The following is a 107929-nucleotide window of genomic DNA, read 5'->3' on the forward strand; positions in this document are numbered from 1 at the left end:
ACGATAATTGCCGTTCACATCGGCCGTGGCGCCCAACGTGAGCGCCTCAATGAAAACGTTCGCCCCCGGCAAAGGCTCGTTGTTCACATCCCGCACCGAACCCCGAATCACCAAGTTCTGCGCCATGAGCCCTAGGGGCCAAAGAGAGAACAGCAACACCGTAGCAAAACGGGACATAACACGACCTCCTCGTAAAAGGTCCAGGGCCTCCTTGACGACACACATAGGTGATTCTATACGAATGTTTCACAAAAGTCAAGAACACCTCCCCAAGTCATAGAGGGGGGAGTTCAAAGAAAAATTACCCCGAAAGATTACCCCCAACGTTACAGGAACCGACCCCCGATGTAGACCGTTTAGCGCTCGGGCTGCCACTCCTCGCTTGTGGGGGAGTCGCCTGAGGGGTTTTCGGAGCCGCTTTGGGAGTCAAATAGAGAACAGCCTACCCACAGGCCGCCCAACAGCAGGACCAGCCACGTCCAACGCCTGAGGACGCAGGTCCTCTTCGCAGCCGGGGAGGCCGGCTTTACGTTTTCGAGAACCTCCGAGAGGATCTCACGTTCGGGGGGCGTGTTCGCAGCGGGGCGCAAGGCTGATGATCTTGCCTGGATTGAGCACTTCATTAGGATCTATGGCTTTGCGTAAGCGGCGCATAAGCTCCAGCGTGCCCGATGGGCTTAGGCGCTCTAGGAAGGGCTTCTTGGCCAACCCCACCCCGTGCTCGCCCGTGATCGTGCCGCTCCGGCGGACGGCGGCTTCGAAGATCTCCTCCAGGGCTCTCTCCACACGGGCCATTTCTTGAGGATCGCGCGCATCGGCCAGGATCGTTGGGTGCAGGTTGCCGTCTCCGGCGTGCCCAAAAGTTCCGATCGTGAGCTCGTAGCGGGCCGCGATCTCTTGAATGGCCCCGACCATGCCGGGCAGCTCACTTCGGGGCACGGTGACATCCTCCAGAATCGCGGTCGGCTTCAGGCGGGCCAGGGCGCTGAAGGCAGCTCTTCGAGCGGTCTTCAGGGCTTCGGCCTGCTCCTGAGAAGCCGCCCGGCACAGTAGGCTGGCCTCACAAGCCCGGCAGATGCCCTCAACCAGTTCGGCCTCCTCCTGAACCTGGGCTGGATGTCCGTCAAGTTCAATGAGCAACAGCGCCTCAGCCTCCTGGGGTAAGCCTACGTGCGCATAATCTTCTACGCAGCGAACCGTGACCCGATCCAGAAATTCCAGCATGGCCGGCACGATACGGCGCTCTAAAATGGCCGCTACGGCCTCTGCGGCGGCCACCTGCCGATCGAAGACGGCCAACAGCACCTCAGAGGCCGGGGGCTTGGGGATAAGCCGCAGCAAAATGCGCGTAAACACGGCCAACGTGCCCTCGGAGCCCACAAGCAGATCCGTCAGGTTGTACCCGGCCACGTCTTTTACGCATTGCGATCCAGCCCGAAACCATTCGCCTGTGGGCAGCACCCCCTCGATGGCCAGCACGTAGTGCTTGGTCACCCCGTATTTGAGCCCACGCAGCCCTCCGGCGTTTTCGGCCACGTTGCCGCCGATGGTGGAGATGCGCATACTGCCGGGATCAGGGGGGTAAAACCAGCCCGCCGCCTCGACGGTGGCATGCAGATGGGCCGTGATCACCCCAGGCTGCACCCATACGGTCGCGTTGGCCGTATCGAGCGCCTCTATGCGGTTCCACTCCGGAAACAGCAGCACCACACTGTGCTTGCTCGGCACAGCCCCGCCGCTTAGGCCTGTGCCCGATCCGCGCGGCACAACGCCAAAACCCAACTCGTTAGCAAGCCGCAGGACGGTTTGCACCTGCTCCACGTCTTGCGGCCGCACCACGGCCAAGGGCATAGCCCGCAGCAGAGGCGTGCCGTCGTAGGCGTAGGCGGCACGCACCTCGGGTTGATCCAGCACGCGCTCGGCGCCCAGCTGTTCGCGCAGGACGCGCACCGGATCCGAAGCGTTAGCCATATAACCAGCTCTGCGCAAGGGTCATCGCCGATCCGGCCGCGAGCGGAATGCGCAGGTTATCGTCCAAAGGTCTATCCAGGGCCTCTGCCAAGGTGGCCGCTACGGCTCCCACGAGCCCCACCAGAGGGGGTAGTCCGGGCGTACAGAGGGCCACCAGTAAGGCCGTTGCGCAGAAGGCGGCGGATCCGGCCACGGTCTTGTTCGGATTAAAGGGCAGCCTGCGGCGCCCCCAACGCCTTCCAACCAGGGCCGCAGCGATGTCGGAAAGAATAAGCATGGCGATGGCGGCCGCCCCGATTGGACGGGAGAACAGCCCCACCGTAAGCACGGCGCCCACAAGCAGCCAAGTGGCCCCGGTCAGGCGCAGCTTGCGATCGCCAAGATCGCGCTCATGCGGGCGCAACAGCGACCCAAAACAAGCCTCAAACCAGCGCCGAAACGGCCCCGAACGAGTCCGCATCACCTCTACGAGAAACGAGAGGGCCGCCATGGGGACCAAAACACCAAGCGCCAACGCACGCCCCAGCACGTAGTAGCCGATCGCGATCGACAGCGAAAGCAGGTGTATGCCCTTGCGCTTGAGCTCTTCGGCAAACGGCAGCGACTCCGGCCGAGGCTCAGCGATCCAGGATGTAGAGGTGGCGCAGGTTGCGCCCCTTTTGAGCGTAGTCGAGCCCATAGCCGATGACGAACAGGTTCGGAATCACAAAGCCCACGTAGTCGAGCTGCACCGCATAGCGGGTCGCTTCGGCCTTGTGCAGCAACGTGGCCACGCGCAAGGAGGCGGGCTTGTGCGCTTCGATAAGATCACACAGATAGCGCACCGACAGGCCCGTATCGACGATGTCCTCGACAATGAGCACATCGCGGGCCCTGATGTCGGCGTCAAGGCCTTTTCGGACGGTAACCTGTCCGCTGGAGACCTTAGCGTCGCCGTAGCTGGAGAGCTTCAGGAAATCGACCTCGCAGTCGATTTTGAGGGCGCGCATCAGATCGGAGATGAAGATGAAAGAGCCATTCAGCACGCCGATCAGAATGGGGACCTTGCCCGCGTAATCGCGGCTGATCTCCAAGCCCAGCTCCCTTACGCGACGCCGGATCTCCTTTTCGGGTAGATACAGCCGGAAGGGCTCCCCGTTACACCAGATCCGCCTCGGATGCGCTCGCGCCGTCTTCAGATGGTGCGCCATGAGGCTCCCAGACCAATTCTATACAGGGGCGATCGCGGTCGCGCACGCGAAACCGATCGTCGATGCGCCAGCCTACGACCCAGGCGATTTGTCCCGCGGATTCCAGTACCCAGACGCGGCTTCGCGCGGGGCCGGAGAGCCGAAGGTCCGTAAGAAAATCGCTTAGCTTCTTATTGCCCCGCATGCCAAGGGGCCGGAAGCGGTCCCCCGCCCGCCATCGACGAAGCCGCAAGGGGTAAGAAAGCGCCTCCCGATCCACGTATGCGCGGCGCGGATCTCGCGGCCATTCCGCCGGGGGCCTGGGCAGGGGCCGGATGCGGAGCCGACCGTCGGGCAGCTGAACCTCGGCTTGTCCTGGAACTATCTCTACGGCCAGCCCCGCTTCGGGCTCTTCCAGTCCAATCCAGAGCCGGTCTCGGTCGCGCCAGGCCCTCCACCCTCCTCGAAGCACCACGCTTCGGCCCGTGGGGCGATTCAACAGCTCCAGAAGACGCGCCACACCCTCGGCCTCCGCCGGAGCTCCCAGCGCCTTTAGGGCCCGGTGCAGAACCGCCCGGCGGGCGGATGCAAGGTAGCGCATGAGGCGGGGAATCTCAAGCGCCCAGCTTTTGCCTCGACGCTCGGCCGTGGCCTCCTCCAAGAGACGATCCCATGTGGGCTCTAGGTCCGCTAGAAGCTCGTGCACAAGCTCTGCAAAGCGCCCCAAGGTCCGCTCCGGCCGCGGCCCGAAGAACTCCTCCAGAACGGGCCAGAGCCTTTCTCGGAGGGCGTTGCGCCGAAAGCGCACGTCTCGGTTCGTCGGATCTTCGCGCCATGCGAGTCCGTGCCGCTCGGCATAGGCCCGGATTTCGGCTCGGTCGAAATCCAGCAAGGGGCGCAGCAGGCGCCCGGAGCGCCGGGCGATGCCGCGCAGCCCCCAAAGACCGGAGCCGCGCAGCAGATTCAACAGCACGGTCTCGGCCTGATCCCGCAAGTGGTGGGCCGTGAGGATCCAGCGCGCCCCGAGTGCATCGGCCATCTCCTCTAGGGCCGCATACCGAAGCCGCCGGGCCGCGGCCTCAACGCCTTGAGCCCTGCTGAGCTCTTCCGGTATCTGCAGGCGCCGAACGTAACAGGGCACATCCCAGGCGCGGCACAGGGCCTCCGTAAAGGCTGCATCCTGGCCGGAATCCGGACGCAGGCCGTGATCTATGTGGGCCACCAGCAGGGGGTTTTCAAAGCCAAAGCGCAGCGCATGCAGTAACACCACGGAATCCAGCCCCCCGCTTACGGCCACAAGCAGCCGATCAGCCGGAGCCCAAAGCCCATGGCGCTTTACCCGGGCCCGAAGACGCACGATTAAGGGATCTGGCCGCGCCCGCATGAGCGCACGCCCGCCTTCTGATCGTCCTTATGAATGCCCAAGCGGACGGCGCGTTCCATTTCAGGAGAGGCGAATCGTTACGAGGTCACCGGATCGGCTTACGCCGTATTCCCGCAACGGCTGCGCGGCCGGACCCTGCAGAACCTGCCCGCTTGTATTGAAGCGAGACCCATGACAGGGACAGATGAGCTGGCCTCCTTGAAACTGGCTTACGTCGCAGCCCGCATGAGGGCAGACGCTCGTAAAGGCGCGAATTCGACTTCCGTCGAGGTTCAGGGCGATCGTGCGGGCTTGCCGGATGAACAGAAAACCGCCTGCGACCGCCAGCGGACGCGCATCCGGCTTCGTGAGATCAAGCCGAATCGTGTTGCCCTCAATCGTGATGCCGGATTCCGAGTCGGAGGTGCGCTCCTCCACCGTGTCGCATCCGGCTAAGCCGGCCCCCAAACCCGCAAACAGAGCGCCCAAGCAGCCCAGGGAAGCGGCGCGTAAGAACTCACGCCGCGATGGACAGGAAAACTCCCGATGCGACGACATGGCCAACCTCCTCTCTGCCCTCGCAATATACTACCGCCATCGCGAAAGCCGCACTGAACCGGCCGGAAGCCAGAGCCACTCACCGTGCAGGCGCACCCAGAGCCCATCGGGCTCTTGTCGCAGAGCCGATAGCACGTAACCCGCCGGAATCCGAACGAAGCCCTCAGCGCCCCAGGCCCACGTGTCGGCGATTATGGTGACCCTCTCTTGATAGCGCACGTGGCCTAGATAACCTAAATAGGCCACGGCGACAAGCCCGCACAGAGGGGCTACGGCCGTCCGGAGGAGGTGCCGGCTGCGACGACGCCGAGACCACAATAGCAGGACCGCGCCCAACAGCAGGGGCGCGACGGCGAACTCAGGCCGGGCCCGCCAGAGCAGACGCTCCCAAGCGTTCTCCCGCAGGGCCAGCCGTCTTAGGACGAGCCCGCGGGCCCGCAGCATATCAGCCGCACCGGGCTCGAGCCGAAGGGCCTCCTCAAGGGCGTAACGGGCCGCTCCGTATTGACCCAGGCGCGCCTCTAGCAAGCCCAAATTGTAGAGCAGACCGGGACTGAGCCAATCGGATTCGCGCACGGCTTGGTAGAGCGCGCGCGCCTCCGCATAACGACCCTCCTCGATGCGGCGCAGGCCCTCCAGGAAAGCCCTTTGGGGATCAAGGCCGCCCTCCGCCCGGGCCCATGCGGTGAGGGCAAGCCCCAACAGAAAAAGGGGAAGCCAGAGTCCGTCTTTTGAGGCCAAGCCCAACAGGCGTCGTATACGCTGGGCCCAGGCGGCTAGTTCTTGAGGTCGCACCGGATCGGGCCGAAACCGGCGCGCCTCCAGCTCCTCTAGGAGCGCGCACCAGTCGGCATAAACTGCGCGCGTCCGCTCGGGAAGCGCCTCCAAGAGGGTCCGAAGGCGCGCCGCGCACAGCTGCTCGGGCTGCTGACCCAGTTCTCGGCCTAGGTGCCGTCGAAGGCCTTGGTACAAGGCCTCAAGGGCTCGCTCCGGGTTCGGGACCCGAAGCGCCGCGGCAAGAAGCGACCAGGCTCGCGCCCCCCCCATGCGCCTCGGGGCCTGATCTTGCGCGCGGACCGGACGAAGCACCCAGGCCAACACCAAGATCCACAGCCCGGCCAGAACGCCCCAACCTTCAAGGCGGGCCCACCAGGGCCGCTCCGGACGCACCCAACGTCCCGCTTGGCGGCGCCAATCAGGCCATGCGACCTCTTGCGGCCCCGCATTGGGTTCGGACGCCTGCGCGCTCGCTCCCTCCACGCGCAGCTCCGGACCCGAGGCCCGAAGCGTAACGTAGCGCTCTTGCACCGGATCAAAGTACGTCCAGCTGTACGGGGCAAACCGATACCGGCCAGGTCGTTGAAAGACGACGGGAAAGCGAAACTCCACCTCGTATTGCCCTTCGGCCAGCGTGCGCGTATGGCGTTCGGCCCCCAGCCAGATCACCCCCTCCTGAGGGTCGACGTGCGGCCTGCTTGGGGATATGGCGTGGGGGTTCCCCCTGCCCCATATGCGCACGCGCACCAGAGCGCTTGTGCCCGCGCGCAACGGCTCCTCTGGCCAGCTTACCGCCCAGGAGAAAAGACCGCTGGATCCAGAAAAGGAAGCTGGCGCCCCCTCCGGCCAGGGCCGCACGCGCAGGCGCGCCGGCTCGGCCAGAAGCCGCACCACATCCCGGGGTCGCATCCAGCGCCCCAGAAACTCACCGAGCGGGTCCTCCGCCTCCTGCTGCACTTCGCATTCCAGCTCCGCCCCTCCTATGGCGTATTCGCCCGGCGCAAGCGGATACCACAAGGCCCGCTCCAAGACGGCGCGGCGGTACAGACGTCCCCCTATGCGCACGTCCGAAACGGGAATCGAGTCGGGTCGCGCCAGCACCTCCCACCATCCCCCCTGGCCCTGTCCAGCGCGCAATAGGTAGGGCCGCAGGATCTGCAAGCCGGGGTGGAAGTAGAGCGCCGTCTCCACGTAAACGGGCTCCTGCGGATAGGCGATCGAACGGCTAAGCTCGGTGCGCATCCAGAGCTCAGGCCCCTGGGTTTCGGAGGGGGGCGGATCCGCGGATGGGGTGCGCACCTCCAGATACAACTCCGGTGTGCGCAGCACATCGGCCCCGAAACGAAACAAAAGCGGAGGGATCGCCCAGCGGCCGGGAGTCTCGGCGCGCAAGCGCCAGCGCCACCGCAGCATACGCCCCCCCGAGGGGCCGGCCGGCTCAACCGATACGTCCGGACGCGCATCGAGCCATCGCAGCCCCCGTAGAACGGGCATCAGGGGGGGGTCAACCAGGCTTCCCTCGGGGGTCCAGACCCACAGCTCCGCCACCTCACCCGTTGAGACGACGGACGGCCTTAGCTCAGCGCGCAGATCCTGCTGAGCTTGCGCAGGAAATAGAAGAAGCGCCCAGGACAACCAGAAGCTGGGCCCCATTTACGCTTCCAAGAGCTTAAGGCCGTGATAGCGGCCGTCGTAATAAAGCAGCGGCTCCCCGTCGGTGCGCCAGCCTGCTTCGAGGACCTCGCCTACAAAGAGCGTATGATCGCCCCCCGGGTAGGCCGCCCAAAGCCGGCAGTCCAAGTAAGCCAAAGCCTCCTCTAGAATCGGACATCCGGTCTGCGCGCTGCGCCAACGCACCCCCTCGAATCGGTCCTCCAAGGGAATACGGCCGGCAAAGCGCTCCGAAAGCTCCACCTGTTCGGCTCGCAAGAAGCTCACGGCGAAAAGACCGGTTCGGGCCAGCGGATCATGGCTTGTGGCGTTGCGGTCTATGGAGACGAGCACTAAGGGCGGGTTTAACGAGACCGAACAGAAGGCGCTCACCGTGATCCCGTAGAGCCTGTCCCCCTCCCGGGTGCTCACGACTGTTACACCGGAAGCGAAGCGGCGAAGCGCGCTCTTGAAGGTGCTGGCGTCAAGCATATGCCCTCCTGCAGATGGCGAAAGTTATACCGCATATCCTGCCTCAGGGCAAATCACAGGCGAGGGCTGAACCCGGACGAATCCAAACGGAAACCCGGGCGTCTTGCCCTGTCTCGCAGAGGGCCGTAATTTTTCGAAAACAGCGGCCGGGCGCGCATGCGGCTCTTTCAGGTGGGCTTTCTCGAAGTTCGGTTGGTCGATCTGCTCGATATCGGACTTGTATCGTTTTTGTTCTACAAGCTTTACCAGTTCTTGCGGGGCACGTTGGCGGTGCCGATCCTGTGGGGGCTCCTGCTGTTATTTCTGGCGACCGTGCTCACGGACCTGGTCGACATGCCCGTGCTTCGGTTTCTGTTCGGGCAGCTTTCGGGCATGGGGGTGCTGGCCGTGATCGTGCTTTTTCAGCCCGAAATCCGGCGTCTGCTTCTTCTGTTAGGCCAAACGCCCTGGCTGCAGCGCTTCGGCCGGCGGGAGCGCGAGCGTGACCTGATCGGGGAGCTCGTGGATGCGGCCCGAAACCTAGCTGCGGACCGCGTGGGGGCGCTTATCGTACTGGAGCGCACGGTGGGGCTGCAGTCCTACATCGAAACCGGCGAACCGATTGGGGCGCGGGTCTCCAGCCGCTTGCTGCAGGCGATCTTCACCCCTCGATCGCCGCTGCACGACGGGGCGGTGATCATCCGCAACCGGCGCATAGCGGCGGCCAAGTGCATCCTGCCTATTTCCCAGAACCTACAGCTCGGGGCCTCCTTGGGCATGCGACACCGAGCGGCGGTTGGCATCACGGAAGTATCGGATGCCTTTGTGATCGTGGTCTCCGAGGAAACCGGCAAGATCTCCGTGGCCGAACGCGGCGCCCTGCAAAGCGGGCTTTCGCCCCTGGCCCTGCGAGAACGCCTGCTGGAGGCCCTCAGACCTACTTTGCGACCTGAGGAAAGCTTGGCCTTTAGCCGCAGATGAACCCTTCGCTAACATTTACTGAAGGGCGCCGCTTCCAGCGCCAACGCGAGGCGTTGATCGGACTGCTGCGCGAAAAGGGCATCGCAGACGAGCGCGTGCTAGAGGCCATGCGCGCGATCCCACGACATCTCTTCGTCGACAGCGCCCTCTGGCCTCGGGCTTACGAAGACACGGCCCTGCCCATAGGCTTTGGTCAGACGATCTCGCAGCCCTTCACCGTGGCGTATCAGACGCAGCTACTTGCCCCGCAGCCCGGGGATCGGGTGCTGGAGATCGGCACCGGAAGCGGCTATCAGACGGCCATCTTGTGCGCCCTGGGAGCAGAGGTGTACTCCGTAGAGCGCATCGAGGCCCTAGCCCGGCGGGCGCAGGAGCGGCTGCGCGCGCTGGGGTTTGATGCCGTGATCCGGGTCGGGGACGGTTCGATGGGCTGGCCCGAGCACGCCCCTTATCAGGGCATATTGGTCACGGCTGGCGCTCCGCGCATTCCGGAACCACTTCTGGAGCAATTGGCCATAGGAGGTCGCCTGGTCATACCGGTCGGGGACGCGCAGGACCAACGCATGTACCGTGTGCAGCGCCTCAGCCAAACCGCATGGCAGCAGGAGATCCGCTACGCGTTTCGTTTTGTCCCCCTCATTGGTGAAGAAGGCTGGCGAGAGGATCCGGAGGGTCTCCGGTGACACGAAAGCTTCCCGAAGCCCAGGAAGGTGCACCCATCCTGAGCGCGGCCCATTATCGAGGTCCGCTGGGTTGGCTATATCGGCTTAAAGATCGCGTGGAGGCCTTGGCCTACCGGCCATATGCTGTGCCCGCGCTGTTTGCGGTGGCTTTCGCCGAGAGCTCTGTCTTCCCCATCCCCCCTGACGTGCTGCTGTTGGCCCTGTGCATAGTTCTGCCGAGTCGTTCTTTCTATTTCGCCGCGGTAGCGACGTTGGCCTCGGTTTTGGGCGGACTTGCCGGCTATGGGATCGGCTACGGCCTATGGCATGAGCCCCAGACGGGCGCCTATAGCGGGCTGGCGCGGTTTTTCTTTGAGCATGTTCCCGGCTTTAGTGAGGCGCGCTTCGAGGCCGTCCAAGGGCTCTATGCGCGCTGGAGCTTTTGGGTGGTCTTTACGGCCGGCTTTACGCCGATCCCGTATAAGCTGTTCACCGTTACGGCCGGAGTCTTCGAGGTGCCTCTTGTGCCCTTTGCCTTGGCCTCTCTAGTGGGCCGAGCCGCCCGGTTTTTCCTGTTGGCGGCCCTGTTGTACCGCTTCGGGCCCCCGATTCGGCGCTTTATTGACCGCCATTTGGGTTGGCTTACGATCGCCTTTACGGCCCTCTTATTCGGCGGCTTCCTGCTCCTGCGTTACGTACTTTAAGAAAACGTCCAGCAGCCGATTGAAATGCTCCGGCTGCTCCAGCATGGGCATGTGCGCCGCGTAGGGGATCGTCTCCAGTCGGGCGTTGGGCAGAAGCCGGGCCATTTCCTCGGACCGTTCAACAGGGATGAGTACGTCCTCTTCTCCGTGGATGAGCAAGGTGGGCACGGAGATCTGTCCGAGAAACGGCCGGCTGTCCGGGCGCTCGGCCATCGCCAGCAGAGCATGCACGGCGGCTTGAACGGGCACACTAGGGATCCGGGCCAGGACCGCCTCCACGAGCTCCGGATGTTGCTGACGCGTGCGGTCGGCGAAGAGCTTCCGAAAGCGCTCCAGGAGCACCGCCGCGCTGCCGCTCTCCAGAAGCCGTTGCACCAGCTCCAGGCGGCCGGCGCGGGCCTCCTCGGAATCGGCCCGAGCTTGGGAACAGACCAGCACCAGACCTCGAATCCGAAACCGGTATCGGAGAGCCAGCCGCAGCGCCACGTATCCACCCATGGAGTGGCCGATCACCACGGCCTGTGAGAGGCCCAGCAGATCCAGTAGCCCAACGACGTCCTGGGCCAGCTCCTCGATCGTATAGGGTGTCGGGGAGACCTGGCTTTGCCCGAAGCCCCGAAGATCAGGCTGAATAAGCCTAAAAAACGGGGCCAAGGGGGCCTGCAGATCCCATATCCGGTGATCTAAGGGAAAACCGTGGATCCAGACCGTAGCCGGACCGCGGCCGATCTGGTGCACGTGCAAGGCCAACCCGTTGACGAGATACTGTTGCATATGCGTATCCGCTTAGCCGGTGCGCAACACAAGCTCAACGCGGCGTCCGCGATCCAGAAAGCGCACCTCGTCCATGAGCGCGCGCATGAGGAAGACGCCCCGTCCACCGGGGCGCATAAGGTTCTCAGGATCCGTGGGATCGGGCAGGGCCTCGACATCGAATCCCGGGCCTTGATCTTGCACGCTCACCACGAGCTGCCCCTCGCCCCAGCGGGCCTCCAGGTAAATGGGCAGAGCCCGTTGGCCGGCGTGAGCGTGCTCGATCGCGTTCGTGACGGCCTCCGTGACGGCCACCACGAGATCAAAATAACGGGAGTCGCTTAAGGCCACAACGCGGCGGATCTCCTCTAGAAGCCCCTCCACGCGCCCCAGAGCTTCGTAAGAGCTGGGCAGCTCTAGATACCAGAGGCGATGGGGCGAAGGGCTCAGAGGGTCCACTGAAAAACCGCGCTCAGGTTGGGGATCTGCCGGCGATTTCGGGATCGGCCCGGACTGGGGGAGAACGGCCGCAGGCCGGAGTCCTGCCATTGTAGCCATCCTGCTACGCTCAGATGCCCGCGGGCGCTCAGTCGCCATTGTAGAGCCGCTGTTAGGCCCCATTGGCGCACAAACGACCGGGCCGGGGACTCCGAAAAGTACTGGGAACGCTCATAGAGGCGCAAACCGAGCTCCGCCTCCAATGGCCCTGGCCATGTGGCCTGCAATCGCGGCCACAGCTCCCAGGTGCGCACCGTGTCCGTGGGCGTCTCGGCGAAGTCCGGCCAGTACAGGCGCCCGATCAGAAGCCGGCTGTAGCTAAGCTGCCAGTTGAGACGCCAGCGAACGCCCAGCCGATGCTCCCCGCGGCCCTCGGCCCGCAGCTCACGGGCGGACTGCCCTCGGCGGGGGCTTCCCGGCAGAGTGAAGTCATCGACCGCGTAGTTGGCGCGCAGCTCGGCGATGGCCTCCAGGCGTTGCCCCTCTGTGGGGGTCCAAGTCCAGGAGGGGCTCAGGCGCAGCAGACGCTGCCATTGGTTTTCCGCGCTCCGAGCGGCCTTTAAATAGACCGTATGCAAGGCCAGGGCCTGAGCCAACAGGCGCCATGCGAAGTCCGCGCGCGTCCAAGGTTGGATCTGTAGTGTAAGCACGTACAGCAGCTCGTCGAAATCGTCGTCGTTTCCCTCTGGGGTGTCATGCCGTGCGATACGGGCTATTCCCTCCAGGCGAAACACGTCCGGCCAGGCGTAGAAGGCCCCGATTCGCGTCTGCCTGCCCCAATATCCGGCTTGCTCCAGCAAGCCGGCCTGACGTCGAGCTAGGCCCGGCGTCAGCCGATCCGCGTTGAGCAGGCTGCGCCCCTCCTCTTGACTGGCCAAGCGGGCCTCAAGACCAGCCCGACCCCAGGGCCCTTCGGCCTGTAAGGCCGCCTCGGCCTCTAGACTTATCCGACGCAAACCCGTATCGAGCACTTCGACCTCGGCAGGCACGTGCCGGTGCCGCACCGTCCGGTCGAGGCGCTCGAAGCGCCCTCCGGCCCGGAAAACCCAGCCCGTACCGAGAGGATACAACAGACGCAAATCCGTCCACAGCGTATCGGCGCCCGTGGATTCGATCACCTCTAGACCCGCTATGCCGGCGTTCAGGAAACTGGCTGGCTGGTAGTACTCCCGAAGGGCGCGCACCCAGGAGCCACGCAGGAATAACTCGGCCGGCGCAAAAAGCCCCCTAATGACGCCCTCGACGCGGCCGTCTACGAACCGACGCGGGCTAATCTGCAGGACCTGTCCGTAGAGGCGGCCAGAGAGCTCATAGGACCCCCATCGCCTGCCGCGTAGGTCCCCTGTGATGCGCAGACCTGGACCTATGTCCGCTTGCTGAGCCCGTCGATCCCATCCCCAGAGGGGGGAGAGGGCAAACTCTCCGGGGCCGACCGCCCGGGCCCAGCGCCCCCACAGAAGCCATTGTTCCCCGGAGAGGCGGTTCTGGAGCCCGGCGTGATGCAGGGACTCCAGCCCCAGCTCGAGAGTACCCCAGCTGAGGGCGCGCCAAAACGAGGCCCGCGCTCGCCAGTCGCTCCGACGCGGACCCGAACCGGTGGAGAAGAAAAGCTGTTCGGCCGTCCAACGGCTTTGGACCTGAGCGCCCCAGGCGCCTGAGCGGACCTGCCACCACCCGATGTGCCGGTGGCTGAGCGCCGTAGGGGAGCGCTCAAGCCCCACCTCCAGGGTCGGCTGTTGTGCCCCGGCGCGGCTACACAGAAGCAGCAAAAAAAGCAAAACGGCCCCAACGCGCACGGGGGCAAAATACAAACCAACCGGGCCCCCGGGCGAGCCTCTAGCGGCGTTCCTCTAGCAGGCGTCGAAAGCCCTGTTGACGCTCTCGTATCCGATCCAGGGTCGATCCCGCGGGCCGCCGCTCCGTCAGGGGGGACAGGAGCTGGGCGCGCAGGACGATAACGAGCTCTTTGCGCACCAAACTTTTCTTCTCATATCCGAAGAGATAGCGCAGGCCGAAAAACCAGGGCGGCAGGTCCTTTAGCAGGGGCACCCCGACGCGCGAGACGCTCTGCTCGGTGCTGAACAAGCCGCCGATGACCGTCTCCTCGCCGTCGAGCAGGAGCGCTCGGGTGGCGGCTCGGCTTTTGTCGACGGCCACGCCGGCGCCCACCACGCGGGGGGAGCTGCGCTCAACCTCGATGGCAAGGTGGATGAAGGGGATCGAATCCTCAACCACCACGGGCTCCACGCTCACGATCGTGCCCGTGCGCACGAACTGGGTGATCGTATTGCCGGCGAAATCGCGGGCGAAGATAGGCACATCGGAGCCCACCTGGATCTCCCCCTTTTGACCGGATTGAACGGTCACTTGTGGATTGGCCACAACCCTACCCAGGGCGAGCTCCTCTAAGGTCCGCAACACAAACTCCGTGGATAGCTCCCCCGTGCTGCGGCCGCTGCGTCCCAAGAGCCGTCTTAGGTCCGCGCTCAATTCAGGAGCACCAGCTTGAACCCGATCGGCGTTCGGTAGGCCCACGCCCAGACCCGCTGTGGTCGAACGCAGCATGCGTGAAAGCAGACCCACCACGTTGATGCCCAGCTCCCGGGCCACCTCGGTGTTGACTTCGAAAAAGACGGCCGATATCTCGACCTCGCGCGTACGCAGGGTCACGCCCTCCTGTGCCCGCGGTCCGGCTGCGGAGGGAGCCTCGGAGGGGAGTTCTTGAGCCGAAGCAAGCAGCCAAAAACTGGGGCGCTCGAGGAGGGCAAGCCGGTTTTGCCGCAACACGAGCTCCAAGGCGTCGCGCCAGGGCTGGCCGCTAATGGCCACGCCGATGGGCGTGGTGCGCTCCTCGGGATCCAGGATGGGTTTTTGCCCGGCTCGGCGTGCTAACTCGTTGATGAGGCCCAAAAATTGGTCGAAGGGCGTAGTGGGGGCAAACGAAACCAACTCCTCCGGCGGAATATAGGAGCGGAGCAGCCGCTCTGGAGGGCGCACCTGCGCCCATGCGCATCCAAGCGGCCCAAGAAGCAGCCCGAGCAAAAGAGCCTGGAGACGAACGGCGCGCATCATCGCATTTCCTCTTGGGTTTGCTGCCTTGTGGTGACGCTCGAGGAGCGCAGATCCAACTCCACGCGGTCTATGATGCCCCCTCTATCGAGCTGAAAGACCGCCAAGCCGGCTAGAGGGTCTACGCCTAGCAGATGGCCCAGATATACCCGATCTCCAATGTGAAGCCGGTGCAGACGCTTGTGCTGATCGCGCAACAGCACCCAATCCTGTCCCAGCCCGAGCAACTCCGAGCGCTCCACGTCCGGTAGGTCCTCCGTGTTGGGCGGCACTTGGGCCAGAATGATCGGATAAAACGGGTTATGAGCAGCCCGGAACGGCACGAGCGCCTCCGGCGGCAAGACGGGACGGCGCTGGGGAGGCTTCAGCCCCCCGGCCTCGGTGAAATAGGCCCACAGGCGCAGGGAGAACTTCACCATCACCTCGAGCCGCTCGCGCCCGCTCCGGCGGTCCGGCTTGATCGTGCTGTGATCGGAGATCTGCAGCTCGCTTACCTTGTACAGCGGGGGGCTGTTCTCGAGGTTCCACAGAAACCGGTATAGGTAAACGAAGTACCCCTCGCCAGAGATGCTGTACTTGTGAAAAGCCACGTTGCCGATCCGCTCTGTGCCTTCGTAGCGCACATCGAAGCGCTCAAAGCCCACGGGGGTGAGCTGATTCAGATACGCCATGGCCTCGGCCGTGCTGAGCCGCACGGGGATGAACTTATACTGCGCGTCCCACCTGGCTAAGGCCTGCTCATAGTAAGCCCGGGCTTGGGACTCCTCGATGCGCAGCGCCTCAAGCTTTCCGCCCGTACGACGCAGTTGCTCGAACTCGGCCTTACGCCGCCGAAGCTGCTCCGGCAGTTTCCAGAAAGTCAGCCCCACGCCGACCCCGGAGATGAGAAGCCAGAGCAGGGCTAACAAGATGGTGTTGCGCGTAGCGGTATTCACGGCGCACTCCGTTCCGCTTCCGGGTTCACCAGACTCCGGAGGTACTCCACGGATCGGGGTAGCCTTTCGGGAGTCGGCACGCGCATATGGTACTGGAACACACGGGCGCCGCGTATCTCATCAAAGGTCACCGCCTGGATGGTCGCGTCAAGACGGCGGGCCAGAGCCACGATCCGGTCTCGGTCTAAGGCGTATCCGGAAAGGTCCACGTGCTCTTTGTCCGGCACCCACTCGCGAATCCAAATACCCCCTACAACCCCGGTCGCCTCAGCGATCTGAGCTAGGGCCCTGCTCCAGCGATCCGAACCGAGAAGCAGGCTATCTAAGGCTTGGGTGGCCGCCTCGTATTGCAGCCCAAGCGCCCGCAGGCTGTCGATGCGCGCCCGCAGTTCACGCTCCAAAGAAGGGGAAAGGGGGGCAGCTGAGCGCACCGCCTCCTCCCAGCGGCGAAGCTCCAGGCGTTGCTGATGGAGCCGGCCCACAAAGAAGAGCGTACTTACGAAGAGCAGCAGCAAGAGCGCATACCCATGCCAGGCCAGCTCGATCTGGGCCGGCCTTCGCTCCAGATCCGGAGGAAGCAGGTTGACGTCGTAAAAGAGAGCGTGATCGTTGGTGATGAGCCGCAGGGCCACGGCGATCGGAATCGTGTACGCCTCGACGTGTTCAGGGTTTACGCCCTCATCGAGGACGATCGCCATATCCGACAGGCCCTCACTCAGAGGTACCACGTAAGCGCCCGGGAAATAAGCCTCCATCTGAGCCCGCAGCCGGTCGCTATCCCCCCCCTCAGCGAGCACATACAGATTATGTACCCGCTCCAGCCCCTCGTCATCCTGCAGAAGCAGGAGCCGGCTGCAGATCGTCTCGGGCGCGTCATAGATGGTGACCGCCTTAAGCGATTCCACGCGCAGAAGCGTCTCCCCCCGCAAAGCCAGCACAAGCGTCTCCTCTAGCCCCACGCGCACGATAAAGGAGACCTCATCCGCCATCATGAGATGACAGGCTCGGGCTATCCCGAGCAGCGTGGTGGGTTCGGCATCGATTAGGCCGACTCGAGGAAAACGCCGACCCCATAGCTCCCGCAGGGTGTTAAGAGAGCTCAACACCGGGGAGGTGGGCATGCGCATAATGGCCAGCACGGCCCGATCCTTAAAGGGCACGAAGCCCACCGCGTCGGGGGAGACGGGCTGATCTGAGCGCTCCCGCAATAGCCGAAATAGGCTGCGGAACTCCATCCGCTCCTGATCCCAATCGGCTGGGATGGCTAGCTCCTGTAGCAGGAGATCCGGCTCCGTAATACAGAAGCCCACCTGCAACCGATGCTCAAAAGCCTCTGTCTCCAAGAGCTCCCGCAGCTCGACCACAATATCCGATGGCCCAGGCTGTTCTATGAAGGGCGCATAGGCGAGGGACTCAGACGATTCGCTTTCGGCGAGCTCCATGGCCACAGAGTTCAAGGGCGAGGGAAGATCAAGAAACCCCACCCCGGAGGCCCTAGCCCCCTGCTCTTGAGAGTCGCCCGTGGCCAGAGCCTGGGCCATCGAGCTGAAAGCCCGGGGCTTGCTCTCTAGGCGGTGCACTCGGATGCGACCGTTCTGGTAGGAGAGTACAGCCGCGTACACCCGCTGCGGGGTCACGTAGATGCCCGCCACGCGCTCCGAACGTCGCATGCGCGCTAGCCCTCCGCCTGCTGCAGGAGCTGCTGCAGCCGTCGCTTATGGTTGGCGAAGTTCATCGCCGTCTCCCAGGCGATCTGCCGTTGCCGGTAGAGGCGAAACAAATCCTGTTCCATGGTGATCATGCCCACGGCGCCGCCCTCCCAGATCATCTGGTAGATCTCGGCCGTGTTGTTGTTCTTGATGGCCGCCTTAACGGCCGGGGTGACGAGCAACACCTCCTTGGCCAGCACCCGTCCGCCGCCGATCTTCGGGCAGAGCTTCTGCGATATGATCACGCGCAGAACGTCGGCCAGCCGATTGCGAACCCGGTCCTGCTCCTCCGGGGGACATTCCGCGATGATGCGATCGATGGACTCCACGGCCGAACAAGTGTGTAGGGTGGAGAAGACCTTGTGACCGGAGTCCGTCACCTCTAGGGCGGCCATGATGGTATCGGGATCGCGCATCTCGCCGATTACGATGATGTCCGGATCCTGACGCAGGGCTTGTATGGTGCCCTCCTTGAAGGAGCGCACATCTCGGCCCACCTCACGGTGTCGGATCAGACAGCGCTTGGAGGTGTGCACATATTCGATCGGCTCCCCCAGGATGACGATATGCGCGTCCGAGGTCTGGTTATGGGCCTCTATGATCGCATCCAGGGTCGTGGATTTGCCCGAGCCCGTAACGCCCGTGACCAAGGTAAGTCCGTCGCGCACGTACTCGAACAGGAGGTGCTTGATGATGTTCGGATGAAAGCCCAGCGACTCCAAAGGCCGCACCTGCTCCGGGAGGGCGCGTATATTCAACGCCAGGTACCCATCTTCCACGTAGACGGCGGCCCGAAACCGGCGCAGACGCCCCTGATGTTCGATCTCTAGGGAAAAGTCCGCGCTGAGCTTTTCGTAAAGGCGTTCGCGGATGCGCTGCGTGGTGATCGAGAGGATAAGCCAGTTGGCCTCATCGGGGCTGTAGCGGCCCATCTCTGGACGCGGACGCTTGGCTCCGTCGATGCGATACCATATGTAGCCGTTCGAAGAGCGCCCTCCCAAGTCGATATCGGACGCTTGCCGCTCCAGCATATCCCGCATCAGAGCGTGCACAATCGTGCGCAGGTCCGCGCGCGCGGATTCCGGTAGCTCCTCTAGTTCATCAGCTTGACGTCGGATGCGCTCTAGGTCCGTAACATGGGGGGGAAGTTTTGTAATACGCTGCCGCAGCCAATCCGGTAACTCCGCGTTACCGGGCAGAACCCTGCCGGCCTGAACCGTGGGGGGCATAACCTTTTCTCAACGGTTCGGATGGTGGATATTTTGAGAATGACCTCGGGGGAAGAATATTCCCCTATGGCCTCAGCGGAGCCAGTTGGCAACTTCGATGCCGGTTGGGCCGAAGAAAAGCCGCTGGCGCAGCAAGGCCAAGGCCTCCGAGCTGTACAGAAGGCTCGGGTTGCCGTTTATACGAAACGCGATAGGACGCGAGGCGGTGTTGTATACCAGGAGCGCCCCGATAAGCTGGGGAGTGCCGGAGACGGTCTCCATCACCGTCAGGTCCTCACCGTTGCGCACGATCACCATGCCCCTCCAGCGCACGTTCCCAGATAGGCGCAGGTGCCCGTCTACGAGTAGGATGCCGACTCCGGAAACAGCCCCTGACAACTCCAGCCCATTCGGAGCTCGGGCCAGAACGGGTCGCTCCAGCGTGCCGATTTCCTGTGCACCGCTGAGCCGGCTGGGCAGGGAGAGCGCCTCCGCTTGCCATAACTGCTCAATCAGCGCGGCCGCATCGAAGCCTGCACCTTCAAAGACCACGTTCGGCACAAGATCGTTGCGGCCTTGTATGTTATCCCGCTGCTGATGGTTCAGGGCTCGGATGATCCGATCCTGGATTGCGGCACGCGTGGCCAAAATCCCATAGGCGGCGCTGGAACCGGACCGCGGCCGGCCGTCTAGCCCGTGATCCCGGCCGTCTATTCGAAAGGCGTTGCCGCGGAAGTCCGGGGAGATTTCATCGGAGAAGGCGCTCACCAAGGTGATAGCGGCTGGCAACGTCGGTATGGGGCTTCCCGAACGGCGAACCAGAACCCCTGCCGTGTCCCATGTGCCTCCGTAACGCCCCACCGCGTAAAGCCGCACCACGGCGGGCTCTATCTCGCAGAAACGCACCGTGTAGCGCCCCCCCTGATAGGGACGCTCCTCTATGGGCGTGCGCGCGTTCCAGTCCTCCAAAAGCCGTCTTAGGCCGTGTCCGAGCCCTGTAAGCGCGATCTCCCGGGCCAAGACCCGTTCATAGTAACGGCTTGAGAGCTGGGCGTCCCGCAGGTTCTGATCCCGCATCTGCCCGAGCAGAACGCCGAAGACCACCCCGGCCCCGGCTAGGAACAACAACAACGCCCTGCCCACTGGTGGCCTCCTATCAAGGCATGAGATTAGGAGGTGCGACTGTAGAGCGCCATACAAGAGGGGGAGCTTCGGGCTGCCAAGGCAAGCGGTAGCGCAGGGTGATGCGGAGCAGGCGAACCTGCTCCAGGGCCTGAGTCAGACGTCCGGTCTCATCCAGGGGCTCCAGCTCGAAGCGCTCCAGCCCCTCTGCGGTCTCTCCGTCCAACAGGCCATTTACCCAACGCCTGAGCCGTCCCGTCGAACCCGAATCCCGGACCCAACGATAGCAGATGGAATCGGGTCGGCCATCTTCGTTCAGGTCAGCCCGAAAGACCAGACCCTCCCGATCCAAGGCGAGGAGCATCTCGGACCGATGGTGCACTCCTCGGCCCAGGCGGCGCAGGTCCTGCTCAAGCTGTTCGATGAGCTCTAGCGCGTGGGCTTTCTGTGTGGTTTGAGCAAATAGCTCCAGGCGTACACGCTTCAGCGTGTGCTCTAAGTGCAACAGGGCTACCGTGGCGGTGCCAAAAAGCAGGCTCACGGCGATTGAGCTCAACCAGCCTGTCATAATTAACGGTAATAGGCGTAGGTGCGCCGAAGCCGAATGGGGGCTTCTAAGTGCGGGCTATGCACAGCCACCTCGAGGGTCTTAAAAAACGTGGCCTCCAAGGCGGGGCGCTCCAGATCCTGAGGATCCGCGTAATAGACCGAGGCGACGATCCGATAGGGGATCCCGCCGAGGCTATCTAAGCGAAGGAACCCGTGAAAATCGTCCAGGTCGTCAAACTGATCGGGATACACCTCACCCGCTTCGGGGCCCAAACCGTGCAGGGGAGTGAGCGCCGAGGCCTGCGCGCACCATCCGCTGCGGGTGCGTTCGTCAAAAGCCCGCGTGCTGCATTCCTCCAGTAGGCCCTGGGCTAAGGAGACAGCGGCTGTCGTGACCCGCTCCCGCTCCTGGGTCCGGATGGCCGCGCCGACCCGATCCAGGGTGCCATACGTCAGTAGACCCAACAGCACGAGCGCCCCAACACCTTCGATCCACTGGGACCGGTCCACGGGTTGCTGCCACCTGATCGACGCTAGCTGGCCAGCTGGGGCACAAAAAGCGGACCAGCTAGGACCCAGAGGCGTTTCGGAAGAAGGAGGAGGCCTTCATCAGAGCAGGCGATACGTTTTTACCCAGGCTCGGGTGCAAACGTAACGTCACCGGCCTCAGCGCTCCAGCTCCTCCAGAGGCAGGAGCTGGTTTAAGTTCCCCAGCCTGGGCAGATAAGAGCTTAGCCGCTGCAGAGCGGCGGAGCTATACTGAATTTGCACGCTGCCGCTCATGGACAGCAGCACCTTGCCCGATGCGAGCTCCGTGGGCAAGGGGCTGGAGCCGCCCCCTGCCGAAGAGTTCTTCTTGAGGTGATGATAGATCGCCAGCTCATATACGAGCCGGTTGGTGGACGCGTTGTATACGCGCACCGTTAATGCACCGTCGCGCCCCACAGGGTCTTCCTGGACTTGCTTGGGCTCCGTTCCCCGAAGGGCCCCAAGGGAGCGAAAATCGATGCGCAGAGCCCGCACCTGATTCCGAGGCACGGTGACGGTAAAGGAGCTTGGCAGTGTGATTCGCTGAGGTCCAGAACCCCCGTCAAAGGTAAGAACGCCGCCGCCGTGATGTTGGGTGTTGATCAGCTCGATGCGAATCGTGCTCGCCCCCGACTGGTGCACCAGATCCCAGCGCAGACGGCTATCGTTGAGCAGGTCCACATAGGTCACGTTGTACTTGTCATCGTATTCGTGCTCGTGGTAGACCTCCTTGGTGCTGTTGGGCCGATCAAAGACATCCACGTCGAAATGGCCGCCGGGCAACCCCGGATCGGTGTTGCGTATCACGAAAGCCCCATAAATGGAGGGGTTTCCGGAGAAGCTCACCTGTTTATGTCCGCTGTTTTGCACGAACACAAGCCCCTCCCAACTGAAATTACCGGAGCAGACGAGGCTGCCCTTCACAAGCAGGGCCCCATAGCCCCGCACGGTACCGGAAAAGGCGGCGTCACCGTCTATGAGCACGATGGCCGGCTGGGTGGGGGAGCCGAAAACCTGATTGCCGCTAAAGGCCTGGTTACCCGTGTAGCGCTGCGTGGCGCGCGTCTCCAGCTCCTGAGCGAGGCTGGTCAGGTCCCATGCCAGGCTGCCGTTGCGCACGTCGCGCTGCCCGCCGGTGCCTGTCACGGTGTTGGGGGGAAATTTGTTAAGCGCCGCCAGCAAGATGTTGGCGACATCCGTATTGGTGCTCCAGGCCCCGTGGGCGTGGGGGCCCGGCCCTGAGCCTCCCCCCATGCTGGGAGGGCGTTGATCGTATCCGGAGATGCTGTAAGCTGATCCCGAAAAAGAGGCGGCAAGCGCGGGCACATCTAAGGTGAGCGCGGCGGGGAAGCCAGAGGCCGTAGCGAGCCGGCTGCGAATCTGAACTGTGGCTGAGCCGTATCGGCCGGTGGCCACAAGCTCCAGCTGACCCGACCCCACCTCTTGGATTGTCACATCCATTCGAGCCTCTTTATAGGGTCGGTTGGTCCAGCCGGCACGCCAGGATAGATCCCGCTTAAGCTGGCTTAAAGCCAAGTTGAAAGCGCTCCGCGCCGCCTCGCGCGCCAGCACGCGTTCTTCATGGCGTAGCAGCTTCTCCTCGGTGTGGAACAAGGTATGGCGCATGCCATACAACAGGCCCCCCAAACTCAGCAGGGCCAGCAGGACCGCGATCAACGTTGCTTTGCCCATAGCGTCCTTCTTTGCTATGACTATGACTGCGCCAACGCTCGAGGTCGATACGTGGCCTGCCACCGGGTGTGCGGCAGGTAGCCCTTCTGCTGGTCAAACGGATAGGCCGCGGCCAGATAGACCCGGATCTGACGCACCTCGGAGGCAATCGTGGTGGGTTGCCCGGCGTCGTTTAAAAGCTCAAACCGAAAGGCCCGAAGCGCGCTCGGGCCTGAACCGGCGGGCGCCCCATCGAGGTATCGACGGACTTCATACAGCGGCCTGCCATCAGGGCCGTATCGGCTAAATAGGCGCACATAGCGCACGGTGCGGATCGGCCCGTTGGCCTCTATGCGACGTCGGAACTCCAGATGCAAGCTATCGCCCGAAAGTAGCTTCGCCTCCCCAGCCGGCACCCCGGAGCCGATGTTCGCAAGATCGGCCTCGAGCATCTCCACGAACGCCATGAGCTCCGAGCGGGCCATGACGTACAAAGTGGCCTCTGTGCGGGCCTCGCGAGCGCGCTCCTGAATACCCAACAACAACAGGAGCGCGATCATACCGATCACAACACCTTGCGCATGATCCCAGAGCGCTTGCATACGGATCAACCGCTACGGATACGTGTATACGCGAGAAAGCCGTACAGGCGCGCGCAGCTCAGGATGGGTGACGGTGACCGTGGCTTCCTTGGCAAACGTGGGCGTTGAGGAGCCCTGCGTGGGGTCGTCGGGGTTGACGTACCGAACCTGCACCTGTACCTCGAAACGCAGCCCATCAGGGGTGGTGTAGGTATAGGGCTGGATGCCATGAAAATCGTCTATGTCCTGACACTGCTCAAAGCGCCTGCCGGTTGGAAACGGAGGCCAAGTGAGCTGTGTGGGGCTCGTGATCGCGCTTACGGATACGGAGCCCCCCAAGCTCGCCGTGCCCAAATCCCGGCCCCCTGAGGTCATCACCGCTGCGTCAAAGGGCTTGGTGCCGATATGTTCCAAGACTTCGCGCGCCACTTCCACGGCAGCCCCCTCAAGCTCTCCACGCATCATGGTGAGCCTGCCCTCCAAGATGGCGCGCTGCTGGGAAAGCCCCCACAATCCGGCTATCAATATGGCGCAGAAAGCCAGTAGCGTCTGTTGCATCTTGGGTCTCCATTTGAGCCGCCTTCCCCGGTATCGAAGCCCATTTCAGCCCTCATCAGCCGTTACGCGCAGGACCTCCTCGACAGACGTCTCCCCCTGCAAAGCCAGTGCCCGAGCCGAGGCCCGAAGCGTGAGCATACCTTCGCTGATGGCCTGCCGCCGGATGGCGTCTTCGTCGATATCGCCGCCGGATTGTACGATCAAGCTTCGGATCGCGCGGCTAAAGTAGAGGGCCTCGGCGATGGCGCGCCGACCTTTGTATCCCTTGCCGCCGCAGCGCTTGCAGGAGGACTTAGAGCTGGGCTTATACAGGACGGCCCCCCGCAGCTCCTCTTCGGTGAAACCCAACGCCTCGAGCAGTTCAGGGGGACTTTCGCGGTCCTCCACCTTACACTGCGGACAGAGCACGCGCACCAGACGCTGCGCCATGACGAGATTGATGGCGTAGGCGATCAAAAACGGCTCGATGCCCATCTTGTACAGACGCGCGACGGCGCTTGGGGCGTCGTTCGTATGCAGCGTGGCGAACGTGAGGTGTCCCGTGTTGGCCAGCTTGATCGCCAGCTCGGCTGTCTGGCGATCGCGCATCTCCCCTACCATTACGACATCGGGGTCGTGCCGCAGAATAGCTCGGAGGGCGTCTTCGAAGCCGAGCTTGTGGCTAAGCCGGATCTGGCGCGCCCCTTTGATAATGTACTCCACGGGATCCTCGACGGTGAGCACGTTTAGTTCAGGCCGAATGACGTGGTGCAGCGCGGCGACCAGAGTGGTCGATTTGCCCGATCCCGTAGGGCCCGTGACGACCACCATCCCATAAGGTTGGCTAATGGCCCGCTGAAAACGCTCCAGGGCCGAGGGCAGTAGCCCCAGTTGCGTGAGGTCCGTGATCACTTTGCGATCGTCCAGGACCCGGATGACGATCGACTCCGCGCGCATCTCCTGATGGGCGCTGGCGATCGGCAGCACGGACACCCGATACCGAATCAGGGCTCCATCAACCCAGCGTTGGATGAAGCCATCTTGGGCGCGGTCGCGTTCGAAACGGTCCACGTTACCGGCCAGGTCCTTGGCCACGGCCAGGATGGCCTCCGGGTGCAGGTTCTCCTCAGCATGCCAAAGCTCAAGCCGTCCATCGAGACGAAAGTGAAACTCCGTGCGGCGCGATTCGGTGGGGAAGATGTGAATGTCGCTGGCTCCGAGCCGAACCGCCTCCACAAGCGCACCTTCCAGCAAATTGATGATGGCGCTCCGGTTGATCTCGGCCTCGATACGCTCCTCGTCGACGACCGAACCTCCCTCAGCGTAGGTGGCCCCCAAGTCGTACGGGATGCCCTGCTCGCGGATGCGCTCTAGGTACTCGTTTTTGCTCGGGGAGACGAGCGCCAGCAGGTCCGAGACGACCTTTCGAGGCGCGTACCGCACTTCATAGCGCTCCAGGCTCAACTCCCGCAGCAGGCGCATTAGCCGGGGATGGGCGGGATCGGGGGTGACGAAAATGAGCCGCAAGTAGCCCTGCTGCTCGACCTCATAGGCCAGGGGCAAGACCTTGAGCGCAAGCAGCTCCTCGCGAAGCGGCTTGGGGAAGGAATCCAGCACCTGCCGAATAAAGGTTGGGTCAACGCGGGATTCCTCCACATGCGCCTGCCGAAACGCATAGATGCGCGCCGCCTCGTCCAATACCAGATCCGGATCGGCGTTCAGGTCCTCCATGAGAATGCGCCACAAAGCGCGACGCTCCCCACGTTCCCGGCGTTGGATCTCGAGGGCTTTGCGTATGTGCTCGACAGAGATGTAGCCTTGCGCCAGTAGGGAGGCCACGACGCGATCCTGAATGGGAAGGCGTGCGCTCTCCGCCTCGCCGTTTCCCCCAATCGTATGATGCTGGCGCGTCCGAGCCTCCATGGCCTGTTCTCCGCTAGCGCAGGTACGAGCCGGAATTCGGCGAAACCAAGGCTATCTCGGAGGAGATGAGCGTAAGGATCAGGATCGCGATGGTGAGCAAAAACGCGATCGCAACCTGGATCGCCTCCACCGCAACCTTAAGCCGCAGCCCCGTCTCCCGCTCATAGTAATCGGCCATTTGCTGAGCAGACTTGCGCACCGTGCCCGTTTCCGCTCCAGCCCGGAAACGCGCCAACGCCATGGGGGTAAAGACCCCCGAGGCCTCCATGGCGCGCACCAGGTCCAGGCCCTGGCCGAGTAGCAGCGGGATGGTGCGCGTCTTAATCTGCCGCTCCATATGGGCGTTTCCGCAGGCTTCTGCGGCAAGCCGCATGACCTCGATGTTCTCTCCCGCCCCGGAGTAGAGCACGCCAAAGACCCGACAGAAGATTTCGATATGGATCTTGTGCAGCAGAGGCCCGATGACGGGGATGCGTATCAGCTGCCGGTGCACGAACAGGCGCCCCTGCGGAGTGCGCGACCAGGCCCAAAAGCCGGCTAGCAGCAGCCCGAAAGCCGCGGCCAGCCCCAGTCCGTACCGATCGAGCCAATCGGCTAGGCGCAGGGTGGCGGCCGTAAGGGGGGGAAGGGCCATGCCGAATTTCTGAAACAGGCGGGCTGTTTCCGGGAAAATATGCCAAATGTAGTAGACGAAAGCCCCTATCAAGACCAAAAGCGTAATGGCCGGCGTGATGAGCGCGCTGCGCAGGCTTTTGCGAAAGTCCTCACGTCGTTCCAGAAAACGGGCCGTGGCCTCGAAGATCTCGGCCATGTTGCCCGATTGGGTGCCCATGCCCAGCATGTAGGCCGTAAACCGACCCAGAACGTGCTGATGCTTCATGAAGGCCGTGCGCGCATCCACGCCGCGCTTCAGATCCCCCTGGATGTCGCGGATCGTCTGCTTCAGCACGGGACTTTGGACATCGTGTACGAGCAGGCTCAAGACCTCATCAAAAGGCAGCTTCTCCTGCAGCAGATTGGCCGCCAGGCGCACAAACAAGATCACCTCGGCCGAGGAGGGCTTGAGCTGCAGCTCCAGGAGCTTTCGCTCTACCCGGATAACCTGCAGGCCCAGGTTCTCAAGAGCCCGAACCAGCTCCGCTTTGCTGTAGGCGCGCTGTTCCCCCTTTACGAGGCGCCCCGACGGGTGGCGAGCCTTATATAGGAAGACCTGACGCGGCTCCAAGGAGCGAAGGCTAAACCGGTGCTGTCGGGCCAGCTCGCGCGCCTTCTGGCGCGCCGCGCGCCGATTGGGGGCAAACAGTACCCCCTGCACCAGCTGCCCCGTCGGGGCGACCCCTGTGAATCTGAACTCTGGCATGAGGGGGCTAGTTGATGTTCTCGAAGACCGTGTTCTTGATCTTCAAAGCGTTGAAGGTGACCTTGACCCTGTTGTTCTCTTGTCGGTTCTCCCCGACCAGCGTCACATCCGTGCTGGATGCGTCTCCGGAGGGCGTGCTTTCGAATTTGTATATGCCGTTGGCGTTGGTATCCGCCGTCCAAGCGGGGTTCTTGCCGACAAGCTTCCCGATGGTCAGGCCGTTCCATCTGCCGCCCCCGCCGCCGAACTCCGTGGGCTTTTTAACCCAAGCCTGGGCGTCAGTAGCCAAGCGCAAAAGATCCTGCAGCATGGCATCCTGATTGGCCTTCTTGGCGTTAGCCGAAAAGGCCTGAATGCCCACCACGATCGCGGTCCCCACGATCACGGTTCCGAGCACGAGCAAAAGCAATTGCTGCTGACCCATAGCGATACACTCCTTTTGTTTGGGTTGTAGGGTTTCAACAGGCCGGCCGCACTGGCGGCTTTTTCATACCCGGGGCAGAGCAGTTTTCATGCCGCACTTCGCCTGCGCTCTTTTCGCAGTGGCTTTTGACTGGAGCAGACACTCCGAACAGATGATTCGTTACGAAAAGAAACCTCCCTCCATGCGCCCGCCTTGGGGGTGCGTTGCGTCGACTCGCTCCCCTGGCTCCCCTCGGCAGGCGCTTGCCCATCTCAAGACAAGACCCGTATTTCAAAACGAAGAGGGGGAGCTTAGGCGATGCGTGCACACCTTAAAACCCTCGCTTGGGCGGCCGGGACGGGGATGCTGGTCTTCCTGGCCACGTATGTTCCGATGCGCTTGGAGTGCGCCACCCAGGCGCAGAGGCGGCATGCAATCGAAGGGCAGCTGCAAGCGGCCCGGGCGCTGGCGCAGCTGGGCGCGGTCCTGGAGCGCGTAGCGCAAAACAACTACGGATGGGCTTTAGATGAGGCGGGGCGTTTTTTCGACAGTCTGCAAGCCATCCCGGCTACAGTGGTTCCAGCCGACACCGTGCGCGCTCTATACGGGCTGCGGGATCTCGTCATCGGAGACCTGAACACGCTCAACCCTGAAGTCAGCCGCGTGCTCTGGAGCATATACCGCCGTCTACGCCCCTACGTGCTGCGCCAAGAAAGCGCACCTTAAAGCGAGGGCCAAAGCTTGACATTACCTACCGCCGCGGTTATATTCCGAGCGGCCTCCAGAAGGTCGTCTGTGCTGCAGATCTGGTGCAGGGGTTAGCAACATCGTGTATCGCATAGAGCAGAACCATCTCTTGCAGGCCGTTTTTCCCGCACCCCATCATGTGAGGAGGTCATCATGGGCGTACGCGCTATATCGGTCGGTCTGAGTTGCCTTTTCTTGCTGGGAAGCGCCTCCGTCCTATGGGCTCAGGGAGGCACGATCCGGGGCAAGGTTTACTTTGAGGGCAACCCCATTCGCACCCGCCCCATCAGCATGAAACAAGACAAAGCCTGTGACGCCCTGCATGGGGGCAAGACGATCGATTCCGAAGAGTTTGTGCTCAACTCTGACAACACCCTGCAGAATGTGATCGTGTACGCCAAGACGGGCACGCAAGGTAAGGTCTTCCGACCCGTGCGCACAGTGGCCGTGCTGGATCAGGTCATGTGCATGTACACGCCCCGGGTGCTGGCCGTGATGACGGGGCAGCCAGTAGAGATCCGCAACTCCGATCCCCTGCTACACAATGTGCATTTTACAAGCCGCGCCAACGGCGAATTCAACATCGGCCAGCCCACCAAAGGGGTCAAGATGACCCGGCAGTTCGACCGAGCAGAGGGTCCGGGCTCGGCCACGTTCAAGTGCGATGTGCATCCCTGGATGCGAGCCTACCTGGCCGTCTTCGATCACCCTGTCTTCGCCGTAACTGGAAAAGATGGATCCTTCACCATTCGGAATGTGCCCGCGGGCACCTACGTGCTGGAAGCCTGGCATGAGCGGCTGGGTGCGATCAGCCAGAACGTTACGGTGCGAGCCGGGCAGACCGTGGAGGTCGACTTCAAATTCGTGCGCCGCTAGGTCAACCCAAGGGAGGGGCGATTCATGTTCCACCCCAAGCAAGGGCAGGCGCTAGCCCTTTTCATAGGGCTCTTTGTGCTCGTGGCCGTCATCACCATAGCCGGAGGGTTTTGGTGGCTGCCGCCTCTGGCCTCCGAGCACGGAGCGGCCATGGACCGGCTCTTCACGGTCACGCTCATCGTTACGGGGGTCGTCTTCGTGCTCGTACACACCCTGCTCGCTTACTTCGTCTGGCGCTTTCGGGGTAGCCCCGAGCGGCGCGCTGAGCACATCCGCGAGCATCGGGGCCTGGAGATCGCCTGGACCGTCATTCCCGCCGTGATCCTGACAGCGCTCATCGTAAGCGGGGGCCGACTGTGGCTTCAGATCCACCGCACCCCGCCTCCGGAGGCGTTTCAGGTCGAGGTCTGGGGAGAGCAGTTCAAGTGGGGCTTTCGCTATCCGGGCGCGGACGGCCGCTTCGGCCGCACCGACCCGCGGCTCATCTCAGATGACAACCCTTTCGGTATCGATTTAGAGGACCCCGCTTCGCGGGACGACATCTTCTTCCCGGCCGGACAGGGAGAACTCTACTTGCCTGTGGGCCGACCCGTAGTGGTCTATCTGCGCGCCAAGGATGTGCTGCATAGCTTTTTTGTCCCCCATCTGCGCGTCAAACAAGACGCCGTGCCGGGCATGACTACGCGCTTTCTGTTCACCGCCACCCGGACGGGAGACTTTGAGATCGCCTGCGCTGAGCTCTGCGGGCTGGGCCACTACACCATGCGTGGACTGCTCACAATCGCCTCCGAGGAGGAGCTCACACGATGGCTGGCCGAACAGCCCACGGTGGCGGATTTGTTCTTCTGAAAACACGCAAAAACGGGAGAAGGCCCCATGGCACATGAAGCATCCGCCCACGTGCATGAGCCCAAAAGCTTCTGGACCCGATACATCTTCAGCCAGGATCACAAGGTCATCGCCGCCCAGTACATCCTGACTTCGCTCTTGATGGGCTTCTTGGCCCTTGTGCTCTCTTGGCTTATGCGTCTGCAACTGGGCTGGCCCGAAGAGCCCATCCCGATCCTATCTAAGCTTTTCCCCGGCCTATACCAGGACGGTATCCTAAAGCCCGAGGCCTACCTGGCGCTCATCACCATGCACGGCACGCTCATGGTCTTCTTCTTCATTACGGCCATCCTGCTGGGGGGCTTCGGCAACCTGCTCATCCCCCTTCAGGTCGGGGCCCGCGACATGGCCTTCCCCTTCGTGAACATGCTCAGCTACTGGGTGTTTCTGCTCTCCTGCGTCGTGATCCTGGCCTCGTTTTTCGTCACCGGCGGAGCGGCCGCGGCGGGCTGGACGGCCTATCCGCCCCTGAGTGGCGTGCAGAAGGCCGTTCCGGGCTCCGGACTGGGGCAGGACCTTTGGCTTGTGGCCATGGCCATTTTCATCGTCTCCTCCGTCATGGGGGGGCTTAACTACGTGACCACGGCGCTGAACATGCGCACCCGGGGCATGTCCATGGGCCGGCTGCCCCTTACGGTCTGGGCCCTGCTCATTACGGCCATCTTGGGTCTGCTCGCCTTCCCGGCTCTGTTTGCGGGAGCGGTGCTGTTGCTGCTGGACCGGCATCTGGGCACGAGCTTCTTTGTGCCCTACGTTGTCGTGGGCGGCCAACACATCCCCCATGAGGGCGGCAACCCTTTGCTGTGGCAGCACCTGTTCTGGTTTTTGGGCCATCCGGAGGTCTACATCGCCATCTTGCCTGCGATGGGGATCGTATCGGAGGTGATCTCCACCAACGCGCGCAAGCCCATCTTCGGCTACCGGGTGATGGTGCTCTCCATATGCGCGATCGCGTTCTTGAGCTTCATCGTCTGGGGGCATCACATGTTCATTAGCGGCATGAACCCTTATCTGGGGACCGCCTTCATGGTGACCACGCTGCTTATCGCGGTGCCCTCGGCGATCAAGACCTTCAACTGGATCGCTACGCTCTGGCGCGGCAACCTGCGCTTTACGCCCGCCATGCTCTTCGCCATAGGCTTCGTATCCGTCTTCGTCACCGGCGGGCTTACCGGAATCTTCCTTGGCAACCCCCCTGTGGACATCCAACTTACGGATACGTATTTCGTGGTGGCCCACTTTCACATCGTCATGGGCATGGGGTCCGTGTTCGGCATCTTCGCCGGTCTGTACCACTGGTTTCCCAAGCTATTTGGCCGCATGATGAACGAACGGCTGGGCCGGTGGCACTTCTGGCTCACCTTCGTGGGCGTCTACGGGATCTTCTTCCCCATGCACTACCTGGGCTTTCTGAACGTACCGCGCCGCTATTACGGCTTCTCGGGTTATGAGTTTATCCCGCCCGATGCGCAGACCATTCAGGCGATTATCTCCGTTGCCGCGCTCCTTGTGGGGGCAGCCCAGCTGATCTTCTTATACAACTTCCTGCATAGCTGGATACGAGGCCCCAAGGCGCCGGCCAACCCCTGGCAGGCGACCACCCTGGAGTGGCAGGCTCCCTCGCCACCGCCACACGGGAACTGGGGTCCGGAGCTTCCCGTTGTGCACCGGTGGGCCTACGATTACGCTGTACCCGGAGCGGCCGAGGACTACGTCCCCCAGACGACCCCCGTAGAGCCTGCACAGATTCCTCAAGAAAACGGGGCCGGGAAACCGGCTTCAGAACAAAACGGAGTCTAGAACCTACGAGCCCCCAATGCCCGACACCCTGCAACGAGTGCGGCCGCGCCCCCCTCTTCCCCCTTTGCGAAGGGGCCCGGGTCGAAACGGTTTCGGAGATAATGGAGAGGGACCCTGGAAAAATCCGTCCCCCGCTCCCCGATCTGTGCCGGTGGGCCAGTTTGGCATGTGGCTTCTGTTGGGTAGCCTAACGATCCTATTTGCCGCCTTTTCAAGCGCCTACATAGTGCGCGTCGGGCCTTTGAGCGAGCGCCTGACGCTTCCGGCCATTTTATGGTGGAATACAGCCTTGCTTGTAGCCGGAAGCGGGCTTCTAGTGGGGGCTGTGCGGGCGGTACGGCGATCCGCCTGGTCCAAGGGGCGCCGGCTCTTGGGCATGGCTCTGCTTTGCGGGGCTCTTTTCCTGGTGGGCCAGTTGGAGGCTTGGCGTTCCCTGGCCGCGCAAGGGGTGTTTCTGCAGACCCACCCGGCCAGCAGCTTCTTTTATGTGCTCACCGCCGTACACGGGCTCCACCTGCTGGGCGGGCTCATAGCCCTAGGATGGGCCTTGGGGCAGAGCGCGCGGCCGCAAGCCCCGGTGAGTTCCCGACTACGCCGCGTTGTGGAAAATGCGGCCCTTTATTGGCACTTTTTGGGACTGATTTGGCTCTGGGTCTTCGCCTTGCTTGGGCTTCTTTAGTAGGTGGGAGATTGGCTCATGGCGCATCCCTCTAGCATGCCCCTCGCCACCGCCGAGCGGACCCCATGGGGCGACTGGAGCGGCGGCAGGTCCCCGTTCGGCGTGAGCTGGCAGAAACTCATGATGTGGATCTTCGTGGTCTCGGACGCCTTCATCTTTGGCAGCTTTCTCGTTAGCTACGGCACCACACGGACTACCCTAACGAATTGGCCCAACGCAGCCGAGATCTTCGCGCTACATGTCGGAGGCCAGGAGATCCCCCTACTGCTTATCGCGATCATGACCTTTATCCTGGTCTCCTCCAGCGGCACCATGGCCCTGGCCGTGCACGCGGCCTACGAGCGCAACCGCAGGCGAGCCGCTTTGTTTCTGGTCCTGACCATGCTCCTAGGCCTAACCTTTGTGGGCTGTCAGGCTTACGAGTGGACGCACTTGATCAAGGATCTGGGCGTTAGGCCCTGGCAGAACCCCTTCGGCGCTCCCCAGTTCGGGGCCTACTTCTTTACCCTGACAGGCTTTCACGGCTTGCACGTCCTAAGCGGGGTGATCCTGCTGGGCTTTGTGGCGCGCCGCGTGCTGCAGGGCGCCTACGAACGGGCGGGCTCCTATGAGATGGTGGAGATAGCCGGCCTCTACTGGCATTTTGTAGATCTGGTATGGGTGTTCATCTTCACCTTCTTTTACCTGTTCTAAGGCGGAGGCCATAGTGATGGTGGATCATACGAAGGCGGGCGCACACCCCCATCCCCCCACGCGGGTGTACTTGGTGGTCTGGGGTTGGCTGTTTGTCCTGAGCACCCTAGCCTATTTCATCGACATCTGGCATGTGCCCCAGCCGTTTAAGGCGATCCTGCTTATCGCGGTGGCCCTGATGAAGGCGGGTCTTATTGTGGCCTATTTTATGCACCTGCGCTTTGAGCGGCTGAACCTGGTCTACGCCATCCTGGCCCCGTTGATCCTGCTTCTGGCCATGGCGGCGGGGTTCCTGCCTGATGGGGTGAGCGTGCTCCTCAATCGACCCTAAAGGAGATCTCGATGCGCTGGCCTTGGATCGCGGTCTTGAGCCTGCTTGCGCTGGCGGAACCCGGATGGGCGCAGTGCGCCATGTGCAAATCCGCCTTGGAAAGCGCCGATAGCGCCTCCCTAGCTCAGGCCTTCCGAGGTGGCATTGGGCTCCTACTGGCCACCCCCTACGTGGTCGCTCTGGTCGTAGGAATCGTATATTGGCGGCGTCTGCGCCGAGCAGCGCAAGAAGAACCATGAAGCGCAACCGGACTCTCTGGATCGCAGGCGGCCTTCTTGCGGCCGCCGGACTCATCCTGTACTACGCGATCGCCGATCGTGGTCGGTCAACCGCAGAGCTCCCCGTCTACGGACAAGTGCCCGATTTCCGGCTTATCAATCACGACGAGCAGCCGATCTCGCTAGCCGATCTTAAGGGGCGCTACTGGGTGGCGGAGTTTTTTTTCGCCTCCTGCGCCGGCATTTGCCTGCAGATGAACCAAAATATGACGCTCGTGCAACAGGCCTTTCGGGATCAGCCTGACAGGGTCAAGATCGTAAGCTTCACCGTGGACCCCGAACGGGACACCCCGGAGATCCTCAAGGCCTACTCCCGTAACTGGAACGCCCGCCTGGAGCAGTGGATCTTCGTGACCGGCCCTAAACCGGAGATCTACCGCCTGGCTCGATACGGCTTTCGGCTCGCCGCCGACGAAATCCCCCCGCAGGAAGAGGGCGGCCCCTATGATTTTATCCACTCAAGCAAATTCGTGCTCGTCGACCCCCAGGGCCAAATCCGGGGCTATTACGACGGAACGGACCGCAAGGCGGTCGAAACGCTTATCCGAGACCTCAGGAGCCTGCTGCGTAAAGACAGCGCTTAGGAGGAAGAAGCCTCAACCGGCGCGGATTCCACCTGCGCCCCACAAGCGGGACAGCTGAGCACGGACCCCCTGCGTCGGCTCTTCTCAAGCAGGTATCCGTGTCCGCACTGCGGACAGCTCTGGGCTACGGGCCGATCCCAACTCGTAAAACCGCAATCCGGATATCGCGTGCAGCCGTAAAAACGCCGACCTCGCTGGGTGCGCCGCTCCACCACGCGCCCCTGCCCGCACTGGGGACACGGCGGAGCGCTCTCCTCTATATAGGGCTCCTTGTGTGCGCAGGCGGGAAAGCGCGCACAACGATAAAACTTCCCGTATCGGCCGTTGTACAACAGCAGCCCCCCCCCACAGCGCGGACAGGATCGATCCGTCTCTAGGGCTGTGCTGGCCTCCAGAGGGCGTCTGTAGCGGCAGGCGGGGAAACCCGAACAGCCGTAAAAGCGCCCGTATCGACCGGGCCGGATGAGGAGCATCCGACCGCAGATCGGACAGCGCTCAGCGGTCTGCTCGATCTGCTGGGCTCGGATGTGATCCAGTTGGGCCGTGGTCGCCTCAAGAGCCTTGAGCAGATGATCGTAGTAAAAAGAGCGCAGGATCGCCTCGTATTCGGCCTCTCCGGAGGCGATCCGGTCCAGATCCGCCTCCATGCGCGCGGTAAAGGAGACGTCGAAAAAGTCCGGAAAATGCTGCACCAGAATGTCGTTTACCCGCATGCCGAGCTCTGTGGCTACAAACTTGCGGCCCTCCATCTGCACGTAGCGCCGCTCTCGAAGCGTGCTCAAGATCACGGCATACGTGCTCGGCCTGCCGATCCCGTACTCTTCGAGGGCCTTGACGAGGCTTGCCTCTGTGTATCGGGGAGGGGGTTTGGTGAAGTGTTGTCTGGGCTCTACCTGCTCCAGGTGGGCCGGCTGACCCTGGGCCAGCCCTGCGGGGAAGGGAGAGCGTCCCTGTTCTTCTTCATCGGGCTCCCGTTCGGGCTCAGGCTCTTCATAAACGAGCATAAAGCCCCGGAAAAGTACGATCGAGCCCGTGGCCCGAAACCCGTAGCGGCCGTCGGCGCTCTCTATGTCCACCGTAACCTGCTCCAGTTCGGCCGGGGCCATTTGGCAGGCCACAAAGCGCTGCCAGATGAGCTCGTAAAGTTTGTATTGGTCGGCCGTCAGAAAGCGTTTGATCGACTTCGGATCCCGCCGCACATCCGTGGGCCGGATCGCCTCATGGGCGTCCTGCGCCCCCTGCTTGACGGCGTATTGAGGGGGCCGATTCGGCAGACACTCCAAGCCGAAATGATCGGCGATATAGGCCCTGGCGGCCTCTACAGCCTCCGCGCTCAGCCGGGTGGAGTCGGTGCGCATGTACGTGATAAGCCCTACGGGCTCCCCTCCCTCTAGCTCGATGCCCTCGTACAGTTGCTGGGCTATGGCCATGGTCCGGGCAGCCGTAAAGCCGAGCCGATTGGCCGCGGCCTGTTGCAGGGTGCTCGTCGTAAACGGTGGAGGGGGTTGGCGTTTGAGGCGTTTGCGTTCAAGGTTTGCGATGCGATATGGTCCGGCCCCGCGTGCAGCCTCGGCCTCTTGAAGCGCGGCGGCCTGATCGGGCAGGTGCCGGTGCCCTTTTTTGTTGCTGGGCGGTCCGATGAGCTCCCCCCCGATGCGGTGCAGACGGCCCAGAAGCGCTCCACCCGGGACGGCAAAACGCCCCCAGAGGCTCCAGTACTCCTGCGGCAGGAAAGCCGAGATCTCGCGTTCGCGTTCGCAGATCAGCCGCAACGCCACGGACTGCACCCGGCCAGCCGAAAGGCCCTTATAGATGGCCTTCCATAGAATGGGGCTGATCTTATAGCCCACGAGTCGATCCATCACGCGCCGGGCCTGCTGGGAGCGCACCAGGCGTTCGTTGATCTGCCCCGGCTCCTGAAGGGCCGCCTGCACGGCCTGACGCGTGATCTCGTAGAACAGCACCCGGTAGATCGGCTTCTGGGCGGCGCGCAGCTCCTCGGCGATATGCCAGGCGATGGCCTCTCCTTCCCGGTCGGGGTCCATGGCCAGGTAAATGGCCTCGACTTTTGAGGCCAGCTCGCGCAGCTCCTTGAGCAGAGCCCGCTTGCCCCGAATTGTCACGTATCTCGGCAGAAACCCAGCCTCGATATCCACCCCGAGCTCAGATTCGGGAAGGTTTTTGACATGCCCCGCGGAGGCCTTGACCCAAAAGCGCTCGCCCACGTACTTGCTGATTGTTTTGGCCTTAGCCGGGGATTCCACAACGATCAAGGACCGGGATACAGCCATGGTCTTTCTGCTATCTGCGCCAGGCTATAACGGTGAGCGCTTGGATCGGGTTTCCCGCACCACAAGCCGCAGGGGAGGCCTCTGCGGAGGGGGGTTCTGCAAGTAGGCCTCCTGGCGTGCGAACATACGCCGGCGCTCCGCCTTGGTCTGATCGCTATAACCGCAAAGGTGCAACAGCCCGTGCACCAAAAGCCGCAAGAGTTCCTCCTCGGGGTCCACCCCGTGGTGAGCCGCCTGGCGCAGGGCCTGATCCAGCCCGATGTAGACCTCTCCCACCACCCTGGGGCCCTCGTTGAGGCGAAAGGCCATGACGTCCGTCACCGTGTCCCGGCCCAAATAGTCCCGGTGCAGCCGTCGGATGTAGGCGTCGTCAACCCCGATGACACCCACCGAGGCGGGCTCGTAGCCCTCAGCACGCAGCACATAAAAGACCCAAGTCCGCAGAGCGGCGCGCGAAAGGCGAATCCGCGGGTGTGCAAGCGCAACATAGACCCTACTCATCCGGGCCCCTCGAGGGTCTCCGTGAGGGACAAGACCACGCTGGCCATGAGGATCTCCGGAGGCAGGACCGTGAAATCCGCGCTCAGCCAGCGCTGCAAGACGTTGGCGTACAGCGAGCAGCCCGCTTCGCGCTCCACCACAAGCCCTGAAACGTGCCCCCCGGATCGACCGAAGAAGAGCACCTCCCCTAGTTCCTGACTGGCCACGTAGCCCGTGCAGTCGTGCAGCTGCAAAAAGGCGCCTGGAGCAAAAACAGAGATCAGATTATGCACGCCTCCCTCGAGCTGTAGCTCGGGACAAATTTCCAGAACCAGCTTGCGCCCCTCGACCGCGTTGTGCAGGGCAAAGCGCACGGTGTTGCCCTCGCGTCGGTAGGGCGCCCCTAGCACCTGGGCGATGCGGCCGAAATCTTCCTCCGTAAAAGTGTGGGGCATTGCAGGTCCCCTTAATTCACGGTGTCGGACTCTAGCGTGTCGCGCCTTAAAAGCGTACGCGCCAACTCACGCATTTGCTCCGGGCTTTGTGCGTAGTTGGGATCCCCGGTCAGGCGCGCCAGGCGCTGGCTGAGCCGAGCGGCCTCTTCGTAGGCCTCCATCTCCAGGTAAAGCCGCTGCAAGAAGAGCAGCATCTGCACGGATCGGCTCGGGTCTTCTATCTGGGCTTCTATGCCGGCAAAAATGGTCTTTTCGGCCTCGCGGGCCAGCGTGCGCGCCGCCTCTTGAGCGCCCGCCTGCAGGTACTCCTGAGCCATGAGTAAGTAGGAAACCCCATCGCTTGGAATAACGGAAAAAGGGATGAGCTGCTGCGCCCGATCGAGCGTGGCCACGGCCTGCCTGAGGTTGCCCGCTTTCCGATATGCCCCCGCCAGGGCGATGAAAAAGTTTCGGTAGTTGTCAATGAGCCGCCTTGCGTTCTCATCGTAGTAGACGCGGCCGTTGTCCAAGTTTCGGAACCGAAACCCCGACAGGCGGGCCTCCAGCAGCTCTGGGATGACGCGCCCCAGGGGCTCTTGGGTCCTCACGGGAACCACCCGATAGGCCAGCCCTTCTAGTTGAAAATGCTGTTGTAGCCCCGCCTGGTTGTCTCGGGATACCGTGGTGGCGAAGTATATCGGACGCTCGTTAAGGTTTTGCCGCACGATGTCCAGCACCAGCAGATCCGAAACGATCACATAGGAGCGGTTCTGATCCAGCCTTCGGCCCTCGTAGCGCCATTCTAGGGCCTCGGGGGCGGACTCGCGCGCGCGCACAAGCCCGATTCGGCGCGCGGCGGCCGAATCCAGGGGTACGCGGATCGTCTGAGGCCGCCATTCCTGCGGGGCCAGGGCGCGGATCTGTTCGTCGCTGAACGAGATCCGCACCGGAGGGGCTTGCCGAGAGGCCTGATGCTTGAGCTGTAAAATGTACCAGGTCGTATTGAGCAGGCTTAAGTTCACCACGCGCACGTCCCGGCGTACGCCCTCGACCTCCTGCAGATACCAGAGAGGGAAAGTGTCGTTGTCCCCGTTGGTGAACAGGATCGCGTTCGGCTCGCAGGAGTTGAGCAGGTTGTAGGCGTAATCCGGGGGCACGTAGTTGCCGCTTCGGTCGTGATCGTCGTAGTTGACCGCTAGCATCCGCACGGGCACAAGGGCCAACAGAAGCACCCCTGAAAGCGCCCACAGCAGAGCCCGGCGCTCTTGCCAAGCGAGCCGAAGTTGACCTACGAGGAGCTCCACAAGACCCGTAACCCCGATGCCGACCCAGATGGAGAAGGCGAAGAAGCTTCCCACGTAGGAGTAGTCGCGCTCCCGGGGCTGTAAGGGGGTCTGGTTGAGATACAAGATGATCGCCAAACCCGTCATGAAGAAGAGCACCAGCACGGCCAGCGCTCGGCGTCGGTCGCGCATGAAATGATAGGCCATGCCGATAAGGCCCAGCAGCAAGGGAAGGGCGAAGTAGGTGTTGTGGCCCGGATTGCCCTCGTTGCCGGTGCGCGCAAAGCCGGCCGTCCAGGCGGCGTCCTGCACGTCGGCATCGCGGCCGACGAAGTTCCAGAGGAAATAGCGCAGGTACATGTGCCCGACCTGATAGCGCCAGAAGAAGTCCCAGTCGCTCGCGTACTGGCGGTAGACCTGTACGTGACTGGGCTCCTCGCTCCAACGCCGAGGGAAGAGCTTGCCGTCTACGAACCAGCCCGTGCGGTTATCGTAGGAACGGCCCACAAGCAGGGGAGTGTAGCCATACTGTTCTCGCTTGAGGTAGCTAACAAAGGCCTCGGCCGTTTCAGGGTCGTTCTGGTCAATAGGGGGATCAGCTTGGCTGCGGATCACGATCAACGCGTAGCTGGAGTACCCGATCAGAAGCAGCGCTAAGGACAGAGCGATGAGATTGAGCGCGTAGCGCCGCTGCTTCTGGGTCCAGTAGACGAACGCAGTCGTTCCGCCGAGCACAAGTATCGAGAAGGGCACAAGGCCCAAATCGTCGGCAATCGTGGGTAGCCATTGCACAATGCCCGGATAGATGGCCAAGAAAAACCCGATCGAAACCAAACCCGTCAGGGCCACCCCCCTCCAGTTGGGCCAACTTTCCAGGGGTTGATACGCCTCGAAACGACGGAAATAGTAGATAAGCGTAACGAAAAAGAGCGCAAGCAGGTTAAGCAGATGCACCCCGATGGCCAGGCCAAACAGGTAGACGATCAGCAAAAGCCAGCGTTCGTGATGCCGCTCTTCGGCGCGCGTATGCCAAACGAGCGCCAGGTACACAACCAGAGCCGTAAAAAGCATCGAGGGGGCGTAGACTTCGGCCTCTACGGCGTTAAACCAGAACGAATCCGAGAAAGCGAAAACCCATGCGCCTACGGCCGCTCCCCCGAATGTGGCCACAGCCTCGGCCGGATTAAGCACGGGCCCGGAGGATCGCTCCAAAAAAAAGGCCACATCCTGGCCTCTGTAGAGTAGTATGAGCCGCCCGATCGTCAGATACAGGAGCAGCACCGTAAAGGCGCTAGCCAGCACGCTGATTAGATTAACCGAAAGGGCCACATGCGAGGCCGGGACCCAGAGGCTGAAAATACGGCCCACAAGTAGATAGAAAGGCGCCCCGGGTGGATGGGGGATCTGCAGCCCGTGCGCTGTGGCGATGAATTCCCCGCAGTCCCAAAAGCTGGCCGTGGGGGCCATGGTGCTCAGGTACAGCGCAAGAGCGCTGAGCAGCACAAGCCCCCCCAGGGCCCGGTATAGCAAACGATCGAAAGTCATCCGGTTCGTCCTTAACCCGATCTTCAGGGGGTGCGGCAACAAGATAAGCGCCCTCAAAAAGCCTGGGCAAGAAAAGGAAATTGACAATCGAAAAGCACCCCCAGTAACTTCATCAAGCTTCCGCGGCAAGGGGTGCAATCCGTTGCTATGTTAGAGGCCTATCTGCCGCTGCTGCTGCTGCTGCTGCTCGCCATCGGGGTGGCGGTTTTTCTGGCCGCGCTCTCCGAAAACCTCGGCATCCGCAAACCCAACCCGCGCAAGCTCATCCCCTACGAAAGCGGGATGGACCCCGTAGGCACGACTCGGGAACGATACTCGGTGCACTTCTATCTTATCGCCATGCTCTTTATCGTCTTCGACGTCGAGGTCGTACTCCTATACCCCTGGGCTGTGCAGCTGCGTGAACTGGGATGGCCGGTGTTTGGGGCCGTGATGATCTTTCTGCTTGTGGTCATGATCGGGGACTGGTATTGCTACAAGAAAGGGGTCTTCGATTGGGATAAAGAGGCGCGCGAGCGCCAGAGCACGGAAGCGGCGCGCCAGCAGAGGCAGCAAGCCCCTCAGCCTCAGGAGGATACCCTCGCAGCCTAATGGAACGACTCAGATGGCCTGCGGAGTTGTAACGGCAACCGGAAAGTAAGAGCTATGAGTTTAGAGCAAGCCTTGCGCCAGGGGTTTTTCACTACGCGCCTGGAGGCGCTAGCGCGGTGGGCGATGTCGAATTCGGTCTTCCCCATGCCCATGGGGCTTGCCTGCTGCGCCATCGAGATGATGGCCATGGCCGGCCCCCGCTACGACGTAGCCCGCTTCGGGAGCGAGGTCTTCCGGTTTTCCCCCCGCCAAAGCGACTGCATGATCGTGGCTGGCTGGTGCACGTACAAGATGGCGCACGCGATTCGGCGCATCTGGGATCAGATGCCTGAGCCCAAATGGTGTATCGCCATGGGCGCCTGTGCCTCCACGGGGGGCATGCACCGCTGTTACGGGGTCGTCCAAGGGGCCGATCAGTTTCTGCCCGTGGACGTATACGTGCCCGGTTGTCCTCCTAGACCGGATGCGGTCCTACATGCTATCCTGGAGATCCAACGCAAAATCCGCGAGCGTACCGAACCGGTATTTGCCTTTCCCGAAAAAGAATGACCTTCGACGACGTTATCGCCCACCTAGAGGCGCGTTTTCCAGGCGGAATACGTGAAATCCGCCGCGCTTTGGGAGAGACCACAATCTTAGTGCGCACCGAGCTGATTCGGGACGTTTGCCGCGTGCTCAAAGCGGAGTTGGGCTTCAATTATCTGGTGGACATCGCGGCCGTGGATCGGTTCACCGAGCAGGAGCGCTTCGAGGTCGTCTACAACCTCGTCGCCCTGGCTCACGGGCTTCGGCTGCGGCTTAAAGTCCGCTGCGAGGAATCCGACCCTGTCGTGCCCAGCATCACGCCCGTATACCCCAATGCGAATTGGCATGAACGGGAAGCCTGGGACATGATGGGGATCCGTTTTGCGGGTCATCCCGATCTGCGGCGGATATATCTGCCGGAGGACTTCCGCTATCATCCCCTGCGCAAGGAATTCCCCTTGCTCGGCATCCCGGGTAGCCTACCGCTGCCGGAAAAACCCGAATCTCCAGCTCGCTGATCTTATGGAAGCCACCTCGCAGACACACGCCCGGCTTGAGGCCCTCATCGAAGGCAGCCACTTGGAGATCTGGCGGGAGCACAACCGGGCTCTGCTGCGGCGTCTGGAGTCAAAGCACAGCTCCGCCACGTTTATCGAGGACGCCCTCAGCACAGAGATGATCCTCAACATCGGGCCTCAGCATCCGGCCACCCATGGCGTCCTGCGCGTGGTGGCGCGACTAGATGGGGAAATCATCCGGTCCTGCGTGATCGACATCGGCTACCTGCATCGAGGCATCGAGAAGGTGGCTGAATACAAAACCTTTCAGGAGTTCATGCCCTATACGGACCGGATGGACTACCTTTCCCCCTATTCCAACAACGTGGCCCTGTGCCTGGCTGTTGAAAAGCTAGCGCAAATCGAGGTGCCCGAACGGGGCCAGTACATCCGAACCATCGCCTGCGAACTGGCGCGGATCCTGGCGCACCTACTCTGGTTGGGCTCCATGGTCATGGACTCTGGGGCCGTTTCCATGTTCTTGTGGACCTTCCGGGAGCGGGAGAAGATCTACGACCTCTTTGACCTGATCGCCGGGGCTCGCCTGACCGTATCGCACGCGCGCATAGGGGGTGTGGCTTCCGACCTGACCCCCGAGGCGATCGAGGCGATCCGCAGCTTTATCCGCAGCTTTCCGCGGGAGCTGCGCGACTGGGAAAAGCTGCTCAACAAAAACCGAATTTGGCTGGAGCGCAACGAGGGCATCGGCGTGGTCTCCGCCGAACGCGCCTTGGAGCTGGGCCTTACGGGACCCAACCTGCGCGCCTCGGGCGTGCCGTACGATGTGCGCACTTTTGAACCCTACTTGGTCTATGACCGTGTGGAGTTCGACGTGCCCGTGCGCACCGAAGGCGATAACCTAGCCCGCTACTACGTGCGCATGGAGGAGATGCGCCAATCGGTGCGCATCATCGAGCAGTGTCTGCGACAACTGCCCCCGGGTCCGATCCGCAACGAGAACGCCAAGCTCAGCTACCCCCACAAAGCCGAGGTCTACTACTCCATGGAGGGGCTCATTCACGACTTCATGTACACGGACTGGGGGGTATGCCCGCCCAAAGGGGCTGAAGCCTACGCCGCTATAGAGGCCCCTAAGGGAGAGCTGGGCTTCTACATCCAAAGCGACGGAACGGGCTTCCCCTGGAGGCTTAAAATCCGCTCCCCATCTTTCTGCAACATCCAGGCCCTAGAGTCCATGCTAGAGGGCGCCATGGTCTCCGATGTGGTCGTGCTCATCGGGGGGGTGGATCCCGTAATGGGTGAGGCAGACAAGTAGGGAGGGCACCATGGAACCGGAGTACGCTTTCACGGCCGAAGAATTGGCCCGTATTGCGGAGATCAGGCGCCGCTATCCGACGGCGCGCGCAGCGCTGATGCCCGTGCTGTGGATGGCCCAGGAGAAGTTCGGCTGGCTCTCCCGCGAGGTGATCGAGCTTGTGGCCCAGACCCTGAGCCTAAACCCAGCAGAGGTCTATGGGGTCGCCACCTTTTACACGATGTACCACACGCAAGCCTGTGGCCGATACGTGCTGGACCTCTGCACCTGCCTGAGCTGCCAAGTCCTGGGGGCTGAGGATCTATTGCGCCACTTAGAAGAGCGTCTGGGGGTGCGCGACGGGCAGACCACCCCAGATGGGCTTTTTACCGTGCGGCATACGGAATGCCTGGGCGCCTGCGGCTCCGGCCCCGTGCTTATGATCAACAACCGGCGCTACGTGCACCGGCTGAGCCAAGAACGCCTGGATCAGCTCATAGAGGAGCTGCGCCAGGGCCGCATGCCGGAGTTCGCATCCATCCCCTTGCCCGAGCGCCCATGGGAGCAGGAGGCTTCATCGGATTCGTAGGGAACCGCCTGTGCTCAGAGGAACAGAAAGCGCCATGGAATGGAAACGCTACAGAGCTCTGTTGCTGCCCCCGATTCCGAACCTGCGCGACATCTCCGTATACGAGGCACACGGGGGTTATGAGGCGCTTCGGCGCGTGCTCACGGATCCGGCCTGGAGCCCTGAGCGCCTCATCGAAGAGGTTAAGGCCTCGGGCCTGCGCGGCCGGGGCGGGGCCGGCTTCGCCACGGGGCTCAAGTGGAGCTTTATGCCTCCGCCGGATGGGCGCCCCCGATACCTATGCGTAAACGGAGACGAATCCGAGCCCGGCACCTTCAAAGACCGCCAGATCCTGGAGTACAATCCGCACCTGCTCATCGAAGGGGCCCTGCTGGCGGCCTACGCGATTCGAGCTTCTGCGATTTACGTCTACATCCGCGGCGAGTACGCCGACTGGATCGACCGCTTTGAGGAGGCCCTGGAACAGGCCCGTGCGCGCGGCTATGTCGGCGCGCGCATCTGCGATACGGACTTCGGGGTGGCTTTTTACGTGCACAAAGGGGCTGGCGCCTACATCTGCGGCGAGGAGTCGGCTCTAATGGAATCCATCGAGGGCAAACGGGCCTATCCCCGCCAGAAACCGCCTTTTCCGGCTCAGCGAGGGCTCTGGGGCAGGCCCACGACGATCAACAACGTGGAGACGCTGGCCAACGTGCCCCTTATCGTGCGCCACGGGGCCCAATGGTACAGCCGGATCGGCGCCCCCAAGCACCCGGGCCCCATCTTGTACGGGATCTCGGGACATGTGAACCGTCCGGGCGTCTACGAGCTTCCCTCGGGCATGCCCATAGAGACGCTCATTTACGAAATAGCCGGAGGTGTGCGCGGGGGCAAACGCCTCAAGGCCGTCATCCCCGGGGGCTCCTCCACCCCGCCCTTGCGAGCCGATCAGATCGCCGGGATCACCATGGACGCCGAATCGCTCCGGGCCGCGGGCTCCATGATGGGCACGGCCGGAATGGTCGTGTTGGATGAAGACACCGATATGGTGCGCGTGCTGCTCCGTATCGCAGAGTTCTATCACCACGAGTCCTGCGGCCAGTGCACGCCCTGCCGGGAGGGCACGGGCTGGCTGGTCAAAATCCTGCGTCGCATCGCCCAAGGAGAGGGCAAACCTTCGGATCTAGACCTGTTGCTGCAGATTTGCGACCAGATGGAGGGGCGCACGATCTGCGCCCTAGCCGACGCCGCAGCCTGGCCCGTTCGGCATACCGTTCAGCGCTTCCGCGAGGAATTCGAGGCCCGCTGCCGGCCGAGCCTTGTGGCCGTCCCGGAAACGATCCCCTCATAAAGGCTTGAGGACGCCGCTATGCCCAAGGTTTACATAGACGACGACGTCTTCGAATTCGAAGGCCGCCCCAAGATCCTGGAGTTCTGTCTGCAGCATGGCATCGAGCTGCCCTACTTCTGCTACCATCCGGCCCTGTCCATTCCGGCCAACTGCCGGCAGTGCTTGGTCGAAGTCGGCCAGCTTGTGCTCAACCGGGAAACCGGCCAACCCGAGCTCGACGCAGAGGGCAAAGTCGTGGTGCGTTTCTTCCCCAAGCTCATGCCCTCTTGCGCCACGGAGATCACCGACGGCATGGTCGTGCGCACGCACCGCAGTTCGGCCCTCGTGCGTCGGGCCCAACGGGAAAACCTGGAGTTTATCCTGCTCAATCACCCCCTGGATTGCCCGATCTGCGATCAGGCTGGAGAATGCCCCCTGCAGGAGCTAACGTACAAGTTCGGGCCCGACTCCTCGCGCTTTGAATTTGTGAAAGTGCACAAGCCCAAGCGCATCCCACTGGGCCCACGAGTCGTGTTGGATGCTGAGCGCTGCATCAACTGCACCCGGTGCGTGCGCTTTACCGAGGAGATCTCCCGCTCGCGCCAACTTACGATCATCCAACGGGGCGACAAGAACTACCCCTTCACGGCCCCCGGCATGAGCTTCGACGACCCCTACTCGATGAACACGATCGACATCTGCCCTGTCGGAGCCCTCACGAGCGCGGACTTTCGCTTTCGGGCCCGGGCCTGGGAGATGGCCTCTACGCCGAGCATCTGCACGGGTTGCGCTCGAGGTTGTTCGATCTACATCTGGACCCGGCACAACCGCGTAGAGCGCTTCACCCCCCGCCATAACCCGCTCGTAAACGACTACTGGATGTGCGATGAGGGTCGGCTGAGCTATCGGCGGCTTAACGAAAACCGGCTCGACGGCCCCCATGTTCGCGAATTCGAAGGGCTCCGGGCCGCATCCTGGGAGGAATCCCTGCGAAGGGCGGCCCATTTGCTGCGCTCTGCGCCCCCAGAGCAGATCGCCGTCTTGGCCTCGGCCTCCTTGTCGCTAGAGGACCTTTACGTGATCCGGCGCTTGGCCTTCGAGGTGCTCGGCACGCCCCATCTGGACTTCCTGCGGCACGAAGACCCCAGCTTCGAGGATGCCTTTTTGCGCCTGCGCGATCGCACGCCTAATCGGACGGGCTGCGAGCTTGTGGGCATCTCCCCCGGACCAGACGGGCTTCCCGTGCAGCAGTGGCCGCAGGCGCTGCGCGACGGGCGGCTGCGCCTTGTGCTCGTCTTTGGCGATGACCCCCTGGGCACCGGCGCCTGGCCCGTTCCGGAGGCGGGCGAGTGGATCGTGGCCTCCAGCCACTGGACCGAAACGGCTAGCCGTGCTCAGGTGCTGCTGGCCCTATGCACGCACGCTGAGGCCACAGGCTGCTTCGTAAACCAGCAGGGGGTGCTGCAGCGCGTCCGGCCCGCCAAAGCCAGTAAAGGCATGGATCGGACCCTTGTCCCCGAGATGGGCAAAAGCCGCCTGGACCATCACGCCACTCCGTTCGATCGATGGTGGGGCCATGAGCACTACTTCGATTGCCGGCCCGGTTGGGAGCTGGCTCAGGGCCTTATGCGGGAGCTCGGTTCCCCGGTCGACTATACGGGTCCGGAGGCGGTTTTCGCGGAGCTAGCGCAGGCCATACCCGCCTTGCGCGGACTGAGCTACGCCGCAATCGGCCTGCAAGGCGTGCGGCTGGACCTTCACCCGCAACCTGTGGCGTGACCATGGCGATCCAGACGCTTTACCCGAAACTCGTACTCCTTGGCGCAGCCCTTCTTGTGCTTTTCACGATGGCCGCCTATGCGACGTACTTCGAGCGACGCATCAGCGCTTGGATCCAAAACCGCATTGGGCCTAATCGCGTGGGGCCGTATGGGCTGCTGCAGCCCCTTGCCGACGTCCTTAAGCTCCTCCTCAAGGAGGACATCGCCCCGAGCACGGCCAACCGGTGGCTGCACCGACTGGCCCCGATGATCTCGGTGGCGGCCTCCCTGGCCCTGATCGGCGTTCTGCCCTTTGCGCACAATCTGATCGTAGCGGATGTGCACATCGGGATCCTGTACATCTTGGCCATCACCTCCCTCAACGTCTACGGCATCACGTTGAGCGGCTGGGCCTCCAACAGCAAATACTCGCTCTTGGGCGGCTTGCGCTCTTCGGCTCAGCTCATCAGCTACGAGATCCCGATGGGGCTAGCCGTCTTGAGCGTGATCATCCAGACGGGCTCGCTTATGACCACCCAGATCGTGGCGGCCCAAGAGGAGCTCTGGAATGTGCTGCGCAACCCCCTGGGCTTTTTGATCTTTCTCATTACGGCTTTCGCCGAAACCAACCGGCTGCCCTTCGACCTGCCGGAGGCGGAACAGGAGCTGGTGGGCGGATACCACACGGAATACAGCTCCATGAAGTTCGGCATGTTCTATGTGGCCGAATACATGAACATGATCCTTTCGAGCGCCGTGATCGTGACGCTCTTCTTCGGCGGCTATCTAGTACCCTTCGGGCATCTGTTCATGTCCGACCTGCCCGTTTGGGCCCAGACGGCGCTGGAGCTGCTGGCCTTCTTGCTCAAAACGAGCTTCTTCGTCTTCGTCTACATCTGGGTGCGCTGGACGATCCCCCGCTTCAAATACACCCAACTCATGCGCCTGAGCTGGGTGTATCTTTTTCCGCTTTCCGTGCTGAACCTGGTGCTCGTATCCCTGGGCGCGATGCTGTTAGGCTAAGCTGCGCGGCCGCCTGCGCGATGCACCCTGACCCAGCGCTCATAGAGGCCCTTTTCGAGGCCCGACACGGAGACCCGTTCGCCATTTTAGGGCCTCAACGAGATGAATCCGGCTGGGTGGTGCGCGCCTTCTGGCCCTCGGCCCGCCGGATGTGGCTGCTTACCGGCTCTGGCGAGCTCATAGAGCCGGCGTACGTGCCGGCGCCGGGCTGCTTCCTGTTTCGCTGGCCCGGCCCGGATCGACCCAGAGCCCAAGAGTACACGTTGCGCATCGCCGAGCAGACAGGCCCCATTTGGGAGACCTACGACCCGTACGCTTTCGGGCCCGTGTTGGGGGAGCTGGACCGGTACCTGTTAGCCGAAGGTCGGCATTGGCGCCTGTACGAACGGCTCGGAGCGCACTGCTTAGAACATGAGGGGGTTCGGGGGGTGCATTTTGCCGTTTGGGCTCCGAACGCCGAACGGGTGAGCGTGGTCGGAGACTGGAACGCCTGGGACGGACGCCGGCACGTGATGCGTCTGCATCCGGGCTGCGGAGTCTGGGAGATCTTCATACCCGGCCTTGGACCCGGAGCCCGCTACAAATACGAAATCCGCACCCGCTCAGGCGAGATCCTGCTCAAGGCCGATCCGGTCGCGTTTTACGCCGAACAACGACCCGCCACGGCCTCGATCGTCTACGCCCCCTCCTATACGTGGTCCGATGAGGCCTGGATGCGGCGCCGCGCTCAGGGCCACCGGTTCGACGAACCGCTGCTCATATACGAAGTGCATTTGGGCTCCTGGCGGCGGGTGCCCGAGGAGGGGGATCGGTGGCTTTCATATAGGGAACTGGCCGAATGGCTCATCCCCTACGCCGTGGAGATGGGGTTTACGCACCTGGAACTGTTGCCCATCATGGAGCATCCCCTGGACACCTCCTGGGGATATCAAGTGACGGGGTACTTTGCGCCCACCTCCCGCTACGGGGAGCCGGATGAGCTGCGCTACCTTATAGATTGCTGCCACCAGGCCGGACTTGGGGTCATACTGGACTGGGTGCCCGCCCATTTTCCCACCGACGCACACGGCCTGTATCGCTTTGACGGCACGCACTTGTACGAACACGCCGATCCCCGTCAGGGATATCATCCGGACTGGCATACGGCGATTTTCAACTACGGCCGCTACGAGGTGCGCAACTTTCTCATCGCCAACGCCCTATTCTGGGCCGAGGCCTATCATATAGACGGCCTTCGGGTTGACGCAGTGGCCTCCATGCTGTATCTGGACTATTCGCGCCGCGAAGGGGAGTGGGTACCCAACTCCTACGGAGGCCGCGAAAACCTGGAGGCGATCGCCTTTTTGCGGGAACTAAGCGAGGTCCTCCACGCCCAACATCCCGGGGTGATCCTGATAGCCGAGGAATCGACGGCCTGGCCCATGGTCTCTCGGCCCACCTATGTCGGAGGCTTGGGCTTCGATTACAAGTGGAACATGGGCTGGATGCACGATACGCGGCGCTACTTCAGCCGAGACCCCGTTTACCGAAAGTACCACCAGCATGAGCTGACGTTCTCGATGCTATATGCCTTTAGCGAACAATACGTTCTGCCGTTTTCTCACGACGAGGTGGTCCACGGCAAGGGCTCACTAGTGGGCCGCATGCCGGGAGACCGATGGCAGCGGTTTGCCAACATGCGCGCGATGCTGGCCTATCAGTACGCCCATCCGGGCAAGAAGCTTCTCTTCATGGGCCAGGAGTTCGCGCAGGAGCGCGAATGGGACTATCGAAGAAGCCTCGACTGGCACCTGCTTGAAGATCCCCTGCATCGGGGCGTGCAGCGCTTGGTGCGCGACCTCAACCGGTTGCTGCGTCAAGAGCCCGCCCTGCACGCGGTCGACTTCGACTGGTCCGGATTTGAGTGGGTGGATTTCCACGACGCCGACCAGAGCGTGCTCGCCTTCCTCCGACGAGCGGGATCGGAGCACATCCTCGTGGTGCTCAATCTCACGCCCGTGCCCCGATACGATTACCGAGTGGGAGTCCCGATCCCGGGGTTTTACCGAGAGCTGCTGAACACGGACTCAGCTTACTACGGGGGGACGAACATGGGCAACTTAGGAGGGCTCTGGGCGGAGCCTGTGCCGTATCACGGAAGACCGCACTCGCTGCGCCTTCTTCTGCCCCCGCTGGCCGCGCTTTTCCTCAAACCCGAACCCGCTGCCTAAGGCATGCGCTTTCCCCGCTCAAGCGGTATCTTACTGCACCCCACCTCGCTTCCGGGCCTCTACGGATCCGGCGATCTGGGCTTAAGCGCCCGCCGCTTCGTGGACTGGCTCTCTGAAGCCGGCCAATCCCTGTGGCAGATGCTGCCCATAGGGCCGGTGGGCCCCGGAAACTCACCCTATGCGGCCCTTTCGGCCTTCGCCGGAAATCCCCTGCTCATCGACCTGGACGATTTGGTCCAACGCGGTTGGCTTGAGCCGGATCCGGAGCCGCCGTTTCGGGGCCTTAGTCCGCATCGCATCGACTATCCCGCCGTGACCGCCTACCGGATGCGCCGGCTGCAGGAGGCCGCGGAGCGCTTCTTCTGGAACGCCTCCTCCAGGGAGCGTGAGGCCTTTGAAGGCTTTTGCGAACGGGAGCGCGCGTGGTTGGACGATTACGCGCTGTTCATGGCCCTGCACGAACACCATCGGGGAAGCCCATGGAACAGCTGGGATACCCCTCTTGCCCTGCGGCAACCGGATGCGCTGGCAGAGACGCGCAAGCTGCTGGCGGAGCGCGTGCGTTTTCACGCGTTTACACAGTGGATCTTTTTTCAGCAATGGGACGCGCTAAAGCGCTACGCCAACGAGCGCGGCGTGCGGCTCTTTGGCGATGTGCCGATCTTCGTCGCCCATCACAGCGCGGACGTCTGGGCCCATCAGCGGTTTTTCAAGCTGGACAAATACGGGCACCCCACCGTGGTCGCCGGCGTGCCGCCGGATTACTTCAGCCCTACCGGACAGCGTTGGGGCAACCCGTTGTATCGTTGGGAGACGATGGCCCATGAAGGCTATCGCTGGTGGATCGACCGCCTGCGGCACGCCCTTTCGCTTATGGACCTGATCCGCATCGATCATTTTCGCGGCTTCGTCGCCTGCTGGGAGATCCCCGCATCGGAACCCACGGCCGAGCGCGGCCGCTGGGTCGCAGGCCCCGCCGAGGCTCTTTTCGACGCCCTGGAGGCCGCCCTGGGTCGTCTGCCGATCGTGGCCGAGGATCTGGGGGTGATCACGGACGAGGTGCGGGCTCTTCGCGAGCGTTACGGCTACCCCGGCATGCGCGTGTTGCAATTCGCTTTCTCAGGCGGGCCCGAGAACACCTTTCTTCCGCATTGGTACGAGCCAAACACGGTCGTCTACACGGGCACCCACGACAACGATACCACGCGCGGCTGGTTCGAACGCGCCACAACCCACGAACGCGCCTTCGCCTGCCAATACGCCAACTCGGACGGGCGCGAAATCCATTGGGATCTAATCCGGCTGGCCCTGGCTTCGGTGGCCGATCAGGCCGTTTTCCCCCTCCAGGATGTGCTGGGCCTGGGATCGGAGGCCCGCATGAACTACCCCGGCACGTCCGAGGGAAACTGGACGTGGCGTTTTAGCTGGGATCAGATAAGCCCCGAGCATACGCGGCGGCTATATCAACTCACGGCCCTTTACGGCCGGTGCGGGCCAGATCGGCTCTTTTAAGGCCCCCTAAGAGAAACCCGCGTTCTGTAAACGCCGTTTCATCGGCTGTAGATGGGCTGTATCCACGCATACGCGGCGCATCTTATGTTGCCGGTGCCCCTAAAGTGGGCGCCGCGAGCCCATCGCCCCCTGTTGGAGTCCCTGTATCGCTGGACCGCGCACCTGCAGCATCTGGCCCGAAGCCCGGAGCAGACCCCCGCGGAACGCTGCGCCCTCCTGGAGGCCCTGGCCGAACTGGATCCCCGGGCGACCTCTCCTGTGGCCTCTTCTCTGGAAGCGCTCTTAGAGGCAGGGGTGCCGGATTCGTGCTTAAAGCGCATTGCGCGGGGATGGCGGCTGCTAAGCGTTCCCCGTTCCTTTGCGCGTTTCCCTGAGCTGCTGCAGGTGGGCATGGACGTCGGCTATGCCGCTGTGGTGGCCTTTCACCTTTTGGGCTACCCGCGCTCCCGCTACCGTGAGGCCCTCATGGCTTACGGAGCGGCGCGCGCGCTAACGGGCCTGCTTGTGCAGCAGAGCCAAGACCGCCTGGATGGCTTTTTGTACGTCTCTCAAGAGGACGCCGATCGCTTTCCGGGCAGTCTGGAGCTATGGCAAAACGGGCTTCCGGGAGAACCGCTGCGCCGTCTATTGTGGCTGCACTTGGTGCGCCTACGAGAGCTTTACGCAGAGGCCTGGAGCGGGCTCCGCCAGGAGCTTGAAAACCCCGTGCGCCGCGCCTTTCGACGTTCCTGGCTTGAGGGGCTTGATGCGCTGGTACGCATCGAAACAAGCGGTCACCGGTTTCTACTCCATGTCCCCGAGCCCCGACCTTGGGACCGGATCCGGCTGTTCTTCCAGGTCTGGATGAGTCGGACGCCTCGATGAAGGACGTGCTGTTGCAGCTCTGGCAGGCCGGGCTGGAGGCTGTGCACCCCGAAGCATGCCTGCCCAGCCGACTGCGGCGCCACGGGCCCTACCTAACGTGGTCCGCCGGGCGTTTGCGCATGGATCGATTTCGGGCTATCTGGGTTTTCGGCATCGGAAAGGCCGCTACTCAGGTTGCACGCGCTTTACTGCCCCTTATCGCGGACCGGCTCGCAGGGGGCGCGCTGCTTACTGCACCGGAGTACGCCGCAGACGCCCGTCCCCTGGAAGTCCTCTACGGAGCACATCCCCTACCTACCCCAGAGGCCGAATCGGCCGCCTGGCAACTCTGGGAGGCCCTGGGGCGAGCACGGCCTGAGGATCTGGTAATCTGGATCACAACAGGGGGCGGCTCGGCGCTTTGGGCCCTGTACCATGAACCCCTGCGGGCGGAAGAGGCCGCGCAAGGCTTCTGGCTCCTTCAGCGCGCCGGGCTTCCGATCTACGAGCTAAACCTGGTGCGACGGACCCTTCTGCGCTGGGCCAATGGGGGCCTGCTGGAGCGCCTAGCTCGCACGAAAGTGCTGGAGCTGATCCTCTGCGACGTGCCCGGTCGAAGGCTAGAGGCCGTGGCCTCGGGTCCCACGTACCGGATTCCCGAGGCCCGGAAGCGGGCCATAGAGCTGCTGCGCGAGCGCGGCCTGTGGGAGCGCCTGCCGAAGGCGGCGCGACGGGCCCTGGAGCGGGAGCCTTCACGGCAGGGCTCTGCGTCTACCGTGCTAGGGCGCATCTGCCTGGCCTCGGCGCAGAACGCGCTTCAGGCCATGCGCAAGCGGGCCCGCGCACTGGGGCTTCGGGCCTGGACGCTCACGGATCGCCTAGAGGGGGAGGCGAGCGAGGTCGGTCGTCTGCTTGCCCTGCTGGCCGACGGGCTTCGGCCTCGAGGCCGAGGCCGCGTGATCCTCTGGGCCGGGGAGACCACGGTGAGCTTGGGAGAACAACACGGACTGGGTGGTCGCAATCTGGAGCTGGCCTTATCCGCGGCGCGCTTCCTTGAGGGCCGCAAGGGGGTTGCGCTTCTATCCGCCAGCACAGACGGCCGCGACGGGCCCACAGACGCGGCAGGGGCCGTAGTGGACGGCTATAGCACGGCGCAGGCCCGCTCCCGGGGTTGGAATCTGGAACGGGCCCTGCGGGAGCACAACAGCTACCCGCTTCTAGCGGACCTTGGTGCCCTTATCCTTACGGGTCCTACGGGCACCAACGTAGCCGATCTTGGAGCCCTGCTTGTATGGCCCAGTTGAAGACGAAAAGGGGCCCAGCGGGGCCTTGCAATCTGATGAGGGCTCACCCGAGGGTTTCGCCTGCCTCCGAGTCCGCCAATCCCGCTTCGAGATCGCGGCGATCCGGACCGATCCTGCGCCGACGGCGCTCTTTGTAACGCACCAGCTGCCTGCGCAACTTCTCCACCGCCTCATCGATGGCTAACTCGAAATCCGGAGCTCGGGAAGTGGCCTTTAAAATCTGATCATAGACCGTGATCCAGATCTCGCTGCGCTTGCGATGAGCCGCCCCTTCATCCTCTAGCACCACGTTGCAGTCCACAATCCCGTTGTAGAGCCGCTCCAGACGGGTTACGGCTTGCTCGGCGTACCGCTGCAGCTCAGGACGGGCTTTGAAATGCCGGGCGGTGAAGTAAACCTTCATGATAGACCTCCTCTTTGGCTCACTCCGCACGGGGGTGCGCCCGCCGGTAGAGGGCCTTTAAGTGCTCTAGGCTCGTGTGCGTGTACTGTTGGGTGCTCACCAGGCTCTGATGCCCCAGGAGCTCCTTGATGGCCACTAGATCAGCGCCGCGGTCCAGTAGATGCGTGGCCATCGAATGCCGCAGCACGTGAGCCCCTTTGCGCGTTAACTCCGGAAACAAAGCCCGAATGGCCCGTCGCACATACCGGTACACCGCAAGACGACTCAGAGGAGATCCCGAAAGCGAGAGCAACGGGTCTTGGGGTCGAAGCGAGCCGCGATCCGCCAAGTGGGCCTTTAGGGCGTCGGCCGCCGTCCGGCCCACGGGCACCAGGCGCATCCGCCCCCCCTTGCCCCGCACCCGCAGCAGGCGAGCGTAGGGATCCCAATCCTCCAAGCGCAGGCCGACGAGCTCGCTTGTACGCACGCCGGTGCTGTAGAGGAGCTCCAATATGGCGCGCCGCAGCCGACCCTTGGGGCTTTGGGTATCCGTGGATTCGATCAGGCGGCGCACGGCCTCTTCGTCCAGAAACACCGGCAAGGTCCGCCCCACCTTCGGCGTGGGCAAAGCCTCCAGGACCTGGCGTCTAATGTAACCCTGTCGATACAGAAACCGAAAGAACGTGCGCAGCGCCACCCCCTTTCGGGCTATCGTCCGGGGCCTTGCTCCTGCGCCGCGAAGAGCGCCCAGCCAAGCGCGGGCCCAAAGACGCGCGCGGGTCTCCAAGACCTCGGGTGCAAACGTCGTCTCCTGGAAGCGTTCGCGGATGAAGCTGAAGAATTGCTGCAGATCCCTCCCGTAGGCCGTGCAGGTGTGGGCAGAATAGCGCCGGACCGCGCGCAGATGTTCCACGTAAGCGCTGATCCAGGTATCCATGTGCGGATTTTAGCTGCCGTATACGGGCTTTCGCGAAATCCTCCGAGCCTTCGCACCGCTCCCTGCCGCATGCAAGGGGGGCCGTCTCGATCCGAAACGGCCCCCCAGGATTCCAACACACTTAGGCGCCTTTTTGTTGGTTTTTAATCTGCTGCACTTCCACCCGAATCGCCTGAGCTTTGGCCTTCAGCTCCTGCATGGCTTTGCGCAGCCGGGTACCGGCCGCTTTGTTCCCCTTCTCGTAAAAAGCCCGAAAGTCCTTTTCCAAGGACTCCACGAAGCCTCTGAGCTCCTCAAAGCGGCTCATAAGCGTACCTCCTGCTTGGGGTTAGACGGTGACGCGTATTGGGCACTGGCTCCTTTCAGGCTCGGAGCGGAACATACACAAATGACGCCAACGCTGTCAAGCATTTTGGCCCTTTTAGAGGGTTACCTCTTCCCAGTACGCTCCTTCCGTCCCAGCTTGGGGGAAGACGCGGATAGCCGTCGGATGTAGGCCATGATAGAAGAGCACAACCGTTCCGGCCCGATCTCGGAGGCGTTTTGTGAGAGCCGTGCGCCAGGCGTACGCCCGCTCCGGGTCCGTGTCGTATTTGGCGCGGAATCGACGCCCGAACTGGGACAGGCTAGCGAGCACGTCCCCGGCTAGCAGAGCCGAGCCGTCGCGTCCGTGCACCCAGATGGCCTGATGCCCTGGCGTGTGCCCCCCGGTGAGTTCCAGCTCCAGGTGGGCGTTTAAGGCCATGGAGCCCTCCACAAGCCGCAGCTGATCGGATCGTTCTAGGAGCCGGAGTAACGGCTCTAGGGGGGGCTTATGAGGGCGGATGCGAGCGTAGTCCCATTCGGCGCGCTGTATGACGTACTCAGCCGCCGGAAAGGCAAGCTGCCAGAAGCCGTCCTCCTCGAGCAAAGCCCCTCCGACGTGGTCGGGATGCAAATGGGTAAGCACAACACAGCTTATGTCCTCCGGCTCTACGCCATGAGCCTCTAGATTGGCGTACAGCTCCCCCCATCCCTCCGATCCCCAGCCACCCAGACCCGTATCCAACAAGGTTATATGGCCCGGAGCGATCACGAGAAACGGGCGCACGGTCACACGTAGCGCACCTGGCCGGCGGGGGGCCCCCTCTTGAACGGGCTGGAACCGCTTATCGCCCGCTACCTCATAGAGGCCTTCCTGCAAGCCGAAGATCGAGATCCCGCCCAGCTCCATCATGCCCTCCCTACGCTCCTGTGTCGGCCTCCGGCTTGCGCCACTGACCGTCTTGCCAAGTCCGGTAAAAACATGTGGGATGCCCTGTATGGCAGGCGATCCCCCCCACTTGCTCGACTTCAAACAGCAGGGCATCGCCGTCGCAATCGACCCAGATCCGGCGCACCAGCTGATAGTGGCCGCTTGTTTCGCCCTTAACCCAGACCCGGTTCCGGCTGCGGCTCCAGTACGTCATGCGGCCGCTCTGCAGGGTCTGCTCCAAGGTCTCGGCGTTCATGTAAGCGACCATGAGCACAGCCTTTGTGCGCGCATCCTGAACCACGACTGTGATCAGGCCCTTTTCGTCGAATTTGAGTCCATCGAGCGCCATAAACGTCCCGGAAAGTTAGTGGGTAAGGAGCGCGGTCACCGCGGCCGTGCCGATGCCGGCCAGAAAAACCATAAAACGAGTCCGGATTAGCCGGTGGCCGCGCACGAGGTTTTCCATGAGCAGAAACACGGCAAGATAGAGGAAAATCCCTGCTGAGACGCCCAACAGAACCCCTAGCGCCGCGGGGGGAAGTTCCTGAACGACGAGCGTGGCCGCCGCAATACCGAGCAAGGGCATTGAGGCTAGCAAGCTTATGGCAGTCCAAATACGCCGGCTTGCCCAGTTTGCGGAGCGCAATAAGTGTACGAGCATGAGCCCCATGGGCGTTTTGTGCGCCAAAATAGCCAGAAAGAGCAATCCGATTGTCTGAGGATAGGCGGCGGCCAGCGCCAGGGGCCAGGCCTCGATGAAGCTATGCAGACACACCCCTACAAGCACCCCCATTCCCTCGAGGGGGCTAAGGGATCCATATGGATGGGCGTGCTCCAGTCCTCCGGTCATCTGGTCAAGAAGCAGCTGCAGCCCAAAACCCAGCAGCAGCGCGACCCCCGCCCATCCCCGAGCAGCTGCGACAGCCTCTGGGATCAGGTGCAAGAAGCCTAAGCCCAACAGAAGCCCGGCGCTGTAGGGGAGCCAACCCTGCAGACGCTCAGCCGAGCGAGCCCATCGATCGCCCAACCAGCCACCTAGCAAGACAGCCAGGGCGAGTACAAAGCCCAAGGATATGCCCGGTAGTGACGTTGACATTCAGGCCAAGGGCTTTCCTGAGGGGGCCGGTGCAAAATAGCGCTTTTCGGGAGGCCCAAACAACCGGCCTTTAGGGGCGCGGATGACAGCTTCGGTGGATCTCGATCAGATCCGTTCGGTCCAGATGCGTATACAGCTGCGTGGTTGTGATAAAAGCATGCCCCAAGAGCTCCTGCACGGCCCGCAGGTCCGCCCCACCCTCTAGCAGATGGGTGGCAAAGGAGTGCCGCAGGGTGTGCGGGGAGACAGGCTTGGTTATGCCAGCCCGGCGGGCGGCTTGGGCGACGATCGTCCAAATGGCCATGCGGCTCATGGGACCCCCACGCGCGTTAAGAAAGAGCCGGTTTGAGGCTCTGTGGGGGCGTCGCACCAGATGCGGCCGCACCTCCCGCTGATAGCGCTCGGCCCATTCGATGGCCATACGGCCCATCGGAACCAGGCGCTCCCGGGCCCCCTTGCCCACGAGGCGCACAAAGCCCAATTCCAGAAAGAGCTGATCCTGCTCAAGCGCCGTAAGTTCGGATACGCGCATGCCGGTGGCGTACAACAGCTCCAGTATGGCCCGGTCCCGCACCCCCAACAGGGTCGAGGTGTCGACGGCCGCAAGCAACCGCTCTACCTCCGGCACCTCCAGCACCACGGGGAGCCGTCGCGTCAAGCGGGGTGGCTCTATTGCTTCGGTGGGGTCGGATCGCAGAAAACCTTCGGCTATGCAGAAGCGGTAAAAGCCTCTGAGCGCAGCAAGATTGCGCGCCAGGGATACTTCCGACAGCCCCACTTCCGCAAGGGTCGCCACATAACGACGCAGCGTCGCGCCGTCGGCTCGCTCTAGGGGCACCTCCTCTGCTTCTAGATAGCTCAGGTAACGATGCAGATCACGCGCGTAAGCCTCCTGCGTAAGCGGGGAGAGGTGCTTCTCCGCGCTCAGAAAATCCAGATAAGCCCCTAGAAGCTCATCCGCGTCCCGTCGCATCGCTTTTTGTATCCGCTTCGACCACGGAGGGGTTAGATTCTGGCTCTGGATACGGAACGCGCTGATGATAGAAGGCCAGCAGCTGATCCCGGAAAGCCGCCTTGATGCGCTCTAGATCGCGGAAAGTAAGGGGGCTTTCGAGCAGCTGCCCGTCGGCCAAACGCTCCTGAAAGACGCGCTCGATGGCGCGCTCGATGCGCTCCGGATCGGGTTGCCGCAGCGCTTTTACAGCTGCCTCCACCCCATCGGCGAGCATGAGAATGGCTGTTTCACGCGAACGCGGCTTAGGACCGGGATAGCGGAACCGAGACTCATCTAGGGGGCCCTCTCCGAGCGGACGCCCCTCACGGGCCTTTTCGTAGAAATAGCGCACCAACGTGGTGCCGTGATGCATCGGGATAAAAGCGATTACCGGATCTGGAAGCCTGTAGCGACGGGCTAGCTCCAGGCCGTCGGATACGTGCTGAATCACGATTTGCGCGCTCTGCTCTGGGCTGAGCTGTTCGTGCGGATTGAAGGTCTGCTGGTTTTCGACGAAGTACAAGGGGTTGCGCATCTTGCCGATATCGTGGTACAGGGCCCCTACGCGCACCAAAAGCCGGTGGGCTCCAACGGCCGAGGCGGCCGCCTCGGCCAGGGCCGCGACCTGCAGGGTGTGGGTGAACGTGCCGGGCGCCCGTATCGCCAGCTCGCGCAAAAGCGGGTGATTCGTATCGGAGAGCTCCAGCAGGGTCAAATCGGTGGTAAGGCGAAAAAGCCGTTCCACGATCCACAACAGCGGATAGGCTAGGAGCGTCAGCACAGCGTTGCCGCCGATATAGGCCAGCATTCGACCGAAGTCCTCCCAAGGCGCAGAGCGCAGCAGGGCAAAGCCGATCCATACAGCCGCATGGGCCGCGAACACAAGCCCCGCGGTGGCAAAAAACTGCCCCCGATGGGTGATGTCGCGCACGCTGAAGACGGCCAAGGCCGAACCGAAGAGCACGGCCAGGGCGAGCTCAAAGTCCTTGCCCCAGAACAGGCCGCTCAAGAGAGCTAGCGTCACAGCCCCGAAAAAACCCAGCCGGGAATCGAAAACGACCGTAAGCAGGATCGGCACAAGGGCCACCGGCACGCTCCACCGGGCCTGCGGGGCGATAGAGGAGGCCAGCGTGTGAAGGGTCATCGCAAAGCCAAACAACAGGACCAGGAGCCCCAGCTGAAGGTTGTCCCGGAAGATGCGAGCGCGAAACAGGTACAGATAAAGCCAAAAGATGAGGAGCACAGCCACGACAAGCAGGCTCTGTCCGATCCGAAGGAGCAGATGAGAGCTCCATCCGGCCCGCTCCCGGTAGGCGCGTTCCAGCGACTCCAACTGCGCGTATGCTTCGGGGGTGATCTTGTCGCCGCGTCGGATCAGAATCTGGCCTTGCTCGACTTTATCCCGCGTGGGAGAGATCAGCTCCAGGCGCGCCCGCAGCTCCACCTGGGTCTGGGGCGCATCGTAACGCCAGTTGGGCTGCAGCACGGCCCGATAGAGCGCAAAGCCCAACCCGAGTGACGGCCCATCCAGGCGCTCATCCAGCCTCTGGTAGCCCGCCTGCAAAGCCCCTTCCAGATCCAGAACACCCTCCACGGGAACAAGCCGCTCTAGGCGGCTCTCCGGAAAACGCACGGCTATCTGGGGGGCCGAAACGGCGCTTCGCGGCACATCTACGACCCCTCGCTCCAAGGCGGCCTCAAGGGCTTCCTGCACCGCGTACAAGATCCGACGGCGCTTGCCCGGGTCAGCCCACAAGTCTTCCCAGAGCTCCCAGTCCGCCTGCGAAGCGGGCCGAAGCGGCAGCGCTTCACGTAAGGTGCGACAGCGGGCGGAATCCTCCGGTTGTGTTCGGATCGCGCGGCAGACAGCAAAGGCCTCCTCCAAGCGCTGCGATAGCGAATCTAGCCGGCCTCGCGCCTCAGAAGAGGCCCCCGCATGGCCCCGGAAAACAGGAGGGGTCTGACGGCGAACCTGCTCCCGCTCACGCTCAAGCTCGGCCTCTGTCTTGTATATGGCAAAGTCAAAGGGGGCCTCCACGTCGGCGCGCCGCCAAACATCCCCCACCTGATAGGAAAAGTCATAGGTCTCGATCCCCGGAAAAAGCGCCCAGATCAGCCCGGCCCAAAGAAGCAGCAGCAACAGCCGTATCCCGGGCTGTTTACGCCATGGGGCTAGGGGGGCTTCGGGTTCCGACACCTCAGGGCCCCTGCCTTTAGGGGCTAGGCCCAGGGGGCGCATCCAGGAAAAGCGGCCGAATCCGAACATGACACTTTACGGGCTAATACTACGCCCCCCCGCTACCAGAAGACAATCCGTAGCGCACTTCTGCGCGCAGAAAACGCAGGTTGCGCGTGCGCCCGGTGCTCAAGCGCATCTCAAGCACGCGTCCCTGCGGGTCGCGCAAAAACTCTACGCGGCCCACGGGTAGCTGAAAAACGTCTTCCTCCAGGGGCAGAAGCGTCCACTCTTCTTTGGGATGCCGCAGCCGAAGGCTATCGCCCACCAAGGCGATGCGGTAGAAGACCTCTAGCTCTGGGCTATAGTAGAAGCCCTCATAGGCGCGAAGCTGCTCGCGCGAGGGCCTACTAACCGTTCGGGGTGGTCTGACGGAGGGCTCCTCTGCGGCCTCTGCGCGGGCCGGCTGGGGAAAGCGATCCTCCAACACGATATCGGCCACCTGGTGCGCCAGGGCCAACGTGTTTACGTTTGAAGCGTTGGCCAATATGATCACGCTAAAGCGCGCCTCAGGCAACCGAAACAGAATCGCGCGGTATCCGGCGATGCTGCCCGTATGCCAGACGGCGACAAGACCCCTGTAGGAGCCGATCATGAGCCCCGAGGCGTAATTTAACTCCCGGCCGTCCGCCAAGCGTCCCCGCTCCTGCAAGGCTTGCAGGAGCTTAGCCCCGCCCACCGTGTGCGTGTAGAAGTTCTCATCCCACTTGGCCAGATCCCGCAACGTGCTCACTAGGCCTCCAGATCCCACCGTACCGTAAGGGTAGTGCACCTTGACCCAGCCGTCTTGCGTGCGCGCATAAGATTGGGCCCGGTTGGGGGTGATCATCCGGTAGTCCTCGTGAAAAAACGTATCCCGCATATCCAGGGGCTCGAAGATCCGCTTGCGGGCAAAGACCCCCAAGGACTGACCGCTCACCCGGCGCACAAGCTCGGCCAGGAGCACGTAGCCGAGATTGCAGTAGGCGTATGCGGTTCCGGGCTCGAAGTTGAGCTCCCGTTGGCCATAGGCCAAACGCAGCACGTCGGACATGGTCAGCACATCCTCGGGGCGCCATCCGGCCAGGCGCGCAAGATCTAGCGACTCTCGCAGGCCGCTGGTGTGGTGCAACAGGTGACGCACCGTGATGCGCGCCTTAAGATGGGCCAATTCGGGAATATACTGGCGCACGTCCCCGTCCAGATCAAGGCGCCCCTCGGCGGCGAGCAAGTGCACGGCGAAAGCCGTAAATTGCTTGCTGACCGAGGCGAGCACAAAGCGTGTAGAGTCCGTAATCGGCACCCGATGCTCCAGGTCGGCCATCCCGAAGCCGCGCCAGTATCGGATCCGCCCCTCCCAGACGATGGCCAAACCCAAACCGGGGCTATCGGTCCGATCCCACGGGGCGAAGATGGCCTCAACGCGGCGGATTTGATCCGACCGCAGCACAGGCTGGGCGAAGGCCACGCCGGTTACGACAAGCCCCCAGATAAGCAGTCCCCATCCCCTGGCTCTCATAGATGAAGACCCTCCAAGTTCCGGGTTGTTATATACGGCTTTGCGGGCAAAAGAGCCACCCGCTTGCGCGGCGGTGGCGGCCGGGACCATTTTGGCGTCGATGCAGCAGGTAGTGTGGTTGGACTTCGCCATACGGGCCCCGATCGACGCGGTCTATGGGGTTTTTACGGACCCCAGAAGCTGGCCAAGGGGCCTGCTATGCCGAAGGAGCGAGCCCGCCGGAGGCTGGAGCCCGGGCGCGGAGTTTGAACTCCGGGTGCTGCGCTACCGGGGACGCTTTTGGATAGCAGAGCATGAGCCCCCGTTTAGCTGGGTGGCCGAGCAACGGGAAGGGGCTTGTCCGGAGTGCGTGCTGGGACTGCAATGCCATCCTTTGCGCGGACGTCTGGGCACACGCGTGCACCTGGAATTGAGCTGGATATCCAAGCCCAAGTGGGCTTTGCTGGATCGGTGGCTGCTTAGGCCCTGGCTGGGGTGGCGCCTGTGGCGCTGGGCGCAGGGACTGCGGCGCGATCTGGAGGGCCGCTACGGGGTGTCCTCTCCAGAGGCCTTGTAGGCGGCGCGATAGCGCTCGTAGGCCTCGATAATATCCTGCACAAGCCGGTGGCGCACCACGTCTTCGCGGCCCAGGTACACAAACGCGATCCCTTCGATGCCGGCTAGCACCTCTTGAACCTGCACTAGGCCCGAAAGAGAGCGCCGCGGCAGATCGGTCTGCGTTACGTCTCCGGTTATGATGGCGCGGCTGTTGGCACCTAGGCGGGTGAGGAACATCTTCATCTGCACCGTGGTGGCGTTTTGCGCTTCGTCCAGGATCACGAAGGCGTTGTGCAGGGTCCGACCTCGCATGTAAGCCAAAGGCACGATCTCGATCGTGTTGCGATCCAGATACAGCCTCAACTTGTCCGGGGGCAGCATATCCTCCAGCGCATCATAGAGCGGGCGCAGGTAAGGGTCGATCTTCTCACGCAGATCGCCCGGAAGAAAGCCCAGACTTTCGCCGGCCTCGACAGCTGGACGCGTGAGCACAATCTTTTTGACCTCGCGCGCCTGCAGGGCCGCCAGCGCGAGGGCTACAGCCGTATAGGTCTTGCCAGTTCCGGCTGGACCGATGGCGAAGACGATGTCGTTTTCCCGAGCAGCCTCCACAAGGGCCCGCTGGCCGGGCGTTTTGGCCACCACGGCACCGCCATTGTACGTGTACAGGATGACCTCCTCGGCCTCCCCGTGGCTGGGGGATCGCCCCCCGGTGACGAGCTCGATGACCGTGTCGACGTCCTGTTCGTAGAGCTGGCCGGTTCGATTGAGCACATACTGCATCTCCAAAAGAATCCGTTCGGCCTGCTCCACTTCAGCGGCCTGACCTCGCAGGATGACCTCTTTGCCACGTGCGATGAGCTGTAAGGCGGGAAAGGTGCGTTCGATTTTGCGCAGAAACTGATCGTTAAAGCCAAACAGCAACAGCGGCTGACTGCTGGTGACGGTAAAGCGGCGTTCGATCAAGGAAAGCCCGTTCCCCTGATGCCGGAGTTCGGATTTACGCACGTAAACTATCGCGCCTCCTGCTCTTTGTCAACGCTCACCACGGCATAGGTGGGGCATTGGAAATGGCCTCCACCCGCTGGATCTCGGGCACCGCGCGCCGAAGGGCCTGCTCGATCCCGGCCCGAAGCGTCATCACGCTCATGGGGCAGGAACCACAAGCACCCTGTAGCTCGAGTTCCACCACGTAGTCGTCCGTGATGTTCAGGAGCTCCACGCTTCCTCCGTCGGCTTGCAGATAGGGTCGAATCATCTCCAGAGCGCGCTCGACGCGCTCGTAGACGTCCTGTGGGATGTTGGGATTGCGCTGCATAAGCGTTGCTCCTATCGGAAGATGATCTCTACTTTCTCGGTAGGAGGGACTGTGGCGTTGCGAATGGCCACCTGTTGGGCCACGCGCTGGGCTAGCTCCCGAAAGGCCTGCGCCGAGGGGCCTTCGGGGTCGCGGATCACCACGGGAACCCCTTCATCGCCCCCCTCGCGGACGGCCTGCTCCAGCGGGATTTCACCCAAAAACGGCACCCCGAGTTCCTCTGCCAACCGGCGGGCTCCGCCTTGCCCGAAAAGATAGTAGCGCCGATCCGGCAGGTCCGGGGGACTAAAATAGGCCATGTTCTCCACTATGCCCAGCACGGGGACCTTAACCTGGCGGAACATCATCACTCCCTTGCGGGCGTCAGACAGGGCCACGTCCTGCGGAGTCGAGACGATCACGGCCCCTGTGAGGGGAACCGTCTGCACCAAGGTGAGCTGGATATCGCCAGTGCCAGGGGGCAGGTCCAGCACCAGATAATCGAGCTCACCCCAGTCGGCGTCAGCCAGAAACTGGCGCACAGCGGAGGAGACCATGGGCCCTCGCCAGACGACCGGCGTGTCGGGGTCGACCAGAAAACCCATCGAGAGCAAACGAACCCCGAACTTCGTAACGGGCAGGATCTTGCGGGCCTCCGTCAGCTGGGGGCGCACCCCCTGCAGCCCGAACATGGTGGGGATGCTCGGGCCGTAGATGTCGGCGTCCAGCAGCCCCACCTGAGCCCCGCTTCGGGCCAGGGCCACGGCCAGGTTCACGGCCACCGTGGATTTGCCCACCCCCCCTTTGCCAGAAGCCACGGCCACGATGTTGCGCACCCCCGGTAGTAGGGGCTCCTCTGCGGCCCGCGCGGTGGTCACGTGCGCATCCATTTGGATCTCCACCTCCGCCTGAGGATCCACCAAAAGCGCTATGGCCCGGCGGCAGGCCTGCTCGATGTGGCTCTTCAAGGGGCAGGCCGGGGTGGTGAGCACAACGCGAAACGCGATCCGGCGTCCCTCTATGCGCAGATCCCGGATCATGCCCAACGAGACAAGATCGCGCCCCAGATCCGGGTCTATGACCTGGCTTAAGGCGCGCAACACAGCTTCCTGCGTAATCGCCATCGCAGACTCCGTAACAGGCTAACGAGCGCGAGATTCCCGATCAAGTCCCGATCCGCCAACCGCCGCTTCGCCGGAAAGGTTCCCCGCCAGATACAGGGCCCAGCCATAGCGCAGGCCGCGATCGCTCGCGTAAAGACCGGGGGCGTCCAGACGTCGCAGCAGGCCCGCAAGGATCACCAGCCCCGCCAGCCATACGTCGGCGCGTCCGGCCAGGATCCGAGGGCCAAGGGCCAGGATCTCATCGGGGCCATCCAGGGAACAGAGCCGCTCTATCCAGGCCAGAACGCGCTCGCGAGCGATCCAGAAGCGCTCCACGCGCTCGGGCGCATATTCGGACAGACCCAGCTCAAGGGCAGCAAGCGAGGTCACGGTTCCGGCCACCCCGACGAGCACAGGCAAGGGGCCCGGGAGCGAAACGGCCCCCCAAGCCGCTTCGACGGCCTGCTCAAGGGCCCGCAGATGAGCCCGGTCCACAGGATAGGCGGATAGATAGCGCTCCGTAAGGCGCACGCATCCCAGGGGCAGGCTAATCCGAAAGCGCACCTCCAGGCCCCGGCCCCAGGTGAACTCCGCGCTGCCTCCGCCGATATCCAGCACCGCCAGCTCCTCGAATTCGGGAAAGCCCGAACGCACCCCCATGTAGGTCCAATAAGCCTCCTCCTGGCCCGAGAGCACGCGCACGCCGAGGCCAAACTCCCCGAGGGGCCCGAGCAAAAGCTCTCGGTTTCGGGCCTCCCGCACGGCACTTGTGGCCACGGCCCCGATCCGCTCAACCCCCCACGTTCGGGCCACCTCCAGATACCGACGCACGATGGCCACTACGCGCTCGACCGCCTCGGGCTGCAACCGACCCGAGGCGTCTACACCCTGCCCCAAACGCCCAAACCGCTGCTCCTGATACAGGGGCCGTACTATACCCGAGGCCACCTCCGCTACGAGCAACAGGACCGTATTGGTGCCGATATCGATCGCCGCCACGCGCATCTTCTTAGCGCACCACCCAGGCGACCCACTCCTGTTCAGCCTGCCGCTCGATGAGCGTCAAACGATGGGTGTGCAGCGTTTTTTGCAATAACGGCTCATCAGAGGCGAGCAAGCCCGACCACACCATCGGCGCCCTGCGAGCCCGCCGCCGCAGCAACTCGGGCAACAGCTCTTCGATCGCGCTTCGGGTCAGGTTGGCTGTGATCAGATCAAAGCCGCGCTCCGAGACCGCTTCCAGGGAGCCCAAGCGGACCTCCAGGCGATCCTCCACCTTGTTGAGCCGGGCGTTTTCGCGCGCGTTCTCGCAGGCGAATTCGTCTATGTCCACCGCGACCGCCCGCGCAGCGCCGAGTTTTATGGCGCCGATAGCCAAAATCCCCGTTCCCGTGCCCACATCCAGCATGCGCGCCCCAGGCCGCAGCCAGCGCGCTAGCAGCCGCAGAACCAAGCGGGTTGAGGCGTGATGGCCCGTTCCGAAGGCCATCTTGGGCTCGATGATGAGCTCTACGTGGCCCTCCGGCACCTGGGCGGGCTTCCACGGGGGCCGCACCCAAAAGGGCGTCACGGCCACGGGCTCGAAAAGCTCAGCCCATCGGCTTAGCCAGTCCTCGGGCTCAAGCCGCCGCAGCTCCAGGCGGAGCTCGGGATCCCAGCGCCGCAACAAGCCCAACAGCTCTTCTGCGTCCGGGTCCTTTTCGGAGGCGGGCTTGTAGGCCCGCAGCAGGGATTCGTCCTCCTCAAAGCCCTCAAAGCCCCACTCCCAAAGCTCGGCCAGCAAAAGCTCCATGTGCTCCGGCCGCGCGTAAAGACGCAGCTCCAGATACGGCCTCATAAGCGCCCCGGAAGGCGTCTGTAAAGCAGCTCCACGAGCACCCGCCCCACCATTCCCAGCGTGTCGCGGTCGATAACGGGCAGGTCGTCTTCGTGCGTATGCCAATACGCAGGAAACGGGTTCGGATCGGGGCTATGGTGGATGATGTTAACCGTCGGGATGCGGGCCAGCTCGATCAACATCACGTGATCGTCGCTGATGTAAGCCCCCGGGGCTCGGGGAAAGCGGGCCCCGTAGCCGAGGGCGTGCGCCGTGTTCCAGATGAGCTCTACGAGTTCCGGGGCGGCCTCCAGAGAGTAGCGCTCCTGATAGAAAACCGCCCCTCGGGCCCCCACCATGTCGAGCAGGATCCCGTACCGCGGCCAGTAGTCGGGGGGTTTTGTGCGAGACCAGTGCCGGGAACCCAAAAAATAGCGCTCTAGGTCCCCCTCCCGCCCGTAATCCTCGCCATCGAAGAAGACCACGTCGACCCCGATCGGCGGGGGCCGATCCCGGAACAAGCGCAGCAATTCCAAAAGCACGGCCACGCCGCTGGCCCCATCATCGGCCCCTGGGATGGGGTCTTCGGGACGCTTGGGATCTCGGTCCGCGCGCGGGCGCGTATCCCAATGCGCGCACAGCAGCACCCGCTGCGAAAGCTCCGGCCGTACGCTTGCCTGAAAGTTGACAAGCTCCAAAACCTCCCCGTAGCCCTGGGCCCGAAACCGCTGCTCCGAGACCCGCTCAGGCCCTGCGAGGCGCTCCAGCTCGGCCCGCAGCCAGCGCTGCATGGCCCAATGTCCGGACCGATTGGGAACGCGCGGCCCAAACCGAAGCTGGGCCTTTAGGAAAGCGTAGGCGGAATCGGCCGAAAATACGGGGACCTGAAGGGTATCCGGACTCGAAGCGTGTTGCTTCGGGCGCCGGCCGGGCTGGCAGGCTGTGGCCAGCAACAGCCCCAAGAACGCGATAAAAGCCGAGCGCTTCATGTAGCGCAAAGTTGGCTTTCCTCTCCCCGAGCGGGCAAGTCGGGCCCCGCGGTGCCCTCGCTTGTGCTCCTTGCAACGGAACGCAGGCCCTCGCCAAGGAGAAGCCGCCTTTGTATCTTTACCGACCCCCGATGCGCAAAGTAAGCATGCGCAGCTGCGTCCGAACGTACCTGCTTCTGAGCCTACTGGGAGGCCTGCTCGGCTGCGGTACGCGCAGCGATCCGCGTCTGGAGGCCGTAAGGGAAGCACTGGAGGCGAAACTGGCCGGATTCCCCTACGGCCGACTCGCGGTCGAATCCGTGAAGCTCGAAGACTCTAGCGCGTTTGTCTTTACCTTTCGGGTCGACAGCCTAGATGCGCACTACACGGCCAACTGGATCCGCTACGTCGATCCCATCCTCTGGGAGGGGCGCCTTATGCGACAGCAGCCCCGACAGGGGGATCGCTTCCGCTGTTCAGGCCAGGTGGAGTTCGCCGGACCTCGGGTCCGCGCGCTGCGCTTGGGGCGCGACTTTGAACGGCTCACGGAGCCCTGAGGTCCTATGCTGCTGCGGTTTTTGGGCGCCGCGCGCACCGTAACCGGCTCCATGCACCTTATCGAGCCCGATCGAGGGCCTAAGATTCTGCTAGAGGCTGGGCTCTTCCAGGGCCGACGGGCTGAGACGTACGAGCGCAACCGCAACCCGGGCCTGGATCCGACCCAGATCCCGTATGTGATCCTATCGCATGCGCACCTGGATCACTGCGGCAACCTGCCCCTGCTGTATCGCCTGGGGTTTCGGGGGCATGTTTTCTGTACGCCCGCCACGCGGGATCTGGCCAGCATCCTGCTGCGCGACAGCGCGCACCTACAGGAGCGCGACGTCGAGTTCGTCAACCGAAGGCGGAGCGCTCAGGGCCTACCGCCCGTGGAGCCCTTGTATCGGCTTGAGGAGGCAGAGGCCGTCCTAGAGCACTTCGTGACCGTGCCCTACGGGCGTCCCTTCAGCCCGGATCCCGGCTTCGGCTTCGCGTTCGGGGACGCTGGCCACATCCTGGGATCGGCTCACGTGTTGCTAGAGGTGCGCCGGCGGGGTAGGCCGATTCGGATTGGATTCTCGGGAGATCTGGGCCGCTACGGGCTGCCTATTCTGCGCGATCCGCAACCCATGCCCGAGGTCGATTACCTGATCTTGGAGTCCACCTACGGCGGACAGCAGCACGAACCCCTGCAGCGGGCGCGCGAGGAGCTGGCCGCCGTGATCCGGCGCACGGCCGCGCGCGGCGGCAAAGTCCTTATCCCAGCCTTCAGCGTGGGGCGCACACAGGAGATCCTGTATGAGCTCAACGTGCTCTTCCGCGAGGGGGCGCTTCCGGATATCCCCGTGTTCCTGGACAGCCCCTTGGCGATCGACGCCACCGCCATCTACAAAGCGCATCCTGAATGCTTCGACCAAGAGACGCGAGCGCTGCTGCACCGCGATCCGGACCCATTCGGCTTTGCCCGCCTTACATACGTCGTAGAGGCTGAGCAGTCCAAGCGGCTTAACGAGCTTCGGGTGCCGGCCGTGATCATCGCTGCCTCCGGCATGATGGAAGGGGGGCGTATCCTGCATCACCTGCGGCATCATATCGAAGACCCGCGCACCACGATTCTCGTGGTGGGCTTCTGCGCCGAGCACACGCTCTGTCGGCGCCTTGTAGAGGGGCACAAGGAGGTCAACATCTTCGGGGAGCCGTTTCGGGTCCGGGCCGAGGTGGTTGTGATCTCCGCCTATAGCGCGCATGCCGGACACGATGAGCTTTTACGCTGGACTGAACCCCTGTTGGGGAATCGGCTGAAGGCGATCTTTCTGGTACACGGGGAGTACTCGCGCCAAGAGGCTCTGGCCGAGGCGCTGCGCACGCGAGGAGCCCGACGCGTGGAGATCCCCGAGCGAGGGCAGGCGTACACCATATAGGAGCCGTTGGTCCATGAGAGGGACGCTACTAGGATGGATCGCCATCGGGCTAGCCGCCTGTCGAGCCCCGGTTGAGCTGACCGCCACGGCCCCCCTACCCGGGCTGGAGCACTTAAGACAACTGCCGGCTTGGGCCGATTCTGTGGGGCGCGCGCTGGCAAGCGACTCCCTAGCCGGCCGGCTCACGGCAAGCCCTGGGCAGCACAAAGCGGCCCAACTGTTGGCCAGGCGCCTTCGCGAGATGGGCCTTGCCGGGGCGGCCGATGACGGGTCTTACTTTCAGCGCTTTGTCGTGCGGATACGAGAGCTTGATACGGCCCGCACGTACCTGCTCCTGCATAATGAGCGCGACAGCCTGCGGCTGGCCGTGGGGCGTTACTTCTACGCCCTCAACGCCTACGCCCTGCCCGGGCGATGGGATACGATGCGCGTGCTCTTCGGCGGCTACGGGATCAGCTTGCCGGAGTACAACGACCTGGCCGAGCTCAAGCCCGAGGGACGTTTGCTCGTGGTCTTCTCCGGTGCCCCCCGAGCGCTGCAAAAACGGCGCATCGGCTTCTTTCAGGACTCCTTGGATGTAGATGGGGTGGAATACAAGCTTCTGAACGCCCTCTTCGTGCATCGGGCCGCGGGGCTTATCGTGCTCGAGGAGCCGGATCTGGTCGACGACTGGGAGCGCATCCGCCCGAACTTGCTCGGCCCCGCCATGCAACTAGCGCAGGGGGGCCCCGCCTTGGAGTTAGACCGCCCCTTGCTTTTCGCTCACCCCGGGCTGGGGCGGATGCTCTTTGGGCGGGCCTACGATAGCTTGCGGCTGGCCGCCTTGCGCGGGGATCACCTCACGGCCGGGGAACTGCCAGTCCGGCTTTCCGTGCGCCTGAGCCTTTCGGTGCGCCTGGACACCACGGAGAACGTGCTGGCCTACGTGCCGGGCGCGCGCCGGGCGCGACAGTGGGTCACCCTAGGGGCCCATTACGATCACATGGGTACTTTTGAGGGCAATATCTACCGAGGGGCCGACGACAACGCCTCGGGCTCGGTGGCCCTGCTGACCGTAGCGCGAGCGCTTGCGGAGGATTGGCGCGCCGGCCGAGGTCCAGAACGCAGCGTTTTGCTGGTTTGGTATAGCGGCGAAGAGCAAGGGCTGCTCGGCTCCGAATGGCTTGTAAGCAACCTACCCCGCCGCATAGGCTCCATCCGGAACGTCTGGGCCAACCTCAACGTGGACATGGTCGGCCGCTTGAGCGCGGATACGCTTTACGCGATCGGGGCGGGCCGGCTTAGGCCGACGTTACAACGGCTCCTGGAGGAGGTAAACAGCCGGTTGGGTCTTTTCGTGCTCGATTACACCTTCGACGATCCGGCGCACCCGAAGCGGCTCTATGAGCGCAGCGACCACTACGCCTGGGTGCAGCGCGGCGTGCCGGCGGTTTTCTTCACAGACGGCATGGGCGAAAACTGGACCCGGAATACCGCGCTGGACGATTACCACCGGCCCACGGATAGCTGGGAGAAGATCAATCAGGAAAAGCTCCGCCGCACGGCCCTGCTCCTGTACGCCCTGACCCGGAGCATAGCCGATCGACCCGGCAGGCTTTAATCTCTGGACCGACCCGTGATAACTTGCGCTGTATCTGGACGGACGTATGTCGGAAACGCGCACCATCGCCCTGACCGAAGCCCAACTGCGGGAGCTGTACTACTACTTGCTCCTGCCGCGTCGCATTGAAGAGCGCATGCTGCGGCTGCTGCGGCAGGGCAAACTAGCCAAGTGGTTTTCGGGCATCGGACAAGAGGCCATCTCCGTGGGCGCCACCTATGCGCTGCAGCCCGACGACGTCATCCTGCCCTTGCACCGGAACCTGGGCGTGTTCACCACGCGCGGCGTGGATCTGAAGCGGCTCCTGCGGCAGCTTATGGGCAAGGCGGGCGGGTTTACCAAGGGGCGGGATCGCACCTTCCACTTCGGGGTTCCGGAACATCGCATCATCGGCATGATCTCCCATCTAGGGGCCATGCTACCTGTGGCCGACGGCCTGGCCTTGGCCTTCCAGCTGCGCAATGAGAGGCGCGTTGCGCTAGCCTTCATAGGGGAAGGGGGCACAAGCGAAGGCGACTTCCACGAAGCGCTCAACCTGGCCGCCGTCTGGAAGTTGCCCGTTGTGTTTTTGGTCGAAAACAACGGCTACGCTCTCTCGACCCCCACGCGGGAGCAATACGCCTGCGAACGTCTGGCCGATCGCGCCCTGGGCTACGGCATGGAGGGGTTTCAGGTGGACGGCAACGACGTGTTGGCCGTCTACGAGGCCGTGCGCTACGCGGCGGAAAAAGCCCGCCAGGGCGACGGCCCGACCCTAATCGAGGCGCTTACGTTTCGGATGCGGGGTCATGAGGAGGCCTCGGGCACCCAGTATGTGCCCCCGGAGCTCTTCGCCGTTTGGGCCGAGCGCGATCCGCTTTTGCTCTTCACGCGCAGGCTGGAGGCCGAAGGGGTGCTTACGGAGGCCGACAAAGCGGCCATCGAAAGCCGCATCCAGAGCCAAATCGAAGAGGCGGTTCAGGACGCGCTCACGGCCCCTTGGCCGGAGAGCACGCCCGAGCGCGAGCTGGCCGACGTGTACGCCCCTAGCCCCCCGCCCACCGCGCCGCCGACAGGTCCGGCGCCCGAGCGGCGCTACATCGACGCCATCTCCGAGGCCCTGTGGCAGGCCATGGAAGCTGACCCTAAGGTGCTGCTCCTGGGGCAGGACATCGCGGAGTACGGGGGCGTGTTCAAGGTCACGCAGGGTTTTGTGGAGCGCTTCGGAAAGGCGCGCGTGCGCAATACGCCCATCATCGAATCCGGAGCGGTCGGCGCCGCCCTGGGGCTGGCCCTGGAGGGCTTTAAGCCCGTCGTAGAGATGCAATTTGCGGACTTCGTCTCCTGCGCCTTCAACCAGATCGTCAACAACCTGGCCAAAACGCACTACCGCTGGGGAGCCCCGGTGAACGTAACGATCCGGCTTCCGGCTGGAGGCGGCACGGCGGCCGGACCGTTTCACTCCCAGAACCCAGAGGCCTGGTTTCTGCACGTGCCAGGGCTTAAGATCGTAGCCCCAGCCACGCCCTGGGACGCCAAGGGCCTGCTTTTGGCCGCTATCGAGGACCCCAACCCGGTTCTATACGTGGAGCATAAGCTCCTGTATCGCAGTCTAAAAGGACCCGTGCCCGAGTCGCGCTATACGATTCCGATTGGCCGCGCGCAAATCCAACGTCCCGGACGAGACCTTTCGATCATCAGCTACGGGCTGGGCACGCACTGGGCCTTAGAACTGGCCGAGCGCCTGGCAGAGGAGGGCGTGGAGCTGGAGGTGATCGACCTGCGCTCCCTATTGCCCTGGGACAAAGAACTTGTGCTCGAGTCCGTGCGCCGCACTAACCGGGCCCTGCTGTTGCACGAAGCCAACCTGACCGGCGGCGTGGGGGCTGAGATCGCCGCCACGATCGCGCAGGAGGCCTTTCGGGACCTAGACGCCCCCGTTTACCGGGTGGCCTCGCTTGATACCCCGATTCCGTTCAGCGAAAACCTAGAGCGGCACGTCTACTGGCCCAAAGATCGGCTGCCTGAGGCGGTCTGGGAGGTGCTGCGCTTCTAAATGCGATGCCGGCTCGCATATGGCCTGCTTTGGACCGCTTTGGGCGGGTTGCTCTTGGGCGCTGTCCTTCCGGCCTGGTTGCACCCCGATCCGTGGGAGGCCTGGCAGAGCCCCTGGTTTCGGCTTTATGGGGGCCTTTGCCATCAGCTCCCGGAGCGCTCTTTTTGGGGACCTTCGGCGCCCATGGCCGTCTGCCAGCGCTGTATGGGTTTGCTTGGGGGGCTGTTCGTAGGCTCTCTTCTGGCCCCGCTTGGGCAGGCCCAAAGGGCGCGCTGGGCTCGACGGGGTTCTTTGCTGTTAGCCGGCGCCCTGTTGCTGGTGGCGCTGGACTGGCTTTGGGGATGGCTTTACGGCAATAGCGCTCTGTCTCGCGTGCTCACCGGAGCCTGCCTCGGTCTTGTCTGCGGCCCGTATGCCGCTTGGGGCTGGGTTGCGCTTTGGCGCCCCGGCACCGGAACATACTCAAAAAGGGAGAGGTGTACGCATGGAAACCCCCACTACCCCTCCACTTAAGCTGCCCTCGATCCTCGTAGGGGGTCTGCTGACGGGCGTGCTCATGTTTATTGCGGGCGTGGTGATCGTGCTCCTGCAGCTAGCCCAAGCGCCCAGCGGGGGCCTAGTGAACCCCTTCCAGCTAAGCAGCGCGGCCGCTAGTTGCCTGCTTGTGTTGCTCTCGGGCTTCAGCGCGGTCTGGCATTTTGCGCGCAGTTACGAAAACCCCTCCCTGCGCGCCCTGGAGGCTGTGGCCATGGGCATCGGAGCAGGCTTTTTGGCGGTTCTGCTTTCGGCGGCCCTCAACTGGCTCTGGCAGACGCTTGATCCCAACATCCCGATGCGGCTCAAGGAGCATCTGATCGAATCCGTAGAGCTGAACGAACGCATCCCCGAGGAGCAAAAAGAGCAGATCATCGCGGGCATTGAGCGACAATTTGCGCAGCAACGGCGCCTTTCGGGCTTGGCGCAAAGCGTGTTTTTTGCGGGCATCTTCGGCATGATCGGAGGCATCTTCGGGGCCCTGCTGGGGCGTGCGGTGTTGCTCAAACCTGCCGAACCCGACGCGTAGCGGCATGCGCATCGGCTATGGACAAGCGGCCCTTGTGAGCTCTCTAGCAATCGCGCTTACGTTCCTTTTGCCAGCCCTGAGCCTCCTCAACTTGCTCTGCTGCGCCGGCGTGATCCTAGGGGCTTTGGTAGGGCCTTATCTATACACCTCGCAGAACCAAGCCCCGATTAGCGCCCGTCAAGCTGCGGCTATGGGGGCACTTGCCGGTGCTCTGGGTGGGCTGTGGTCGCTTCTGGCGATGCTCCTGCTATATGAACTGGGCATCGACCTGGCCGCCGAGGCGCGTCGGATCTTAAGGGAGCTGGAAGAGTCCGGGGTGTGGGGGTTTGCAGGCTCCCTTGAGGTGCTCACGGCTGGAGCGAGGATATTGGCTCTTTCGGGGCTTCTGAACATCCTCTGGGGTGCGCTCTTTGGCGCCTTAGGCGGGCTGATCGGCGGTAGCATTTGGGGTGAAAGATACGCGGTGAGGGGATCGTGACGGCGCTGCGACCGCTGATATGGACGGGAACACACCTTGAGGTGCTCGATCAGACGTTTTTGCCTCAGGAGGAGCGGTGGTTAAAGCTCGGCAGCATAGAGGACGTCTGGGAGGCCATTCGCTCCATGCGCGTGCGCGGGGCGCCGGCCATCGGCATGGCGGCCGCCTTTGGACTATACCTGGGCGTAAGAGAACGCCGAGACTTCTGGACGGGCCTTGAGGAGGCGATCGCATACCTGAGCACGGCCCGTCCTACGGCGGTAAACTTGCGCTGGGCTCTGGAGCGTCTGCGACGGCGGGCTGAGGCGCTGCGCGATCGGCCGACGGAGGAGATCAAGCAGGCCCTGTTGGAGGAGGCGCTTCGCATCCAGGCCGAGGACGAAGCGATCAACCGCCGCATCGGCGAACACGGCCTGTCGCTGCTCCGGCCCCGGGCGCGCGTGCTTACGCACTGCAATACGGGCGCTCTAGCCACCTCGGCCTACGGCACGGCCCTAGCCCCTATTCTGCTGGCCCAGGAGCGCGGTTGGGCGCCGCACGTATGGGTGGATGAGACGCGGCCCCATCTACAGGGAGCCCGCCTGACGAGCTTTGAACTGGAACGCGCCGGGATCTCCTATAAGCTCATCGTCGACAGCGCGGCCGCTTACCTCATGCAACAAGGCCAGGTGGACCTGGTGATCGTGGGGGCCGATCGCGTCACGGCACAGGGGGATGTGGCCAACAAGATCGGCACGTACGCGCTGGCCGTGTTGGCGCGCGCGCATCGGATTCCTTTCTACGTGGCCGTGCCCACCTCCAGCATCGATTTCAAACTTAGGAGAGGATCCGAGATCCCCATTGAAGAGCGGCCCGCGGAGGAGCTAACGCACATCCGGGGGGTTTCGATCGCGCCGGCTTGCGCCCCCGTATACAACCCGGCTTTCGACGTCACCCCCGCCCGGCTGATCACGGCCTTCATCACCGAAAGGGGCATCTTGCGCCCCCCCTACAGGAAGGCCTTTGCGGATCTGCGGCAAGAGCTTATGGAAGCCGAGGGCGCGTGAGCACTTCGTAGAGCGCCGTTCCGGCCCAGCCGGCTAACGCCCCCAGCCCGAAGGCCACCCCCAGCGAAAGGGCCGGAAAACCCCACGGCGGAACCCGATTCCCCACAAATCCGCTCAAGCTCATCCGCAACCGGGCCATAGCCTCAGGGTCGAATGCCTCATTGTAAACCAGCAGCAGGGCCCAGACGGCCAACAGCACGACGCCTGCACGCCACCACGCACCCCGCCCCATAAACAGGCCCAGTAGGAGCGGAACCAAAAGCGCGGCGCTCCAGCCTAAGAGCACGTGCAGCAGAAGCGCCGCAAGCACGCCCAGAGCTCCAAGCGTCCACCAGGAGAGCATGGCTTATCCTCTAGGACGCAACGTCCAAACGGCTTGGCGCTCCCTCGGGGGCAGCGCCTCCGGCCTTGCCGGCCGCAGCAGCGGCCGCAGTCTGCCACTTTGCCAGAGCCCGATGTCCAGGTCGTAGTAAGGGCTGAAAGGATTTCCCGAGGGCCCGCCGGGCAGGACCCCGTATCCGCGAGGGGAACCGAAGCCGAAATCCACCACCATACGCCAGCTTGCCGAGTGCACGGTCTCCAGATCCCCAGCGGGCCATACCGTATCCCAGAACCCGGGGGCCGGGTAGGGCCCTCGGCCCAGAACGCGCAGCGCCGGGCTGCGCGTGATGTGTGCGAACACAAACCGGTGATGCTTCCCCCAAGTCCAGCCCTGCGGATCGGGCCCGTAGCGGCGCACAAGCGTATCCAAGGCAGCATGCAGGGCCTGCCGAACAAGGTCCTGGGCCCGCTCCCGGCCGGGGGTGTCTTGGCGATCGAACCAGGGGCTCTGCGGGTTTTGCTCAAGCAGATGCAGCAGCACCGCATCGCGCGGGCGTGGTGCCTCCGGAGGAAGTTCATCCCAGACCCGATCGCGCAGCAGGCTCCAGAAAAGCCAAAACAGAAGCGGCTCCGGCTGATCCAGGCCGGCCACCCCGTTCCAGTTAAGCAGCATCCGCACGGCTTGTGCGCGCGCGCTATCCGGCCAAGCGCCCTCGGCCGCCGCGTCGCCGATCCAGGGCCGAAGGCGCCGGAAAAGCCAAACCGTCACATCGGCCTGCATGCGGCGGAAGTCCTCAACCGAGGCGCGGGACAGGGACTCCAGTTGCTCCCGGATGCGCAGCGCCCGAAAGGGGTTGGGCCAGTGATAGCCCAAGTAATACGGGTAATCCGGAGGGGCGGGCTCTTGATTGGCCGAGACCAACCATCCATGCGGCGGGTTTATCGAGGCCGGAAGCGCTTCAAAGGGGATCCAGCCCGTCCACTCTGTGCTATCGGTGGTCCCATCCAGCACACCCCAGCCGTGTCCGTTTCGGCGTACGGGGATCCGGCCGACGCTGCGCAAGGCGATGTGGCCATGGCGGTCCGCGTACAAGATGTTCTGCGCCGGCGCATCCCAGAAGCGTTGCGCGGCCTCAAATTCGGCCCATGATCGGGCGCCGTTGAACCCCCACAGGGCCCGCAGAAGGCCCCGGATTTCGAGAGCCGTCCAGCGCAGAGCGAAGGCACGGCCCTCTCGAAAGAAAACCGGTCCGTGATGGGTAAAGCGCACGGTGTCTAAGATGGGGCTTCCTCCGCGCACGCGCAGCGTATCGACCCACAGCGTAAGCGGCCTCCAAGATCGCCGGTACCAGTAGTACCGCTTTGCGGGGTCCAGTCGCAGGGCGTAGACGTCCAAGACATCCGCCCCGGTGTTGGTGAAAGTCCAGGCCACGTAGTCGTTAAAGCCGATCACCACGGCGGGTGTGCCGGGGATGGTGACGCCGTATATGTTTCGCGTGGGGCTCACCAAGTGCACCTCGTACCAGATCGAGGGCAGGGTCAGGCGCAGATGGGGATCTCCGGCCAGCAGGGGAAGCCCGCTCTTGGAGCGGGCCCCGGAGACGGCCCAATGGTTGCTCCCCAGATCGAGCTGCTCCGACCGTACCAGGCCTTCCCCTATACCTATGAAAGAAGGCTGAACGCGGCTTGGCGGCCTCTGGCCCGGGCCAGAAGCGAAGGGCTCCGCTATGGGACTGTGTTGGGGGTAGAGCTCCCGAACCGCCTCTTGGCCCAAGCGCTCGGCTAGCTGGCTCATGGCCAAATCATCGAGCCGAAAGGTGAGCTCGAAGGCTTGTAGCAGAGCGATCAGCAGGCTCCGCTCCGGGCTCCAGAGCTCGGGCCGGTAGCCCAAAAGGCGGAATTCGAGGGGGTAGTCCTGAGGCCGCAGACGGCTTACGTACGCGTTTACGCCCTGGCTAAAGGCCTCCAGCAACATCCAGTCGATCCCCTTCTCTTGGCGCAGCCGCTCTGCCGCGCGGCGGGCAGCCCAGGCCATGCCGGTGCGCCTGAAGTCGCGATCGCGCTCCAGGAAGGCCGGCCCCAGGACTTCAGCTAGCCTCCCGGCCGCCGTGCGAGCCAGGAGATCCATCTGAAAGAGCCGATCCCGAGCTACAACATAGCCCAACGCGAGCGCCAGATCCCGGTCTTCTTGTGCGAACAAATGCGGCACTCCGCGGGCGTCGCGCACGATCAGAACCGGCCGAGAAAGACCCGGCAGCGATAGCTTCAGCCGCTTCGGCTCCCGGGCTGCGCGAGCCGTTCGGTAAAGGCCATCCCATGGGTCGAGGAACAGCTCAGGGGGCGGAAGCGAACCCCAACGCAGGGTGAGGGCCCAGGAGCAGGCGGCTAGCAGCAACAGGCGCGCGCTTAAGCGCAAGTACAGGCGCGTCATGGATGAGAACGAGACCTAATCCGGATGCCTCCAGATCAGGGCGGCCGTCAGCACGACTCCTATGGCGAGGCCCACGCCGAAGGTGATCCACAGGGCGCGCTCAGGATCCTGGCGCACCCGTCGCCTCAGTTCGCGCCGAAGGGCCACTACGTTCGCCTCCAGGTTTCGAACGCGCTCCTGCCATCCGGACTGCAGCTCATCGCGCAGCTGCTGCAGAGCGGATTCCAGCTGCTCCAGACGCGTTTGCCAGGAGGTGGGCTCGGGGTTGGGTTTCGGGCTCATGGTTGTCCTTGGGCTGGCTCATGCTCCGGAATCGGGGTTCCGGGGGCCCAATGAAGGCCCGTTGCGGTGCGCTCTTGCTTCCAAATGGGGGCCCGCACCTTGAGGGCCTCGATTACGTATCGGCAAGCCGAAAAGGCCCCGTCTCGATGAGGGGCGGAGACGACCACGGCCACGCTGGGCTCGCCAGCGGGGACAAGGCCGAGGCGATGCGCCACGGCCACCCGGCAAATCGGAAAACGCTCCAGCGCCTCCTGGGCGATGCGCCTAAGCTCGGCCTCGGCCATGCTCACGTAGGCCGTGTACCGAAGCTCGAGCGTCTCCCGACCGTCCGTGATCCGGCGGGCGACGCCTAAAAAGAGCTCTACAGCCCCCGACTTGGGTACAACAGCCCACCTTACGAGGGCCGGCCAATCCAGAGGCTCCTCTTGTACGGAGACGCGAATCGGATCCACCTCATCCTCCGCTCACGGGGGGTAGCAGGGCCAGCTCATCGTCCGCCGTAACCGGCGTTTCGGCGTGCGCGCAGCGTCCCCCCACGGCCATCCGACAGAGCGGACGCCAAGAGGCCAAATCCGGATAACGGGCCTCCAGAAGCGCCCACAGCTGGGCCACCGTCGTAGGACCTGGATCCGGAAGCTCCAGCGCCTCAACCCCGAACAGATCCTGAAGCGGCCCGAAGATCCGGATGCGCAGCGTGCGGCTCTGCATCGAGTTTCACCTTTTGCCATATAAAGTAGCCTCGCCTGGGCCTCGGGTTCAAGGGGGATCCTTTAGCGTATTCGAATCCGGGCTTGAGCGCCCCATAGAAGCGAACTCCGGGGATCTGGCCCGTACAGGCGCAAACGCACGCGCGAACGCTGAGCGGCCATGAGCGTATCCAGCGCGCTGATGACGTGATTGGCGGTGATGACCATCCAGGCGTATCCGGCGCGCCGGAGTAGCGCGTTGGCCTGAGCGTGAAGGCGGGCATAGGCCCAAAAGCGCCCTGAGACGTTGCGGCGGTCCTGGGGGTTATCCGCCCCCTCGTAGTCCGACCAACCCGGAGCGAATTGGAAGTAATTTGCCGATGCGCCCGTAGTACTGCTGCGACCCATAGGACGAAAGCCGGTGGGAGAACGGCATCCCGTTAGGAAAGCGGGCCCGAGCCTCGGCTGCATTGAGCTCGCGCAGATCCACTAGCGCCCAATCCCACCTCCCGTCCCCTGTAGGCTGCCCTCCGAATGGTAATGGAGGGACCACTATTGGCCAGAGTAGCCGTTAAGCCATTGCGCATAGCGCACCACACTCCAATGCTGGCGCGCGCAAGCGTGCACGCGCTCGAAGGCCTTCTGGCCTTGGGCCCGGTAATATGCCACCCCTAGCCAAGCCAGAGCCTCGGCGAACGCAAAGAGCGCGGCTGGCAGAGCTCGCCCCGTGTAAAGCTGACCCGCTCCTGGAACCACGGCGAAGAGGGTGAAGGCCATAGCGGGTGAGGGCGTTTGAGCAGGCCCTTGAGGGCTCAGAGTCGTCAAGACGTAAGCGTAGGGACCGAGCTTGCCTAAGGCCTCCTGATGGGCCCAGGCGCACGTGTCTACCCCGAACATTGGGGCTCCTTTCCCTCTGGGCTCGAGGCCTATATCACATGAACAGATAAGGCTTCCAGGACTCCTCGAAATTGCCCGCAGAAGCGCGCAGAAAAAGAATATGACTGGGGCGGAAGGGGCGCCTCAGCAGCCGCATGCCGGCCTCTTCAGGGGTGCGATTCCCTTTGCGGTTGTTACACGCCGTACAAGCCGTGACCAGGTTCTCCCAAGAATCCGTGCCCCCTTTGGATTTGGGCACGACGTGATCAACGGTCAACCGCTCTCGGCTGCCGCAGTACTGACAGCGGAATCCATCCCGGCGCAGGACGTTTCGGCGCGAGAGCATGACGCGCTTATGCGGGATCGCCACATAATACCGAAGCCGAATGATGCTGGGCAGCGGCAGGCGCGTGCTGGGAGAGTGCAGGAAATACCCATCCCGCGCGGCCAACAGCTCCGCCTTACGGCAGCATAGCAGGCCGATGGCGCGTTGCACCGAGCAAATCGTAAGGGGACGGTAGTCGTGATTGAGTACGAGCACCCGCACGTGGAGAAGACCCGCCCTGCGCTGCTCTAAGGCCGGAGCTGGCGCGAGGGGCGCGCTCGGGGTATGTAACAACCCGTTACTGAATGGTCTGCCTCCAATTGAACGGAGCCGTGCCGGAGTCTGCCCGCTCCATCAGCCTGGGGCCGTTCAGGTTATGCTGGGCGGCTCGGATTCGCATCGCCACCTTAAATATCCACGTGGGCGCGCTCAGGTTCCGCTCGCTAGGCCGACATCATGACGGCGGGGAATATAGCGGTTTTTTTAAGCTTGTCAAGTCCGCCGAGGACGGATGCGGATTTCTTAATCACTGCCGCAGTGGCAGCCATCTTATTCTTTTGGAGCATAGAGCTGCCGAAATGGCTCACTAGGAGGCCGCGGCAGAGCTTTTGCCATTCTCGAGCCTGCGCATTAGATGTGGGGCTTCCGCGCATGAAGCCGTTTCTGTGGTTACGCGACGAAGACTGGGAGCAAGGTCTTCCGCTGCCTAGCGGGGAAGAAGAGGAAGAAGGGGGGCATTGGGAGCCCCTTCCCGATGCCTTGCCTATTCTGCCGCTTCGCAATACCGTTCTCTTCCCGGGTGTTGTAGTTCCCATCACGGCGGGAAGGGAAAAGTCATTACGCCTGCTGCGAGACAGCGTTGAACGGGATCAGCTCGTCGGCGTGGTGGCACAAAAGGACCCCAACGTCGATGATCCGGGTCCGGAGGACCTATATCAAGTGGGTACGATAGTCAAGGTCCTCAAGATCATCCGCGTGCCCGACGGCTCACAGAGCGTAGTCATCCAAGGCAGACGGCGCTTCGCCATTTTGGACTACCTCCAGACAGAGCCCTATCTCGTAGCACGGATCGAGCCCATAGAGGAGGCCTTCACCCACACCATGGAGCTGGAGGCCCTGGTGCGCTCGATCAAAGAGCTCGCCACGCAGATTATCAACTTATCGCCCAACATTCCCAACGATGCCGCCTATGCGATCCAGAATATTGAAAACCCGGCCTTCCTGATTCACTTCATCGCCTCGAACCTGCAGCTGTCGGTCGCCGAAAAGCAGCGGCTTCTGGAGGTGCGGTCTTTGGAACAGCGGGCGGAGATGATCTTAGAGCACCTCAACCGCGAGCTTCAGGTGCTGCGGCTAAGTGAGGAGATCCGCAATAAAGTCCGCTCCGACATCGAACGGCAGCAGCGGGAGTATTTTCTACGTCAGCAGCTAAAGACGATTCAAGAGGAGCTCGGGGAGGCCGACGGGCCCACAGCCGAGCTGGCGGAGCTGCGCAAGCGCGCGGTCGAAAAAGCCCTCCCCGAAGAGGCCCGGCAGACCCTAGAGCGAGAGCTCAAGCGCCTGGAGCGCATCCCCCCCATGTCGCCGGAGTACACGGTCACGCGCAACTACATCGATTGGATCCTGGATCTGCCATGGCAGGAGTACTCCGAGGACGTATTGGATCTGAAGCGCGCTCAGGAGATCCTGGACGAGGATCATTTCGATCTGGAGCGGGTCAAGAAGCGCATCCTGGAGTATTTGGCCGTGCTGAAGCTTAAAGGCGACATGAAGGCGCCGATTCTGTGCTTCTACGGCCCTCCTGGTGTCGGCAAGACCTCGTTGGGCAAATCCATCGCCCGCGCTTTGGGGCGCAAGTTCGTGCGCATCTCCCTAGGCGGGGTGCGCGATGAGGCGGAGATCCGGGGCCACAGGCGCACCTACGTGGGCGCCCTGCCCGGCCGGATCATCCAGGGCCTGCGCAAAGCCGGCACGGCCAACCCGGTTTTTATGCTCGATGAGATCGATAAACTGGGACTGGATTTCCGAGGGGACCCGGCTTCGGCCCTGCTAGAGGTACTCGATCCGGAGCAAAACGCGACCTTTAGCGATCACTACCTAGAGCTGCCCTTTGATCTCTCGCGCGTGATGTTCATCGCCACGGCCAACTACCTGGATACGATCCCAACGCCCCTGCGAGATCGCATGGAGATCATCGAAATCCCCGGCTACACCCAGGAGGACAAGCTGCAGATCGCCCGCCGGCATCTCATCCCGAAGCAGCTAGCCGAGCACGGGCTTAAGCCGGATCAGCTCCACTTCGCGGAGGGGGCCATTCGGAAGCTCATCCAGGACTATACGCGCGAGGCAGGGGTCCGAAACTTAGAGCGCTCGATTGCGGCCATCTGCCGCGGGGTGGCCAAGGAGGTGGCCACGGGCGAGCTAGCGCAATCCGTAACCATAGACGAAGGCGCCGTCAGGCGCTACCTGGGCCCGGAAAAATACTTCAACGAGGTGGCCGAACGCACGGAAACGCCCGGCGTGGCCACGGGGCTAGCCTGGACCCCCACGGGAGGGGATCTGCTCTTCATCGAGGCCACGGCCATACCGGGCTCGGGCCGGCTTATCCTGACCGGACAACTCGGCGAGGTGATGAAGGAGTCCGCCCAGGCCGCCTGGAGTTACGTCAAAGCCCACGCCCGAGAGCTAGGCCTTGCGTGGTCGTTTTTCAAGCACTGGGACGTGCACGTGCACGTGCCCGCCGGAGCCGTTCCCAAGGACGGCCCTTCGGCCGGGGTGACGATCCTAACCGCCCTGGTGTCGCTGCTTACGCAGCGCCGCGCCCGATCCGATGTGGCCATGACCGGGGAGATCACCCTGCGCGGGCTGGTTTTGCCCGTTGGGGGGATCAAGGAGAAAGTCCTGGCCGCCCGCCGCGCCGGCATCAGCCGGGTCATCCTGCCGGCCCGCAACGAAAAGGACCTGGAGGACGTACCCGAGGAGGCCCGTCGGGAGCTGCAGTTCCACTGGGTCTGGCGCGTAGAAGAGGTATTGGAGCTGGCCCTTGAGCCCAAACCGATAGCCGATCCGCAGCAGCGCTTCGCTCCTCCAGAGCCGGAGCCCAAGACCTCGGCGGCTTCGGTCACCGAAGTAGAAGTGCAGTAACGCCGCTCCGGCTGGCGCCATATATTTAATGGCGCACCGATGCGCTCTTGGCACACTCCCATCGAACACTTAAAAGGAGTAGGTCCTCAACGCACCCGGGCCCTGGCGACCGCGGGAGTGCGGACCTTCAGGGATCTGCTCTGGTACCTGCCCCGACGTTACCTGGATCGCAGCACGATCGTTCCCATCCGGGAGCTGCAGCCCCAGCAGGGCGGGGTGACGGTCTTGGGCCAGGTGCGGGCCCAGGCGCTCGTGGAGGGGCTGCGGGGGCGGAGCCGCTTTGAAGTCCTGCTGGATGACGGCACCGGACAGCTTGTTTGCGTCTGGTTTCAGGGACTATCCTGGATCAGCAAGCAATTTCAGACCGGCCAATGGGTGGCCTTTCACGGGGTGCCGCAACGCTACGGGGCTCGCCTGCAGCTGGTGCACCCGGATTACGACAAGCTGGAGGGGGATTCGGATCCCCCCCTTCGCACAGGCGCGATCATACCCCTGTACCCAGGCTCACAGGCCCTGGAACGGGTCAACCTGAACAGCGTCGGCATCCGCCGGCTTCTGCGGCGGCTGCTGGAGGAGCCCCTGCCTCCGCTGCCGGATCCGCTTCCGGAATGGATACGGACCCGCTACGGGCTCATGCCCCTGCAAGAGGCCTTGATCACCGTGCACATCCCGCCAAGCTGGGCCCTTCTGGAGGAGGCCCAGCGCCGGCTCAAATTCGATGAGCTGTTCACCCTGCAGCTGCTCTTGGCTTGGTCCCGCTACGGGGGAGGAGCGCAACCCCAACGAGGCCCCGTTTTTGAACGAGCCGGACCCCGGTTTCGGGCCTTTTATGAGCGCTTGCCCTTTGTCCTGACGGAGGGGCAAAAACAGGCCATCCGGGACATTTATCGGGATGTGCGAAGGGGAGGCCTGATGAACCGACTGCTTCAGGGCGATGTGGGAAGCGGCAAAACCATTGTGGCTATCGCCGCCATGCTCTTGGCCCTGGACTCGGGCTATCAGGCCGCGCTCATGGCCCCCACGGAGATCCTGGCCGAACAGCACTACAGCGTGTTGCAAGAGCACATCGGGCACATCGATGTGCAGATTGGCCTGCTTACGGGCAGCCTTGGGCGCGCCGAACGGGCGCGCCTGCTGGAGGCGATCAGCACAGGTGCGATCCAGATCCTCGTGGGCACGCATGCGCTCATCCAAGAGGACGTGCGTTTTCACCGTCTGGGGCTTGTGGTCATCGATGAGCAGCATCGTTTCGGGGTGCTGCAGCGCGCCGCGCTGCGGCGTAAGGGATCGTGCCCGCATCTGTTGGTCATGACCGCGACGCCCATACCCCGATCGCTGGCCCTCACCCTGTACGGCGACCTCGATGTGTCCACAATCCGCGAGCTACCCCGAGGTCGAAAACCCGTCAGCACGCACTTGGTATCGGAGACACAGCGCGAGGCGCTGTATGGCTTTTTGGAGGGCGAGCTGGCCCGGGGTCGGCAGGCTTACATCGTCTATCCCCTCGTGGAGGAATCCGAGGCCTTGGACCTTCGGAACGCCCAGGCGGGGTATGCGCAAATCCGCGCGCGCTTTCCCCATCGACGCGTGGGGCTGCTGCACGGTCGCATGCCGGCTGGGGAAAAAGAGGCCGTCATGCGCGCTTTTAAGGCCGGCGAGCTCGACATCCTGGTCGCCACCACGGTCATCGAGGTGGGCATCGACGCACCCAACGCCACGGTGATCGTAATCGAGCACGCCGAGCGCTTTGGGCTGGCCCAGCTACATCAGCTGCGCGGCCGCGTCGGCCGAGGATCGGAGCGGGCGCACTGCTTCCTTGTGGCCTCTTCCCCCCGAAGCCCCGAGGCGGAGGCGCGCCTGCGGGTGCTTCTGGAAACCACAGATGGGTTTCGCCTAGCCGAGCGCGACTTGGAGCTGCGTGGACCCGGCGATTTCTTCGGAACCCGGCAGACGGGCCTCCCTGAGCTGCGAATGGCCAACCTGCTCACGGATCAAGCGATCCTGCAACAAGCGCGAGAAGCGGCCTTGACGCTGATCGAGCGCGACCCTAGCCTCGCGGAGCCCGCACATCGAGAGTTGGCTGAGCTATTGCGCACCCGATATGGGCTCCCGCTGGAACTGGCCCGCATCGGCTAAGCCGCAGGATGGGGCTTACTTCAAGCGCTCCAGAAGCAGCAACAGGGCATCATCCCGGAATCGTCTCTCGGGGCTCGCCTGAAGGATGTGCTCTACCAAGCTCCTGGGTTCGACCCCGGGCCGATAGGCCGCCTCCACCGCCTGGGCCAGCCCCTCCTCCCCTAGCTGCGCTTCGGCGCCCACGGGGAGCTCTAGCAGGGCGTCCGTGTACAAAAGCACGCTCATACCAGGCTCCAGAACGCGCCGAAGCTCCGAATAAGTCGCTTGGGGGTCCAGACCCAAGATCAGGTTCCCTTCTTGCGCAAACCAAACTTGACCGTTCCAATAAAACAGCGGCCGGCAGTGCCCCGCGTTGGCCAGCGACAGCTCATGCCGTACGGGATCGAGTATAGCCACCAGCAGCGAAGCAAAGGTGTCCTGTAGGATGTGGTCTTTGATCAAGATCCGATTAAGACGCGTAAGCAGCGCCCCTGGGGAGGCTTCACCTTCAGCTAGCGTCCGAAGTGTCCCCCGGATATAGGACATGAAGCTGAAGGCGTAAAACTTTGCCTGCACCCCTTTGCCCATAACGTCGCCCACGACGAAGAGGAATCGCCCCCCCTCCAGGGCCATCCAGTCAAACAGGTCCCCTCCTCCCGTTTGCAGGGGGTCGTAGTAGAGCCTGAGCCTATAGCCGGGAACGTCGGGCAGGCCCTCGGGCATGAGCCGCCGGGAGAAGTCCTGGCTCAGCCGCATATCCAACTGGGACCGATACAGAGCCGTGCGCTCCAGAAGCCTTTCCACACGGATCAGGAGCTCCTCTATGTCGAAGGGCTTAACCAGATAATCATCGGCCCCCATGCGTATGCCCTGTCGGCGCGAATGTTCATCGGCTTTGGCGGTCAGAAAAATAAACGGGATCGCCCGCGTAGGCTCACGCTCCTGCAGCCGCCGCTGTAGCTCATAGCCATCCATAACGGGCATCATGATGTCGGAGATGATCAGGTCAGGGGGATCCTGCTGAATCAGCTCCAAGGCCTCCATCCCATTGGTGGCCACTAGCACCCGATAGCGTTTGCCTAAGCTGTACTGGAGCAGTCGCCGTACGGTTGGCTCATCTTCAACCACGAGAATCGTAGGCGCGTGCTCGCTCATCCCTCCACCCACACCTGAAAGCAGTTCCACCCCTCTCGACTCTGATAGAGCACGCGCTTAGAGAGGGCTTGGATGAAGGCCAATCCCCGACCCCGTTCGGCCTCCAAGTCATCCAAGGCCGCAGATTGCTGCGCACAACGATCCCAATCAAAACCCAGGGAGTTGTCGTAAATCCGACAGCAGACACCTCGGGGCTCGGTGGTCTCAAACTCCAGTACGATCTCCGGGCCTTTTCCGTTAAAGACGGCATGTTCTACGAGGTTGGCCACCCATTCGTGCACGATAAGCCGCAGCTTCAATAGCCCCTCTTCCCCTAAGACGCGCATAAGCCCATCGGGCTGTGCGAGCCAATGGGCGAATTGATCAAGGAGCTCCTCCGTTATGGTTTCGAGGTTGTGGAAGCGCATGCGGACGCATCCCATCGCAGCTCGCCGTACTTACGAGGCCTTAGCCGGCATGAGCGCGGCCTGAGCGGCCTCGACCGTGGGGAAGATTTTGAAGATCCGGTTGGTGTGCGTGAGCTCGATGACCATCTGCACCGGTCGAGAGAGGTTAGCGAAGACGATATGTCCGCCCCTTGGAGTTATCTTCCGATAGGCGGAGAAGATCGCCCCCAGACCGGTGGAATCCAGGATGCCCGTATTGGAAAAGTCCAGGATGAGGTTCAACACGCCCGCCTGCAACAAGGCGTCTATCAGGTTTTTGAACTCCTGCGCGTTGCGGTAGTCCAGGGCCTTGCCCACGGCGATTACATGGGTACGCGGCGTGATCCCCCGTACGGAGAAGGACATGCCTTCGACTCCTTGTCTTGCCTCGAGCAACTTTATACCAAGAACCGTACCGACGTCCTAGCGCGCCGGTTTCGCCGTTCGCCGCAAGCTTTCTGGGCGAAGGCGAGGGCGATTTTTCCCCCGAGGGGCAAAACCGAAATCCCCCTCAGGTGCCGAAAGCGCGATCGCCCGCATCCCCCAGACCGGGCAAGATGAAAGCGCTCCTGTTCAGCTCCCGATCGAGCGCGGCGGCGTAAATGCGCACATCCGGATGCCGGTCCGCCAGCCGCCGCACGCCTTCGGGAGCGGCCACCAAGCAAGCGAAGCGCAGCTGGCGCGCCCCTCGGGCCTTCAGCGCGCTCAAGGCGTCATCGGCGCTACCTCCGGTGGCGAGCATGGGGTCGACCAGAATCACCCAAGCCTCCTCCAACCCAGGAGGCAGTTTGGCGTAGTAGTCCACGGGCCGGTGGGTGGCCTCATCGCGATACATGCCCAGGTGCCCGATGCGCGCTTCGGGCAAGTATTGCACGAACCCGTCCACCATGCCCAGTCCGGCCCTCAGGATCGGCACGACGATAACCTCCGTATCCAACACATACCCCACGGTGGGTTCTAGGGGGGTTTCTATGGGCACGGGGCGAACGGGTAGATCGCGCAAAACCTCGTAGGCGAGCAAAGCGGCCGTCTGATGCAGAAGACGGCGAAACTCCCCGTGTGAGGTGCGCCGATCCCGCAGCGCGGTCAGGTTGCGCTGAATGAGCGCGTGTCGGATGATCGTAAGATTTTCCATATCCCTAGGCTCTTTCCAGGTGTCCGATGCGACCAAAACGACGATCCAATTCCTCCAAGGTGAGCTGAATGATCGTGGGCCGCCCGTGGGGGCACGCATACGGCATCTGGCAGGCGAAAAGGTGATGCAACAGGGATTCCATTTCCGACGGACTCAGGACGTCGCCCGATTTAACGGCCATTTGGCAGGCCAAAGCTTTAGCCAGGGCCTCTCGGCTGGAGGAGGAGACCTCTGCGTGCTGATAACGTTTATAGCGGGCCAAGAGCTCTTGCAGGATCGTCTGCTCGCGCCCTGGACGCACTTCTGCGGGTACCCCGAGCAGGCTAACCTGGCGTCCAGCTCCCCACTTCAGCACAAAGCCAAGACGACACAGATCATGTGCCAACTCCTTGAGCAACTCAAAGTCCTCCGGAGGGAGCACTAGGGTATGCGGAAACAATAGCTGTTGCGTAGCCGGAAGACCACCCTCTAAGGCGTGCAGGGCCTGCTCATAAAGCACCCGCTCATGAGCCGCGTGCTGGTCGACGATAAGCACCCCAGAGCGGATCTGCACCAAGATGTAGCGGTTGTGTAATTGCCAGAATAGCCGAGCCTCCTGTAGGGGATCCCAGGCCTCTTTGGGCTCGAGGGGCTTTTCGGGCTTCGCGGAAGCGCGATCGCCCTCTGCTGAATCCCGGCAAGCCTCTGAGTATGGGGCGGACAGGGGTCGAAGGACGCCCTGAGGCATGAGAGCGGTCTTCGGCAGCGCGGATCCCGATGGCCCGGTGCCGAACTCCGTCTTTGGGGGAGGGCCGGTCCGTTCCACAAGGCGCGCGCCATACCAGACGGCCTCAGGGACTACACGGGCCTCCCCCAGAGCGCGCCGCACCGCCGCTCGCACCACGGCGTGGAGGGCCGGCTCGTCGTCGAATTTAACCTCCTCCTTTGTGGGGTGCACGTTGACGTCCACATGGCGGGGATCTAACGTCAGGAAAAGCACAAACGGAGGGTGGCTTTCCCTGGGGATGAGCTCACCATAGGCGCTGTATACGGCATGATCCAGGGGCCTATGCCGCACATAGCGGCCGTTAACAAACCAGAACGGCTCCCCACGGCTTATGCGAGAAAAGACGGGTTTGGCCACGTAACCTTGCAGCGCAACGTAGGGGGTCTCCTCCCGAACCGCCACCCAGTCTTCAGGCCCAGACGGCTCCAAGAGACGGGCCAGCCGATCCAGGAGCGCCTCCGGAGGAAGCACGTAGACGGGCTCCCCTTGGTAGAACAACGTGAAGGCGATACGGCTGTAGCAGAGCGCTAGGCGCCGAAAGACGTTCAGGATATGCCTCCACTCGGTGGCATCGGACTTTAAAAAACGCCTGCGGGCGGGGGTGTTGTAGAACAAATTGCGCACCGAAACCGAGGTGCCCACGGGAGCCGAGCAGGCCTCAACGCCCTTGAGGCGCCCCCCTTCGATGCGCACACAGGTTCCATACGCGTCCTCGGGGCGTCGGGTGCGCAGTTCCACCTGAGCAACGGCCGCGATGGAAGCCAGCGCCTCCCCCCGAAACCCAAGTGTGCTGATAGCCTGTAAGTCCTCCAGCCGGGCGATTTTGCTCGTGGCATGTCGCTCAAAACAGAGTACGGCATCCTCGGCGCTCATGCCGCAGCCGTTGTCTATAACTTGCACGAGGCTCTTGCCCGCATCCCGAACATGAACTTCGATTCTATTGGCTCCGGCATCGATGGCGTTCTCCAACAGTTCCTTCACCACAGAGGCGGGGCGTTGCACCACCTCCCCGGCCGCGATCTGGTTTACAAGAGGTTCCGGCAACCGACGGATTACGCCCGCCATACCCCCTCACAGACGCCAATACAGATACAGGGCCATCAACAGCAGCGCGATCATCCACAATAGCGACAGAGGGGCGCGGCGCCGGCGGCGCAGTAGGCGCGCTCGCTGCCGGGCTAGTCGCTCGCGCAGGCTCTGCTCGCGAGTGGGATCATAGTAACGGGGGTGGTACTCAAAACGTCGATGCGTAGGGCGTCGGGTGAAGATCATGCGCCGCGGGCTGGCTAGACTTAGCGAAGATACGAGCCAGCCCTGAAGGGGTGCAAAAACGCGAAGCCCTGGACGACTACCGTCCAGGGTGAACAGAACAATCGGCTCAGGCGGGCAGCCGGGCGATATGATGCGCTAGCTGGGTTTTCTTGCGAGCTGCCTTGTTTTTATGGATAAGCCCTTTCGTGGCCAGCCGATCGATGACCGCCTGAGCTTCTCGGTAAAGGGCCTCCGCTTCGGCCCGCGAGCTAGCGCGCAGCACCTTTTTGATGAGGGTCTTCATCTTAGAGCGCTGCGCTCGGTTGCGCAAGTATCGCTTCAGGCTCTGCCGAGCGCGTTTGGCGGCTGATTTCGTATTGGGCATGGGGCCTAACCTTCCTAGACGAGCTACAGAGCGCAAATATAGCCGAGCCCGGAGGCTCTGCGCAACCGATTAGGCGCGCTCTTGAGGCGATAGGAGGATGAGCTTAACAAGATCGATGCGCGAAGGGGTGGCGCGCGTGATGATAACGCGGAACCGGTCGTCCAGCACGAACTCTTCGTTTACCTTTGGGATCACCCCCAGGCGATCCATGATGTAGCCGGCCAGCGTCTCGTAGTCGCCTTCCGGGATGCCGAGCCGAAAACGGGCGTTGAGCTCCTCAACCGAGGCCCTTCCGCTCAAGATGAACGTGTGGGGATTGAGGCGTCGCAATACGAGCTCCTCTTCGTCGTATTCGTCCTGGATATCGCCGACGAGTTCTTCGAGCAGATCCTCCAAGGTGATCAGCCCGGCTGTTCCGCCGTACTCGTCTAGCACGATGGCCATGTGCTGGCCCGTGCGGCGAAATTCAAGGAGCATCTCCGCGGCGGGCTTGGATTCAGGAGCAAAGAGCACGGGCCGCAGCACATCCAAGATCCGCTCCGGCCGCCGAAACAGGTCCTGCACTTTAACCAGTCCGATGATCGTATCGATGGTCTCCCGATAGACGGGCAGGCGCGAATAGCCGGTCTGGCGGAAGCGCGCGATCGCCTCCGAAACCGAGCTGTGCTCCTCCAGGGCCTCGATCTCAGTCCGGGGCACCATGAGGTCTTTTAGGCGTCGTTCGCCAAGGGCTAGGACACGCTCCAGCCATAGGGACTCTGAAAAGGCGGGATCCGGGAAAGCGGTTGTCTGCGGAGCCAGATCAAGCGGGGGATCTCCGAGGCCTTGCTCCTCTCGTCGGCCCAGCGCATAGATGAGCGGATAAAACAGATACACGAGGGCTCGGCCGGGATACGCCAGCGGCAGCACGAGCCGATCGGCCCCGTACCTGCCCGCTAAAGAGGGCAGGAGCCAGGCCAGAACGTAATAGGCCACCCCCAATAGCACGGCCCCGCTAAGCCCCGTGCACAGGGTGCGATAGGGCTCCAGCAAGAAAACCCAGAGCTGTCCCACGTGGGGCTCCAGAGCACCCCATGCGCCCCAGGCGTAGGCTACGCCTCCGAGTATGCGGCCAAGCCAGGCCCCGTGACGATACCAGTCGGGATGTCGCAGGAGCTCCAAGGCGGCCGTCGCCTTTGGGGTGCGCAGCCCCATGAGCTCCGCCCAGGCCCGCGTAGCCTGCCCATAAGCTTGCGCAAAAAGCGCGCAGAAGGCCGCCAGCAGCAGTCCCAACAGGGCCAGCACCAGGTCGCCCATCGCGGTGCGTTTAACGCCCCTCGAAGACGGGCGGACGCTTTTCCAGAAACGCGCGCGTACCCTCTCGAAAATCGCGCGTCGTCATGGCCAATCCGAAAAGCTCAGCCTCCCGGGCCAGGCCGGCCTCCAGAGGCAGATCCGCCGCCTGCACGGCCTCCAGAATGAGGCGCACGGCTACGGGGCCCTTGCTGAGCACAGCTTTCAGGAAAGAGCGCGCCTCCTCGAGCAGGCGATCGGCCGGCACCACCCGATTGACGAGCCCGATCTCATAGGCGCGCTGGGCCGAAATGCGTTCTCCGCTGAGCAACAGCTCCAAAGCCCGACCGCGCCCTACCAGGCGTACAAGCCGCTGCGTGCCCCCGTATCCCGGTATGAGGCCCAAGTTGACCTCCGGCTGCCCGAACTGGGCGATCTCCGAGGCAAAGCGCACATGGGCCGCCATGGCCAACTCACAGCCTCCGCCCAGGGCATAGCCATTTACGGCCGCCACCACCGGCTTCGGGCAGCGTTCGATCTGGTCCAATAGGCGTTGTCCGCGGCGCGCCTGCTCCCAACCGCGCAGCCCATCCAGTTGGCTGAGCTCGGCTATATCGGCGCCGGCGGCGAAGGCCTTCGGCCCGGCCCCGGTCAGGATCACCCCGCGCACCTCGGGCTCGGCGTAGATGCGCGTAAAAGCCGCCTCCAGCTCCCGCAGCACCTCCTCATTGAGGGCGTTCAGCACCTGGGGCCGGTTGATCGTGAGCGTCACGATCCCCTCGGCCAGCTCCCATAAGAGGCTCTGGTACATGGCTTGATCCCAGCTTAACGAACCCTCGTTCGGTTTCGACGGAATAAGGGCTTTGAATCGTCTTCTTCAGCATGCTCCGAGGGCAAGGCGAGGGGCGCGAAAAGCGCCTCCATGGCTTTAACGGTCCCCTCGGTCTCTTGAACCTCTTCGAGCAGATTATCCAGCTCCAGCTCAACGGCCTCAGGGTCCCTCATGGTAAGCGCCTGTTCGTGCACGAAACGGAAGACGTCCTCGATCGTCTCCAGTTGCGCGTGCACAATCTGGACTTGCTCGCGGGCCTGCTGGTAACGCTCCAAGCGCTTACGCAGTACCTCCAGGCGACGCCCCTTGAGCTGCTGCATTTTGGGCGGATCGTCCTTGATGCTCGCCTCTAGCTCCCGGATGGCCCCCAGGATCTCCCCCTCTGCGTGTGTGCTTAGGTAGGTCGCGTAGCGGTGTTCGGCCACCAGAAGGCGGAGATAAGCCCCCAGAAGCGCCTCCAGCTTGCGTCCGTGGGCCGCCAATAGCGCCCGGGAGGGGCCGGAGTATTGGGTGTACTGGGCCTCGATGGTTTCCAGAAGCTTGCGCATGGATACGAAGCGGCGTTGCCGCTCGCGGTCCAAACTCAAGAGCAGCTCTCGCTCCCCAAGCGGCCTTTGCAGGCGTCCTCTGCGGGTCTCCACCCACCGCTGGAAGCGCCTGGAACGTGACAGCAGACCCAAATACAGGAGCTCCAAGCCCGCCACCAAGGTCCAGGTGGCCTCAAACCACTGCGGGTTGAAGAAGGTCCAGGCCCCTGCCGCCGCCAGAAAGCCAAGATTCCAGGGTAACAGAAAGGCCTCTTTGACGAAGTTGAGCCCTTCGCGTGCAGTCGGCATTTGGAGCTGTCACCGCCGAAGCCCGTTTGGGGCGGGCCGCCCGGGCTTCTTACCTCGTTTCGGTCCCATAAGTTAGGAGCGTGTTCGGATTCGGCCGACCGTTTTCTCCTGCTCCGCGGTTCGCTCCGGTTCGGCTTGGGGAGATTCCGGCTCCCGCTTGCGCTCCAGTCCCATTTCCCACTTAAACTGCTTGATGAGCTCGCGGGCCCGGAGCCGCTCGGCTTCTTCCTCTATGCGGATCCGATCTCGATCCGCGCCCTCCAAGGCCATCTCCATGCGCGCCTCCTGGCGCGCAGCCTCCTCGCGAATGCGGCCGATCATTTCCTGGTGTGTCTGGTCGATACCGGCCACCTCGAAGGACTCAAGCGCGTCGGCCACCTTGGCCTGCCATTTGGCACGCCCGTATTCGCGCAAGGCCTCCTGGGCCTCCCTGATTTTGCGCTCGCGCTCCCGCATGAAAGCCTTCTTGATCTCCACAGCCTTCTCATATGCCTGCTGGGCTAGACGCAGCTGCTCACGGGTGCGATCCAGCGCCCCGCGGGCCTGTTCAAGTCGGATAGCGTAGTTCTCGGCCACGTCCTCCCGATCCGCTTCGAGGGCGGCACGGATGCGCGCAGCCAGGTCTTCGAGCTCGGCCTCCAGACGCTTGGCCTCCCGTTCCAGAAGCAAGACGTGCGCCTTAACGGTGGCGATGTTCTCGTTCATCTTGGGGAGCTGATCGTTGAGCTCCCGGATGTTCTGCTCCAAGATGAGCCGGGGGTCCTCAAGACCCCGGATCAGCCCGCCCAGCAGGGCCTTGAGGGCGCGCACAAATCGCCGCCACATGGGTCGATCCTCTAATTCGGACGTTTCTCGCTATTTAAGATAGCCAAACTTCTTCGGAACCGCATCAGCTGATGACCTCTAACAGGCGGGAGCGCGGCTCCGGAGGCGCATCCGCTATGCGCACCGCCTCACGCAGGCGCGCTAAAGCGCGCTCCAGGCGCTCCGGGGTGGCCGCGTAAAGCACCGCGACCGGATCACCGGCTTGTACGTATGCACCAAGCCCGCAGTTGAGCCGAATACCGGCGGTGGGGTCGATGGCCTCCTCTTTACGATAGCGGCCCGCGCCCAGCTCTAGGGCCGCCCAGGCGAAGGCCCAGGCGTCGAGGTCGACCACGTAGCCGGAGCGGGGGGCGCGAAGCGCCGTCTGCTGGGTTGCCCGCGGATAGCGCTCGGGCTCTTCGACGTAGCGCACATCTCCGCCTTGGGCCTGTACGATCTGACGGAACTTCGCAAAGGCCTGGCCCGATTGAAGCATCTCCTGGGCCAGCCTGCGCCCCTCCTCTAGGCTCAAGACGCGCTCAGCCAGCCAGAACATCCACGCGGCCAGCTCATAGGTCACTTCCAGAAGATCCGGCGCCCCTTGAGCCCCCCGCAGGCACTCGATCGCCTCCTCCACTTCGAGCCAATTGCCGATGGTCCTGCCTAGCGGGGTGTCCATATCCGTAAGCAAGGCCGCGGTGCGTTTGCCCGCCCCCCGGCCGATCGCAACCAGCGTCTGGGCCAGCTCCCGAGCGCGCTCCCGCGTTTTCATAAAAGCCCCGCGTCCGACTTTGACGTCCAAGACCAGCGCATCGATACCCTCGGCGAGCTTCTTGCTCATGATGCTGGCCGCGATAAGGGGGATGGACTCCACGGTGGCCGTGACGTCGCGCAGGGCGTAAAGCTCGCGATCCGCCGGCGCGATCTCCTCCGTCTGCCCGATCATGACGGCTCCGATCTCCCGCAGCTGGCGCTCGTAGGCCTCTGGCGCCAGATGCGTCCGAAACCCTGGGATGGATTCCAGCTTATCCAGCGTCCCGCCGGTGTGCCCCAGACCGCGGCCCGAGATCGTGGGCACGGGCACACCGGCCGCGGCCACAATGGGCACCAGCAGCAACGTTACCTTATCTCCCACGCCGCCTGTGGAGTGCTTGTCCACTTTAATTCCCGGAACGGCGCTCAAATCCATGACCCGGCCCGAGTGCAGCATGGCCTCCGTTAGGGCCAGCGTCTCCTCCGCGTCCAGCCCGTTGAGGTAAACGGCCATGAGCCAGGCCGCCGCCTGATAGTCGCGCACGGTGCCATCGAGCAAGCCGTGCACGAAAAACCGGATCTCCTCCCGACTCAGGCGCTTGCGGTCGCGTTTTTTGGCGATGATCTCAACAGGGGTAAAGCGCATGCCTTCTGGTCCGAGCCGGTTTCAGCGCAATGGTACAGGTATTTCGCCTCCGGATTCAACGGCCCCATTGCCGACCTCCGGAGAGGGTGCTATTTTCATGATATGCGCCTGTTCGGCATCGGGCCTCTGCTGTTTGTGGCGCTCCTCTTGCTTGGGGGTTGCGCAGCGAATCGTCCTCTACCCCCGGCGACTCCTCCCCAGCTTGAGGTGTTGGAGCTAGGCCGGCCGGCGCTCACAGACCAAGAGCGCGCCCTTGAGCTCTTCACACGAGCCCTCGCGCGGGAGCTTATGGATGATCTAGAGGCCGCAGAGGAGGGCTACGCAAGGGCCCTGCTGCTCAACCCCGAAGAGCCGGGCATCCTGCACGCGCTAGCCCAAGTTTTGGGGCGGCGCGGCCGACTTCGCGAAGCGATTGGGTACGCAGAGCAAGCCGTTCGGCTGGACTCCATGCGCTCGGCGCAGCAAAATGCGCGCTGGTACCGACAAACTTTGGCTGAGCTGTACATCCAGGCCGGATTGCTGGACCGCGCCATCGCCGAGTATGAGCGGCTGGCGGCCCGCTTCCGGCGCGATAAGCACTTGTGGTCGGCGTTGGCGGAGTTGTACCTGCAAGCCAATCAAGTGGAGCGCGCCCTAGCCGCGCTGGACACCTTGCTTACGCGGAGCGGACCCGAGCCGGAGCTTTTCCGATGGAAATTGGAGCTGCTGCAGCTTGTGGACGATACAGAGGGGGCGCTGAAAACCCTGGAGGCCTGGTGGCGCTCGGATCCGGAACACCCGCAAATCCGGCGTCAACTGCTAGAGCACTACTGGAACCTGGGCCGGTGGGAGGAGGCGCGCCGAGTGCTTCAACAGGCCGACCCCCAGGACGTGGAGGCGCAACTGGACTGGGTGGAACTGCTGGACAGGCTGGGCCGGACGGACTCCGTGCGCCTGATGCTTGAGGCGTTGGTCCGCTCTCCAGGACTAGGCGCCTCTTCCCGGCTGCGCCTGGGGGAGCTGCTCCATCGGCGCGCCCTATCTCAGGAGGGAACCTTAGGGGAGGCCGAACGGCTGCTGGAGGTCCTACTTGAGCAAGATCCGGAGCAGCCCGAACTGAGCTTTTGGCTTGGGGACCTCCGCGCCCGTCTCGGTCGACCCGCAGAGGCCCTGAAGCTGCTGGAAAAGGCCGCAACGCGCAATCCTCAAGACCCGCAGATGTGGTTTCGGGCCGTGCAAGTAGCTCTTGAGGCTAGGGATGCGGATGCGGCCATCAGGCTAGGCCAAGAGGCCGTTGAGCTCTATCCCGGACAGCCGGCCTTGCTGCTGCTCTTGGGGTCGGCCTATTTGGAGCAGCAGCGTCCGCAAGAGGCTATTTCGCATCTGCGGAAGGGCCTGGAAGTGGTCGAGCAAGGGGTGTCGCCGGAGCTACGGGCGCCGCTTTTGGGCGCCTTGGCCGACGCCTACGCGCAGCTCGGATCCACCGAGGAGGCCGATAGCCTGTATGAAGCCGCCTTAGGGCTTGATCCAGAAAACCCGGTTCTGCTTAACAACTACGCCTATCACCTGGCCGAGGGCAAGCGGCGGCTGGATCGCGCCCTCTCAATGGCCTTGCGGGCCGTGGATGCAGACCCTCAGAACGCCTCTTTTCTGGACACGCTGGGATGGATCTACTTTCAGATGGGCCGCTATGAGGAGGCCGTCCGTTGGCTGGAGCGGGCCGTGGCGACGGGCCAAGCCAGCCCCGTGGTGTTGGAGCACCTGGGCGACGCCTACACGCAGGTGGGACGTCTGGATGAGGCCCGCGTGCTCTGGCGGCGCGCCCTAGAGCGCAACCCTGAAAACGTTCGTCTTAGACAGAAGCTGGGGGGCCGCTAAGGAACCGCGGAGGCGCTCAGGCGCTCCAAGGTCTCCCAGAAGCCGGGATAGGAAACCTCTACCCATTCGGCCCCCTCGATGATCGTCTCCCCTTCGGCCAGCAAGCCGGCAACGGCCAGGGCCATGGCGACCCGATGGTCCTGATAAGCCGATACACGACCTCCGCGCATTCGAATGGGCCCCTCGAAGGCCCATCCATCGGGCAGCTCCTCAACGCGGGCCCCCAGGCGCCGCAGCCCCTCGGTCATGGCGCGGATGCGATCGGACTCCTTCAGGCGCAGCTCAGAAGCCCCCGTGATGCGGCTTTCCCCATCGGCCATAGCGGCCAAAACGGCGATTACGGGCAGCTCGTCTATGAGCGCGGGCACCTCGGAGCCCCCAATCTGCACAGCGCGCAGGCCGCAAGCCCGCACCCGTATCCGGCCCACGGGCTCGCGGCCGATCCAGCGTTCCACATGAGCCTCCACCTCCGCCCCCATCCGGCGTAACAGCTCCAAGAAGGCCGTTCGCGTGGGGTTCAGGCCCACGTCTCGAAGCTCCACCTCCGAGCCCGGAACAAGCGCCGCCGCAGCGGCCCAGAAAGCGGCCGCCGAAGGGTCGCCTGGGATCTCGTATCGGCCGGCCTGGGGACGCAACCGACCTCCTTGAACGGCTATGCGCCACCCCTCAGGAGTCAGCACCGGCTCTAGACCCAGCAGGCGTTCTGTGTGATCGCGCGTGCGTGAGGCTTCGAAGACGACCGTTTCTCCTTCGGCCAGCAAGCCGGCTAGCAGGATCGCGGATTTCACCTGGGCTGAGGGGATGGGGAGCCGAAACGTTGCCCCGCAGAGGCGGCCTGCGCCCTGGATGCGCACAGGTGGACACCCATCTTGGGTCTCTATACGCCCCCCCATGCACCGCAGGGGCTCGGCCACGCGCTCCATGGGCCGGCGTCGCAGCGAGGCGTCCCCGTCTAGGGTGACGGATCCCCGCTGTCCCACGAGCATGCCGCAGAGCAGGCGCATCGTGGTGCCGGAGTTGCCGCAGTCCAAAAGCTGTCCCCGCAGGCGAAACCCCCTAAGCCCCACGCCTCGGATGCGCACCCGGTCCGGCTCTGAAAACTCCACCGGCACCCCGAGAGCGCTTAGGCAGCTCAAGGTGCTCTGAGGATCGCGGCTTCTGGGAAAACCCACTAGCTCCGAGGGGCCCTCGGCCCAGGCGGCGAGCAGGGCCGTCCGGTGCGCAATGGATTTATCCGATGGCACCCGCACGGACGCCCTTAAGCTCCCCCGGATCGGGCGCACCGTATGGTATGAGGACATAAAGGAACGCTCAGTGGGGCCTGCCCCCCCGATGATCGGGGCGTTCCTGCTCCATGGCGCGCACGACTTCCAGCAGCTCGCCCACTTCCAAGGAGGGCTCCATGGCGCGGATCAGCTCGGCGATGCGCCGATCCTTCTGCGGCGCCTGAGCCCAGTCGGGATGGGCTTGCTCGATGATGCTGATCAGTACCCGCAGGTGAGGATAACGCCGGACCTTGTCCGGGATCTGAGCAATGGCCTGGGCATAGAGCTGTGCGTTTCGGCCCACCTGCCGATCGACGATTTTGACCGTGCGCCGCAGGTGGCGAATGCGTACGACTTCGCTGGTGACGGACATGGGAACGCTCTTGGTTTGCAAGCCAAAAATATCCCCCTTGCGGAACAAACCGCAACTTCCGCCAAGGGGGCTCCGTTTAACGAACGGACTTGCCCGCCCAAGCAGGAGGTTTCCTATGCGCCTGCTAGTTTGCTTGTTCGCCTGCGTGCTCTCGGCTGGGGGCTTATGGGCCCAACCCCGTCGGCTAACGCTGCCAGAAGCCGTGCGCGTGGCCCTGGAGCGCAACCTCACAATCCGCAAAGCGGAAACCCAGCTGGAGCTCTACGAGGTGCAACGCCGTCAACGCGTAGCCAACTTCCTGCCCTACGTGAGCGCGAATAGCTCCTCGGGACGCAATTTCGGCCGACAATTCGATCTTACCACCGGACAGCTCACAGACCAGCGAAGCGATCGACTCAGCGCGAGCATAGACGCGAGCCTGAATCTGTTCAACGGCGGCGCCGACTGGTTTGGCTGGCGTCAAGCCGAACAGGAGCTCGAATCGCAACGGGCAGGGCTGGAGCGCGCCCGTCAATCGGTGGTGTTCTCCGTAGCCCAGAGCTTTCTGCAGATTCTCCTGGATCAGGAACTATTGCGCATCGAACAGGAGAACCTGCGAGCCCAGCGAGGGCAATTGGAGCGCATTGAACAGCTCGTCCGCTCGGGAGTCCGGCCCCAGGCGGATCTATATGCGCAGCAAGCGCAGGTGGCACAGCAGGAGCTAGCCGTAATCGAAGCGGAGAACCGGCTAGCTCTGGATCGAGCTCGGCTGGCCCAGCTGCTCGGGCTAGACTCCCTTGAGGGGTTAGAGCTCGTCCCCCCCGAAGCGGACCCCCAGATGCTTGAGGCGGAGAGCTTCGAGCTTGAGGCTCTGTACCGGGCCGCGCTAGCGAGCCGATCCGACTATCGCCAACGCCAATTGGCCCTGGAGGCCGCCCGCGCCGGACTACGGGCAGCCACGGCGGGCTACTGGCCGCGTCTAGACCTGGCCTTTTCATACGGGTCGGGCTACTCGAGCTTAGCGCGGCGTTTTAACCCTCAAACCCAACGGCTGGAGGCGATTCGCTTCGGGGATCAGTTCTGGCGGCAGAACGTGTATTCCTCGGTAGGCCTGCGCATCTCAATCCCGATCTTTGATCGGCTGCTCACAGCCAACAACGTGGCCCGTAACCGGGTCCAATACGAGTACGCTCGCTGGGAGCTACAGGAGCTGGAACAAAACATCCGCCTGGAGCTGCAGCAGGCGCTGCTTAATTACCAAGCTGCGCAGAAGCGCTGGCAAGTAGCCTCTGCGCAGCTGCGGGCCGCCGAGCAGGCCCTGCAAGCCGAACGCGAGCGCTATCAGGTAGGTTCCGGCACCCTGTTGGAACTCACCACGGCGAACACCAACTACGTGCGAGCCGCCTCCTTGCAGGCGCAAGCGCGCTATTCGCTTCTGTTTCAGCGCAAAATGCTCGACTATTACATGGGACGCTCGGACCTCGGGGTCCGCTAACGCAGGGCGAGCCCAACTTGTGCAGTAGGAGGATCACCAACCGAGGCGAACAACTATGAGGCGCACTCGAAGCTCCCCCACACGCAAAATCCTATTGTGGACCGGCCTGACGTCCGGACTGTTGACGCTCCTATACGTGATCGGCCGTAGTGCGGGCTGGATCGATGCTTCGGCAGAGGCGATCGAGGTGCAAGTGGAATCGGTCAGCAGACGCGACATCACACAGGTCGTCTCCGCCGCCGGCAAGGTGCGACCCGAGATCGAGGTGAAGATCACCCCCGATGTCTCGGGCGAAATCATCGCGCTTTACGTCAAAGAGGGCGATCGGGTGCGCCAGGGGCAGCTTCTGGCGCGGATTAAGCCCGATTTCTATCAGGCTCAAGCCGAGCAAAGCGAAGCAGCCCTCAACCAGATGCGGGCCTTGCTGGCTCAGGCCCGAGCGCAGCTGCTAAAGGCTGAAACCGATTTTCAGCGCGCCGAGGCTTTGTATCGCTCGGGGGTGGTTTCGGAAGCCGATTATCAAACGATCCGGGCTCAGTACGAGTCGGCCCGCGCACAGTACGAATCGGCGCAGTTTCAGGTCAAAAGCGCTCAAGCCCGGCTGCGGGAGGCCCAGAGCAACTTGCGTAAGACCTACATCTACGCCCCCATCTCGGGTACGGTAAGCCAACTTTCCGTCGAGCTCGGCGAACGCGTGGTGGGCACAAGCCAAATGGCCGGCACCGAGATGATGCGCGTCGCCCTGTTGGACCAGATGGAGGTGCTCGTGGAGATCAACGAAAACGACATCGTGCACGTAAGCGAAGGCGATACGGCGCTCATCGAGGTCGACGCCTATCCGAACATGACCTTTGTAGGCCAGGTGACCAACATCGCCAACTCCGCCAAAACGACCTTGCAGGGCACTGTAGAACAAGTAACCACGTATCCCGTGCGCATCCGCATCAACGGGTCCTACCGCCGACCAAACGGGGCGGTGTCGACGGCTACCCTAAAAGTGGACGAGCTCCCCCCCACCCCCATGCCCCGGCTGCGGCCGGGCATGTCGGCCACGGTCGACATCCGCACCCGGACGGTGCGCGGGGCCTTGGCTGTGCCCATTCAGGCCGTGACCGTGCGTTCCCGCAAAACGGGCCGGGCCCCTTCGGATACGGCCCGGGCCGAGGAGCAGCTGGAACGCGTGGTCTTCGTGGTGGAATCCCAGCGGGTCCGCCAGCAGCCCGTGGAGACGGGCATCAACGACGACCGCTACATCGAGATCACCTCGGGCCTTCGCGGGGATGAACGCGTGGTAGTAGGGCCTTTCCGAGCCGTAAACCGCCTGCTTAAGGACGGCTCCCGCATCAGGATCAACCCGACGCAAAGCCCAAGCGGCCAGACGGCAGCGGCAACCCGGAGTGAACAGCCATGAGCGCGGAACGCCCCCTCATCGACCTGCGCCAGATCAGACGCGTTTATCCCATGGGCGCTGAGCCTGTACACGCGCTGCGCGGAATCACCTTGCAGATCTTCCCCAACGAATACGTGGCCATTATGGGTCCCTCGGGGTCAGGGAAGTCTACGCTCATGAACATCCTGGGCTGCCTAGATACTCCCACGTCGGGCGAATACTACCTGAACGGCAAACTGGTGAGCGAGCTTTCCGACAACGAACTAGCCGAGATCCGCAATCGAGAGATCGGCTTTGTGTTTCAGACCTTTAACCTCCTGCCGCGTCAGGACTGCCTGCGCAATGTCGAGCTTCCGCTCATCTACGCCGGGGTGCCGTATGCGGAACGCAGAGCGCGCGCGCTGCGGGCCCTTGAGGCCGTGGGCTTAGCCGATCGCGTACATCACAAGCCCAACGAGCTCTCCGGCGGACAACGCCAGCGCGTGGCCATCGCCCGGGCACTCGTAAACAACCCCTCGATCCTCCTAGCCGATGAGCCCACGGGCAACCTGGACTCCAAAACGGGCGCGGAGATCCTGGCCCTTTTTGACGCTCTGCATGAGCGAGGACATACGATCATCCTCGTTACCCACGAGGAGGACGTGGCCCGGCATGCACACCGAATCATTCGGCTGCGCGACGGGCTCATCGAGAGCGATGAGCGTCGAAGCTCTGTTCCGATCCCGATGCGAGCCGGCTAAAGGACTACCGCTATGCTGGCCCATTCCACCGCCAGGTTCTGAAGGCACACCTCAAAGCCCCAACCGCAAGCGAAGCGCCGAAAGAGGGCATAGAAGACATCTCGGCCCGGATAGGGAATCACAAGACGCTCAGGCAGAAGACGCCCAAGAGCGCGCCAAAACCCCCTCAGCGGCCAACGCGCGCTGTGGTGTTCCAGTAAGGCCCGCAGATGACGTCCCACGGTTCGCTTGGGAGGCCGTCCCACGCGAAGCAGCTCAAAATCCCATCGCCGCAAGAGCGCCGACAAGGTGCGGGGATCGAACCAGCGCCGTACGCTGGGCGGGGCGTAATGATGCCAGCGGCTTCCCCAAAGACGCGCCTGCCAACTGCTTCGGTTCCAGGTCTCGATCAGCCACAACCCCCCTCGGCGCGTGGCGGCGCGGGCCCGCTCCAGGGCGGCCTCCAGATCCCGCACGTGCCCAATAACCTGCACCCAGAGCACGGCATCATAGAGCCGATCCGGTTCAAAAGCTTCGATCGCTCCTTGGCGAACCTCCAGGCCCAGCCTCTCCCGGGCGAAGGCGCACATGCGCCCGTTGGGTTCTAGCCCCACTCCGCGCCAGCCCACCTCCTGAAGCCCCTGCAGCAGAAACCCGGCCGCTGAACCGATATCCAGAACCCAACCCGCAGGGCCATATTGGCGAAGTAGCCTCCCGTACCAACGGCCCGTTCGCCTTAAGGCGGGCTCCAGGTGTTCATAACCCGGATACCCGGCCCCCCCTGCCGAGAAATACGCATCCCCGTAGACGCGCTCCGTGTAGTCGGACTCCGGCTCCTCGGCAAGCTGGGCAAAGCCGCAGCCGGCGCACTCCAGGATCGCAAAACCCCGCACCACCGCCCACGGCCGCCACGCCAAAGCCCCACAAACGGGACAAGAGGCCGCCACGTTGAGCTCCTTCTCATCCACGACGGTTGATCCCAACTTGAAGGGGTGGGGCGCGCCCGCCTGCAAGCAAAAAAACGCCTTGACCTATGGCCTCACCCTATGCTATGAAAGCGCACTAGCTGTCCGCTTAGCTCTTCGAGAGCGTAGCAAGAACGCGCCATAGCGGCCGGACCCGGTCCGATGATGCGGTGACGCATCCGGCCGCCTTCATCCCAGACCAGCCCAAGCGGAACCCCACTGACCTCGACCCATGGAGCCATTGGCCCCGCTGAATCCAGCGGTGGAGGAAACGGGGCCTCATCAAGCGTCCGGGGCATCCCTGAGAGCGCCTTCATGGACGGATTGGCTTGATGCATTTGGGCGGCCGGAGAAATCCAAAGCGCAAGCTGCTCATGCAGAGCGGCCAGGCTTGGAAGCCCCGCCAGCAGACAGCTGGGGCGGTCGGGGGAGAAAACAAGCGCGACGGTCGGACGGGGCTCCAAGGGAAACGACCGACCGTTCCGGATCGGAAACCGAGCCAGCCCGGCCCACAGGGAGCGACCTTCCACGAGGAGCAGCCCTCTGTGTTTTGCGATGGCACGCGATCAGGCGTCGAATTTCGTGCCAAACGCAAAAGAAGCGGGCTCAAGGGTCAACTCGCCCCCGCAGCTACTTTATGAAACCTTTCGATCTAAGCTTCTCCGAGCACAGCCGCGATGGGCTTGCGCTTTAAAGCGGCCTGGGCTGCGGCCAGACGGGCCACCGGAACCCGATACGGAGAGCAGCTTACGTAATCGAGCCCCACGTTGAAGAAAAACTCCACCGAGGCCGGATCCCCGCCGTGTTCTCCGCAGATGCCCACCTTGAGCTCTGGGCGCGTCCGGCGGCCCCGCTCCGTGGCCATCTGCACCAGCTGCCCTACGCCCGCCTGATCCAGGGTCTGGAACGGATCGTCAGGCAGGATCTTGCCCTCCAGGTACTGGGGCAAAAACTTGCCCGCGTCATCGCGGCTGTAGCCGAAGGTGAGCTGGGTGAGATCGTTGGTGCCGAAGCTGAAGAACTGGGCCTCCTCGGCGATCTGATCGGCCACCAGCGCGGCACGCGGCACCTCGATCATGGTGCCCACTAAATACGAAACCTGCACGCCCTGCTCGCGCATCACCTCGGCGGCCACACGCTCGATGAGCTCCCGTTGATGACGCAGTTCTTCCGGCGTGCCCACAAGGGGAACCATGATCTCCGGATAGACGGCCCTACCCTCCTTGGCCATCCGGCAGGCGGCCTCCATGATGGCGCGCGCCTGCATTTCCGTGATCTCCGGATACGTGATCCCGAGGCGGCAGCCCCGATGTCCGAGCATGGGATTGAGCTCATGAAGGGCCTGCACGCGGGCCCGGACTTGCTCCGGGCTCACGCCCAGGCGCTCGGCCATCTCCCGCTGTTGCTCCGGCTCCTGAGGCAGGAATTCGTGCAGCGGGGGATCCAGCAACCGGATGGTCACGGGCAGCCCCTCCATTTCGCGGAAGATCGCGTAGAAGTCCTCCCGCTGCATAGGCAATAGTTTGGCCAAGGCCCGACGCCTCCCGGCCTCATCCTGGGCCAGGATCATTTCGCGCATCGCCCAGATGCGATCCCCCTCGAAGAACATATGCTCTGTGCGACAGAGCCCGATGCCCTCCGCCCCGAACCGGCGGGCCAGCCGGGCGTCCTCTGGGGTGTCGGCGTTGGTTCGTACGCGCAGGGTTCGGAATTGGTCGGCCCAGCTCATGAAGGTCGCAAAATCCCCGCTCATCTCGGGCTGGACCAGCTCCTCGGCGCCCAGAATAACCTCCCCCGTGGTGCCGTTAATGGAGATCCAGTCGCCCTCGCGCACCGTCACCTGGCCGTTGGTGAAGGATCTTGCGGCGTAGTCGATCACGATGTCCCCGCAGCCGGCCACGCAAGGCTTGCCCCAACCGCGCGCCACCACGGCCGCATGGCTTGTCATGCCGCCCCGGCTGGTCAGGATGCCTTCTGCTGCGTGCATGCCCCCGACGTCCTCTGGAGAGGTCTCAATGCGCACCAGGATGACGCGCTCCCCTCGGGCGCGCCAGGCCTCGGCGTCTTCGGCAGAGAAAACGGCGCGTCCCACCGCCGCCCCAGGCGAGGCCGGAAGCCCGCGGCCGACGACGCGCCCGGCTTTGCGATAGGCCTCCTCGTCCCGGAAGCGCGGGTGCAGCAGCTGATCGATGTGTCGGGGCTCGACCAGGTTGCGCACCGCCTCCTCAGGGCTAACCAGCCCCTCGCGGACCATGTCGACGGCGATCTTCACCGCAGCCGGTCCTGTGCGCTTGCCGTGACGGGTCTGCAGGATGTAGAGCCGAGCCTCCTGAACCGTGAACTCGATGTCCTGCATGTTCTTGTAGTGCCGCTCCAGTAAAGCGGCGATCTCCCAGAGCTGCTCGTATACTTCGGGCATCTGTGCCTTTAGGGCGGCGATGGGCAAGGGGGTCCGGATGCCCGCTACGACATCCTCACCTTGCGCGTTGATGAGGTACTCCCCGTAGAGCTCTCGCTCTCCGGTCGAAGGGTTGCGCGTAAAGCAGACGCCGGTGCCCGAGCTTTCGCCCATGTTGCCGAAGACCATTGTCTGCACGTTTACGGCCGTGCCCAATAGGCCTCGGATTTTATTGATCTGCCGGTATTTGATGGCCCGTTCGCTGTTCCAGGACTCAAAGACCGCCCGAATGGCCCGATCCAGCTGCTCTCGGGGATCTTCCGGAAACAAGTGCCCGGTGTGCTGCCGGTAGATGGCTTTGTATCGATTCGTGAGCTCGCGCAGGTCCTCGGCCGTAAGCTCGATGTCCTCACGTAGACCGCGTTCGCGCTTGAGCGCCTCCAGGGCTTCTTCGAAATGGGCGTGATCGACGCCCATCACCACGTCCCCGAACATGTCGATAAAACGCCGATAAGCGTCCCAGGCAAAGCGCGGGTTTTGGGTCTGGCGGATGAGGCCCTCGACCACAGCGTCGTTTATGCCCAAATTGAGAACCGTATCCATCATCCCGGGCATCGAAATCGCGGCGCCCGAGCGCACGGAGACAAGCAACGGGGCAGTCGGATCGCCAAAGCGGCGCCCCATGAGGCGCTCCACAAAGCCCAAGGCCTCCTCCACCTGTTCCCAGAGCTCCGGAGGATAGCTCTTGTCGTGCTCGTAGTAGTACCGACAGGCCTCGGTTGTAATGGTAAAGCCCGGCGGCACAGGCAAGCCGATGGCGCTCATCTCGGCTAGGTTTGCCCCCTTGCCGCCGAGAAGATCCCGCATATCGGCCCGACCCTCAGCCGACCCCCCGCCGAACGTATAGACCCATTTGTGCGACATAGGCCCTCTCCTTGCGTGCCGATTCATGGATGCCGCACGAAATATACCGCGCAGCGTCGTTCCTCGAAAAGAAAGGCCCCTAAAAAACGCTGGCCGGGCTCGCAAGCCCGGCCGGCGGGGTGGCGGTGAGTGTCCCCATAGGGGATCACTGACGGAACAGAGCGAGCACCGCCTGTGGGTTGGCGTTGGCCTGCGCCAGGGCGACCGTGGCCGTCTGCTGCAGGATCTGCAGCTTGGCCACACGCAGCTGCTCGCGGGCGAAGTCCGCATCGAAGACCCGGCTGCGCGCCCCCTCGGTGTTCGT

General features: G+C 63.2%; 107 protein-coding genes. 39 read left to right on the top strand and 68 right to left on the bottom strand.

Annotated features, from left to right (window positions below; translation table 11 throughout):
• Window positions 1–555: 555 nt before the first annotated feature.
• From NZ993_05270 to NZ993_05300, 7 genes are read right to left on the bottom strand one after another with little or no spacing between them, the layout of a single operon-like run.
• Window positions 556–1971, bottom strand: a complete 1416-nt coding sequence (locus NZ993_05270; protein ID MCS7155199.1) for an FAD-binding protein — start codon at window positions 1969–1971, stop codon at window positions 556–558.
• Window positions 1964–2650, bottom strand: a complete 687-nt coding sequence (locus tag NZ993_05275) for an SEC59/DGK1/VTE5 family protein (GenBank protein ID MCS7155200.1) — start codon at window positions 2648–2650, stop codon at window positions 1964–1966. The genes NZ993_05270 and NZ993_05275 overlap by 8 nt, the downstream gene beginning before the upstream one ends.
• Window positions 2589–3161 carry a hypoxanthine phosphoribosyltransferase gene (hpt, locus tag NZ993_05280; GenBank protein ID MCS7155201.1) on the bottom strand — a complete coding sequence of 191 codons (573 nt, stop codon included), beginning with the start codon at window positions 3159–3161 and terminating at the stop codon, window positions 2589–2591. The genes NZ993_05275 and hpt overlap by 62 nt, the downstream gene beginning before the upstream one ends.
• Window positions 3109–4524, bottom strand: coding sequence for a tRNA lysidine(34) synthetase TilS (gene tilS, locus NZ993_05285; protein ID MCS7155202.1), 1416 nt, complete (start codon window positions 4522–4524; stop codon window positions 3109–3111). Before tilS ends, hpt begins: the two co-directional genes overlap by 53 nt.
• Before the next feature lie 60 nt (window positions 4525–4584).
• A complete protein-coding gene (locus NZ993_05290) occupies window positions 4585–5061 on the bottom strand; it encodes a Rieske (2Fe-2S) protein (GenBank protein ID MCS7155203.1) in 477 nt (158 codons plus the stop codon).
• Window positions 5062–5091: 30 nt separating this feature from the next.
• Window positions 5092–7491, bottom strand: a complete 2400-nt coding sequence (locus tag NZ993_05295) for a tetratricopeptide repeat protein (GenBank protein MCS7155204.1) — start codon at window positions 7489–7491, stop codon at window positions 5092–5094.
• Window positions 7492–7980 carry a flavin reductase family protein gene (locus NZ993_05300; GenBank protein MCS7155205.1) on the bottom strand — a complete coding sequence of 163 codons (489 nt, stop codon included), beginning with the start codon at window positions 7978–7980 and terminating at the stop codon, window positions 7492–7494.
• 156 nt (window positions 7981–8136) lie between these two features.
• On the opposite strand from NZ993_05300, the gene cdaA reads away from it, so the two are divergent.
• The 3 genes from cdaA to NZ993_05315 are packed head-to-tail and all read left to right on the top strand — an operon-like array spanning window position 8137 to window position 10306.
• Complete coding sequence (cdaA, locus tag NZ993_05305) at window positions 8137–8940, top strand: diadenylate cyclase CdaA (protein MCS7155206.1); 804 nt, start codon at window positions 8137–8139, stop codon at window positions 8938–8940.
• Window positions 8937–9623 carry a protein-L-isoaspartate(D-aspartate) O-methyltransferase gene (locus NZ993_05310; protein ID MCS7155207.1) on the top strand — a complete coding sequence of 229 codons (687 nt, stop codon included), beginning with the start codon at window positions 8937–8939 and terminating at the stop codon, window positions 9621–9623. Before cdaA ends, NZ993_05310 begins: the two co-directional genes overlap by 4 nt.
• The gene (locus tag NZ993_05315) at window positions 9620–10306 is read left to right on the top strand and encodes a DedA family protein (GenBank protein MCS7155208.1); all 687 of its coding nucleotides are present in this window, start codon (window positions 9620–9622) and stop codon (window positions 10304–10306) included. The genes NZ993_05310 and NZ993_05315 overlap by 4 nt, the downstream gene beginning before the upstream one ends.
• On the opposite strand, the gene NZ993_05320 is transcribed toward NZ993_05315, so the two are convergent.
• The 16 genes from NZ993_05320 to NZ993_05395 all read right to left on the bottom strand — a co-directional run bounded on the left by NZ993_05320 (window position 10268) and on the right by NZ993_05395 (window position 27173).
• Complete coding sequence (locus tag NZ993_05320; protein ID MCS7155209.1) at window positions 10268–11080, bottom strand: alpha/beta hydrolase; 813 nt, start codon at window positions 11078–11080, stop codon at window positions 10268–10270. The two genes, NZ993_05315 and NZ993_05320, sit on opposite strands and share 39 nt — an antisense overlap.
• A 12-nt stretch (window positions 11081–11092) precedes the next feature.
• The gene (locus NZ993_05325) at window positions 11093–11518 is read right to left on the bottom strand and encodes an ATP-binding protein (protein MCS7155210.1); all 426 of its coding nucleotides are present in this window, start codon (window positions 11516–11518) and stop codon (window positions 11093–11095) included.
• Window positions 11506–13368 carry a hypothetical protein gene (locus tag NZ993_05330; GenBank protein ID MCS7155211.1) on the bottom strand — a complete coding sequence of 621 codons (1863 nt, stop codon included), beginning with the start codon at window positions 13366–13368 and terminating at the stop codon, window positions 11506–11508. The genes NZ993_05325 and NZ993_05330 overlap by 13 nt, the downstream gene beginning before the upstream one ends.
• Window positions 13369–13393: 25 nt before the next feature.
• A complete protein-coding gene (locus NZ993_05335; protein MCS7155212.1) occupies window positions 13394–14629 on the bottom strand; it encodes a type II and III secretion system protein in 1236 nt (411 codons plus the stop codon).
• A complete protein-coding gene (locus NZ993_05340; protein ID MCS7155213.1) occupies window positions 14626–15561 on the bottom strand; it encodes a hypothetical protein in 936 nt (311 codons plus the stop codon). Before NZ993_05340 ends, NZ993_05335 begins: the two co-directional genes overlap by 4 nt.
• Window positions 15558–17231: a hypothetical protein gene (locus tag NZ993_05345; GenBank protein MCS7155214.1), complete on the bottom strand. Its 1674-nt coding sequence runs from the start codon at window positions 17229–17231 to the stop codon at window positions 15558–15560. The genes NZ993_05340 and NZ993_05345 overlap by 4 nt, the downstream gene beginning before the upstream one ends.
• A 5-nt stretch (window positions 17232–17236) precedes the next feature.
• Window positions 17237–18499: a PilT/PilU family type 4a pilus ATPase gene (locus tag NZ993_05350; protein MCS7155215.1), complete on the bottom strand. Its 1263-nt coding sequence runs from the start codon at window positions 18497–18499 to the stop codon at window positions 17237–17239.
• Window positions 18500–18571: 72 nt separating this feature from the next.
• Window positions 18572–19621, bottom strand: a complete 1050-nt coding sequence (locus tag NZ993_05355) for a hypothetical protein (GenBank protein ID MCS7155216.1) — start codon at window positions 19619–19621, stop codon at window positions 18572–18574.
• 13 nt (window positions 19622–19634) lie between these two features.
• Complete coding sequence (locus tag NZ993_05360) at window positions 19635–20168, bottom strand: hypothetical protein (protein MCS7155217.1); 534 nt, start codon at window positions 20166–20168, stop codon at window positions 19635–19637.
• A gap of 2 nt (window positions 20169–20170) precedes the next feature.
• The gene (locus NZ993_05365) at window positions 20171–20659 is read right to left on the bottom strand and encodes a hypothetical protein (GenBank protein MCS7155218.1); all 489 of its coding nucleotides are present in this window, start codon (window positions 20657–20659) and stop codon (window positions 20171–20173) included.
• Between the two features lie 156 nt (window positions 20660–20815).
• Complete coding sequence (locus NZ993_05370; GenBank protein ID MCS7155219.1) at window positions 20816–22369, bottom strand: hypothetical protein; 1554 nt, start codon at window positions 22367–22369, stop codon at window positions 20816–20818.
• A gap of 20 nt (window positions 22370–22389) precedes the next feature.
• The gene (locus NZ993_05375; protein MCS7155220.1) at window positions 22390–22950 is read right to left on the bottom strand and encodes a hypothetical protein; all 561 of its coding nucleotides are present in this window, start codon (window positions 22948–22950) and stop codon (window positions 22390–22392) included.
• Between the two features lie 12 nt (window positions 22951–22962).
• Window positions 22963–23487, bottom strand: coding sequence for a hypothetical protein (locus NZ993_05380; protein ID MCS7155221.1), 525 nt, complete (start codon window positions 23485–23487; stop codon window positions 22963–22965).
• Window positions 23488–23532: 45 nt separating this feature from the next.
• The gene (locus NZ993_05385) at window positions 23533–25389 is read right to left on the bottom strand and encodes a GspE/PulE family protein (protein MCS7155222.1); all 1857 of its coding nucleotides are present in this window, start codon (window positions 25387–25389) and stop codon (window positions 23533–23535) included.
• 13 nt (window positions 25390–25402) lie between these two features.
• Entirely contained in the window at window positions 25403–26749 is a 1347-nt protein-coding gene (locus tag NZ993_05390; GenBank protein MCS7155223.1) for a type II secretion system F family protein, read from the bottom strand.
• Between the two features lie 7 nt (window positions 26750–26756).
• Window positions 26757–27173 (bottom strand): hypothetical protein, encoded by a 417-nt coding sequence (locus NZ993_05395; protein ID MCS7155224.1) that lies wholly within the window; start codon window positions 27171–27173, stop codon window positions 26757–26759.
• Between the two features lie 297 nt (window positions 27174–27470).
• On the opposite strand from NZ993_05395, the gene NZ993_05400 reads away from it, so the two are divergent.
• The 9 genes from NZ993_05400 (at window position 27471) to NZ993_05440 (ending at window position 34028) form a co-directional block, all read left to right on the top strand.
• Window positions 27471–27878 (top strand): hypothetical protein, encoded by a 408-nt coding sequence (locus NZ993_05400; GenBank protein ID MCS7155225.1) that lies wholly within the window; start codon window positions 27471–27473, stop codon window positions 27876–27878.
• 174 nt (window positions 27879–28052) lie between these two features.
• Entirely contained in the window at window positions 28053–28775 is a 723-nt protein-coding gene (locus tag NZ993_05405; protein MCS7155226.1) for a carboxypeptidase regulatory-like domain-containing protein, read from the top strand.
• Window positions 28776–28799: 24 nt separating this feature from the next.
• A complete protein-coding gene (coxB, locus tag NZ993_05410; GenBank protein MCS7155227.1) occupies window positions 28800–29624 on the top strand; it encodes a cytochrome c oxidase subunit II in 825 nt (274 codons plus the stop codon).
• 27 nt (window positions 29625–29651) lie between these two features.
• Complete coding sequence (locus NZ993_05415) at window positions 29652–31463, top strand: cbb3-type cytochrome c oxidase subunit I (GenBank protein MCS7155228.1); 1812 nt, start codon at window positions 29652–29654, stop codon at window positions 31461–31463.
• Between the two features lie 166 nt (window positions 31464–31629).
• On the top strand, window positions 31630–32142 hold the full coding sequence (locus NZ993_05420) for a cytochrome c oxidase subunit 3 (GenBank protein ID MCS7155229.1): 513 nt from the start codon (window positions 31630–31632) through the stop codon (window positions 32140–32142).
• An 18-nt stretch (window positions 32143–32160) separates the two neighbouring features.
• The gene (locus NZ993_05425) at window positions 32161–32835 is read left to right on the top strand and encodes a heme-copper oxidase subunit III family protein (GenBank protein ID MCS7155230.1); all 675 of its coding nucleotides are present in this window, start codon (window positions 32161–32163) and stop codon (window positions 32833–32835) included.
• A 16-nt stretch (window positions 32836–32851) separates the two neighbouring features.
• Window positions 32852–33166 (top strand): cytochrome C oxidase subunit IV family protein, encoded by a 315-nt coding sequence (locus NZ993_05430; protein ID MCS7155231.1) that lies wholly within the window; start codon window positions 32852–32854, stop codon window positions 33164–33166.
• 11 nt (window positions 33167–33177) lie between these two features.
• Window positions 33178–33405 carry a hypothetical protein gene (locus NZ993_05435; GenBank protein MCS7155232.1) on the top strand — a complete coding sequence of 76 codons (228 nt, stop codon included), beginning with the start codon at window positions 33178–33180 and terminating at the stop codon, window positions 33403–33405.
• Window positions 33402–34028: an SCO family protein gene (locus NZ993_05440; protein MCS7155233.1), complete on the top strand. Its 627-nt coding sequence runs from the start codon at window positions 33402–33404 to the stop codon at window positions 34026–34028. The genes NZ993_05435 and NZ993_05440 overlap by 4 nt, the downstream gene beginning before the upstream one ends.
• Here NZ993_05440 and topA read toward each other — a convergent pair.
• From topA to NZ993_05460, 4 genes are read right to left on the bottom strand one after another with little or no spacing between them, the layout of a single operon-like run.
• Complete coding sequence (topA, locus tag NZ993_05445; protein ID MCS7155234.1) at window positions 34025–36319, bottom strand: type I DNA topoisomerase; 2295 nt, start codon at window positions 36317–36319, stop codon at window positions 34025–34027. The genes NZ993_05440 and topA overlap by 4 nt on opposite strands.
• A 24-nt stretch (window positions 36320–36343) precedes the next feature.
• Entirely contained in the window at window positions 36344–36820 is a 477-nt protein-coding gene (gene ybeY / locus NZ993_05450; GenBank protein MCS7155235.1) for an rRNA maturation RNase YbeY, read from the bottom strand.
• Window positions 36817–37254, bottom strand: a complete 438-nt coding sequence (locus tag NZ993_05455) for a hypothetical protein (protein MCS7155236.1) — start codon at window positions 37252–37254, stop codon at window positions 36817–36819. Before NZ993_05455 ends, ybeY begins: the two co-directional genes overlap by 4 nt.
• Window positions 37255–37265: 11 nt before the next feature.
• The gene (locus tag NZ993_05460) at window positions 37266–40061 is read right to left on the bottom strand and encodes a DUF2723 domain-containing protein (protein ID MCS7155237.1); all 2796 of its coding nucleotides are present in this window, start codon (window positions 40059–40061) and stop codon (window positions 37266–37268) included.
• 147 nt (window positions 40062–40208) lie between these two features.
• Between NZ993_05460 and NZ993_05465 the strand changes: the two genes are divergently transcribed.
• The 12 genes from NZ993_05465 (at window position 40209) to NZ993_05520 (ending at window position 53539) form a co-directional block, all read left to right on the top strand.
• The gene (locus NZ993_05465) at window positions 40209–40652 is read left to right on the top strand and encodes an NADH-quinone oxidoreductase subunit A (GenBank protein ID MCS7155238.1); all 444 of its coding nucleotides are present in this window, start codon (window positions 40209–40211) and stop codon (window positions 40650–40652) included.
• 54 nt (window positions 40653–40706) lie between these two features.
• Window positions 40707–41201 (top strand): NADH-quinone oxidoreductase subunit B, encoded by a 495-nt coding sequence (locus NZ993_05470; protein ID MCS7155239.1) that lies wholly within the window; start codon window positions 40707–40709, stop codon window positions 41199–41201.
• A complete protein-coding gene (locus NZ993_05475) occupies window positions 41198–41695 on the top strand; it encodes an NADH-quinone oxidoreductase subunit C (protein MCS7155240.1) in 498 nt (165 codons plus the stop codon). The genes NZ993_05470 and NZ993_05475 overlap by 4 nt, the downstream gene beginning before the upstream one ends.
• 4 nt (window positions 41696–41699) lie before the next feature.
• A complete protein-coding gene (gene nuoD, locus NZ993_05480; protein MCS7155241.1) occupies window positions 41700–43010 on the top strand; it encodes an NADH dehydrogenase (quinone) subunit D in 1311 nt (436 codons plus the stop codon).
• 10 nt (window positions 43011–43020) lie between these two features.
• On the top strand, window positions 43021–43578 hold the full coding sequence (gene nuoE, locus NZ993_05485) for an NADH-quinone oxidoreductase subunit NuoE (protein ID MCS7155242.1): 558 nt from the start codon (window positions 43021–43023) through the stop codon (window positions 43576–43578).
• A 34-nt stretch (window positions 43579–43612) separates the two neighbouring features.
• Window positions 43613–44908 (top strand): NADH-quinone oxidoreductase subunit NuoF, encoded by a 1296-nt coding sequence (nuoF, locus tag NZ993_05490; protein ID MCS7155243.1) that lies wholly within the window; start codon window positions 43613–43615, stop codon window positions 44906–44908.
• Window positions 44909–44926: 18 nt separating this feature from the next.
• Window positions 44927–46666: a 2Fe-2S iron-sulfur cluster-binding protein gene (locus tag NZ993_05495; protein MCS7155244.1), complete on the top strand. Its 1740-nt coding sequence runs from the start codon at window positions 44927–44929 to the stop codon at window positions 46664–46666.
• A gap of 2 nt (window positions 46667–46668) precedes the next feature.
• Window positions 46669–47670, top strand: coding sequence for an NADH-quinone oxidoreductase subunit NuoH (gene nuoH / locus NZ993_05500; GenBank protein MCS7155245.1), 1002 nt, complete (start codon window positions 46669–46671; stop codon window positions 47668–47670).
• Between the two features lie 20 nt (window positions 47671–47690).
• A complete protein-coding gene (gene glgB, locus NZ993_05505; protein ID MCS7155246.1) occupies window positions 47691–49880 on the top strand; it encodes a 1,4-alpha-glucan branching protein GlgB in 2190 nt (729 codons plus the stop codon).
• 3 nt (window positions 49881–49883) lie between these two features.
• The gene (gene malQ / locus NZ993_05510; GenBank protein MCS7155247.1) at window positions 49884–51392 is read left to right on the top strand and encodes a 4-alpha-glucanotransferase; all 1509 of its coding nucleotides are present in this window, start codon (window positions 49884–49886) and stop codon (window positions 51390–51392) included.
• Window positions 51393–51476: 84 nt separating this feature from the next.
• Window positions 51477–52256 carry a hypothetical protein gene (locus NZ993_05515; GenBank protein ID MCS7155248.1) on the top strand — a complete coding sequence of 260 codons (780 nt, stop codon included), beginning with the start codon at window positions 51477–51479 and terminating at the stop codon, window positions 52254–52256.
• Window positions 52253–53539 (top strand): DUF4147 domain-containing protein, encoded by a 1287-nt coding sequence (locus NZ993_05520; GenBank protein ID MCS7155249.1) that lies wholly within the window; start codon window positions 52253–52255, stop codon window positions 53537–53539. The genes NZ993_05515 and NZ993_05520 overlap by 4 nt, the downstream gene beginning before the upstream one ends.
• Window positions 53540–53582: 43 nt before the next feature.
• Here NZ993_05520 and raiA read toward each other — a convergent pair whose 3' ends face one another.
• The 9 genes from raiA to NZ993_05565 form a co-directional block, all read right to left on the bottom strand.
• Window positions 53583–53942 (bottom strand): ribosome-associated translation inhibitor RaiA, encoded by a 360-nt coding sequence (gene raiA, locus NZ993_05525; protein MCS7155250.1) that lies wholly within the window; start codon window positions 53940–53942, stop codon window positions 53583–53585.
• Window positions 53943–53961: 19 nt separating this feature from the next.
• Window positions 53962–54858 carry a tyrosine-type recombinase/integrase gene (locus NZ993_05530; protein MCS7155251.1) on the bottom strand — a complete coding sequence of 299 codons (897 nt, stop codon included), beginning with the start codon at window positions 54856–54858 and terminating at the stop codon, window positions 53962–53964.
• Between the two features lie 121 nt (window positions 54859–54979).
• Window positions 54980–55165 carry a histone H1 gene (locus NZ993_05535; protein MCS7155252.1) on the bottom strand — a complete coding sequence of 62 codons (186 nt, stop codon included), beginning with the start codon at window positions 55163–55165 and terminating at the stop codon, window positions 54980–54982.
• Window positions 55166–55279: 114 nt separating this feature from the next.
• On the bottom strand, window positions 55280–56074 hold the full coding sequence (locus tag NZ993_05540; protein ID MCS7155253.1) for an MBL fold metallo-hydrolase: 795 nt from the start codon (window positions 56072–56074) through the stop codon (window positions 55280–55282).
• A 7-nt stretch (window positions 56075–56081) separates the two neighbouring features.
• Window positions 56082–56441, bottom strand: a complete 360-nt coding sequence (gene hisI / locus NZ993_05545) for a phosphoribosyl-AMP cyclohydrolase (GenBank protein MCS7155254.1) — start codon at window positions 56439–56441, stop codon at window positions 56082–56084.
• 15 nt (window positions 56442–56456) lie between these two features.
• On the bottom strand, window positions 56457–57188 hold the full coding sequence (locus NZ993_05550) for a ZIP family metal transporter (GenBank protein MCS7155255.1): 732 nt from the start codon (window positions 57186–57188) through the stop codon (window positions 56457–56459).
• Between the two features lie 70 nt (window positions 57189–57258).
• A complete protein-coding gene (gene xerD / locus NZ993_05555) occupies window positions 57259–58161 on the bottom strand; it encodes a site-specific tyrosine recombinase XerD (protein MCS7155256.1) in 903 nt (300 codons plus the stop codon).
• Entirely contained in the window at window positions 58142–60379 is a 2238-nt protein-coding gene (locus tag NZ993_05560) for an HDIG domain-containing protein (protein MCS7155257.1), read from the bottom strand. Before NZ993_05560 ends, xerD begins: the two co-directional genes overlap by 20 nt.
• A gap of 88 nt (window positions 60380–60467) precedes the next feature.
• Window positions 60468–61916 carry a beta-lactamase family protein gene (locus NZ993_05565; GenBank protein MCS7155258.1) on the bottom strand — a complete coding sequence of 483 codons (1449 nt, stop codon included), beginning with the start codon at window positions 61914–61916 and terminating at the stop codon, window positions 60468–60470.
• 100 nt (window positions 61917–62016) lie between these two features.
• Here NZ993_05565 and NZ993_05570 point away from each other — a divergent pair, with 100 nt between their 5' ends.
• Entirely contained in the window at window positions 62017–62472 is a 456-nt protein-coding gene (locus NZ993_05570) for an SRPBCC family protein (GenBank protein MCS7155259.1), read from the top strand.
• On the opposite strand, the gene NZ993_05575 is transcribed toward NZ993_05570, so the two are convergent.
• The 6 genes from NZ993_05575 to NZ993_05600 form a co-directional block, all read right to left on the bottom strand.
• Window positions 62442–63419, bottom strand: coding sequence for a PhoH family protein (locus NZ993_05575; protein ID MCS7155260.1), 978 nt, complete (start codon window positions 63417–63419; stop codon window positions 62442–62444). The two genes, NZ993_05570 and NZ993_05575, sit on opposite strands and share 31 nt — an antisense overlap.
• Window positions 63420–63495: 76 nt before the next feature.
• Window positions 63496–63771, bottom strand: coding sequence for a NifU family protein (locus NZ993_05580; GenBank protein ID MCS7155261.1), 276 nt, complete (start codon window positions 63769–63771; stop codon window positions 63496–63498).
• An 11-nt stretch (window positions 63772–63782) separates the two neighbouring features.
• Window positions 63783–64874, bottom strand: coding sequence for an iron-sulfur cluster carrier protein ApbC (gene apbC, locus NZ993_05585; GenBank protein MCS7155262.1), 1092 nt, complete (start codon window positions 64872–64874; stop codon window positions 63783–63785).
• Between the two features lie 18 nt (window positions 64875–64892).
• Complete coding sequence (locus NZ993_05590) at window positions 64893–65852, bottom strand: Ppx/GppA family phosphatase (GenBank protein MCS7155263.1); 960 nt, start codon at window positions 65850–65852, stop codon at window positions 64893–64895.
• Window positions 65853–65862: 10 nt separating this feature from the next.
• Window positions 65863–66690 carry a 50S ribosomal protein L11 methyltransferase gene (gene prmA / locus NZ993_05595; protein MCS7155264.1) on the bottom strand — a complete coding sequence of 276 codons (828 nt, stop codon included), beginning with the start codon at window positions 66688–66690 and terminating at the stop codon, window positions 65863–65865.
• On the bottom strand, window positions 66687–67658 hold the full coding sequence (locus NZ993_05600; GenBank protein MCS7155265.1) for a M28 family peptidase: 972 nt from the start codon (window positions 67656–67658) through the stop codon (window positions 66687–66689). The genes prmA and NZ993_05600 overlap by 4 nt, the downstream gene beginning before the upstream one ends.
• Window positions 67659–67804: 146 nt before the next feature.
• On the opposite strand from NZ993_05600, the gene NZ993_05605 reads away from it, so the two are divergent.
• Genes NZ993_05605 through mtnA form a run of 8 tightly spaced genes read left to right on the top strand, consistent with a single transcriptional unit; the run spans window position 67805 to window position 75820 of the window.
• On the top strand, window positions 67805–68194 hold the full coding sequence (locus NZ993_05605) for a hypothetical protein (protein MCS7155266.1): 390 nt from the start codon (window positions 67805–67807) through the stop codon (window positions 68192–68194).
• Window positions 68195–68200: 6 nt separating this feature from the next.
• Entirely contained in the window at window positions 68201–69598 is a 1398-nt protein-coding gene (locus NZ993_05610; protein ID MCS7155267.1) for an MBL fold metallo-hydrolase, read from the top strand.
• A 13-nt stretch (window positions 69599–69611) separates the two neighbouring features.
• The gene (locus NZ993_05615) at window positions 69612–71198 is read left to right on the top strand and encodes a M28 family peptidase (protein ID MCS7155268.1); all 1587 of its coding nucleotides are present in this window, start codon (window positions 69612–69614) and stop codon (window positions 71196–71198) included.
• A 46-nt stretch (window positions 71199–71244) separates the two neighbouring features.
• Window positions 71245–73233, top strand: a complete 1989-nt coding sequence (locus NZ993_05620; GenBank protein MCS7155269.1) for a dehydrogenase E1 component subunit alpha/beta — start codon at window positions 71245–71247, stop codon at window positions 73231–73233.
• Window positions 73234–73746 (top strand): DUF2085 domain-containing protein, encoded by a 513-nt coding sequence (locus tag NZ993_05625; GenBank protein ID MCS7155270.1) that lies wholly within the window; start codon window positions 73234–73236, stop codon window positions 73744–73746.
• Window positions 73718–74296, top strand: coding sequence for a DUF4199 family protein (locus NZ993_05630; protein MCS7155271.1), 579 nt, complete (start codon window positions 73718–73720; stop codon window positions 74294–74296). Before NZ993_05625 ends, NZ993_05630 begins: the two co-directional genes overlap by 29 nt.
• A 34-nt stretch (window positions 74297–74330) precedes the next feature.
• Window positions 74331–74774, top strand: a complete 444-nt coding sequence (locus tag NZ993_05635) for a hypothetical protein (GenBank protein MCS7155272.1) — start codon at window positions 74331–74333, stop codon at window positions 74772–74774.
• On the top strand, window positions 74771–75820 hold the full coding sequence (mtnA, locus tag NZ993_05640; GenBank protein ID MCS7155273.1) for an S-methyl-5-thioribose-1-phosphate isomerase: 1050 nt from the start codon (window positions 74771–74773) through the stop codon (window positions 75818–75820). The genes NZ993_05635 and mtnA overlap by 4 nt, the downstream gene beginning before the upstream one ends.
• On the opposite strand, the gene NZ993_05645 is transcribed toward mtnA, so the two are convergent.
• The 8 genes from NZ993_05645 to NZ993_05680 form a co-directional block, all read right to left on the bottom strand.
• Window positions 75798–76163, bottom strand: a complete 366-nt coding sequence (locus tag NZ993_05645) for a hypothetical protein (GenBank protein MCS7155274.1) — start codon at window positions 76161–76163, stop codon at window positions 75798–75800. The genes mtnA and NZ993_05645 overlap by 23 nt on opposite strands.
• 3 nt (window positions 76164–76166) lie before the next feature.
• Window positions 76167–78572 carry a penicillin acylase family protein gene (locus tag NZ993_05650; protein MCS7155275.1) on the bottom strand — a complete coding sequence of 802 codons (2406 nt, stop codon included), beginning with the start codon at window positions 78570–78572 and terminating at the stop codon, window positions 76167–76169.
• Between the two features lie 15 nt (window positions 78573–78587).
• The gene (locus NZ993_05655; protein ID MCS7155276.1) at window positions 78588–78854 is read right to left on the bottom strand and encodes a hypothetical protein; all 267 of its coding nucleotides are present in this window, start codon (window positions 78852–78854) and stop codon (window positions 78588–78590) included.
• Window positions 78851–79306, bottom strand: coding sequence for a molybdenum cofactor biosynthesis protein MoaE (locus NZ993_05660; GenBank protein ID MCS7155277.1), 456 nt, complete (start codon window positions 79304–79306; stop codon window positions 78851–78853). Before NZ993_05660 ends, NZ993_05655 begins: the two co-directional genes overlap by 4 nt.
• Window position 79307: 1 nt before the next feature.
• Window positions 79308–79562: a MoaD/ThiS family protein gene (locus NZ993_05665; GenBank protein ID MCS7155278.1), complete on the bottom strand. Its 255-nt coding sequence runs from the start codon at window positions 79560–79562 to the stop codon at window positions 79308–79310.
• Between the two features lie 62 nt (window positions 79563–79624).
• The gene (locus tag NZ993_05670) at window positions 79625–79948 is read right to left on the bottom strand and encodes a hypothetical protein (protein ID MCS7155279.1); all 324 of its coding nucleotides are present in this window, start codon (window positions 79946–79948) and stop codon (window positions 79625–79627) included.
• 144 nt (window positions 79949–80092) lie between these two features.
• Window positions 80093–80437, bottom strand: coding sequence for a hypothetical protein (locus NZ993_05675; protein ID MCS7155280.1), 345 nt, complete (start codon window positions 80435–80437; stop codon window positions 80093–80095).
• A gap of 34 nt (window positions 80438–80471) precedes the next feature.
• Entirely contained in the window at window positions 80472–80963 is a 492-nt protein-coding gene (locus tag NZ993_05680) for an HNH endonuclease (GenBank protein ID MCS7155281.1), read from the bottom strand.
• Between the two features lie 429 nt (window positions 80964–81392).
• On the opposite strand from NZ993_05680, the gene lon reads away from it, so the two are divergent.
• On the top strand, window positions 81393–83885 hold the full coding sequence (lon, locus tag NZ993_05685) for an endopeptidase La (GenBank protein MCS7155282.1): 2493 nt from the start codon (window positions 81393–81395) through the stop codon (window positions 83883–83885).
• A 39-nt stretch (window positions 83886–83924) separates the two neighbouring features.
• A complete protein-coding gene (gene recG, locus NZ993_05690; GenBank protein MCS7155283.1) occupies window positions 83925–86021 on the top strand; it encodes an ATP-dependent DNA helicase RecG in 2097 nt (698 codons plus the stop codon).
• Between the two features lie 15 nt (window positions 86022–86036).
• Here the strand turns inward: recG and NZ993_05695 are convergent, their stop codons facing one another.
• The 12 genes from NZ993_05695 to NZ993_05750 form a co-directional block, all read right to left on the bottom strand.
• Window positions 86037–87155: a SpoIIE family protein phosphatase gene (locus NZ993_05695; protein MCS7155284.1), complete on the bottom strand. Its 1119-nt coding sequence runs from the start codon at window positions 87153–87155 to the stop codon at window positions 86037–86039.
• On the bottom strand, window positions 87152–87562 hold the full coding sequence (locus tag NZ993_05700; protein MCS7155285.1) for an ATP-binding protein: 411 nt from the start codon (window positions 87560–87562) through the stop codon (window positions 87152–87154). Before NZ993_05700 ends, NZ993_05695 begins: the two co-directional genes overlap by 4 nt.
• 30 nt (window positions 87563–87592) lie before the next feature.
• The gene (locus NZ993_05705; GenBank protein ID MCS7155286.1) at window positions 87593–87946 is read right to left on the bottom strand and encodes an STAS domain-containing protein; all 354 of its coding nucleotides are present in this window, start codon (window positions 87944–87946) and stop codon (window positions 87593–87595) included.
• 145 nt (window positions 87947–88091) lie between these two features.
• On the bottom strand, window positions 88092–88715 hold the full coding sequence (gene upp, locus NZ993_05710) for a uracil phosphoribosyltransferase (protein MCS7155287.1): 624 nt from the start codon (window positions 88713–88715) through the stop codon (window positions 88092–88094).
• Between the two features lie 4 nt (window positions 88716–88719).
• The gene (gene mutL, locus NZ993_05715; GenBank protein ID MCS7155288.1) at window positions 88720–90546 is read right to left on the bottom strand and encodes a DNA mismatch repair endonuclease MutL; all 1827 of its coding nucleotides are present in this window, start codon (window positions 90544–90546) and stop codon (window positions 88720–88722) included.
• 6 nt (window positions 90547–90552) lie between these two features.
• The gene (locus tag NZ993_05720; GenBank protein MCS7155289.1) at window positions 90553–90753 is read right to left on the bottom strand and encodes a hypothetical protein; all 201 of its coding nucleotides are present in this window, start codon (window positions 90751–90753) and stop codon (window positions 90553–90555) included.
• Window positions 90754–90859: 106 nt separating this feature from the next.
• Window positions 90860–91117: a 30S ribosomal protein S20 gene (gene rpsT, locus NZ993_05725; GenBank protein MCS7155290.1), complete on the bottom strand. Its 258-nt coding sequence runs from the start codon at window positions 91115–91117 to the stop codon at window positions 90860–90862.
• A 69-nt stretch (window positions 91118–91186) separates the two neighbouring features.
• Window positions 91187–92413 carry a hemolysin family protein gene (locus tag NZ993_05730; protein ID MCS7155291.1) on the bottom strand — a complete coding sequence of 409 codons (1227 nt, stop codon included), beginning with the start codon at window positions 92411–92413 and terminating at the stop codon, window positions 91187–91189.
• Window positions 92414–92423: 10 nt separating this feature from the next.
• A complete protein-coding gene (locus NZ993_05735; protein ID MCS7155292.1) occupies window positions 92424–93200 on the bottom strand; it encodes an enoyl-CoA hydratase-related protein in 777 nt (258 codons plus the stop codon).
• A 14-nt stretch (window positions 93201–93214) separates the two neighbouring features.
• Window positions 93215–94057, bottom strand: coding sequence for a hypothetical protein (locus tag NZ993_05740; GenBank protein ID MCS7155293.1), 843 nt, complete (start codon window positions 94055–94057; stop codon window positions 93215–93217).
• Window positions 94058–94129: 72 nt separating this feature from the next.
• A complete protein-coding gene (locus tag NZ993_05745) occupies window positions 94130–94882 on the bottom strand; it encodes a PspA/IM30 family protein (GenBank protein MCS7155294.1) in 753 nt (250 codons plus the stop codon).
• Between the two features lie 64 nt (window positions 94883–94946).
• Window positions 94947–96260 (bottom strand): thymidine phosphorylase, encoded by a 1314-nt coding sequence (locus NZ993_05750; GenBank protein MCS7155295.1) that lies wholly within the window; start codon window positions 96258–96260, stop codon window positions 94947–94949.
• A gap of 102 nt (window positions 96261–96362) precedes the next feature.
• Here NZ993_05750 and NZ993_05755 point away from each other — a divergent pair, with 102 nt between their 5' ends.
• Window positions 96363–98117 (top strand): tetratricopeptide repeat protein, encoded by a 1755-nt coding sequence (locus NZ993_05755; protein ID MCS7155296.1) that lies wholly within the window; start codon window positions 96363–96365, stop codon window positions 98115–98117.
• Here the strand turns inward: NZ993_05755 and aroA are convergent.
• Both aroA and NZ993_05765 read right to left on the bottom strand, forming a co-directional pair.
• On the bottom strand, window positions 98114–99418 hold the full coding sequence (gene aroA / locus NZ993_05760; protein ID MCS7155297.1) for a 3-phosphoshikimate 1-carboxyvinyltransferase: 1305 nt from the start codon (window positions 99416–99418) through the stop codon (window positions 98114–98116). The genes NZ993_05755 and aroA overlap by 4 nt on opposite strands.
• Before the next feature lie 10 nt (window positions 99419–99428).
• Complete coding sequence (locus tag NZ993_05765) at window positions 99429–99755, bottom strand: DUF4290 domain-containing protein (protein MCS7155298.1); 327 nt, start codon at window positions 99753–99755, stop codon at window positions 99429–99431.
• A gap of 115 nt (window positions 99756–99870) precedes the next feature.
• Between NZ993_05765 and NZ993_05770 the strand changes: the two genes are divergently transcribed.
• Genes NZ993_05770 through NZ993_05780 form a run of 3 tightly spaced genes read left to right on the top strand, consistent with a single transcriptional unit; the run spans window position 99871 to window position 103359 of the window.
• Window positions 99871–101229, top strand: a complete 1359-nt coding sequence (locus tag NZ993_05770) for a TolC family protein (protein MCS7155299.1) — start codon at window positions 99871–99873, stop codon at window positions 101227–101229.
• A 55-nt stretch (window positions 101230–101284) separates the two neighbouring features.
• Complete coding sequence (locus NZ993_05775; protein ID MCS7155300.1) at window positions 101285–102640, top strand: efflux RND transporter periplasmic adaptor subunit; 1356 nt, start codon at window positions 101285–101287, stop codon at window positions 102638–102640.
• On the top strand, window positions 102637–103359 hold the full coding sequence (locus NZ993_05780; protein ID MCS7155301.1) for an ABC transporter ATP-binding protein: 723 nt from the start codon (window positions 102637–102639) through the stop codon (window positions 103357–103359). Before NZ993_05775 ends, NZ993_05780 begins: the two co-directional genes overlap by 4 nt.
• On the opposite strand, the gene NZ993_05785 is transcribed toward NZ993_05780, so the two are convergent.
• The 4 genes from NZ993_05785 to NZ993_05800 all read right to left on the bottom strand — a co-directional run.
• Window positions 103356–104285 carry a class I SAM-dependent methyltransferase gene (locus NZ993_05785; GenBank protein MCS7155302.1) on the bottom strand — a complete coding sequence of 310 codons (930 nt, stop codon included), beginning with the start codon at window positions 104283–104285 and terminating at the stop codon, window positions 103356–103358. The genes NZ993_05780 and NZ993_05785 overlap by 4 nt on opposite strands.
• 92 nt (window positions 104286–104377) lie before the next feature.
• The gene (locus NZ993_05790) at window positions 104378–104833 is read right to left on the bottom strand and encodes a hypothetical protein (GenBank protein ID MCS7155303.1); all 456 of its coding nucleotides are present in this window, start codon (window positions 104831–104833) and stop codon (window positions 104378–104380) included.
• Window positions 104834–104955: 122 nt separating this feature from the next.
• On the bottom strand, window positions 104956–107625 hold the full coding sequence (gene ppdK / locus NZ993_05795) for a pyruvate, phosphate dikinase (protein MCS7155304.1): 2670 nt from the start codon (window positions 107623–107625) through the stop codon (window positions 104956–104958).
• A 145-nt stretch (window positions 107626–107770) separates the two neighbouring features.
• On the bottom strand, window positions 107771–107929 hold a 159-nt coding region (locus tag NZ993_05800; protein ID MCS7155305.1), incomplete at its 5' end, for a flagellin.

Source organism: Bacteroidota bacterium, from assembly GCA_025059945.1.
Lineage (GTDB): Bacteria > Bacteroidota > Rhodothermia > JANXDC01 > JANXDC01 > JANXDC01.

Coding starts and splice junctions, on each gene's coding strand:
- NZ993_05270 (MCS7155199.1), bottom strand. CDS start 1,971: ATGGCTAACGCTTCGGATCCGGTGCGCGTCCTGCGCGAACAGCTGGGC.
- NZ993_05275 (MCS7155200.1), bottom strand. CDS start 2,650: ATGGGCTCGACTACGCTCAAAAGGGGCGCAACCTGCGCCACCTCTACA.
- hpt (MCS7155201.1), bottom strand. CDS start 3,161: ATGGCGCACCATCTGAAGACGGCGCGAGCGCATCCGAGGCGGATCTGG.
- tilS (MCS7155202.1), bottom strand. CDS start 4,524: ATGCGGGCGCGGCCAGATCCCTTAATCGTGCGTCTTCGGGCCCGGGTA.
- NZ993_05290 (MCS7155203.1), bottom strand. CDS start 5,061: ATGTCGTCGCATCGGGAGTTTTCCTGTCCATCGCGGCGTGAGTTCTTA.
- NZ993_05295 (MCS7155204.1), bottom strand. CDS start 7,491: ATGGGGCCCAGCTTCTGGTTGTCCTGGGCGCTTCTTCTATTTCCTGCG.
- NZ993_05300 (MCS7155205.1), bottom strand. CDS start 7,980: ATGCTTGACGCCAGCACCTTCAAGAGCGCGCTTCGCCGCTTCGCTTCC.
- cdaA (MCS7155206.1), top strand. CDS start 8,137: ATGCGGCTCTTTCAGGTGGGCTTTCTCGAAGTTCGGTTGGTCGATCTG.
- NZ993_05310 (MCS7155207.1), top strand. CDS start 8,937: ATGAACCCTTCGCTAACATTTACTGAAGGGCGCCGCTTCCAGCGCCAA.
- NZ993_05320 (MCS7155209.1), bottom strand. CDS start 11,080: ATGCAACAGTATCTCGTCAACGGGTTGGCCTTGCACGTGCACCAGATC.
- NZ993_05335 (MCS7155212.1), bottom strand. CDS start 14,629: ATGATGCGCGCCGTTCGTCTCCAGGCTCTTTTGCTCGGGCTGCTTCTT.
- NZ993_05345 (MCS7155214.1), bottom strand. CDS start 17,231: ATGCGACGTTCGGAGCGCGTGGCGGGCATCTACGTGACCCCGCAGCGG.
- NZ993_05350 (MCS7155215.1), bottom strand. CDS start 18,499: ATGCCCCCCACGGTTCAGGCCGGCAGGGTTCTGCCCGGTAACGCGGAG.
- NZ993_05360 (MCS7155217.1), bottom strand. CDS start 20,168: ATGACAGGCTGGTTGAGCTCAATCGCCGTGAGCCTGCTTTTTGGCACC.
- NZ993_05370 (MCS7155219.1), bottom strand. CDS start 22,369: ATGGGCAAAGCAACGTTGATCGCGGTCCTGCTGGCCCTGCTGAGTTTG.
- NZ993_05375 (MCS7155220.1), bottom strand. CDS start 22,950: ATGCAAGCGCTCTGGGATCATGCGCAAGGTGTTGTGATCGGTATGATC.
- NZ993_05380 (MCS7155221.1), bottom strand. CDS start 23,487: ATGCAACAGACGCTACTGGCTTTCTGCGCCATATTGATAGCCGGATTG.
- NZ993_05385 (MCS7155222.1), bottom strand. CDS start 25,389: ATGGAGGCTCGGACGCGCCAGCATCATACGATTGGGGGAAACGGCGAG.
- NZ993_05390 (MCS7155223.1), bottom strand. CDS start 26,749: ATGCCAGAGTTCAGATTCACAGGGGTCGCCCCGACGGGGCAGCTGGTG.
- NZ993_05395 (MCS7155224.1), bottom strand. CDS start 27,173: ATGGGTCAGCAGCAATTGCTTTTGCTCGTGCTCGGAACCGTGATCGTG.
- NZ993_05400 (MCS7155225.1), top strand. CDS start 27,471: ATGCGTGCACACCTTAAAACCCTCGCTTGGGCGGCCGGGACGGGGATG.
- NZ993_05405 (MCS7155226.1), top strand. CDS start 28,053: ATGGGCGTACGCGCTATATCGGTCGGTCTGAGTTGCCTTTTCTTGCTG.
- coxB (MCS7155227.1), top strand. CDS start 28,800: ATGTTCCACCCCAAGCAAGGGCAGGCGCTAGCCCTTTTCATAGGGCTC.
- NZ993_05415 (MCS7155228.1), top strand. CDS start 29,652: ATGGCACATGAAGCATCCGCCCACGTGCATGAGCCCAAAAGCTTCTGG.
- NZ993_05420 (MCS7155229.1), top strand. CDS start 31,630: ATGTGGCTTCTGTTGGGTAGCCTAACGATCCTATTTGCCGCCTTTTCA.
- NZ993_05425 (MCS7155230.1), top strand. CDS start 32,161: ATGGCGCATCCCTCTAGCATGCCCCTCGCCACCGCCGAGCGGACCCCA.
- NZ993_05430 (MCS7155231.1), top strand. CDS start 32,852: ATGGTGGATCATACGAAGGCGGGCGCACACCCCCATCCCCCCACGCGG.
- NZ993_05435 (MCS7155232.1), top strand. CDS start 33,178: ATGCGCTGGCCTTGGATCGCGGTCTTGAGCCTGCTTGCGCTGGCGGAA.
- NZ993_05440 (MCS7155233.1), top strand. CDS start 33,402: ATGAAGCGCAACCGGACTCTCTGGATCGCAGGCGGCCTTCTTGCGGCC.
- topA (MCS7155234.1), bottom strand. CDS start 36,319: ATGGCTGTATCCCGGTCCTTGATCGTTGTGGAATCCCCGGCTAAGGCC.
- ybeY (MCS7155235.1), bottom strand. CDS start 36,820: ATGAGTAGGGTCTATGTTGCGCTTGCACACCCGCGGATTCGCCTTTCG.
- NZ993_05455 (MCS7155236.1), bottom strand. CDS start 37,254: ATGCCCCACACTTTTACGGAGGAAGATTTCGGCCGCATCGCCCAGGTG.
- NZ993_05460 (MCS7155237.1), bottom strand. CDS start 40,061: ATGACTTTCGATCGTTTGCTATACCGGGCCCTGGGGGGGCTTGTGCTG.
- NZ993_05465 (MCS7155238.1), top strand. CDS start 40,209: ATGTTAGAGGCCTATCTGCCGCTGCTGCTGCTGCTGCTGCTCGCCATC.
- NZ993_05470 (MCS7155239.1), top strand. CDS start 40,707: ATGAGTTTAGAGCAAGCCTTGCGCCAGGGGTTTTTCACTACGCGCCTG.
- NZ993_05475 (MCS7155240.1), top strand. CDS start 41,198: ATGACCTTCGACGACGTTATCGCCCACCTAGAGGCGCGTTTTCCAGGC.
- nuoD (MCS7155241.1), top strand. CDS start 41,700: ATGGAAGCCACCTCGCAGACACACGCCCGGCTTGAGGCCCTCATCGAA.
- nuoE (MCS7155242.1), top strand. CDS start 43,021: ATGGAACCGGAGTACGCTTTCACGGCCGAAGAATTGGCCCGTATTGCG.
- nuoF (MCS7155243.1), top strand. CDS start 43,613: ATGGAATGGAAACGCTACAGAGCTCTGTTGCTGCCCCCGATTCCGAAC.
- NZ993_05495 (MCS7155244.1), top strand. CDS start 44,927: ATGCCCAAGGTTTACATAGACGACGACGTCTTCGAATTCGAAGGCCGC.
- nuoH (MCS7155245.1), top strand. CDS start 46,669: ATGGCGATCCAGACGCTTTACCCGAAACTCGTACTCCTTGGCGCAGCC.
- glgB (MCS7155246.1), top strand. CDS start 47,691: ATGCACCCTGACCCAGCGCTCATAGAGGCCCTTTTCGAGGCCCGACAC.
- malQ (MCS7155247.1), top strand. CDS start 49,884: ATGCGCTTTCCCCGCTCAAGCGGTATCTTACTGCACCCCACCTCGCTT.
- NZ993_05515 (MCS7155248.1), top strand. CDS start 51,477: ATGTTGCCGGTGCCCCTAAAGTGGGCGCCGCGAGCCCATCGCCCCCTG.
- NZ993_05520 (MCS7155249.1), top strand. CDS start 52,253: ATGAAGGACGTGCTGTTGCAGCTCTGGCAGGCCGGGCTGGAGGCTGTG.
- raiA (MCS7155250.1), bottom strand. CDS start 53,942: ATGAAGGTTTACTTCACCGCCCGGCATTTCAAAGCCCGTCCTGAGCTG.
- NZ993_05530 (MCS7155251.1), bottom strand. CDS start 54,858: ATGGATACCTGGATCAGCGCTTACGTGGAACATCTGCGCGCGGTCCGG.
- NZ993_05535 (MCS7155252.1), bottom strand. CDS start 55,165: ATGAGCCGCTTTGAGGAGCTCAGAGGCTTCGTGGAGTCCTTGGAAAAG.
- NZ993_05540 (MCS7155253.1), bottom strand. CDS start 56,074: ATGATGGAGCTGGGCGGGATCTCGATCTTCGGCTTGCAGGAAGGCCTC.
- hisI (MCS7155254.1), bottom strand. CDS start 56,441: ATGGCGCTCGATGGACTCAAATTCGACGAAAAGGGCCTGATCACAGTC.
- NZ993_05550 (MCS7155255.1), bottom strand. CDS start 57,188: ATGTCAACGTCACTACCGGGCATATCCTTGGGCTTTGTACTCGCCCTG.
- xerD (MCS7155256.1), bottom strand. CDS start 58,161: ATGCGACGGGACGCGGATGAGCTTCTAGGGGCTTATCTGGATTTTCTG.
- NZ993_05565 (MCS7155258.1), bottom strand. CDS start 61,916: ATGAGAGCCAGGGGATGGGGACTGCTTATCTGGGGGCTTGTCGTAACC.
- NZ993_05570 (MCS7155259.1), top strand. CDS start 62,017: ATGCAGCAGGTAGTGTGGTTGGACTTCGCCATACGGGCCCCGATCGAC.
- NZ993_05580 (MCS7155261.1), bottom strand. CDS start 63,771: ATGCAGCGCAATCCCAACATCCCACAGGACGTCTACGAGCGCGTCGAG.
- apbC (MCS7155262.1), bottom strand. CDS start 64,874: ATGGCGATTACGCAGGAAGCTGTGTTGCGCGCCTTAAGCCAGGTCATA.
- prmA (MCS7155264.1), bottom strand. CDS start 66,690: ATGAGGCCGTATCTGGAGCTGCGTCTTTACGCGCGGCCGGAGCACATG.
- NZ993_05600 (MCS7155265.1), bottom strand. CDS start 67,658: ATGAAGCGCTCGGCTTTTATCGCGTTCTTGGGGCTGTTGCTGGCCACA.
- NZ993_05605 (MCS7155266.1), top strand. CDS start 67,805: ATGCGCAGCTGCGTCCGAACGTACCTGCTTCTGAGCCTACTGGGAGGC.
- NZ993_05610 (MCS7155267.1), top strand. CDS start 68,201: ATGCTGCTGCGGTTTTTGGGCGCCGCGCGCACCGTAACCGGCTCCATG.
- NZ993_05615 (MCS7155268.1), top strand. CDS start 69,612: ATGAGAGGGACGCTACTAGGATGGATCGCCATCGGGCTAGCCGCCTGT.
- NZ993_05620 (MCS7155269.1), top strand. CDS start 71,245: ATGTCGGAAACGCGCACCATCGCCCTGACCGAAGCCCAACTGCGGGAG.
- NZ993_05625 (MCS7155270.1), top strand. CDS start 73,234: ATGCGATGCCGGCTCGCATATGGCCTGCTTTGGACCGCTTTGGGCGGG.
- NZ993_05630 (MCS7155271.1), top strand. CDS start 73,718: ATGGAAACCCCCACTACCCCTCCACTTAAGCTGCCCTCGATCCTCGTA.
- NZ993_05645 (MCS7155274.1), bottom strand. CDS start 76,163: ATGCTCTCCTGGTGGACGCTTGGAGCTCTGGGCGTGCTTGCGGCGCTT.
- NZ993_05650 (MCS7155275.1), bottom strand. CDS start 78,572: ATGACGCGCCTGTACTTGCGCTTAAGCGCGCGCCTGTTGCTGCTAGCC.
- NZ993_05655 (MCS7155276.1), bottom strand. CDS start 78,854: ATGAGCCCGAAACCCAACCCCGAGCCCACCTCCTGGCAAACGCGTCTG.
- NZ993_05665 (MCS7155278.1), bottom strand. CDS start 79,562: ATGCAGAGCCGCACGCTGCGCATCCGGATCTTCGGGCCGCTTCAGGAT.
- NZ993_05670 (MCS7155279.1), bottom strand. CDS start 79,948: ATGGGTCGCAGCAGTACTACGGGCGCATCGGCAAATTACTTCCAATTC.
- NZ993_05675 (MCS7155280.1), bottom strand. CDS start 80,437: ATGTTCGGGGTAGACACGTGCGCCTGGGCCCATCAGGAGGCCTTAGGC.
- lon (MCS7155282.1), top strand. CDS start 81,393: ATGAAGCCGTTTCTGTGGTTACGCGACGAAGACTGGGAGCAAGGTCTT.
- recG (MCS7155283.1), top strand. CDS start 83,925: ATGCGCTCTTGGCACACTCCCATCGAACACTTAAAAGGAGTAGGTCCT.
- NZ993_05695 (MCS7155284.1), bottom strand. CDS start 87,155: ATGAGCGAGCACGCGCCTACGATTCTCGTGGTTGAAGATGAGCCAACC.
- NZ993_05700 (MCS7155285.1), bottom strand. CDS start 87,562: ATGCGCTTCCACAACCTCGAAACCATAACGGAGGAGCTCCTTGATCAA.
- NZ993_05705 (MCS7155286.1), bottom strand. CDS start 87,946: ATGTCCTTCTCCGTACGGGGGATCACGCCGCGTACCCATGTAATCGCC.
- upp (MCS7155287.1), bottom strand. CDS start 88,715: ATGGAAAATCTTACGATCATCCGACACGCGCTCATTCAGCGCAACCTG.
- mutL (MCS7155288.1), bottom strand. CDS start 90,546: ATGGCGGGCGTAATCCGTCGGTTGCCGGAACCTCTTGTAAACCAGATC.
- NZ993_05720 (MCS7155289.1), bottom strand. CDS start 90,753: ATGATCTTCACCCGACGCCCTACGCATCGACGTTTTGAGTACCACCCC.
- rpsT (MCS7155290.1), bottom strand. CDS start 91,117: ATGCCCAATACGAAATCAGCCGCCAAACGCGCTCGGCAGAGCCTGAAG.
- NZ993_05730 (MCS7155291.1), bottom strand. CDS start 92,413: ATGGGCGACCTGGTGCTGGCCCTGTTGGGACTGCTGCTGGCGGCCTTC.
- NZ993_05735 (MCS7155292.1), bottom strand. CDS start 93,200: ATGTACCAGAGCCTCTTATGGGAGCTGGCCGAGGGGATCGTGACGCTC.
- NZ993_05740 (MCS7155293.1), bottom strand. CDS start 94,057: ATGCCGACTGCACGCGAAGGGCTCAACTTCGTCAAAGAGGCCTTTCTG.
- NZ993_05745 (MCS7155294.1), bottom strand. CDS start 94,882: ATGTGGCGGCGATTTGTGCGCGCCCTCAAGGCCCTGCTGGGCGGGCTG.
- NZ993_05750 (MCS7155295.1), bottom strand. CDS start 96,260: ATGCGCTTTACCCCTGTTGAGATCATCGCCAAAAAACGCGACCGCAAG.
- NZ993_05755 (MCS7155296.1), top strand. CDS start 96,363: ATGCGCCTGTTCGGCATCGGGCCTCTGCTGTTTGTGGCGCTCCTCTTG.
- aroA (MCS7155297.1), bottom strand. CDS start 99,418: ATGTCCTCATACCATACGGTGCGCCCGATCCGGGGGAGCTTAAGGGCG.
- NZ993_05765 (MCS7155298.1), bottom strand. CDS start 99,755: ATGTCCGTCACCAGCGAAGTCGTACGCATTCGCCACCTGCGGCGCACG.
- NZ993_05770 (MCS7155299.1), top strand. CDS start 99,871: ATGCGCCTGCTAGTTTGCTTGTTCGCCTGCGTGCTCTCGGCTGGGGGC.
- NZ993_05775 (MCS7155300.1), top strand. CDS start 101,285: ATGAGGCGCACTCGAAGCTCCCCCACACGCAAAATCCTATTGTGGACC.
- NZ993_05780 (MCS7155301.1), top strand. CDS start 102,637: ATGAGCGCGGAACGCCCCCTCATCGACCTGCGCCAGATCAGACGCGTT.
- ppdK (MCS7155304.1), bottom strand. CDS start 107,625: ATGTCGCACAAATGGGTCTATACGTTCGGCGGGGGGTCGGCTGAGGGT.